The sequence below is a fragment of the Pseudoalteromonas sp. BZK2 genome, assembly GCF_014349195.1.
Lineage (GTDB): Bacteria > Pseudomonadota > Gammaproteobacteria > Enterobacterales > Alteromonadaceae > Pseudoalteromonas > Pseudoalteromonas simplex.
The window spans coordinates 1-115,343 of the sequence record NZ_JACSOG010000015.1; the positions used below are offsets into that span (position 1 = coordinate 1).

General features: G+C 41.1%; 105 protein-coding genes (1 of these 105 running past the window's edge). 52 read left to right on the forward strand and 53 right to left on the reverse strand.

From position 1 onward, the window contains the following. Nucleotides 1-326: 326 nt before the first annotated feature. The 4 genes from BIZ38_RS10890 to gpmM are packed head-to-tail and all read right to left on the reverse strand — an operon-like array spanning nt 327 to nt 5,112. Nucleotides 327-1,085 carry a divergent polysaccharide deacetylase family protein gene (locus tag BIZ38_RS10890; RefSeq protein WP_187490263.1) on the reverse strand — a complete coding sequence of 253 codons (759 nt, stop codon included), beginning with the start codon at nt 1,083-1,085 and terminating at the stop codon, nt 327-329. Between the two features lie 35 nt (nt 1,086-1,120). Beyond that, nucleotides 1,121-2,389 carry a S41 family peptidase gene (locus BIZ38_RS10895; protein ID WP_138619038.1) on the reverse strand — a complete coding sequence of 423 codons (1,269 nt, stop codon included), beginning with the start codon at nt 2,387-2,389 and terminating at the stop codon, nt 1,121-1,123. A 35-nt stretch (nt 2,390-2,424) separates the two neighbouring features. Further along, nucleotides 2,425-3,564 (reverse strand): murein hydrolase activator EnvC family protein, encoded by a 1,140-nt coding sequence (locus BIZ38_RS10900; protein ID WP_054550971.1) that lies wholly within the window; start codon nt 3,562-3,564, stop codon nt 2,425-2,427. 3 nt (nt 3,565-3,567) lie between these two features. Further along, nucleotides 3,568-5,112: a 2,3-bisphosphoglycerate-independent phosphoglycerate mutase gene (gene gpmM, locus BIZ38_RS10905; protein WP_054550972.1), complete on the reverse strand. Its 1,545-nt coding sequence runs from the start codon at nt 5,110-5,112 to the stop codon at nt 3,568-3,570. Between the two features lie 192 nt (nt 5,113-5,304). Here gpmM and BIZ38_RS10910 point away from each other — a divergent pair, with 192 nt between their 5' ends. From BIZ38_RS10910 to gpsA, 4 genes are read left to right on the forward strand one after another with little or no spacing between them, the layout of a single operon-like run. Continuing rightward, nucleotides 5,305-5,736 (forward strand): rhodanese-like domain-containing protein, encoded by a 432-nt coding sequence (locus BIZ38_RS10910; protein WP_054551326.1) that lies wholly within the window; start codon nt 5,305-5,307, stop codon nt 5,734-5,736. Nucleotides 5,737-5,766: 30 nt separating this feature from the next. After that, on the forward strand, nt 5,767-6,024 hold the full coding sequence (gene grxC, locus BIZ38_RS10915) for a glutaredoxin 3 (protein ID WP_054550973.1): 258 nt from the start codon (nt 5,767-5,769) through the stop codon (nt 6,022-6,024). 41 nt (nt 6,025-6,065) lie between these two features. Beyond that, complete coding sequence (gene secB, locus BIZ38_RS10920; RefSeq protein WP_054550974.1) at nt 6,066-6,551, forward strand: protein-export chaperone SecB; 486 nt, start codon at nt 6,066-6,068, stop codon at nt 6,549-6,551. 3 nt (nt 6,552-6,554) lie between these two features. Beyond that, a complete protein-coding gene (gene gpsA / locus BIZ38_RS10925; protein ID WP_187490264.1) occupies nt 6,555-7,562 on the forward strand; it encodes an NAD(P)H-dependent glycerol-3-phosphate dehydrogenase in 1,008 nt (335 codons plus the stop codon). 74 nt (nt 7,563-7,636) lie between these two features. Here gpsA and BIZ38_RS10930 read toward each other — a convergent pair whose 3' ends face one another. After that, nucleotides 7,637-9,523 carry a putative bifunctional diguanylate cyclase/phosphodiesterase gene (locus BIZ38_RS10930; protein ID WP_054550976.1) on the reverse strand — a complete coding sequence of 629 codons (1,887 nt, stop codon included), beginning with the start codon at nt 9,521-9,523 and terminating at the stop codon, nt 7,637-7,639. Nucleotides 9,524-9,625: 102 nt separating this feature from the next. Next, nucleotides 9,626-10,090 (reverse strand): tRNA (uridine(34)/cytosine(34)/5-carboxymethylaminomethyluridine(34)-2'-O)-methyltransferase TrmL, encoded by a 465-nt coding sequence (trmL, locus tag BIZ38_RS10935; protein ID WP_054550977.1) that lies wholly within the window; start codon nt 10,088-10,090, stop codon nt 9,626-9,628. A 101-nt stretch (nt 10,091-10,191) separates the two neighbouring features. Between trmL and BIZ38_RS10940 the strand changes: the two genes are divergently transcribed. Further along, nucleotides 10,192-11,100: a cation diffusion facilitator family transporter gene (locus BIZ38_RS10940; RefSeq protein WP_187490265.1), complete on the forward strand. Its 909-nt coding sequence runs from the start codon at nt 10,192-10,194 to the stop codon at nt 11,098-11,100. On the opposite strand, the gene BIZ38_RS10945 is transcribed toward BIZ38_RS10940, so the two are convergent. The 3 genes from BIZ38_RS10945 to BIZ38_RS10955 are packed head-to-tail and all read right to left on the reverse strand — an operon-like array spanning nt 11,079 to nt 14,097. Beyond that, a complete protein-coding gene (locus tag BIZ38_RS10945; protein ID WP_054550978.1) occupies nt 11,079-12,020 on the reverse strand; it encodes an alpha/beta fold hydrolase in 942 nt (313 codons plus the stop codon). The genes BIZ38_RS10940 and BIZ38_RS10945 overlap by 22 nt on opposite strands. Then, on the reverse strand, nt 12,021-13,406 hold the full coding sequence (locus tag BIZ38_RS10950; protein ID WP_187490266.1) for an ATP-binding protein: 1,386 nt from the start codon (nt 13,404-13,406) through the stop codon (nt 12,021-12,023). Nucleotide 13,407: 1 nt separating this feature from the next. Beyond that, complete coding sequence (locus tag BIZ38_RS10955; protein WP_054550979.1) at nt 13,408-14,097, reverse strand: response regulator; 690 nt, start codon at nt 14,095-14,097, stop codon at nt 13,408-13,410. Between the two features lie 171 nt (nt 14,098-14,268). On the opposite strand from BIZ38_RS10955, the gene BIZ38_RS10960 reads away from it, so the two are divergent. Next, nucleotides 14,269-14,796 (forward strand): Spy/CpxP family protein refolding chaperone, encoded by a 528-nt coding sequence (locus BIZ38_RS10960; RefSeq protein ID WP_166340462.1) that lies wholly within the window; start codon nt 14,269-14,271, stop codon nt 14,794-14,796. 60 nt (nt 14,797-14,856) lie between these two features. Here BIZ38_RS10960 and yacG read toward each other — a convergent pair whose 3' ends face one another. From yacG to nadC, 8 genes are all read right to left on the reverse strand, one after another. Then, nucleotides 14,857-15,090, reverse strand: coding sequence for a DNA gyrase inhibitor YacG (gene yacG / locus BIZ38_RS10965; protein WP_054550981.1), 234 nt, complete (start codon nt 15,088-15,090; stop codon nt 14,857-14,859). A 73-nt stretch (nt 15,091-15,163) separates the two neighbouring features. Next, on the reverse strand, nt 15,164-16,840 hold the full coding sequence (gene pilB / locus BIZ38_RS10970; RefSeq protein ID WP_138602174.1) for a type IV-A pilus assembly ATPase PilB: 1,677 nt from the start codon (nt 16,838-16,840) through the stop codon (nt 15,164-15,166). A gap of 198 nt (nt 16,841-17,038) precedes the next feature. Next, entirely contained in the window at nt 17,039-17,635 is a 597-nt protein-coding gene (gene coaE, locus BIZ38_RS10975; RefSeq protein WP_187490267.1) for a dephospho-CoA kinase, read from the reverse strand. Nucleotides 17,636-17,637: 2 nt separating this feature from the next. Continuing rightward, complete coding sequence (locus BIZ38_RS10980) at nt 17,638-18,534, reverse strand: prepilin peptidase (RefSeq protein WP_187490268.1); 897 nt, start codon at nt 18,532-18,534, stop codon at nt 17,638-17,640. Between the two features lie 123 nt (nt 18,535-18,657). Continuing rightward, on the reverse strand, nt 18,658-19,887 hold the full coding sequence (locus BIZ38_RS10985; protein ID WP_187490269.1) for a type II secretion system F family protein: 1,230 nt from the start codon (nt 19,885-19,887) through the stop codon (nt 18,658-18,660). Then, nucleotides 19,871-21,811: a sulfatase-like hydrolase/transferase gene (locus BIZ38_RS10990; RefSeq protein WP_187490270.1), complete on the reverse strand. Its 1,941-nt coding sequence runs from the start codon at nt 21,809-21,811 to the stop codon at nt 19,871-19,873. Before BIZ38_RS10990 ends, BIZ38_RS10985 begins: the two co-directional genes overlap by 17 nt. Before the next feature lie 50 nt (nt 21,812-21,861). Beyond that, nucleotides 21,862-22,290 carry a pilin gene (locus BIZ38_RS10995; protein WP_187490271.1) on the reverse strand — a complete coding sequence of 143 codons (429 nt, stop codon included), beginning with the start codon at nt 22,288-22,290 and terminating at the stop codon, nt 21,862-21,864. A gap of 491 nt (nt 22,291-22,781) precedes the next feature. Continuing rightward, nucleotides 22,782-23,630 (reverse strand): carboxylating nicotinate-nucleotide diphosphorylase, encoded by an 849-nt coding sequence (gene nadC, locus BIZ38_RS11000; RefSeq protein ID WP_187490272.1) that lies wholly within the window; start codon nt 23,628-23,630, stop codon nt 22,782-22,784. Nucleotides 23,631-23,817: 187 nt separating this feature from the next. Here nadC and ampD point away from each other — a divergent pair, with 187 nt between their 5' ends. From ampD to BIZ38_RS11055, 11 genes are all read left to right on the forward strand, one after another. Next, complete coding sequence (ampD, locus tag BIZ38_RS11005) at nt 23,818-24,360, forward strand: 1,6-anhydro-N-acetylmuramyl-L-alanine amidase AmpD (protein ID WP_187490273.1); 543 nt, start codon at nt 23,818-23,820, stop codon at nt 24,358-24,360. Between the two features lie 21 nt (nt 24,361-24,381). Further along, nucleotides 24,382-25,233, forward strand: a complete 852-nt coding sequence (gene ampE / locus BIZ38_RS11010; RefSeq protein WP_166340475.1) for a beta-lactamase regulator AmpE — start codon at nt 24,382-24,384, stop codon at nt 25,231-25,233. A gap of 478 nt (nt 25,234-25,711) precedes the next feature. Next, a complete protein-coding gene (pdhR, locus tag BIZ38_RS11015; protein ID WP_036965924.1) occupies nt 25,712-26,461 on the forward strand; it encodes a pyruvate dehydrogenase complex transcriptional repressor PdhR in 750 nt (249 codons plus the stop codon). An 85-nt stretch (nt 26,462-26,546) separates the two neighbouring features. Next, complete coding sequence (aceE, locus tag BIZ38_RS11020; protein ID WP_187490274.1) at nt 26,547-29,213, forward strand: pyruvate dehydrogenase (acetyl-transferring), homodimeric type; 2,667 nt, start codon at nt 26,547-26,549, stop codon at nt 29,211-29,213. A 9-nt stretch (nt 29,214-29,222) separates the two neighbouring features. Beyond that, nucleotides 29,223-31,115, forward strand: a complete 1,893-nt coding sequence (gene aceF / locus BIZ38_RS11025) for a pyruvate dehydrogenase complex dihydrolipoyllysine-residue acetyltransferase (RefSeq protein ID WP_187490275.1) — start codon at nt 29,223-29,225, stop codon at nt 31,113-31,115. A 188-nt stretch (nt 31,116-31,303) separates the two neighbouring features. Beyond that, nucleotides 31,304-32,728, forward strand: coding sequence for a dihydrolipoyl dehydrogenase (lpdA, locus tag BIZ38_RS11030; RefSeq protein WP_054550993.1), 1,425 nt, complete (start codon nt 31,304-31,306; stop codon nt 32,726-32,728). Between the two features lie 337 nt (nt 32,729-33,065). Further along, nucleotides 33,066-33,710 (forward strand): tRNA-uridine aminocarboxypropyltransferase, encoded by a 645-nt coding sequence (locus tag BIZ38_RS11035; RefSeq protein WP_187490306.1) that lies wholly within the window; start codon nt 33,066-33,068, stop codon nt 33,708-33,710. A gap of 790 nt (nt 33,711-34,500) precedes the next feature. Continuing rightward, nucleotides 34,501-35,505 (forward strand): Fe(3+) ABC transporter substrate-binding protein, encoded by a 1,005-nt coding sequence (locus tag BIZ38_RS11040; RefSeq protein ID WP_187490276.1) that lies wholly within the window; start codon nt 34,501-34,503, stop codon nt 35,503-35,505. 77 nt (nt 35,506-35,582) lie between these two features. Then, on the forward strand, nt 35,583-37,217 hold the full coding sequence (locus BIZ38_RS11045) for an ABC transporter permease (protein ID WP_187490277.1): 1,635 nt from the start codon (nt 35,583-35,585) through the stop codon (nt 37,215-37,217). After that, nucleotides 37,214-38,257, forward strand: a complete 1,044-nt coding sequence (locus BIZ38_RS11050; protein ID WP_166340488.1) for an ABC transporter ATP-binding protein — start codon at nt 37,214-37,216, stop codon at nt 38,255-38,257. The genes BIZ38_RS11045 and BIZ38_RS11050 overlap by 4 nt, the downstream gene beginning before the upstream one ends. Before the next feature lie 61 nt (nt 38,258-38,318). Then, nucleotides 38,319-39,218, forward strand: a complete 900-nt coding sequence (locus BIZ38_RS11055) for a Dyp-type peroxidase (RefSeq protein WP_187490278.1) — start codon at nt 38,319-38,321, stop codon at nt 39,216-39,218. Here the strand turns inward: BIZ38_RS11055 and argR are convergent. Continuing rightward, nucleotides 39,215-39,682 carry a transcriptional regulator ArgR gene (gene argR / locus BIZ38_RS11060; protein WP_054551012.1) on the reverse strand — a complete coding sequence of 156 codons (468 nt, stop codon included), beginning with the start codon at nt 39,680-39,682 and terminating at the stop codon, nt 39,215-39,217. The genes BIZ38_RS11055 and argR overlap by 4 nt on opposite strands. 225 nt (nt 39,683-39,907) lie before the next feature. On the opposite strand from argR, the gene mdh reads away from it, so the two are divergent. Beyond that, nucleotides 39,908-40,843, forward strand: a complete 936-nt coding sequence (mdh, locus tag BIZ38_RS11065; RefSeq protein ID WP_054551013.1) for a malate dehydrogenase — start codon at nt 39,908-39,910, stop codon at nt 40,841-40,843. 89 nt (nt 40,844-40,932) lie between these two features. On the opposite strand, the gene ispB is transcribed toward mdh, so the two are convergent. Further along, nucleotides 40,933-41,904, reverse strand: coding sequence for an octaprenyl diphosphate synthase (gene ispB, locus BIZ38_RS11070; RefSeq protein WP_054551014.1), 972 nt, complete (start codon nt 41,902-41,904; stop codon nt 40,933-40,935). A gap of 410 nt (nt 41,905-42,314) precedes the next feature. Between ispB and rplU the strand changes: the two genes are divergently transcribed. From rplU to BIZ38_RS11095, 5 genes are all read left to right on the forward strand, one after another. Continuing rightward, the gene (gene rplU, locus BIZ38_RS11075; protein WP_036965957.1) at nt 42,315-42,626 is read left to right on the forward strand and encodes a 50S ribosomal protein L21; all 312 of its coding nucleotides are present in this window, start codon (nt 42,315-42,317) and stop codon (nt 42,624-42,626) included. Between the two features lie 16 nt (nt 42,627-42,642). Then, the gene (rpmA, locus tag BIZ38_RS11080; protein WP_054551015.1) at nt 42,643-42,900 is read left to right on the forward strand and encodes a 50S ribosomal protein L27; all 258 of its coding nucleotides are present in this window, start codon (nt 42,643-42,645) and stop codon (nt 42,898-42,900) included. A gap of 162 nt (nt 42,901-43,062) precedes the next feature. Beyond that, nucleotides 43,063-44,217 carry an Obg family GTPase CgtA gene (cgtA, locus tag BIZ38_RS11085; RefSeq protein WP_138619097.1) on the forward strand — a complete coding sequence of 385 codons (1,155 nt, stop codon included), beginning with the start codon at nt 43,063-43,065 and terminating at the stop codon, nt 44,215-44,217. A gap of 79 nt (nt 44,218-44,296) precedes the next feature. Continuing rightward, nucleotides 44,297-44,776, forward strand: a complete 480-nt coding sequence (folA, locus tag BIZ38_RS11090) for a type 3 dihydrofolate reductase (RefSeq protein WP_166340613.1) — start codon at nt 44,297-44,299, stop codon at nt 44,774-44,776. Nucleotides 44,777-44,855: 79 nt separating this feature from the next. Beyond that, nucleotides 44,856-45,233 (forward strand): DUF3718 domain-containing protein, encoded by a 378-nt coding sequence (locus BIZ38_RS11095; RefSeq protein WP_054551017.1) that lies wholly within the window; start codon nt 44,856-44,858, stop codon nt 45,231-45,233. A 173-nt stretch (nt 45,234-45,406) separates the two neighbouring features. Here the strand turns inward: BIZ38_RS11095 and BIZ38_RS11100 are convergent, their stop codons facing one another. The 7 genes from BIZ38_RS11100 to lptD all read right to left on the reverse strand — a co-directional run bounded on the left by BIZ38_RS11100 (nt 45,407) and on the right by lptD (nt 54,135). Further along, nucleotides 45,407-47,422, reverse strand: a complete 2,016-nt coding sequence (locus BIZ38_RS11100; RefSeq protein WP_187490280.1) for a methyl-accepting chemotaxis protein — start codon at nt 47,420-47,422, stop codon at nt 45,407-45,409. 141 nt (nt 47,423-47,563) lie between these two features. Beyond that, nucleotides 47,564-48,379, reverse strand: coding sequence for a symmetrical bis(5'-nucleosyl)-tetraphosphatase (locus tag BIZ38_RS11105; protein WP_054550995.1), 816 nt, complete (start codon nt 48,377-48,379; stop codon nt 47,564-47,566). 6 nt (nt 48,380-48,385) lie between these two features. Next, on the reverse strand, nt 48,386-48,775 hold the full coding sequence (gene apaG, locus BIZ38_RS11110; protein WP_054550996.1) for a Co2+/Mg2+ efflux protein ApaG: 390 nt from the start codon (nt 48,773-48,775) through the stop codon (nt 48,386-48,388). After that, complete coding sequence (rsmA, locus tag BIZ38_RS11115; RefSeq protein WP_054550997.1) at nt 48,759-49,565, reverse strand: 16S rRNA (adenine(1518)-N(6)/adenine(1519)-N(6))-dimethyltransferase RsmA; 807 nt, start codon at nt 49,563-49,565, stop codon at nt 48,759-48,761. The genes apaG and rsmA overlap by 17 nt, the downstream gene beginning before the upstream one ends. Next, a complete protein-coding gene (pdxA, locus tag BIZ38_RS11120) occupies nt 49,562-50,554 on the reverse strand; it encodes a 4-hydroxythreonine-4-phosphate dehydrogenase PdxA (RefSeq protein ID WP_054550998.1) in 993 nt (330 codons plus the stop codon). Before pdxA ends, rsmA begins: the two co-directional genes overlap by 4 nt. Before the next feature lie 5 nt (nt 50,555-50,559). Next, nucleotides 50,560-51,852 carry a peptidylprolyl isomerase SurA gene (gene surA / locus BIZ38_RS11125; protein ID WP_187490281.1) on the reverse strand — a complete coding sequence of 431 codons (1,293 nt, stop codon included), beginning with the start codon at nt 51,850-51,852 and terminating at the stop codon, nt 50,560-50,562. Nucleotides 51,853-51,888: 36 nt separating this feature from the next. Next, the gene (gene lptD / locus BIZ38_RS11130; protein ID WP_187490282.1) at nt 51,889-54,135 is read right to left on the reverse strand and encodes an LPS assembly protein LptD; all 2,247 of its coding nucleotides are present in this window, start codon (nt 54,133-54,135) and stop codon (nt 51,889-51,891) included. 103 nt (nt 54,136-54,238) lie between these two features. On the opposite strand from lptD, the gene BIZ38_RS11135 reads away from it, so the two are divergent. Genes BIZ38_RS11135 through djlA form a run of 3 tightly spaced genes read left to right on the forward strand, consistent with a single transcriptional unit; the run spans nt 54,239 to nt 56,789 of the window. Beyond that, nucleotides 54,239-55,240 carry an aminoglycoside phosphotransferase family protein gene (locus tag BIZ38_RS11135; RefSeq protein WP_138601734.1) on the forward strand — a complete coding sequence of 334 codons (1,002 nt, stop codon included), beginning with the start codon at nt 54,239-54,241 and terminating at the stop codon, nt 55,238-55,240. Continuing rightward, on the forward strand, nt 55,237-55,893 hold the full coding sequence (murU, locus tag BIZ38_RS11140) for an N-acetylmuramate alpha-1-phosphate uridylyltransferase MurU (RefSeq protein WP_138619084.1): 657 nt from the start codon (nt 55,237-55,239) through the stop codon (nt 55,891-55,893). The genes BIZ38_RS11135 and murU overlap by 4 nt, the downstream gene beginning before the upstream one ends. 23 nt (nt 55,894-55,916) lie before the next feature. Next, nucleotides 55,917-56,789, forward strand: coding sequence for a co-chaperone DjlA (gene djlA / locus BIZ38_RS11145; protein ID WP_187490283.1), 873 nt, complete (start codon nt 55,917-55,919; stop codon nt 56,787-56,789). Here djlA and BIZ38_RS11150 read toward each other — a convergent pair. Both BIZ38_RS11150 and rluA read right to left on the reverse strand, forming a co-directional pair. Beyond that, the gene (locus BIZ38_RS11150; protein WP_187490284.1) at nt 56,772-57,707 is read right to left on the reverse strand and encodes a DUF3530 family protein; all 936 of its coding nucleotides are present in this window, start codon (nt 57,705-57,707) and stop codon (nt 56,772-56,774) included. The genes djlA and BIZ38_RS11150 overlap by 18 nt on opposite strands. Nucleotides 57,708-57,787: 80 nt before the next feature. Next, entirely contained in the window at nt 57,788-58,441 is a 654-nt protein-coding gene (gene rluA, locus BIZ38_RS11155) for a bifunctional tRNA pseudouridine(32) synthase/23S rRNA pseudouridine(746) synthase RluA (RefSeq protein ID WP_187490285.1), read from the reverse strand. Between the two features lie 133 nt (nt 58,442-58,574). On the opposite strand from rluA, the gene BIZ38_RS11160 reads away from it, so the two are divergent. Continuing rightward, nucleotides 58,575-58,805, forward strand: coding sequence for a hypothetical protein (locus BIZ38_RS11160; RefSeq protein ID WP_187490286.1), 231 nt, complete (start codon nt 58,575-58,577; stop codon nt 58,803-58,805). Between the two features lie 55 nt (nt 58,806-58,860). Here the strand turns inward: BIZ38_RS11160 and rapA are convergent, their stop codons facing one another. Continuing rightward, the gene (gene rapA / locus BIZ38_RS11165) at nt 58,861-61,755 is read right to left on the reverse strand and encodes an RNA polymerase-associated protein RapA (RefSeq protein WP_187490287.1); all 2,895 of its coding nucleotides are present in this window, start codon (nt 61,753-61,755) and stop codon (nt 58,861-58,863) included. Between the two features lie 299 nt (nt 61,756-62,054). Here rapA and BIZ38_RS11170 point away from each other — a divergent pair, with 299 nt between their 5' ends. The 3 genes from BIZ38_RS11170 to BIZ38_RS11180 all read left to right on the forward strand — a co-directional run bounded on the left by BIZ38_RS11170 (nt 62,055) and on the right by BIZ38_RS11180 (nt 67,834). Beyond that, nucleotides 62,055-63,452 carry a PhoH family protein gene (locus tag BIZ38_RS11170; protein ID WP_187490288.1) on the forward strand — a complete coding sequence of 466 codons (1,398 nt, stop codon included), beginning with the start codon at nt 62,055-62,057 and terminating at the stop codon, nt 63,450-63,452. A gap of 61 nt (nt 63,453-63,513) precedes the next feature. Beyond that, on the forward strand, nt 63,514-66,942 hold the full coding sequence (locus BIZ38_RS11175) for an ATP-binding protein (RefSeq protein ID WP_187490289.1): 3,429 nt from the start codon (nt 63,514-63,516) through the stop codon (nt 66,940-66,942). Next, nucleotides 66,911-67,834 (forward strand): diguanylate cyclase, encoded by a 924-nt coding sequence (locus BIZ38_RS11180; protein ID WP_187490290.1) that lies wholly within the window; start codon nt 66,911-66,913, stop codon nt 67,832-67,834. The genes BIZ38_RS11175 and BIZ38_RS11180 overlap by 32 nt, the downstream gene beginning before the upstream one ends. 37 nt (nt 67,835-67,871) lie before the next feature. Here BIZ38_RS11180 and BIZ38_RS11185 read toward each other — a convergent pair whose 3' ends face one another. Further along, the gene (locus BIZ38_RS11185) at nt 67,872-68,252 is read right to left on the reverse strand and encodes a DUF3192 domain-containing protein (protein WP_187490291.1); all 381 of its coding nucleotides are present in this window, start codon (nt 68,250-68,252) and stop codon (nt 67,872-67,874) included. Nucleotides 68,253-68,414: 162 nt separating this feature from the next. Beyond that, nucleotides 68,415-69,359 carry a D-2-hydroxyacid dehydrogenase gene (locus BIZ38_RS11190; RefSeq protein ID WP_187490292.1) on the reverse strand — a complete coding sequence of 315 codons (945 nt, stop codon included), beginning with the start codon at nt 69,357-69,359 and terminating at the stop codon, nt 68,415-68,417. A 94-nt stretch (nt 69,360-69,453) separates the two neighbouring features. Here BIZ38_RS11190 and zntR point away from each other — a divergent pair, with 94 nt between their 5' ends. From zntR to BIZ38_RS11210, 4 genes are all read left to right on the forward strand, one after another. Next, a complete protein-coding gene (zntR, locus tag BIZ38_RS11195) occupies nt 69,454-69,867 on the forward strand; it encodes a Zn(2+)-responsive transcriptional regulator (protein WP_082874003.1) in 414 nt (137 codons plus the stop codon). Further along, on the forward strand, nt 69,851-71,080 hold the full coding sequence (locus BIZ38_RS11200; protein ID WP_138616258.1) for an SO_0444 family Cu/Zn efflux transporter: 1,230 nt from the start codon (nt 69,851-69,853) through the stop codon (nt 71,078-71,080). Before zntR ends, BIZ38_RS11200 begins: the two co-directional genes overlap by 17 nt. A 155-nt stretch (nt 71,081-71,235) precedes the next feature. Further along, a complete protein-coding gene (locus tag BIZ38_RS11205) occupies nt 71,236-72,366 on the forward strand; it encodes a 1-acyl-sn-glycerol-3-phosphate acyltransferase (protein WP_138616260.1) in 1,131 nt (376 codons plus the stop codon). A 99-nt stretch (nt 72,367-72,465) separates the two neighbouring features. Further along, nucleotides 72,466-72,711, forward strand: coding sequence for a DUF1289 domain-containing protein (locus tag BIZ38_RS11210; protein WP_138616262.1), 246 nt, complete (start codon nt 72,466-72,468; stop codon nt 72,709-72,711). On the opposite strand, the gene BIZ38_RS11215 is transcribed toward BIZ38_RS11210, so the two are convergent. Next, a complete protein-coding gene (locus BIZ38_RS11215) occupies nt 72,708-73,412 on the reverse strand; it encodes a transporter substrate-binding domain-containing protein (protein ID WP_138616264.1) in 705 nt (234 codons plus the stop codon). The genes BIZ38_RS11210 and BIZ38_RS11215 overlap by 4 nt on opposite strands. Before the next feature lie 151 nt (nt 73,413-73,563). Here BIZ38_RS11215 and BIZ38_RS11220 point away from each other — a divergent pair, with 151 nt between their 5' ends. Genes BIZ38_RS11220 through BIZ38_RS11230 form a run of 3 tightly spaced genes read left to right on the forward strand, consistent with a single transcriptional unit; the run spans nt 73,564 to nt 78,713 of the window. Beyond that, nucleotides 73,564-73,764 carry a DUF3283 family protein gene (locus BIZ38_RS11220; protein WP_036966037.1) on the forward strand — a complete coding sequence of 67 codons (201 nt, stop codon included), beginning with the start codon at nt 73,564-73,566 and terminating at the stop codon, nt 73,762-73,764. A gap of 2 nt (nt 73,765-73,766) precedes the next feature. After that, complete coding sequence (locus BIZ38_RS11225; protein ID WP_054552678.1) at nt 73,767-74,192, forward strand: GNAT family N-acetyltransferase; 426 nt, start codon at nt 73,767-73,769, stop codon at nt 74,190-74,192. A 15-nt stretch (nt 74,193-74,207) separates the two neighbouring features. Then, nucleotides 74,208-78,713: an EAL domain-containing protein gene (locus BIZ38_RS11230; RefSeq protein ID WP_138616266.1), complete on the forward strand. Its 4,506-nt coding sequence runs from the start codon at nt 74,208-74,210 to the stop codon at nt 78,711-78,713. 21 nt (nt 78,714-78,734) lie between these two features. On the opposite strand, the gene BIZ38_RS11235 is transcribed toward BIZ38_RS11230, so the two are convergent. Both BIZ38_RS11235 and BIZ38_RS11240 read right to left on the reverse strand, forming a co-directional pair. After that, on the reverse strand, nt 78,735-79,688 hold the full coding sequence (locus BIZ38_RS11235) for an ion transporter (protein ID WP_138598883.1): 954 nt from the start codon (nt 79,686-79,688) through the stop codon (nt 78,735-78,737). 9 nt (nt 79,689-79,697) lie between these two features. Continuing rightward, a complete protein-coding gene (locus BIZ38_RS11240; RefSeq protein WP_054552675.1) occupies nt 79,698-82,367 on the reverse strand; it encodes a bifunctional acetate--CoA ligase family protein/GNAT family N-acetyltransferase in 2,670 nt (889 codons plus the stop codon). A 169-nt stretch (nt 82,368-82,536) separates the two neighbouring features. Between BIZ38_RS11240 and BIZ38_RS11245 the strand changes: the two genes are divergently transcribed. Beyond that, complete coding sequence (locus BIZ38_RS11245; protein WP_054552674.1) at nt 82,537-83,253, forward strand: SIMPL domain-containing protein; 717 nt, start codon at nt 82,537-82,539, stop codon at nt 83,251-83,253. Here BIZ38_RS11245 and BIZ38_RS11250 read toward each other — a convergent pair. The 9 genes from BIZ38_RS11250 to BIZ38_RS11290 form a co-directional block, all read right to left on the reverse strand. Next, nucleotides 83,242-84,498 (reverse strand): lipopolysaccharide biosynthesis protein, encoded by a 1,257-nt coding sequence (locus BIZ38_RS11250; RefSeq protein WP_138616268.1) that lies wholly within the window; start codon nt 84,496-84,498, stop codon nt 83,242-83,244. The two genes, BIZ38_RS11245 and BIZ38_RS11250, sit on opposite strands and share 12 nt — an antisense overlap. A gap of 4 nt (nt 84,499-84,502) precedes the next feature. Continuing rightward, nucleotides 84,503-85,186 (reverse strand): hypothetical protein, encoded by a 684-nt coding sequence (locus tag BIZ38_RS11255; protein ID WP_138598886.1) that lies wholly within the window; start codon nt 85,184-85,186, stop codon nt 84,503-84,505. 99 nt (nt 85,187-85,285) lie between these two features. Continuing rightward, complete coding sequence (locus BIZ38_RS11260; protein ID WP_138598887.1) at nt 85,286-87,121, reverse strand: DUF885 domain-containing protein; 1,836 nt, start codon at nt 87,119-87,121, stop codon at nt 85,286-85,288. 40 nt (nt 87,122-87,161) lie between these two features. Beyond that, the gene (gene hemW, locus BIZ38_RS11265; RefSeq protein WP_138616270.1) at nt 87,162-88,295 is read right to left on the reverse strand and encodes a radical SAM family heme chaperone HemW; all 1,134 of its coding nucleotides are present in this window, start codon (nt 88,293-88,295) and stop codon (nt 87,162-87,164) included. Next, the gene (locus tag BIZ38_RS11270; protein ID WP_058586594.1) at nt 88,292-88,891 is read right to left on the reverse strand and encodes an XTP/dITP diphosphatase; all 600 of its coding nucleotides are present in this window, start codon (nt 88,889-88,891) and stop codon (nt 88,292-88,294) included. The genes hemW and BIZ38_RS11270 overlap by 4 nt, the downstream gene beginning before the upstream one ends. A 7-nt stretch (nt 88,892-88,898) precedes the next feature. Beyond that, on the reverse strand, nt 88,899-89,339 hold the full coding sequence (locus BIZ38_RS11275) for a DUF4426 domain-containing protein (RefSeq protein WP_054562744.1): 441 nt from the start codon (nt 89,337-89,339) through the stop codon (nt 88,899-88,901). A gap of 58 nt (nt 89,340-89,397) precedes the next feature. Next, nucleotides 89,398-89,931, reverse strand: a complete 534-nt coding sequence (locus BIZ38_RS11280) for a YggT family protein (RefSeq protein WP_054552667.1) — start codon at nt 89,929-89,931, stop codon at nt 89,398-89,400. Between the two features lie 23 nt (nt 89,932-89,954). Continuing rightward, the gene (gene proC / locus BIZ38_RS11285; RefSeq protein ID WP_138616272.1) at nt 89,955-90,776 is read right to left on the reverse strand and encodes a pyrroline-5-carboxylate reductase; all 822 of its coding nucleotides are present in this window, start codon (nt 90,774-90,776) and stop codon (nt 89,955-89,957) included. Nucleotides 90,777-90,793: 17 nt separating this feature from the next. Further along, the gene (locus BIZ38_RS11290; protein WP_187490293.1) at nt 90,794-91,507 is read right to left on the reverse strand and encodes a YggS family pyridoxal phosphate-dependent enzyme; all 714 of its coding nucleotides are present in this window, start codon (nt 91,505-91,507) and stop codon (nt 90,794-90,796) included. 2 nt (nt 91,508-91,509) lie between these two features. Between BIZ38_RS11290 and BIZ38_RS11295 the strand changes: the two genes are divergently transcribed. Further along, entirely contained in the window at nt 91,510-92,550 is a 1,041-nt protein-coding gene (locus BIZ38_RS11295; RefSeq protein WP_054552664.1) for a type IV pilus twitching motility protein PilT, read from the forward strand. A gap of 14 nt (nt 92,551-92,564) precedes the next feature. Then, nucleotides 92,565-93,698, forward strand: coding sequence for a PilT/PilU family type 4a pilus ATPase (locus BIZ38_RS11300; RefSeq protein ID WP_054552663.1), 1,134 nt, complete (start codon nt 92,565-92,567; stop codon nt 93,696-93,698). A gap of 67 nt (nt 93,699-93,765) precedes the next feature. Here BIZ38_RS11300 and ruvX read toward each other — a convergent pair whose 3' ends face one another. The 6 genes from ruvX to BIZ38_RS11330 all read right to left on the reverse strand — a co-directional run bounded on the left by ruvX (nt 93,766) and on the right by BIZ38_RS11330 (nt 98,026). Beyond that, nucleotides 93,766-94,215 (reverse strand): Holliday junction resolvase RuvX, encoded by a 450-nt coding sequence (ruvX, locus tag BIZ38_RS11305; protein ID WP_187490294.1) that lies wholly within the window; start codon nt 94,213-94,215, stop codon nt 93,766-93,768. A gap of 20 nt (nt 94,216-94,235) precedes the next feature. Next, nucleotides 94,236-94,793 carry a YqgE/AlgH family protein gene (locus BIZ38_RS11310; RefSeq protein WP_054552661.1) on the reverse strand — a complete coding sequence of 186 codons (558 nt, stop codon included), beginning with the start codon at nt 94,791-94,793 and terminating at the stop codon, nt 94,236-94,238. Between the two features lie 24 nt (nt 94,794-94,817). Then, nucleotides 94,818-95,771 carry a glutathione synthase gene (gene gshB, locus BIZ38_RS11315; RefSeq protein ID WP_187490295.1) on the reverse strand — a complete coding sequence of 318 codons (954 nt, stop codon included), beginning with the start codon at nt 95,769-95,771 and terminating at the stop codon, nt 94,818-94,820. 68 nt (nt 95,772-95,839) lie between these two features. Then, entirely contained in the window at nt 95,840-96,574 is a 735-nt protein-coding gene (gene rsmE / locus BIZ38_RS11320) for a 16S rRNA (uracil(1498)-N(3))-methyltransferase (protein ID WP_187490296.1), read from the reverse strand. Nucleotides 96,575-96,636: 62 nt separating this feature from the next. Continuing rightward, nucleotides 96,637-97,104, reverse strand: a complete 468-nt coding sequence (locus BIZ38_RS11325; RefSeq protein ID WP_054552658.1) for a hypothetical protein — start codon at nt 97,102-97,104, stop codon at nt 96,637-96,639. A gap of 28 nt (nt 97,105-97,132) precedes the next feature. Then, nucleotides 97,133-98,026 (reverse strand): hypothetical protein, encoded by an 894-nt coding sequence (locus BIZ38_RS11330; RefSeq protein WP_054552657.1) that lies wholly within the window; start codon nt 98,024-98,026, stop codon nt 97,133-97,135. 72 nt (nt 98,027-98,098) lie between these two features. On the opposite strand from BIZ38_RS11330, the gene glnE reads away from it, so the two are divergent. Next, a complete protein-coding gene (glnE, locus tag BIZ38_RS11335; protein WP_187490297.1) occupies nt 98,099-100,885 on the forward strand; it encodes a bifunctional [glutamate--ammonia ligase]-adenylyl-L-tyrosine phosphorylase/[glutamate--ammonia-ligase] adenylyltransferase in 2,787 nt (928 codons plus the stop codon). On the opposite strand, the gene BIZ38_RS11340 is transcribed toward glnE, so the two are convergent. From BIZ38_RS11340 to tolC, 3 genes are all read right to left on the reverse strand, one after another. Further along, nucleotides 100,882-101,457 (reverse strand): TcpQ domain-containing protein, encoded by a 576-nt coding sequence (locus tag BIZ38_RS11340; RefSeq protein ID WP_054552655.1) that lies wholly within the window; start codon nt 101,455-101,457, stop codon nt 100,882-100,884. The genes glnE and BIZ38_RS11340 overlap by 4 nt on opposite strands. 59 nt (nt 101,458-101,516) lie before the next feature. Then, the gene (gene lpxL / locus BIZ38_RS11345) at nt 101,517-102,443 is read right to left on the reverse strand and encodes an LpxL/LpxP family Kdo(2)-lipid IV(A) lauroyl/palmitoleoyl acyltransferase (protein ID WP_054552654.1); all 927 of its coding nucleotides are present in this window, start codon (nt 102,441-102,443) and stop codon (nt 101,517-101,519) included. Nucleotides 102,444-102,547: 104 nt separating this feature from the next. Then, nucleotides 102,548-103,888 (reverse strand): outer membrane channel protein TolC, encoded by a 1,341-nt coding sequence (gene tolC / locus BIZ38_RS11350; protein ID WP_054552653.1) that lies wholly within the window; start codon nt 103,886-103,888, stop codon nt 102,548-102,550. Between the two features lie 150 nt (nt 103,889-104,038). Between tolC and BIZ38_RS11355 the strand changes: the two genes are divergently transcribed. From BIZ38_RS11355 to BIZ38_RS11400, 10 genes are all read left to right on the forward strand, one after another. Next, nucleotides 104,039-104,671: an NUDIX domain-containing protein gene (locus BIZ38_RS11355; protein WP_187490298.1), complete on the forward strand. Its 633-nt coding sequence runs from the start codon at nt 104,039-104,041 to the stop codon at nt 104,669-104,671. A gap of 9 nt (nt 104,672-104,680) precedes the next feature. Beyond that, a complete protein-coding gene (locus tag BIZ38_RS11360; protein ID WP_054552651.1) occupies nt 104,681-105,139 on the forward strand; it encodes a DUF1249 domain-containing protein in 459 nt (152 codons plus the stop codon). Continuing rightward, nucleotides 105,126-105,908, forward strand: a complete 783-nt coding sequence (locus BIZ38_RS11365) for a metallophosphoesterase (RefSeq protein ID WP_054552650.1) — start codon at nt 105,126-105,128, stop codon at nt 105,906-105,908. The genes BIZ38_RS11360 and BIZ38_RS11365 overlap by 14 nt, the downstream gene beginning before the upstream one ends. Then, a complete protein-coding gene (locus BIZ38_RS11370; protein ID WP_054552649.1) occupies nt 105,893-106,453 on the forward strand; it encodes a YqiA/YcfP family alpha/beta fold hydrolase in 561 nt (186 codons plus the stop codon). The genes BIZ38_RS11365 and BIZ38_RS11370 overlap by 16 nt, the downstream gene beginning before the upstream one ends. 33 nt (nt 106,454-106,486) lie before the next feature. After that, on the forward strand, nt 106,487-108,376 hold the full coding sequence (gene parE / locus BIZ38_RS11375; RefSeq protein ID WP_138616280.1) for a DNA topoisomerase IV subunit B: 1,890 nt from the start codon (nt 106,487-106,489) through the stop codon (nt 108,374-108,376). Nucleotides 108,377-108,427: 51 nt separating this feature from the next. Beyond that, nucleotides 108,428-109,528: a PQQ-dependent sugar dehydrogenase gene (locus BIZ38_RS11380; protein ID WP_138616282.1), complete on the forward strand. Its 1,101-nt coding sequence runs from the start codon at nt 108,428-108,430 to the stop codon at nt 109,526-109,528. Between the two features lie 10 nt (nt 109,529-109,538). Continuing rightward, nucleotides 109,539-111,836: a DNA topoisomerase IV subunit A gene (gene parC, locus BIZ38_RS11385; RefSeq protein ID WP_138616284.1), complete on the forward strand. Its 2,298-nt coding sequence runs from the start codon at nt 109,539-109,541 to the stop codon at nt 111,834-111,836. 163 nt (nt 111,837-111,999) lie between these two features. Then, on the forward strand, nt 112,000-112,686 hold the full coding sequence (locus BIZ38_RS11390; RefSeq protein WP_082389235.1) for a 1-acylglycerol-3-phosphate O-acyltransferase: 687 nt from the start codon (nt 112,000-112,002) through the stop codon (nt 112,684-112,686). After that, on the forward strand, nt 112,686-113,021 hold the full coding sequence (gene rraB / locus BIZ38_RS11395; protein WP_054552644.1) for a ribonuclease E inhibitor RraB: 336 nt from the start codon (nt 112,686-112,688) through the stop codon (nt 113,019-113,021). The genes BIZ38_RS11390 and rraB overlap by 1 nt, the downstream gene beginning before the upstream one ends. Before the next feature lie 186 nt (nt 113,022-113,207). Further along, nucleotides 113,208-114,425 carry an HD-GYP domain-containing protein gene (locus BIZ38_RS11400; protein ID WP_054552643.1) on the forward strand — a complete coding sequence of 406 codons (1,218 nt, stop codon included), beginning with the start codon at nt 113,208-113,210 and terminating at the stop codon, nt 114,423-114,425. Here BIZ38_RS11400 and BIZ38_RS21800 read toward each other — a convergent pair. Beyond that, entirely contained in the window at nt 114,385-114,708 is a 324-nt protein-coding gene (locus BIZ38_RS21800) for a hypothetical protein (RefSeq protein WP_054552642.1), read from the reverse strand. The two genes, BIZ38_RS11400 and BIZ38_RS21800, sit on opposite strands and share 41 nt — an antisense overlap. 336 nt (nt 114,709-115,044) lie before the next feature. On the opposite strand from BIZ38_RS21800, the gene BIZ38_RS11405 reads away from it, so the two are divergent. After that, on the forward strand, nt 115,045-115,343 hold the beginning of the coding sequence (locus BIZ38_RS11405; RefSeq protein WP_054552641.1) for an outer membrane protein transport protein. It continues 979 nt past the right edge of the window; 299 of the gene's 1,278 nt are visible here — the first part of the coding sequence; it begins with the start codon at nt 115,045-115,047; its stop codon lies beyond the right edge, outside the window.

Consider the following 115,343-nt stretch of genomic DNA (forward strand, 5'->3'; position numbering starts at 1 on the left):
TGCGCTAATTCGTCTTTTATTAATGAGCTTTATCTCTTCATTCTGCATGACGAATTACCACGCTGTTGGGTTTCGCTGCGCTCTACCCAACCTACGCCAGACCTTCAAGCTTTATCTTGCTAATAGAAAACTCTGAAGTGCCTATGGCAGGGCTTTATTGTTTAAGGAGGCTCTGACCTAAACACCCACACCGCGCGGCTGAACGCTTACGGCTGAAAGCTCTGTGATGTGTTGGGTTTCGCTGCGCTCTACCCAACCTACGCCAGATCTCAAGCTTTACTCTTTCAACTTTACTCTCGCTAACTCGCAACTCTCGTTTATAACACTCATTCCCCTTGTTTTTGCTCTGCTTTGGCTAGTTGAATGTATTTTGTTTCGACTAGTTGTGAGAGGGGAACAAGTTCGAAGCCTTGTTGTTGTAGTTCTGGGAGGGCTTGTTGTAGAAAAGCAACGGTTTCTGGGTAGGGGTGGGCAATGGCGATTGCGTAGTTGAAGTGTTGAGCTTTGGTTTTTAGCTCTTCTAGTTGGTGTTGTAGCTGACTTTGGGTGACATTGTTATCAAGAAATACATGGCGAGATACATTTGCGACACCATACAGGTTAGCAACATTTTGTGCTTCACTTTGACTCGTTGTACGGCTGTCTAAGAAGTACAAACCACGTTTCTTTAATACTTCCATCGTCCATTTCATTGGCTCAGTAAGCTGTGTTAGCTCAGATCCCATGTGGTTATTGACCCCTTTTACTTGTGGTAAAGAGGCTAATGCATGGCCAAGGGTTGTTTGTAACTCTGACTTACTCATAGTATCGGTGAGCGCACCCGGACCAAGTGCTTTGGTTTTATCAAGCGCTTGCATGGGAACATGTAAAAGTAGTTCTTTATGAGTTCTACTGGCGCGTTCAGCAAATATTTGCGAATAGGGGGTATGGGGCAAGATCGAGAAGGTCACTTGCCCTGGTAAGTTTAATATTTCAAGATCGCGCTGATGGTTGCCTATATCATCAATTACTATGGCTATTTGCTTTGCTTGGCAGAATAGCGGTAGGCAACATACGGCGAGTAATAAGCCTTTTTTTAAGTTCACTTTTTGTAATTATTATATCCGTTGTGAGCATTTACTTACTGCATAATAACGAGCTGCTTTGCTGTAAGTTGCTTTTTGTCTTGTCTATCTAGAAGTGAGCTAAAAAGCGCCAATTCTTGGATATTTTTTATTATAACGCCTTGGTCAATTTCTGAAAGCATTGTTTGATTAATACTCACATCTGGAGTGATCCCCTTCCCATCGATAGATTGACCCAAAGGTGTGTAATAACGTGCTGTAGTCAGTTTTAATGCGGTATTACCGTTACCTAGAGGTATCAATGATTGCACTGAGCCTTTACCAAATGAAGTTTCGCCAATTAGCACCGCTCGTTGATTGTCTCTCAGTGCTGCTGCGAGTATTTCAGCTGCAGAGGCTGAGTTTTCGTTAATTAGCACGGCAATAGGAGCGCCACTGAGTATGTCGCCTTTATGGGCTTTAAACTTCTGATTAGCTTCATTAAAGCGGCCTTTGGTGGATACGATGGTGCCGTTATCTAAAAACAGATCTGCAACTTCAATCGCCCCTTGTAATGTACCGCCAGGGTTATCGCGTAAATCAATGATTAAACCTGAAAGAGGGAAGCTATTGGTGACCTGCATTTTTGCAAGCTCTCGAGCAACATCGTGCAATGTATGATTGTTAAATGCATTGATACTGATCAGTGCAACGCCTGTATCTGCTAAATGGCCACTCACACTTTCTAGGTTAATCTGTTGGCGCTTAACCGAGAAATTAAGCTCAGTATTTGTCTCTCTTTTAACAACTACATCAACGGCGTTCTCACCGCTTTGGCGAATCAACTTAGCCACTTCTTCGATGCTTTTGTCTAAAATAGGCTGTTGATTAATCGCAATAACTTCATCATTTACCTGAAGACCCGCAAGCGCCGCAGGTGAGTTATTAATAGTGTTAACAATATACACTCGACCCTCTTCAATTTTTACTTCTATACCGAGTCCTGTGTATCTACCATTAGTGCTACTGAAGATAGCATCGAGCTCAGTTTCGTCGAGATATTTTGAATATGGATCAAGGCGCTCGAATAACGCTTCGACTTGTAAGTTATCAGGTTGAGTTACAAATGCGTTTTGTAGCTTCAGATCATCAACATAATACGTATGAATATTAAATAGGATTTCGTTTAGTTGCTGATGCTGTAGTGATTGTAACGAGGGTTTTGCAACAACCTGAAACGATTGCAATATCAGGCATAGCAAGCTGACAAGTAATAGAAAAGACAGCTGAGTAAAAAACTTAGCTGGGGAAAAATGAGCATTGTAAGAGTAAGTTGTGTTTAGCATCAGCTGCTCCTCATAGAGTGCAGCTATTTAATCAATTAAATGCGTCTGCACCATTTTACAGGATTTACTGCGCGTCCTTTGTGGCGTATTTCAAAGTATAGACCAGGATCTGGTTGTCCGCCGCTTTGACCGACTAAAGCAATCGTTTCGCCTTCTCTAACAAGGTCGCCAACATCGCGAAGAAGGGTTTGAGCGTGACCATATAAGCTCATAAAGCCATCGCCATGATCAATAGCGATAACCCAGCCAAAGCCATTTAGCCAGTCAGCGTAAACCACTTGGCCGTTCTGTACGCTTTTAACATTACTGCCTTCTTTGGCGCTGATTAGTACGCCTTTCCAATCTATGTTGCCGTGCTTGCGTTGTCCAAAGCGGTGGCGTAATGCTCCTTTGGTTGGCCAGTCGAGTTTGCCCTTACTACTTTGTAAGCCTAGTAATTCAACTTTTTCGTTTCGTTCTTGTTCAAGCTCTTCAATGGCGGTGATCAGGGTTTGCTCATTTTCTTTTAAATAATCAATTGAGCTCTTCGTTTCTTTTAACGCTGACTGGAGTTTATTGAGGTTAGTTTTACGCTCTTGCTGTGCATTGACTAGAGCTTGCTGGCGTCTTTTTTGCTCATCATATAAGGCAACTAGACGTTGTTTGGTTTTTTCAAGCTCAGCTTGGTTGTCTGCAATTTCTTGCTGCAGTGCTTTGAGTTCTTCAATTTGCTCAATACGTGCTTTATTTAAGTAATTATAATAACTTAGTGTACGCTCAATTTTGGCTGTGTCTTGTTGGTTAAGCAACATCTTTGAATAGTCATGACTACCCGCCATATAGGCGCTTTTTAGTTGTGCAGCTAATAAGGTTTGGCGTTGTGCTTGCTGGGCTTTAAGTTGCTCAGCTTTAGCTTGTTGTTCGCGTTGTTGTTGCTCATTTTCTTTAACAGATTGGGCGGCAAGGTTTAATGCTTTGGCATTTTTGGCGATGTCGAGCTCATGGGCGCGCAGATCTTTACGCATTTGGGCAATGGACTTGCGTTGACCTTTAAGCTCAGCCTCTGTTTTTTGTAAAGCTGATTGAATGTCTGATAAGTCTTTTTTGGTTTGATCTTCATTAGCAACAACCGTAGTTGCTACTAATGAAGTCAGTATTAAACCAGTTTTAAGGAAGTGGTTAATACATTTACTCATAGCTTATTTCAGCGTCATGATTGGTTTACCAGTCATTTCACTTGGCTGCTCTAAGCCGAGTAGGTGAAGCATGGTTGGAGCCACGTCACTCAGTGTTTTACCATCATGTGGTGTCGCATCACGGCCAACATAGATAAATGGCACTGGCTCACTGGTGTGTGCGGTATGTGCTTGGCCCGTTGCTGGGTTAGCCATTTGTTCAGCATTACCATGATCGGCTGTAATAAGCGCTTCACCACCATGTTCTTCAAGTGCTGCAACTACACGACCAATACAATGATCAACTGCTTCACACGCTTTCACAGCAGCCTCAAATACACCTGAGTGGCCTACCATGTCTCCGTTAGGGTAGTTACAGATGATGGCATCGTATTTGCCGCTAGCGATTGCTTCAACAAGTTTATCGGTCAGCATTTCAGAGTTCATTTCTGGTTGCAGATCGTAGGTTGCTACTTGTGGTGATGGAATCAGTTCGCGAGTCTCACCAACAAATTCATCTTCACGACCACCACTAAAGAAAAAGGTCACGTGTGCGTATTTTTCTGTTTCAGAAATACGTAGCTGTGTTTTACCTTGTTTCTCTAACCATTCGCCTAATACATTTGTTAAAGGCTCCGGAGCAAACGCAATCGGCGCTTTAATGTCTGCTGCGTACTCTGTCATCATTACAAAAGCGCTTAACTTAGGTGATTTTTTCTTATCAAAACCACTGAAGTCAGCATCAACAAAGGCACGAGTCATTTCACGTGCTCGGTCTGCTCTGAAGTTAGCAAAGATAACAGTGTCGCCGTCATTGATCTCTGCAGCTGCTTGGCCTTCAGGTACAACCGTTGTTGCAGCCACGAACTCGTCGTTCTCGTCACGTGCATAAGCGGCTTCTAGTGCGGTTACACCGTCAGTGTAGCTGTATTCAGCAATGCCACTCACCATAACATCATAAGCAAGCTCGACACGATTCCAACGGTTATCACGGTCCATTGCATAATAACGACCAACAAGCGTGGCTAAACGGCCACAGCCAAGTTCAGCAAATACAGCTTCGATACGCTCAATTGAGGCTTTTGCACTACGTGGCGGTGTGTCTCGACCGTCTAAGAAACCGTGGAAGTAAACTTCTTTTGCACCGCGCTTAGCAGCTAGTTCGATTGTTGCAACAATGTGGTCTTCGTGACTATGAACGCCACCTGGGCTTAAAAGGCCCATGATATGCACGGCTTTGCCTGCATTTACAGCTTTATCGATATTATCAACAAGTGCAGGGTTACTATCGAACTCACCATCTTCAATGGCTTTAGTGATGCGAGTGAAATCTTGGTAAACGATTCGGCCAGCACCTAAATTTACGTGACCTACTTCAGAGTTACCCATTTGTCCTGCAGGTAAACCAACATCAAGTCCCGAACCTGAAATTAATGTATGTGGGCGGGTTGCCCAAAGGTTGTCGAGTACTGGGGTATTAGCAGCAAGTATGGCGTTACTTTCTGTGTCTTCACGGTATCCCCAACCGTCTAAGATCATTAATACCAATGGTTTTTTATGCTCTGTCATTATAGCTCCTGAAGATTGGCACTTATATATCACTAGCATACCGTGTTTTATGGTTTTGATCAGCTATCAATATGTCATATTAAAATATTTCACGCCCTAGCATTTTCAATTCAAGCACGTATACTTGCGTGGCAAATTTTAATTAACCCATGGCTATGCGCTGTGGTACCTAAATTTCTTAGTGGAAAACGCATGGATCAATATATTGAATTTATCTCGAATCATCCGGTTTTGAGCATTATCTGGTTGGCATTAGTTGCAATGCTGATCAGCAGTTGGTTTAAAAGTAAATTTTCGGCTATCCGTCAAATCAACCCACAGCAACTTACCTTGCTAATCAACCGTGATGATGGCCAAGTGATTGATATACGCTCACAAAAAGAGTTTAACTCTGGCCGTATTGCAGGCGCAACTCACTTAAATCCGGAAAAAGCAAAGCAATCTGATTTTTCAAGCCTTGAAAAGTTTAAGACGAAACCCATTATACTAGTATGTACCACGGGCATGACAGCCTCAGGTATCGCAACTGCAATGCATAAAGCAGGTTTTGAGCGTGTTTATGTATTAGCGGGCGGTATGGGCGCTTGGCAATCAGCTAGCTTACCAACAACGACCGGTCGTTAATAAGGCTCACTGCCCGATAGAGGAATTATTATGAGTAATGTTGTTCTTTACACAAAAGCATACTGCCCATTCTGCCAACGTGCTTTGGCGTTATTAGACAGTAAAGGTGTAGACTACACGAATATCGATATTGGTGTTCACCCTGAGCGTCGTGATGAAATGATCGACAAAGCAAATGGTGGTTACACAGTTCCGCAAATTTTCATTAATGATGAACATATCGGCGGTTGTGACGACATGATGGCAATTGAAGCGCAAGGCCTTTTAGACGCAAAGCTTAACGCTTAATAAATTTTAAATATAAAAACGAATACAAGTTAGGAATTACAATGAACGAAGAAAATCAAAACGCAGCAGCAGAACAAGCCGGCGCTCAATTCTCAATCCAACGCATCTACACAAAAGATGTTTCATTTGAGACGCCTAACTCACCTGCTATTTTCCAAAAAGAGTGGACTCCTGAAGTTAAGCTTGACTTAGATACTCGTTCTAACAAATTAGAAGAAGGTGTGTTTGAAGTTGTTCTTGCTTTAACAGTAACGGCTTCAATCGGTGAAGAAACTGCATTCCTATGTGAAATCCAACAAGCGGGTATTTTCACAATTGGTGAAGTTGAAGAAGTTCAACTTGCACACATGTTAGGTGCTTTCTGCCCGAACGTACTTTTCCCTTACGCACGTGAAGCAGTATCAAACCTAGTTAACCGTGGTACTTTCCCACAATTAAACTTAGCGCCAGTTAACTTCGACGCACTATTTGCTCAATACATGCAACAACGTGCAGCTCAAGATCAACAGGCAACTGCAGACGCATAAGCTATGAGTACAGCACAATCAGCTGTTACAGTATTAGGGGCGGGGTCATATGGCACCGCCCTTGCTATTTGCTTTGCCAGAAATGGCCACCCAGTTACTTTGTGGGGCCGCAATAGCGATGACGTTGCTACGCTTGCAGCTGAGCGAAAGAATCAACGTTATGTTCCAGATGTTAGCTTTCCTGAAACCCTCCAACTAGAAGCTGATTTAGAAACGGCAGTTAAAGCAAGCAAGATCATTTTGGTTGTTGTGCCGAGTCATGCTTTTGCTGGCACGCTGCAAAAAATCAAACCTTGGTTGTCAGAAGGTGCTGAGGTTGCATGGGCTACCAAAGGTTTAGAGCCAAATACAGGGCGTTTATTGCAAGAAGTAGCGGTACAAGAGCTAGGAGATGAGGTTCCTCTGGCTGTGCTTTCAGGACCTACGTTTGCCAAAGAAATGGCAATGGGTTTACCAACCGCTATTTCGGTATCGTCTACCTCTAAAGACTTTGCTAAGCAATTAGCTGACCTTTTACACTGTGGGCGCTCATTTAGGGTGTATAACAATGATGACTTTATTGGAATACAGCTTGGTGGTGCAGTTAAAAATGTCATTGCGATTGGCGCAGGTATGTCTGACGGTTTTGGCTTCGGTGCCAACGCACGTACTGCTTTAATCACTCGCGGTTTAGCTGAGCTATGCCGTTTAGGTTGTGCATTAGGTGCCCGTTCAGATACCTTTATGGGTATGGCCGGCCTTGGTGACTTGATCTTAACCTGTACAGATAACCAATCTCGTAACCGTCGCTTTGGCCTTGCTCTTGGCAAGGGTGAAGGCGTAGAAGCTGCGATTGAATCTATTGGTCAGGTTGTTGAAGGCTATAGAAATACCAAAGAAGTGTATTTACTTGCTGAGCGCACTGGTATCGAAATGCCAATAACGGAGCAAATTTACCAAGTGCTTTATGAAAATAAAGATGTAAAAGAAGCTGCGATGGCACTACTTGGTCGTGAGCAAAAATCTGAATAATTTAGATTGTGCACTTTTAAATAAAAAACGCGATTTATTAATCGCGTTTTTTATTTAAAGTATATTTCTAATCATTAGCTTGATTGTTGCTTTTTTAATTTTTCGTTAATAAATTCGATAACTTGCTCAGCTTTTAATGGCTTGCAGTAATAATAACCTTGTTGAAAATGACAGCCCATAATATGTAGCATGTAGGCTTGCTCTTCTGTTTCTACTCCTTCGGCGACCACATTAATATCTAAATATTTAGCTAGTCGTACTATGGTGGCGGTGATATTACGATCTTGGTCGTTTTTATCGATGTCTTTTACGAATGACTTGTCAACTTTTAGCGTATCAATAGGAAAGCGTTTTAAGTAACTGAGTGATGAATGACCGGTTCCAAAATCATCTAGTGCAATATGTACACCTAGTGATTTTATACGTTTCATTTGCTGCTCTGCAAACTCAGGGTTATCCATCATGGCGCTTTCTGTGATCTCGAGTTCTAAGCAATGTGCTGGGACGTCAAATTTAGCCAAATTATCAACGAGTGTTTCTATAAGACTACTTTGTTGAAAGTGTAGGGCTGAAATATTAATAGCTACATTACCAAACGAAATGTTTTGTTTTCGCCACTGTGCCAGTTGATTAAGTAGTTGTTCCATTAGTAATTGGGTAAGCGGAATAATGGCACCATTTTGTTCAGCCAGCGGAATGAACTCATCGGGGTTAATCACACTGCCATCTTCTTGTGGCCAGCGAACTAATGCTTCAAAGCCGTATAACTGATTATGCTGGGCATCAAACTTAGGCTGAAAATAAAGCTCAAACTCATTGTTGTTGATAGCTCTAAATAAAGCGCTTTCTTTGGTTAACTCGGTTGGGTCGAGTGTGTGGCGGTCTTTGTCAAAAAATTGATATGTATTATGGCCCATTTTCTTAGCATGATTCAAAGCACTGGTTGCGCTGCGCATTAAGTATTCACAGTTGTAGGCGTTGTCTGGATAGATAGCAAGGCCGCAACAGGCAGATAGCGAAGTCTCAAAACCATCCAACATAAAAGGGGTTTTGAATTGCTGCAGCACGATGTCTGCGGTCTTTTTGGCGAAGAATACCGTTTTACCTGAATAGAGATAGGGCGGCACAAGAATCGCGAATTCATCTGCGCCGAGTCTTGCAATGGTAAAAGCTGAGTTGAGTGCGCCAGTAAGACGGCAAGCAACTTCTTTTAATAAAACATCTCCAACAGTATGGCCCAAAGAGTCGTTTATTTTTTTGAAGTTATCTAGGTCGATAAATATGATTAGCAAGCTTGGGTATGTGTCGTTACAGGCTTTAATCGCTTTTTCGAGCGACTCTATAAAAATGGCGCGGTTTGATAAACCAGTGACAGTATCTTTGGTTGTAAGCTTGAGCATCGTGCGCTCGTTATTCTTACGGGCTGTTATATCTGAAAATACTCCGACATAGCGAACAGATTTTTTGAAAAAGCGTGAAGTCGTAATTTTAGTAATGGATAAATCAAGGGCGTAGGGTTTGCCATTTTTACGGACATTCCAAATTTCACCAGACCAATAGCCATCATCTATAAGCTCTTGCTTTATAATTGCTTCTAATTGTTGGTCACGGCCATTAGATGTATGTGCTTTAAATCGTTTACCGATGACATCATCCTCGCTAAAACCTGAGATTTCGCTAAATGTTCTATTAACCTCAATGATATTGAACTCATCATCAGTAACCCAGACAGCGTCTTTCGATTTTGAAAGTAACGCATCAACAAAAACCAATCTCTGTTTTTTACGCCGTAGAGCAATACTAATAATTATCACTACTGCAATGAGTAATAACAAGGTAAGTGCTGCGGTGATAACATAACTTGTTAAAGCAATCGGTGGGTTGGAAGTGAAAACTGTTGCAGCACTGGCAAAGTGCTGTAACAGTAAAATGATACAGCACACTAGGGTGAAAATACGCATTACTTTCCATCTAAAGTATTAAATCAGCCCTTTTAGATTAGTATATTAAAAAAGGTCGTGCTAAATAATTAGTGGATAATTTTAAATCACATTTTCAGTGCATTATTGACCGTTCACAAACCCTAATTGACGCCAAGATTCATAAACAAATACAGCCACTGAGTTAGATAAGTTCATGCTACGGCTGTCTTTTTGCATTGGAATGCGTACACGTTGCTCTTTCGGTAATGATTGAATGAGTTCATCAGGTAAGCCACGCGTTTCTGGCCCAAACACTAAACAATCGCCGGGCTGGTATTGCGCTTGATGATGAAATTGGCTGCCCTTTGTTGTGCAAGCATAGACTTTTTTTGGTTGGCACTTTTCAAGGTATGCTTCAAACGAGGCATGGCGCTGTACATGGCTAAACTCATGATAATCAAGGCCAGCTCGCTTTACACGTTTATCATCCCACTCAAAACCAAGTGGTTCAATTAGGTGTAACGCATAACCTGTGTTTGCGCATAAGCGAATGATATTACCCGTGTTTGGTGGAATTTCTGGTTGGTACAACACAATATCAAGCATGTGAATCTCATTTTAAAGGATTTGATCTGCTGCTGAGTATACACGAACTAGAAAGAAAAGATGATATACTCAATACAGTTACTCACTTAAGGTAAGTTGTTGTGCAGCATCGTAGTTACGAGTTTTGGGTTAAAACATCGAGTCTAGTCACCATTGTTATGGTGAGTTTAATGATTGCTGCAAAAAGCTGGGCATGGCTTGCATCTGGCTCGGCATCAATGTTGGGTTCTTTAACTGATTCGTTAATGGATATCACCGCATCACTGATGAGTTTTTTAGTGCTTGGTTATGCACTGCGTCCTGCTGATGACGATCATCGCTTTGGTCACGGTAAAGCCGAAGCATTAGCAGGGCTTGCACAAGCCGCTTTTATAGCAGGTTCTGGTTGTTTTTTAGCGTTTCATGGCATTGAGCGCTTATTTAATCCTGTAACTTTAAAGCATTCTGATCTTGGTATTTGGGTCAGTATTTTCGCTATTGTTTGTACGCTCGTGGTGGTGTTTGTGCAAACTAAGGTGATCAACCACACCGAATCCATTGCCATTAAAGCAGACTCGATTCATTATAAAGGCGATTTAATCTTAAATTTGGCTGTACTACTGGCAATTGTGTTAGCGAAGTACGGTGTTGCTTATGCCGATCCATTATTTGCTATAGGTGTGGCTGTTTATTTACTTTATAACAGTTGGGACATTGCTCGTGACAGTGCTGATCATTTAATGGATAAAGAGCTGCCAGATGAAGAAAAAGCAGAGATACTCGCCATTGTGAATAGTCATCAAGACGTATTTGGCGCCCATGATATTCGCACCCGCCAAGGTGGTAAAATTAAGTTTATTCAGATGCATTTAGAGCTGGAAGACTCTTTATCATTATTAAGAGCACATCAAGTTGCTGATGAAGTAGAAGCGTTAATTCAAACGCATTTTGCTTGCGAAATGGATATTTTAATGCACTTAGACCCACTTTCAGTAGTTAACAAAACACGTCAAAGTTCTGCACAAAATTGATAAAAATCACAGAGTACTGCTTGTCTGATCTCGTCGCGTTCACACAATAACTCGTGGCGAGCACCTGCGTAGCTTTTTATTTGTGCTTGCTTTTGTCTATGAGTAAGTGCAAATTGCGCAGCGTTATCGACTACGGTATCTTGCTCTGCGCTGGCGATAAACAAAGGAATATCGACTTTTTTATCCACTAAAGAGGCAATAAAATCAAACGACGCATTAAGCCAACCATAGGTGACGCCACCTAGTTGTAAATCACCTTCTGCTGCATACAGCTCTCTGAACAGCTTATATCGAATTTCACTACTGGTTAGTTCATTAGCTGCAAAGTCGACGGGTAAATAATCGCTTTGGCCAAATGCGTAACTGCGGCCAAGACCAAGTAAGGATGCAATTTTAGCAGCCAGTTTTGCTACAGGCTTTGGCGTGCCTTTAGTATAGATATCAAACATCGGCGCTGATAAAAAAGCCCCTGCAAATTGATGTTGATAACGCGACAGGTAATCATAGGCAATGGCACTGCCCATAGAGTGGCCAAGCAAAACCTGCTTTCCTTGCCAGTGTTGCTGCACCACTTTTTCTATAAATACAGCAAAGTCATTTGCGTAATCAGTAAAACGGTTTACATAGCCTTTATGAGTATTTTTTAAATGACGATAAGAGCGGCCTTGCCCCTGGTGATCAACACTAAAAACCGCAAAACCATTTTGATATAGCTCCCAAAGCAACTCTTTGTACTTAACTAGAGATTCTATGCGGCCAGTACTGATAACGATGGCCGTTTTTGCTTGCTGAGGAATAGCATAGCCGTAATAAAGCTTGCCATGAGCGGTGCTCAGAAAGTCTTGCTTTAATTGCTCAGAAAAAAACTGGTTAATATTAGGTAGGTTACTAACAAGACTTGCTTCGCTACTGTAAAACATTTACTCACTCTTAAATGGGAGACGGATGTTTACGCATAGTCCGCCATGTTCTTGGTTTTCAAGTGTTAGTGTACCATCATGTGCTGAGATAGCATTCTTTGCAATTGCAAGACCTAAGCCTGTGCCCCCAGTGTTTCTATCGCGAGCATGTTCTTGGCGAAAGAAAGGTTCACATAGCCTTGCAAGGTTCGCTTCATCAACCCCTTTACCATCATCACAAACAGTAATGTAAATAGCATCTGATTCAACTAAACCTATTGAGATTGAATGTTCTGCGTATTTAATGGCATTGCGAAGTACATTTTCAAGTGCGCTGGCAATTAAGGTTTCGTCACACTTCAAATCGGCCGTTAGTAAGCCATTTATAATAAGTTCTTTATTACTTTGCTTAGCTTCAAATTGAGCATCGTTAAGTACATGATCAACAATCACTTGTAAAGATTGTGTACTTAACGCTAGGGTTTGGCTTTTGGCCTCTAAGCGAGAAACTTGAAGGACATCGGCAATCATTTTATCGAGCTGATTAGCCTCTTTTTCAATACGCTCTAAATAAGCGTGTTGAGCGTCATCAGCTTGCATTTGTGCAAGCCCTGTGGCCATTTTTAAGCGCGTTAATGGTGAGCGTAGTTCATGGGAAATATCTGCTAGTAATCTTTTTTGCGCGCTAATAAGCTGCTCAAGTTGTACTGCCATGGTATTAAAGTCACGACCAAGTACACCTAACTCATCTTGACGAGTAGGGGATACATCGGCACGAGCTGTTAAATCGCCATGAGCTAGTTTTTTTGCGGTTTCTTTTAAACTATTAATGGGTGCAATTAAGTTGCGGCTAAAGAAGAAACTCAGCATCAAGGATGCAACTAACGCTATCAGTAGTTTAAGCCAAACTGGCATTAGCCATAGGCTGACAAAAAACGGTTTCTTGCGTTTTTCATCGATTTCATAAAGATAAAATTTACCTTCGGGTACATTTAAAGCTACCGGTCCATAAGCTTGGTATTCATCGGTAAAAATAATTTGCGGGCGCATATATTTGGTAAAGTTCAGCAAGCTTAAATCAATGTCTTTTGATACAGGCTCGCTAAGCATTTCAACACCATGCACCTCACCATTTAAGTACAATAACTTATGCTTAGATAAGCGCGGATGAGATAAAACCTCTTGAGTTGGTTTGCCGTGCTTAGCAACAATACGTTCAATACTTTTAGCAGTGTACTCTAGGTTCTTAAGCATGGGTCCACGCAGCTCATCGTTGCCGACATTGCTCGTTAATTGGCTTAAAAAAACCAATATTGTGATAGTCGCTATGACGGTAACCCAAAACCAGGCAAATATTTTTAAAAACAAATAATGGCGAGGATGCTTTAGCCAGCTTGGAGTTTGCATATTATTCGCCTTGTATTAATACATAACCACTGCCACGCATGGTTTTGATTCGTTCATTACTAACGTGTTCTGCAATCTTTTTACGGATGTTGCTGACATGCATATCGATTGAACGGTCAAAAGGGGCAAGGCGTCTACCAAGGACTTGCTCACTTATTTGTTCTTTGCTGATCACCTCACCTGCATGTTGTACTAGCATGGCAAGGATCTCATACTCAGTGCCGGTGAGGCTTAGTACATTGTCTTTAACAGAAGCCTCACGAGTTGCGAAATTAACATTGATGCTGTTAACACTCAATGAGCTGGCCTGTTGGCTCGATAAGCTGTTGATATGCTCGATGCGACGGGTAATTGCTTTAACGCGGGCTAGCAGTTCTCTGTGGTTAAATGGTTTAGGAATATAATCATCTGCGCCTAGCTCTAAACCAAAGATACGATCAAAGTCTTCACCTTTAGCGGTTAGCATGATCACTGGAGTAAGCTTATGTTGTCTTAACTGCTTTAACACTTCAAAGCCATCCATAGATGGCAGCATCACATCAAGCAATATTAGCTCATAGTTATGCTTTATAGCTTGTTTTAGGCCTTCAGCGCCATCATGAACACACTCTACTGTAAAACCTTGTGCTGATAAGTACTCGCTGAGTAATTCGCACAATCCTGTATCGTCGTCGATCATTAATAGTTTCATTCTGACACCTAGCTATTTATTTCTTTAAGGTTATTTTACTCAGTAAATTGTGTAAAAGTGAATCTTTACACAACCTTTACACTGGTTTGCGTTCCTTTGCATTGAACTAGTTATAGTTAACCCATCAGTCGGAAACGACAACAGAGCACAACCCAACAAAAGGTAATGATTATGACTATTTCAAATAAGCTTTCTAAATTCGTACTTGTTTGTGGTTTAGCAGCAGCGAGTGTCGGTGCTACTTCAGCAATGGCGAAAGGTGACTTTAACCGTGGGATGAATCCACAAGCACGTTTTTTACTTTCTGAGCGTGGTATTGATAAATTACAACTTACAGAAGATCAGCAAACGCAACTTAAAGCGATTTTTGCCGAGCAGAAAACACAATTTGCAGCACTGCGTGGTGATAAAGATGCAATGAAAGCCGCTCGTACTGCACACAAAGAGAAAATGGATGCATTATTAGCAGCTAAAACATTTGATGAAAATGCCGCATTAGAACTAATTAATGCGCGTCAAGAAAAAGGCCAGCAGTTTGCAATGCTAAAAATGAAATCTGATCATGCCATTTGGCAGGTTTTAAATGCAGAGCAGCGCGAAAGCTATCAAGAGATTAAAAAGCACCTGCGTAAAAAAGGTCACAAAAAGGGTCACCATGGTCCACGCGGAGAGCGCAAAGGTGAGCGTTCTGAAGGTTAATACCAAATTACTATTAATATAAAAAATGCGGCAAATGCCGCATTTTTTATATTTGACGCTTTATTCTTTAAAGAATGAATCATCGTTTTTAGCTAGCATCGCTTCGATATCTTCAATCATATCTTGGCTCAAATCATTAGCATTGCTAATTGGGCTAGAAATTTTATTGTTCTCAAACGACCACTCACCTAAATCTATTAGCTGGCAGCGTTTTGAACAAAATGGACGATGTGGGCTTTGTTCTGACCATTCTACTTTGGCTTTGCATGTTGGGCAGTCTACAACTGTTGGCATGATATCACTCTTAATTAAGCTCTTTCGTCAGATCTTACTGAACAGTTAGTTGAGAATCCAGTAACGAATTTGTTTAGAAACTCGTTACTCGGTTTATTTCAGCCAGAGAGGTAACACCATCGGCGGCTTTTTTTAGGCCTGATAAACGTAGATCATTAAAGCCTGAGCGAAGAGATACTTCAGCGATTTCGAGTGAGTTACCACCACGCATAATAATTTGCGCTATTTCAGGGGTAATTTGCATTACCTCGTAAATACCAACTCGACCTTTATACCCTTCAGTACAGCTGTCGCAGCCTTTTGGTGCGAATAACTGAACCTCATTGAGCTTGTCTTTATCAAAACCTTGGCGAATCAATTCTTCATCAGGCAGTTTTTCTGGTGTTTTACACTTAGGGCAAAGTCGTCTTGCTAGACGCTGCGCAATAATAAGACTGATTGAACTTGCGACGTTATAAGCAGGTACACCCATATTTAAAAGACGAGTAAGGGTTTCTGGTGCTGAGTTGGTATGCAGAGTCGATAATACCAAGTGACCTGTTTGTGCCGCTTTTATTGCAATTTCAGCGGTTTCAAGGTCACGGATCTCACCAACCATGACGACATCGGGATCTTGTCGTAAGAAAGCCTTTAATGCATTGGCAAAGGTCATGTCTGCCTTTGGATTAATTTGTACTTGGTTAATCCCTTCAAGGTTGATCTCTACTGGATCCTCAGCAGTACTGATATTACGCTCTGGCTGGTTAAGAATATTCAAACCAGTATAAAGTGATACGGTTTTACCCGAGCCCGTTGGACCGGTTACTAAGATCATGCCCTGCGGCTGTTCAAGTGCATCCATGTAGAGTTTTTTCTGCTCTGGTTCATAACCAAGTACATCGATACCTAGCATAGCACTTGATGAGTCGAGAATACGCATTACGATTTTCTCGCCCCAAAGGGTAGGTAGCGTACTTACACGGAAGTCGATACTTTTACGTTCAGTGATTTTAAGCTTAATACGACCATCTTGAGGTTTACGCTTTTCTGCAATATCAAGTCGAGACATAACCTTAATACGCGCCGACAAACGGCTCGCTAAGCTATTGGGTGGACTTGCCATTTCATGCAAAATACCATCGATACGAAAACGTACACGGTAACGGTGTTCATAAGGTTCAAAGTGTAGATCCGATGCACCTTTTTTTATCGCATCCATCAAAATTTTATTGATGTAGACAATAATAGGCGCATCGTCTTTGTCTTCATCTTTGCTGGTTAAGTCTTTAGGAGCTTCGGTTTCAAGATCGCCAAGTTCTTTAAACTCATCTTCACTTAAGTGTAAACCGCCTGCAGCATCAAGTAATTGTTCTATTTTATTTTCGAGCTGAACGTAATCAACAACAACTACTTCACATGAAAGACCAGTACTAAATTCAAAGTTTTCAAAGGCTCCGTAATCGGTTGGATCCGAGGCGGCAATGTAGAGTTTACGGCCTTTTTTTACTAAAGGCAGAATGTGGTGTTCACGAATGAGTTTGTCTTTAACAAGTTCTTCAGAAATGTGTGATACATCAAAATCTTTGATGTCAAAATAAGGGACTCTGAAAAGATCTGTGCATTGCTCTGCTAGCTCATGGCCAGCCATACCACATGTTTTAGAAATTAGCTCCGCAGTCGAGCTGTATTCGCGCTGCTTTGATTTTACGGTCTCTGCATCAATGCGACCTAGAGTGATAAATTTTCGAAGTAGCGGTGAGTTAATATTCATTGCGCACCTAGTTTGATCCTTTATTTGCCACAATCTAACAGAAAAAGTAAAACGGTTACATCAGTCTTGTCTGATTTTGGAAAAATTGCAAAATAAATTAACCATAAACTCAAATGTTTAGCTAGTTAATTGGTACTTTGGTATTGTTTTTCTGTGGCTGCTTTTTTACAAAAATAAGTATTTAAATCAATAATATCGTTAAATTAAAGTCAGGTATTTCTCATGCAACTTTTGTACATCAATTTTTACCTCAGAAAGAAGGCGGTTATTATCTAATGTATCTGTCGCTTTTTGTTGCTTATCTGCTCTGGGCATTTGTGAAGCGATGATTTGCTTAGCTAATTCAACAGAGATATTGTCTCGAGCTGTGGTTCTCGTTATTTGCACTTCAACAGGAACATCTATCAATAGAGTATGATCACAGAATTGATCTAGGCCATTTTCAAAAAGTAGAGGCGCAACTAATATTACATATTGGCTGGTGGCTTGCTGTAATTGAGCGAGCATTGACTCTCTAATAAGCGGATGCAATAAATTATTTAGCCATTGCTTTTGTGATTCATCAGCAAAGATAATTGCTCTTAGTTTTGCACGATCAAGGCTGCCATCAGTAGTGAGTATCTCATCACAAAAGTGTTCAGTAATTTTTTCAAGTCCCGTTGAACCTGGCTCAACGACCTCTCTAGCCACGATATCAGCATCAACCACTTGAATGCCAAGCTCTTCAAACATGGCGCTTATTGCACTTTTCCCTGATCCGATTCCACCCGTTAATCCTAAAATCCAGCTTGCCATAATCAGTAGCCCAAATAATTAAAGTAGTAAGCTTGAATTTGCTCACCCCAAAGCAAGGTTAGCCAACCGGCAATGGCAAGGTAGGGCCCAAATGGAATTGGCGTGGTTTTATCTTTACCTTGAATAATGATTTGCGCAATACCGATGATGGCACCGACCACACTTGATAACAGCACTATGGTTAAAATATCTTGCCAACCTAATAGCGCACCAAACACAGCTAATAGTTTAAAGTCGCCATATCCCATACCCTCTTTACCTGTGGCTAACTTGAATAGCCAGTAGACACTCCACAAGCTTAAGTAGCCAATTGCTGCGCCAATAATAGCGTCGCTTGGAGCAATGGTAATATCCATAGTGGCTGCAATCAGTGCCAACCATACTAAAGGAAGGGTTAGTTGGTCGGGTAGTAACATGTGATCTATATCGATAAAGGTTAAAGCGACTAAAACCCAGGTAATAAATATATAAAGCAGAGCAAGCTTAGTTGGGCCAAAAATTACAGCGACAATTATGCTTAAAACTGCTGTGAGCATTTCCACAATAGGGTAGCGTACAGATATTGGTGATTGACAATTTGCGCAGCGACCTTTTAATAATAGCCAACTTAGCACAGGGATATTTTGCCAAGCTTTAATCGGAGCCTTGCATTTTGGGCAGGTTGAATTAGGTTTTACTAAATTAAAGGGAGCTTGTTCTGTTTGCTGTTTTGAGCTGACTTCATCGGCCAATACAATACGGCATTCCGTTTGCCATTCTCTTTTCATCATCAGTGGTAAACGATAAATCACCACATTTAAAAAGCTACCAATACATAGGCTTACTAAGCCTACAGTTAAAAAATAAAACCACTGCTGACTTTGCATCGCAGTGGTTATATCAAGAAAAAAGTTTTCCATTAAAATACCTAACATCTGACCATTTAGAGGCCGAATTTATTTCGCTGTGTTGAACTGTTTTTATTATTTATTTTATATAGCAAGTTATCAACTAGCGTTTTGAGTTTTGCTTACAGCCATGTGTTAAATCACCGACCCTAACTGGAATATAGGCAAGTACATAGCAACAATTAAACCACCAACCAGCACACCTAATACAGCCATAATGAGTGGCTCAAGTAAGCTTGATAAACCGTCAACGGCATCATCAACCTCTTGCTCATAAATAGTTGCGACTTTAGCAAGCATGCCATCAAGTGAGCCAGACTCTTCACCAATGGCTACCATTTGGATCACCATATCGGGGAATATTTTAGAGTTACGCATTGCCCAGTTCATTAAATTACCTGAGCTCACTTCTGCTTTAATTTCTAAAATTGCATAGCGATAAACCGCATTACCAGAAGCACCCGCAGCAGAGTCAAGTGCATCAACCAGAGGTACACCAGCAGCAAACGTAGTTGATAAAGTACGAGCGTAACGCGCAACCGCCGCTTTATTCAAAATCATACCAATAACGGGGAGTTTTAATATGGCTCTATCGTTAGCATCTCTGAGTTTTTTACTTTTTAATAAAGCTTCTTTATAAGCAAAACCTGCGGCGATAATTGCAATTAGAATTATCCACCAATATTCCTGCATGAACTCGGAAATACCAATCACCATTAAAGTAAAGCCCGGCAACTCAGCACCAAAGCCATTAAAGATATCTTGGAATTGTGGCACTACAAATATAAGTAGAATAGAAGTTACAATGACTGCGACCACCAAAACCGCAATAGGATAAAACATGGCCTTTTTAATTTTCGATTTTAATGCTTCGGCCTTTTCTTTATAAAGCGCAACACGGTCAAAAATTTTATCAAGAGCACCCGACTGTTCACCTGATGCTACAAGGTCGCAATATAAATCATCAAAATAACGAGGGTGTTTACGGAGCGCTTGAGAAAGTGGCACACCGGCTTTGACTTCATCACCTATGCCTTCCATTAATTTAGTAATACTTTTATTTTTTGTACCGCTCCCTATCATCTCAATAGTTTGTATAAGGGGAACACCAGCCATCAGCATAGTGGCAATCTGTCGTGTAATTAAAGCGATATCTTTTGGTGTAATTTTTTGTACAGATTTAATGCCAAATAAAGGTTTTGCTTTGCGTTTTACTTTAGAAGGAGTGATACCTTGTTTTCTAAGTTGCGCTTTGACTAAGGCAATACTTTGCCCTGAAAGTTCACCTTCAAGTTTTTTACCTCGAGAGTTAACACCTACCCACTGAAAGGTATCTAAGTCAGCTTGTTCAGATTGCTTTGCCATCTACATTTCCATTAACTAATAGGTAAGGTACATTTTTACAATATTTTGATTTATCTTTAAATTGATCTTTGGAAAACAAAGTGCATAGTTCTTTTAATAAAGCTTTTGCTAGTACTTTATTTTGAAAGTCACTATATTTGTAAAGCTTTTCTTCTTCTAAATCAGTAATAAATAGAGAGTTATTTAATTCAGGGTATATTGATAGTTGCCATTTATCAAATATTACACCTCTTTGTTTAATGTTAACAAGATCTTCATAAATAGTGTCTTTTATAACAGCTCTGCCTTGCTTATCAATATTATATAAGCTAATGCCTTTTCTAATCGTATCTTTTAAGTTTATAGAGCCATTACTATTAAAGCTTGGTTTTAGAGAGCTTTCTAAAGGAATGCTCCTTTGAGATTTTACTTTGAAAATACTTTGCCCATCAAACTGTTTAGGTTCTGGCAGTTCAAGTATATCAAATACAGTTGGAGTTATGTCTGTTAGGGCAAAGTTAAAACTTTTATTCTTAACAGTTCTTTTTAATTCATTACCTTCTCTAAAAACTTTTAAAGATAATAAAACATTGAATTGTGATCTTGATACAATAGAGTTTCCATGGCCTGGAATATTCATAGAATCGTTCCCATTCCTTGGTTGGTCAACATTTCTACCAAAACTTTCACCGTGATCTGTAATTATAAAAACTATAGAGTCATTTAATAAACCTTCTTTATTTAAATGCTCCATATATCTATGAACTTGCTTATCAGCAAGCTTAATTGAATCAATATATTTTCCATAAGTGTCTTTACTGTCACTGGTGTTATATTTTGTTTTATAAGGCCAGTGGGGAAGAGTGAAATGTGAAGATATAAAAACTGGAATACCTTCATTTTTAATTTTATCTTCCAATTCATTGCTAAAACTTGTTGGAGAATAATTTTTCCATGAGCCTCTATTATTATAAAGTTGAGGCATAAGATCTTTCAATAATGGAAGTTGAGATGTAATGGCTAGCATAGGGTTTTCTACAAGTTGTGAAAGTACTAATTCATCAACGGTTTCAGGTGGGCCGATAACTTTATCGAAGTAGAAAGAGCTATCAATATGACTGAATCTTCTTTCATCTAATGAAAAGTATGTTTTATAGCCAATTTTCTTTAGAAAGTACGGGAGAGTTTCTTTTAAGTTTAAAAGTTCTAAATTAGTTAGGTTTAATCTAGCTCCGTTTGAAGTAGGATAATCTCCTGTAAGAATGGTTACCCAAGAAGGGAATGTTCTGGCCACATGTGTATATGTGTTTGGTAAATGTAGAGATGTATTAACAAATTCGTGAATAAATGGAGTGTTTTCTTTATTTACTAAAGCTGTATTTAAAGAATCAATACCAATAATAATTACATTTTTGTATTTTGGAGGCGCATATTCTTTTTCTTTGGATAAGCTTTCTATTTCCATAGGTTTAATAAATGCAATTATAGATAGCAATAGAATAGTTTTTATTCTATTTTTCTTTATAAAAAAAGAGAGGGATAAGGAGGTGACTATGGTAATTGATAAAAATAAAGCTAGATATTGGTTAGTCCAAGCTTTGTGACTGAAAAATAAATTTGGATAAACAAGACTAGTAATGCTTAGTATTAAACTCGTAATAATGAGCCAAGATACAATAATCAAAAATATATCGGAAAATTTATTTTTAAAAAATGTTTTTACATTGCTGGATATTATATTAGCAATAAAGCTAAAAAATAATAAAGAGAGGGTTATTCCAATTATAAATTTAAAAAAATATAAAATAATTGGAAAAGTAAATTGAAAGTTATCAAACTTGTCTTTGAAGTTTGTTCCTTTAAACTCAAAATCTGGGTAGTTTAATATCCAAATAAGTGTAAATAGTATGAAAAGGGTTGTTGAAATAAGAAAGTGTATTCGCATAAGTGTAGTTAGCTCAAGTATAGTTTTGCTAAACTTGAGCTATATTTTTTTTAACGACAGTTAGCTGGTACATATTTGTCGTCAACAGTACCAGTGTTACATGTCCAAGTTATAGTACCGCCAGTTGATGCTACAGAAGGAACTAATACTAAAGTTGCGTCATCAGTAACCTTACTGTTAAAAGTTACAGTAATAGCGCCACCTGCACCAACAGCAACAGTTTTTACTGCATTACCAGTCATATCTCCGCTATCAGGTAAACCTGCTAATGCATTAGAAGTAGGCATTACACCTTGAGATACATAGTATTCAGTAACCGCACCTTTGGCTCCAGCAGCTAAACCCATACCTTCACTAACGTGTGCGCGTTTTGTGTAATCTTGATACGCAGGCAGAGCTACTGCAGCCAAAATACCGATGATTGCAACTACAATCATTAATTCAATTAGGGTGAAACCCTGTTGGTTTTGTTTTGTCATTTGTTCCTCTCCTAAAGGATATGATGATTTTGTAAGTTTAGCTGTAACTTCAGCGTTGTAAACCAAGGCTCAATTTACAGGATAAATCTTACAGTTTTAATTAAAACTTCTTTAAATAAAGCTTGATCGATAACATAAAACTCTTAGAACTTCCCATGTTCTGAAAACATTAATTAACTTTAGCATTATTCAATGATTTTGAAAGCTATTTTCCTGTTAGCTAGAGGTTTTTTCAGAACTTTCCTACTTTAGTTTGAGACAGGTCAAGCTAATTCAATTATTGCACTGTTTGATATGGCATCCTTGCTAATACTTTGAAGAGTGAAACTAAAATGTGTGTAATAGCCTAGGGTGCAGACATACTAAAGAGTGATATTTTGCCGTATAAATGTTTGTTTTTTGTTACTATTACAAGCTTTATACGTATTTAATGCTTTTTTTATTTCGTTGTCAACGGATTAGGTAAGCATTAAATACGTGGCTAGCTATTTTTAAGCACTAAAACGCATTGAAAGGTCGATTGATTGTAAATTTTTTGTAAGTGCGCCACTTGAAATAAAGTCAACGCCAGCCTGCGAATAGGTTTTTAAGGTTTCGAGTGTCATGTTGCCAGATACTTCGAGCTTTGCTCGCTTGTCTGTCAGCACGACTGCTTGTTGAATTTGTTCGACTGTAAAGTTATCAAGCATGATGATATCAGCACCTGCTGTGATTGCTTGCTCAAGCTCATCAAGTGACTCCACCTCAACCTCAACTGGTTTTGTAGGGTGATTGATTTTTGCTTGAGCTACTGCTTTATCAATACCGCCACAGGCAGCGATGTGGTTTTCTTTAATTAAAAACGCATCAAACAAACCGATACGATGATTCGCGCCGCCGCCACATTTTACAGCGTATTTTTGTAGCGCACGTAAACCTGGAATTGTTTTACGTGTGTCGAGTAACTGCGTAGTCGTGCCCTCAAGCTCTTTTACGTAATGAGCAGTTGTTGTTGCTGTACCTGAGAGTGTTTGTACAAAGTTAAGGGCTGTGCGCTCTGCAGTTAAAATTGCGCGAGCTGAGCCTGATGCTGTAAAAAGTGTGCTATTTGCAGCTACTTTGTCGCCGTCATTTACAAGTACTTCAACGTTTACTGTAGGATCGACTTGGTTAAAAACTTCTAAAATAATGTCTTTACCACAAAATACGCAGTCTTCACGGGTAATTACCTTGGCATTGGCTAGCTCGTTTTCTGGAATTAGTTGCGCGGTAATATCACCGTCATTTGCGCTTTGGTAATTTAAATCTTCATCAAGGGCAAGTTTTACCAGTTGGCTAATTAATGTGTGTGGGACTGACATGTCGAAAGCTCATTGTTTATTAATAAATTGGCGAAATTTTACTATGTTTAACCCCTCAATAGAAGACAAAGATTGGCTACAGTAAAGTATCCCCACTGTTACTTTAAGTGATTGAATCAAAGCAACTAGACCCTGAGATTTTAACCCTTTACACTATTTAACTTTATTGTCATCGTTAGTTTTTAATATGCATATAAATGAATTGGGTCAATTAAACAATGTGTTACAAAGGCCCTGTACACATTACGATGAACGCCCAGAAGGCGAGGTGTCATTGCTTGTTATTCATAATATCTCATTGCCAGCAGGGCAGTTCGCAACGCCTTATGTTGATGATTTATTTATGGGAACAATTGATTGTACGGCGCATGAAAGCTTTGCTGATTTAAAAGGCTTAAGAGTGTCAGCACATTGCTTTATTCGTCGTACCGGTGAAGTTATTCAGTACGTGCCTTTTGAGAAACGAGCTTGGCACGCCGGTATCTCAACGTTTGAAGGTAGAGAGCGCTGTAATGATTTTAGCGTGGGTATTGAGCTTGAAGGTGCAGACACCAAAGCGTATACCCAAGCCCAATATAATGCATTACACTTAGTGACTAAGGCGTTGATGGCAAAGTACCCTGAGATAAACCGTTCGCGCATTGTTGGCCATTGTGATATTGCGCCGGGCAGAAAAACTGACCCAGGTGCGAGTTTTGATTGGCAATACTATTTTGATTTAGTGTTTTAGTTAAAGGATATAGGTAAAGGCATGATCTTAATTTCAATAATTATTGCTTTGGTGATTGAGCGTTTAGGAGCTCGAGCAGATTATTGGCAAATCGGTTTTTATGCCAATAGATATCTTAAACACTCGCAAAAACAACTCTCAGAAAAAGGTTTATTTAATTCGCCAATTGGCTTTTTGATTTGGTTAATGTTGCCTGTCGTTGCCGCAGGTTTAGTCTATCAACTCTCTGATTTTATTATTTGGCAGCTGGCAGTGAATGTTGCTGTGCTGCTGGTTTGTTTTGGCTGTGCTAAACAACGTGCTTTATATAAGTCTTACTTAAATGCGTTAACCCGCAACGACCAAGAAGCGGCTACCTTATATGCATTACAAATGGGTCAAAAGAAAACAGAAGATGATCCTCAAGGTGAGACTTTTGGCCAAACTCTAGCTTGGCTAAATTTTCGCTTTTACTGTGCAGTTATTTTTTGGTTTGTGGTTTTAGGTGTGCCTGGCGCAGTTCTTTATGCGCTAGTTCGAACTTTTGCTGATAAAGTCAGAGACGACCATAAAGTGGCGTACGCTAAGCGTTTTAAACTGATCCATAGCTTATTGTTCTGGCTTGATTGGTTACCTGCACGAGTTGCAAGCTTTGGTTATTTAGTGATTGGTAACTTTAATAAAGGTACCAGTTGTTGGCTCAAATATGTGCTCGACTTTTCAGTGAGTAACCGCAAAGTTGTTACGCAAACCGCACTTGCCGCTGAGCAAATAGAGCAACAACATTTTGGTTGTACTTATGAAGCTACTTGCATGATGAAGCTTGTAAAACGAAATGTATTGTTCTTTTTAGTGATCATCGCAGCACTTACTTTATTTGGTGGTTTGGCGTAGTGTGTAAAGTTAGCGAGTTGAAAGAGTAAAGCTTGTTGTATAACTTTATTCATTAATTGCTCTACTAATGCACTTCGATTAAGTTCTGATTTTTTCAGCACTGAAGTGCATCCTACTTCGAATATTTTTCAGTACTCAATTCAACGACGCGGGGTAACCCCGTTGTTACAAAGCTACTCAATTCAACTAACATCTAAAACCTGACCTCTAAAAGCTTTTGTCGCTCAATCTGGTCTGACCATTTATTTTTTATTGTTTTTTCCTTCAGAAAAAGCCACTTTAATCCATACTGTTTAATCTTTAGACGAATTACGTTAGGGTGTAACTAGGCGCTGAACGTAGTGAAATTGACAGAAATACGGGTTTTTGATAACGTATGCGACAAATTTGGTATGACCAATTTACCTTTTTGGTCAAAGCACAAGGCTAAATACCCGATATTTATGGGGTTAGCGCATAACAATGCGGACGTTAATAAATGTCTTTAAAGATTAAAGCAGCAAAATTATCTGATGTAATTTTACAACAACTTGAGAATATGATTCTTGAGGGGTCGTTGGCGCCAGGCGAAAAGCTGCCTCCTGAACGTGAATTAGCGAAACAATTTGAAGTATCGCGACCTTCACTGCGTGAGGCGATTCAAAAGCTAGAAGCCAAGGGGTTAGTAACGCGTCGCCAAGGTGGTGGAACGTTCGTAAAAAATCAGCTTGAAGAGGGGCTCACTGATCCGCTTTTTGATTTGATTAGTAAGCATCCAGAGTCACAATTTGATTTACTCGAATTTCGTCATGCCCTTGAAGGAATCGCAGCATATTATGCAGCTATGCGTGGCACAACGAATGACTTCAAAAAAGTAAAACAAAGCTTTGACAACATTGCGCTCGTTAATGACGACATTGTGCAAAAAGCAAAAGCAATTAATGCATTCCATTTTAGTGTGGCAGAAGCGTCTCATAACGTGGTACTGCTACATTTAGTACGTGGTATGCAGGCCTTGCTAGAGCAAAATGTATTACAGAATTTAACTGTACTGTTAAAAAAACCACAGATCAGCCAGCAGCTCGCAGAACATAGACGACTGTTGATGGATGCGGTTATTGAAGGAAACCCAGAGCAAGCACGTCTTGCTAGTAATGCTCACTTAGCCTTTATCGAAGAAGCCTTACTTGAGGCTGGCAAAGAGCATTCGCGGATTGAACGTAGTTTAAGACGCACCAAACAACATTAAGCAAGTGATTAGCTAAGTTTAGTTAACTACTTAATTTTAAGATTTATTAAAATAATTAGTATTTTAAACATAAGGAAACCTCCATATGTCTGAAGTCAATAAAATTGACGTAGACGCGCTAGAAACACAAGAGTGGTTACAAGCCCTTGAGTCTGTTGTGCGTGAAGAAGGTGTTGAACGTGCTCAATTCTTACTTGAGCAAGTGTTAGAGCAAGCCCGTTTAGACGGTGTTGATATGCCTACTGGCACAACCACTAACTACGTTAATACCATTCCGGTAGATCAAGAACCTGCTTACCCAGGTGACGTAAACATTGAACGTCGTATTCGTTCAATCATTCGTTGGAATGCGATCATGATCGTATTACGCGCGTCGAAAAAAGATCTAGACTTAGGCGGCCATATGGCGTCTTACCAGTCTTCAGCTGCATTCTATGAAGTATGTTTTAACCACTTCTTCAAAGCACCAAACGATGTTGATGGCGGTGATTTAGTTTATTACCAAGGTCACATTTCTCCAGGTATCTATGCACGTGCATTTGTTGAAGGTCGTTTAACTGCTGAGCAGCTTGATAACTTCCGTCAAGAAGTTGATGGTAAAGGTCTTCCTTCATACCCACACCCTAAGTTAATGCCTGAATTCTGGCAGTTCCCTACGGTATCTATGGGTCTTGGTCCAATTGCTTCAATCTACCAAGCTCGTTTCTTAAAATACCTAGACGGTCGTGGCTTAAAAGATACTAAAAACCAACGTGTATACGCTTTCTTAGGCGACGGTGAGATGGATGAGCCAGAATCACGTGGTGCAATCTCATTCGCTGCGCGTGAGAAGCTAGATAACCTATGTTATCTAATCAACTGTAACCTACAGCGTTTAGATGGCCCAGTAATGGGTAACGGTAAGATCATTCAAGAGCTTGAAGGCCTATTCAAAGGTGCAGGCTGGAACGTGATTAAAGTTGTATGGGGTAGTGGTTGGGATATCCTACTTGCTAAAGATACATCAGGTAAATTACTGCAGTTAATGAACGAAACGATTGACGGTGATTACCAAACATATAAAGCAAAAGACGGTGCATATGTTCGTGAGCACTTCTTCGGTCGTTATCCAGAAACAGCAGCACTTGTTGCTGATATGACTGATGAAGAGATCTTCGCACTTAAGCGTGGTGGTCATGAGCCTTCTAAACTTTACGCTGCATTCAAAAAAGCGGAAGAAACTAAAGACCGTCCAACTGTAATCCTTGCTAAAACTGTAAAAGGTTACGGCATGGGTGAAGCGGCTGAAGGTAAAAACATCGCGCACCAAGTTAAGAAAATGGACATGACCCACGTTGAGCACCTACGTTCACGTTTAGGTCTACAAGACTTAGTTTCTGATGAAGAAATTAAAGACTTACCATACCTTACTCTTGAAGAGGGTTCTGAAGAGTACAAGTATCTTCACGCTCGCCGTGAAGCGCTTCAAGGTTACACACCTAAGCGTATTCCTAAGTTTACTGAAAGCTTAACATTGCCAGAAGTTGACGCGTTCAAGCCACTACTTGAAGAGCAAAAACGTGACATCTCTACAACAATGGGCTTTGTACGTGCACTTAACGTGTTACTAAAAGACAAAGGCATTGGTAAAAACATCGTTCCTATCATCGCTGATGAAGCGCGTACATTTGGTATGGAAGGTTTATTCCGTCAAATCGGTATTTACAACCCGCATGGCCAAAACTACACACCACAAGACCGTGACATTGTTTCTTACTATAAAGAAGCAACATCAGGTCAGGTACTACAAGAAGGTATCAACGAGTTAGGTGCAATGTCATCATGGGTTGCTGCTGCAACATCATACAGCACTAACGATTTACCAATGATCCCATTCTACATCTACTACTCAATGTTTGGTTTCCAACGTGTAGGTGATATGGCGTGGATGGCCGGTGACCAACAAGCACGTGGTTTCTTACTAGGTGCTACGGCAGGTCGTACTACACTAAACGGTGAAGGTTTACAGCATGAAGATGGTCACAGCCACATTCTTGCTAACACGGTTCCTAACTGTATTTCTTATGATCCGACATTCGCATACGAAGTAGCGGTAATCATGCAAGACGGTATCCGTCGCATGTACGGCGAAGAACAAGAAAACGTGTTCTATTACCTAACGCTAATGAACGAAAACTACCATCAACCAGCAATGCCAGAAGGCGCTGAAGAAGGTATTCGTAAAGGTATCTACAAGCTTGAAACTGTGGCTGGCGATAAAGCGAAAGTACAGTTACTAGGTTCAGGTACTATCATGATTGAAGTGCGTAAAGCGGCACAAATCCTGAGCGAAGAGTATGGTATTGGTTCAGATGTATTCTCTGTAACGTCATTCAATGAGTTAACGCGTGACGGTCAAGACGCTGAGCGTTTCAACATGCTTAACCCTGAAGCAGAACAAAAGACTGCTTACATCACGAACGCATTAACTGATGCCGTGACTGTTGCTGCAACAGACTACATGAAGAACTACGCAGAACAAGTTCGTTCATTCGTACCAAGTAGCAACTACAAAGTGTTGGGTACTGATGGTTACGGTCGTTCTGATAGCCGTGAAAACTTACGTCGTCACTTCGAAGTGAATGCTGGTTATGTTGTGGTTGCAACACTATCTGAGCTTGCTAAACGTGGTGAAGTTGAGAAGTCAGTGGTTGTTGAAGCAATCAAGAAATTCGACATCGACACAAACAAAGTTAACCCGCTATACGCATAAGAGGTTCCAATGAGTATTGAAATTAATGTACCAGATATCGGTGGCGATGAAGTTGAAGTAACCGAAATCCTTGTTAGCGTTGGTGATAAGGTTGAGGTTGACCAATCGTTATTAACGGTTGAAGGCGACAAAGCATCAATGGAAGTACCTGCTGCACAAGCAGGTACGGTTAAAGAAATTAAAGTAGCTGAAGGTGATACGGTAACTACTGGTTCACTTATCATGATCTTCGAAGGTGAAGAACAAGCTGCGGCTCCTGCAGAGGCTAAAGAAGAAGCGCCAGCTCCAGCAGCTGCGCCTGCAGCTTCTGCTACACAGGAAGTAACTGTGCCAGATATCGGCGATGATGAAGTTGAAGTAACTGAAATCATGGTTGCGGTAGGTGACACGGTTGAAGAAGAGCAATCTTTATTAAGCGTTGAAGGCGATAAAGCATCAATGGAAGTACCTGCTCCAATTGCGGGTACGGTTAAAGAGATCAAAATCGCGACTGGCGATAAAGTGAAAACGGGCTCTCTAATCTTCGTTTTTGAAACAGCTTCAAGCGGTTCAGAAGCGCCTGCTGCAGAATCAGCACCAGCTGAAGCAGCGCCGGCAGCAGCGGCATCAAGCACTAAAGAAGTTAACGTGCCTGATATCGGTGGTGACGAGGTTGAAGTAACCGAAGTGATGGTTGCTGTAGGCGACAAGGTTGAAGAAGATCAGTCAATCTTAAACGTTGAAGGCGATAAAGCATCAATGGAAGTACCCGCACCATTTGCCGGTACTGTTAAAGAAATCAAAGTAGCAGCAGGGGATAAAGTATCAACTGGCTCACTTATCTTTGTATTTGAAGTAGCGGGTAGTGCACCAGCTGCAGCGGCACCTGCTCCTGCAAAAGCTGAAGCAGCGCCTGCAGCAAAAGCGCCTGCGGCTGAAAAGCCTGCATCAGCACCTGCAAGCAACGAAGGCTTTGCAGATAACAAAGCGTATGCACATGCATCGCCTGTGGTACGTCGTTTAGCACGTGAGTTTGGTATTAACCTAGCGAACGTAAAAGGCACGGGTCGTAAGAATCGTGTTGTGAAAGAAGACGTACAAAACTACGTGAAAGACCTTGTGAAGAAAGTTGAGTCAGGTCAGCTATCTGCAGGTAAAGGTAATGCCGGTGGCGGCGAGCTAGGTCTTATCCCTTGGCCTAAGGTTGATTTTGCTAAGTTTGGTGAAATCGAAGAGAAAAAACTTTCTCGTATCCAGAAGCTATCAGGTGCTAACTTACATCGTAACTGGGTGCAAATCCCGCATGTTACACAGTTTGACGAAGCTGATATCACCAGCCTTGAAGCATTCCGTAAAGAGCAAAATGCGCTTGCAGAGAAGAAAAAGCTGGGTGTTAAAATCACACCACTTGTATTTGTGATGAAAGCAGCGGCGAAAGCATTGGCTGAATTCCCAACGTTTAACTCTTCACTGTCTGAAGACGGCGAAAGCTTAATCTTGAAGAAGTACATCAATATCGGTGTTGCTGTTGATACGCCAAACGGTTTGGTTGTTCCAGTATTCAAAGATGTTGATAAGAAAGGCATCATTGAGCTTTCTCGTGAGTTAATGGATATTTCTAAGAAAGCACGTGACGGCAAGCTAACGTCATCTGATATGCAAGGCGGTTGTTTCACAATCTCAAGCCTTGGTGGTATTGGTGGTACAGCGTTCACACCAATTGTAAATGCGCCAGAAGTTGCTATCTTGGGTGTATCTAAGTCAGAAATGAAACCTAAGTGGAATGGCAAAGAGTTTGAACCTAAATTAATGGTTCCATTATCAATGTCATACGACCATAGGGTTATTGACGGTGCACTAGCAGCACGCTTTACTGTGACGCTAGCAAGCTACATGAGCGATATTCGTCAACTAGTGATGTAATCTCCTCATTAATTATAAGAATCAAATCCCAGCAAGTTGTTTTTTGCTGGGATTTTTACCATTGGCAATGATACAATCTTTGCTATAGAACAATCTTGGTATAGATATCTGCTCTCCCTTTCTGCCTTGCAGAAACATGGCAGTTAAACATAGGGGCAGTGTCCCGTTCAAACATTTAAGGTAATAGCATGAGCAACGAATTAAAAACTCAAGTTGTTGTACTAGGCGGTGGTCCTGGTGGTTATTCTGCGGCTTTCCGTGCTGCTGACTTGGGCTTAGAAGTAACATTGGTAGAATCTCGCAACACATTAGGCGGTGTATGTCTAAATGTGGGTTGTATTCCTTCAAAAGCACTTTTACACGTAGCTAAAGTGATCGATGACGCTGCAGAAATGTCATCTCACGGCGTTACTTTTGGCAAGCCTGAAATCGACCTAGACAAAATCCGTTCTTGGAAAGAGTCTGTAATCGGTCAATTAACTGGCGGCCTAGACGGCATGGCTAAAATGCGTAAAGTGAAAGTGGTTAACGGTTACGGTAAATTCACTGGCAGCAACACCATTGCTGTTGAAGGTACTGACGGTACAACAACAATCACGTTTGACAATGCTATTATTGCAGCAGGTTCTCAACCAGTTAACTTACCTTTCATCCCTGAAGATGACCGCGTAATTGACTCAACAGGTGCGCTAGAGCTTAAAGACGTTCCTGAGAAACTACTTGTTTTAGGTGGTGGTATCATCGGTCTTGAGATGGGTACTGTATACCGTGCACTAGGTTCTGAAATCGACGTTGTTGAGTTTGCTGATCAATTAGTACCAGCAGCAGATAAAGACGTTATCAAGATCTACCAAAAATACGTTAAGAACAAGTTCAATGTAATGCTTTCTACTAAAGTTGTTGGTGTTGAAGCGAAAGAAGACGGTCTATACGTTTCATTCGAAGGTAAAAATGCACCAGCTGACGCAGTACGTTACGACAAAGTACTTGTTGCAGTAGGGCGTACACCTAACGGTAAGCTTGTTGATGCTGATAAAGCAGGTGTTAATGTTGATGAGCGTGGTTTCATCAATGTTGATAAACAGCTTAAAACAAACGTTGGTCACATCTTCGCTATCGGTGATATTGTTGGTCAACCAATGCTTGCACACAAAGCGGTACACGAAGGTCATGTTGCTGCAGAAGTTATCTCTGGTCAGAAACACTTCTTCGATCCTAAGTGCATCCCTTCAATCGCATACACAGATCCAGAAATCGCATGGGTTGGTGTAACTGAGAAAGAAGCAAAAGAGCAAGGCTTAAGCATCGAAACTGCTGTATTCCCTTGGGCTGCTTCTGGTCGTGCAATCGCTTCAGCACGTACTGAAGGTCAAACTAAGCTAATCTTCGATAAAGACTCAGGTCGTGTTATCGGTGGTGCTATGGTTGGTATCAACGCAGGTGAAATGCTAGGTGAAATCGGCTTAGCAGTTGAAATGGGCGCAGACGGTGAAGACCTAGCGTTAACTATTCACGCTCACCCAACGTTAAACGAATCAATCGGTCTAGCTGCTGAAATCTTCGAAGGTTCAATCACTGACCTTCCAAACAAAAAAGCAGTTAAAAAGAAGTAAGTTCTTTTGACTAATCGTTTTAAAAACCCAGCTCCGGCTGGGTTTTTTGTTTTCTTAGAGGTTAGATATCAGATGTCAGTCGTTAGTTGATCGAGAGAGTTGTTTTATTTTTTGTAGTTGAACAAAAGCTTGTTATACATGAAATGAATTATACTTGTTTAACCACTAACCACTAACCACTAACCACTAACCACTAACCACTAACCACTAACCACTAACCACTTAGATCAATATCTATTCCCCTTATTTTTAGCTACAATACGCGCCGTTTAATTATCTGGTAAATACAGTGGCTACTATCTCAAATAATTCCGTGTTAAAGCTTCGTGCTCAGCAAATGACTGAGTCTCGTCGTGAATTTAAAGCGCGAGGAGCAAAGTTAACGCGTTGTGAGCGATGTTTATTAGCCGAACACTATTGTATTTGTGATGGTGTTGAACAGGCAAAGTGTGATGCCGCGGTTTGTTTACTTATGTACCATAATGAGAGTTTTAAGCCGTCAAATACTGGCCGTTTAATTGCTGAAATCGTGCCAGATAACCATGCCTTTAAATGGGATAGAACAAATCCAGATGAAGCCTTATTAAGCTTATTGGCAGATCCCCAGTATCAGCCAATGGTTATTTTTCCTGCTAGCGATGTAGACGACGAAGAGCGGGTGATCACCGAAGTAACCCCTGTTGAAGGTAAGCGTCCATTGTTTATCTTTTTAGATGGTACTTGGCGCGAAGCAAAGAAAATGATCCGTAAAAGCCCTTATCTAGATAATTTTCCTGTGCTTTCAATTACACCTGAAAAGCTTTCGGATTATCGATTGCGTGTTGCCCCGCATGAGCATCAACTAGGTACTGCTGAGGTGGCTATTATGGTTCTTGCTCTTGCTGGTGAAGAAGATGCAACTCAAAAGCTTGAGCAACATTTTATTAAGTTTAGAGATGCTTACCTGCTTGGTAAGCGAAATAAGGGACGCCCAGAGCAATAACTTTTTACTAAATTGTAGGCAAAAGAAAAGCGCGTACTATCTCTAGTCGCGCTTGCGGAATCTTCTTAATTTTTTGCATCCTGCAATTGAATCTAATCAACTCCCTAAACTTTGCCAATCCATGCGATTACACTTTACTTGTTGGTTCTGTGTAATATAAGGCAATCCCGCCTTGTTTCCTTGTTAGTCCTTTACATCCTTGCTGGTAATCACTTTACCATTCCCTTACGTGCCATCCCGACACTATCCCTTTATTTGCAAATCCGTTGCGATGCCCTAACGGCCTGTCCTTTATTCCACTTTTTGAACTTCCTGTATAACAACATCCTGTTGTTATGCCATTCCACATCATCCTGATGCTGTCCGTAGGTTGTCACTCCATTGCGTTACTCTTCCTGAGCCTGTCCTTGATTCCTTATTCTCCTAATGAACCTTATTCCGCGGTATTATGAGTAATGCTTCCTTATCCATCTACTCATTAAGCTTCTTGCTTAGTTGATGTAAGTAATTATAGAGAAATAGGCAAAGCTGAGTAGGTCAAAATCTTATTTAATCTGTTGGTTATTTTATTGTCATTTAATATATTTCATTAAATTTCAGTTGGTTAAGTGTTTTTATGCAGTGTTTGCTGGTGCTTTTTACTCAATAACTGCCATGTGGGTGAGATATGTCTTACATGCAAATTCCTAAATGGCAGCTATGTTGATTGAAATATAAGTTTAAACGGGTGCACTTTGCCCTAACTCTAGGTAAAATATTTTGATAATTGTTATTATTTAGGTGCTATAAAATGAAAAAAACAGCCTTAGTATTACTTAGCGCATTATTAAGCGCGCCTACATTTGCTGCAGATGTAGTAAATATTTACTCGTTTCGTCAACCATTCTTAATTCAGCCTATTTTGGATGATTTCACTAAGCAAACAGGTATTAAAACCAATGTGGTTTTTGCCAAAAAAGGGCTGATTGAACGTGTAAAGCGTGAAGGTAAGCACAGCAAGGCTGATTTAGTATTAACCTCAAATTTTAGTGCGCTGATTCAATTAGAAGATTTAGGCTTAACGCAATCAATTAATAGTGATGTAGTTAATGCGAATGTGCCAAGTACTTTTCGCGATTCCGACGGTCAATGGATAGCACTTACCAAGCGTGTACGTAATGTTTACTCCGCAAAAGAGCGCGTTGGTGCGCTTGGTGAGTTAACATACGAAGATTTAGCAGACCCAAAATACAAAGGTAAAATCTGTACTCGCTCTGGTAAACATCCTTACAATTTAGGTTTAGTTGCTTCTATGGTTGCTCACCATGGCGAAGCAAAAACTAAGCAATGGCTTGAGGGCGTAAAAGCCAATTTAGCACGTAAACCGCAAGGTAATGACAGAGCTCAAGTCAAAGCCGTAAAAGAAGGTTTATGCGATCTGGCGTTAGGCAACAGCTATTATTTTGGCAAAATGATGCAAGATGAGCAGCAAAAATCATGGGCAGAAGCGGTATATATTAACTTCCCTAACCAAACGAACCGTGGCTCTCATATCAATGTATCGGGCGTTGTTATGACCCGTTATGCTAAAAACCCTGAAAATGCCTTGAAACTGGTTGAGTATATGACCGACAATAAGGCGCAAAATATGTATGCTTCCGTTAATATGGAATACCCTGTAAAGCAAGGGGTTGCATTATCTGAGATGGTTGCATCATGGGGTGAGTTTAAAGAAGATAGCCTTCCTCTTGATGAGATCAGCAAATATCGCCCTGTGGCACTGAAGCTGATTGATGAAGTAAAGTTTGATTTATAACGAGGATATTTCTCGTAACACATTTTTATAAAAGCTGTTTTTTAACAGCTTTTATTTTATCTGGTATTAATCCACTTATGCATGTGAAGTTTTCGCTGTCGCGTTGGCAGCTTATAGCCTGGCTTATTGGCCTGTTGCTTGTTACGCCATTAGGCTTTTTATTATTTGAATCTCTGCAAGGAGATTCAGATGTATTTCAGCACCTTTTCGATACTGTGCTGTGGGATTATACCCGTAATACTCTCATACTCATTGCAGGGGTAGGGCTGCTGAGCTGTGTAATAGCATTGCCGTTAGCTTGGTTAACTGCATATTGCGAGTTTCCTGGGCGTAAGCAATTTGAATGGGCGTTAATGCTGCCTTTAGCAATGCCAACTTATCTTATCGCCTACGTGTATACCGACTTACTTGATTACGCAGGGCCTGTACAGATCGCACTCAGAGACTGGTTTGGTTGGCAATCACCAGACGATTACTGGTTTTTTGATATTCGTACATTGACTGGGGCTATTTTTATGATTGCCTTGGTACTCTATCCTTACTTATACCTAATTTTTAAAACGGCACTCAGAGAGCAGTCTTTTAAACTAGTGCAAGCTAGTCAACTAATGGGGCTATCACCATTACAAAGTTTTTTACGCGTTAGTTTGCCTCTTGGTCGTGGGGCAATTGTGGCAGGGGTTACATTGATCAGTATGGAGGCTATGGCTGATTTTGCTACTGTTAACTACTTTGCTGTGAGCACACTGACGACCGCTGTTTATGATACATGGCTTGGCTATTACTCATTAACCGCAGCGGCGAAAATATCAGGTATTATGTTACTGATTTTGTTTTTAACCATCATGGTTGAGCGCTTTAGTCGTCGCAATCAAGCTGTGTATGAACGTCAGTCAAGCGTAAACAGCGCAACTTTGTATCGCTTAAAAGGCGGTGCGGCATGGGCTGCAAGCTTGGCTTGCACCGTTGTGCTGGTATTGGCTTTTATTCTGCCGGTTGGAGTATTAGTTAAATATGCCATTGTCTATGCAGATGAAGCATGGAATGGGGCATTCTTTAATTACGCTTGGCAAAGCTTTAAAGTGGCTGTAGTGGTGAGCATTGCAACTATCCTATTGAGCTTATTGGTATTGTTTTATCAACGCATTGCGAAGCAAGCTTACCCTTTGATCCCTGGGCGTTTAGCAAGTACTGGCTATGCCTTACCTGGTACTGTATTAGCGATTGCTGTATTGCTTCCATTAACTCAGTTAGATGATGCATTAAATAATTGGCTTGAGCCTTTTGGTCTATCACCAGGGTTACTTTTAAGCGGTACTTTATTTGCGATGATTTTTGCTTATGTTGTACGTTTTTATGCGATTGCGCATGGCGCGCTTGAAAGCAGTTTTTTACGTATTAGCCCATCGTTAGATATGGCCAGCCAATCAATGGGCAAAGGGCCCATGCAAACCCTTTGGCGAGTACATTTACCGCTATTAAAACGCGGTATTTTAACAGCTGGTTTGTTAGTGTTTATTGAGTGCATGAAAGAGTTACCTGCAGCTCTATTACTCAGACCTTTTAATTTTGAAACCCTAGCAACTCATGTTTTTCAATATGTTAGTGATGAGCAATTGGAGCTTGCGTCAATTTCAGCCTTGTTTATCGTGTTAGTTGGGTTAATCCCTTTGTATTTCGTTAATCGTTCGATGGAGCAAAATCACTCATGAGTCATTTGATAATTAAAGACTTAGCTTATCAGTACAATGCGACTCAGGTGTTGAGTGAACTAAACCTCAATGTTGAACAAGATGAAATCGTCTGTTTGCTTGGCGCAAGTGGCTGCGGCAAAACCACCACCTTAAAGGCAATTGCCGGGATTTTACAGCCTGATCAAGGCTATATGAGTATTGATTCAAAAGTGGTCAACGATAGTGGGCTGTTTGTTGCACCGGAAAAACGTAATATTGGCATGATGTTCCAAGACTATGCGCTGTTTCCTCATTTAACGGTAAGCGACAACATTGCGTTTGGTCTTAGCAATATGAGCAAAGCGCAAAAGCGAGAGCGTGTAGATGAAATGCTTAGCCTTGTTAAACTCGATGGTTGTGCACAGCGATACCCTCATCAGCTTTCTGGTGGCCAACAGCAACGTGTGGCAATAGCCCGTGCACTTGCTTACAAACCAAGTTTATTATTACTTGATGAGCCATTTTCGAATATTGATACACAAGTGCGTTTTGAGCTTATTGCAGATATACGCCGAATTATTAAAGCTCAGCAGGTTTCTGCGGTATTTGTTACTCACTCAAAGGAAGAAGCTTTCGCATTTGCTGACACGCTTGCGGTTATGCATGGTGGAAAAATAGCCCAACAAGGCTCTCCTGAGCAGTTATTTAGCCAACCTAACTCAAAGGTGGTTGCAGAGTTTCTTGGTACGGGCATATACTTAACGGCAAAAGTATTAACGCCAACTGAATACGAAACGGCGTTTGGTGTGGTTCACTCATTGACACCGAACAATGCAGATTGTCAGCAAGGTCAAGTGTATATAAGACCGCACCATATTCAGTTGTGTGAAGCTGCGCACAGTGACGCAAACAGTTTAACTATTTTGCACAGGCGCTTTATCGGTACGCGTTATGTATATCGAATTAATATTGCAGGGCAAGAGTGTGAAGTTGCTGCAGAGCAAGACCGCGTGTTAGCTGTTGAGCAACCTGTAAAAATAAAAATAATGCCGCACACAGTCAATTTTTTTCATGATTAGTAATAAATAACAATCTTGAATCCTTGGCTTTGTGCAAATAACGAGAAGCTAAGGATTCACTATGGCGCAAGCGCAATCTGGGATTTGTGCTGAAGCAAACTTACATGGTTTGCACCTGTTTTTTAATGTTTACGATGGCCACGATGAGTCATTACGTAAAAAACTAAAACGCGTTAGCGTCATTCAAGATGAGTTTGCTGATCAGTTCTCAGAAGCCATGCTATCGTGCGTGGTTGCCCTTGGTGCTCAGTATTGGCCGCATATCTTGCCCGAGTTTATTCCTAGTCAATTGCAAAGCTTTCCGAATGTAACTCACAGTGATCATGTGATGAGTGCCCAGCCATTTGATTTGTATGTACAAATTCGCTCAGACCGTGAAGATGTAAACCATCTATTTGCCCTGCAAATCCTAAAATTATTAACACCGGATGTTGAGCTGGTGGAGCAGGTCCGTAATTTTCGGTTTTTAGATGGACGTGATTTTAACGGCTTTATTTATGCAGGCGATACACCTCATGGCCGTCAAAAGCGTAGTACAGCACTTATCGACAAACCGGGTCACTTTGAAGACCAAGGCAGCTATATCCATGTTCAGCGCTTTGTGCATGATTTGAGTGTCTGGCAGCATTTATCGTTATCAGAGCAAGAGCAAATCATGGGGCGCACGCGTCTAGATAACACCTTGATTGTGCCTGCTGTAGAAACCAGTCATGCGGTTCGTAGTGAATTAAAAGATGAGCATGGCCAGCCACTATTGCTAAACCAAAGCATGCCATTTGGTGATGTGCATAAGCAGGGAATTTTAATGGTTTCGTGTGCTGCGCAAGGGGATGCGTTTGAGCAGGTATTAAAGAGTCGCTTGGGGCAGGGCGATTGCTATGATTATTGGCTCGATTTTACTCAAGCCGATATGGGATCTGCGTTTTTCGCCCCGTCAGTAAACTTCTTAAAGCAACTTTAAACGGTATCGAATAAAGTGCGCACGCGATCGAGCGTCACATCGATTTCAGAAATCTTCGCAGGGGCGATAAAAATAGTGTCGTCGCCTGCAATGGTACCGAGTACACCATCCGCCTTACCGAGTGAATCAAGTAAACGAGCAATTAATTGTGCTGCGCCTGGACTGGTGCGAATGATAATCATCATTTCGTTATGCATAATATCAATAACAAGCTGACGCAGCGGGCTTTTCGCTGTTGGCACACCCATCTCAGCCGGTAAGCAATAGACCATTTCTTGTTTTGCATTACGAGTACGTACTGCACCGAACTTGCTTAACATGCGAGAGACTTTACTTTGACTAATATTATCAAAGCCTTGCTCTTTTAATGCTTCGACAATCTCACCTTGTGAGCCGAAGTTTTCTTCTTTTAATAGCGCTTTAAACGCTTTGATCAGTGCTTCTTGTTTGTCTTGTGGTTGCATGTTGCCGTTTCTTTATTCATAAAATGTAGGGTAATTCTACACAACTCTGCATATTTATGCAGTATTAGTTTACAAAGTCGTCCAAAATGCTGTGTCTTTACAGCCAAGTTTACAACTATGGTCGAAATTATACGCGAAATAAGCAGGATAAATTTGTTTTTAGTCGCTAATTTCATTATCTTTAGGGCCACAAATATTTCCTACCTCAAATTACGGAGAATTCCAATGAAAGTTGCTGTTTTAGGCGCAGCTGGCGGTATCGGCCAAGCATTGTCTTTATTATTAAAAACAAGTTTACCTGCAGGTTCTGAATTATCGTTATACGATGTTGCCCCTGTTGTTCCTGGTGTAGCGGTTGATCTTTCTCACATCCCAACAGACGTTAAAGTTGAAGGCTTTGGTGCTGACAGCTTAGACGCAGCATTAGCTGGTTGTGATATCGTTCTTATCCCAGCGGGTATGCCACGTAAGCCAGGCATGGACCGTGCGGACCTTTTCAACGTAAACGCAGGTATCATCAAAACATTAGCTGAAGGCATCGTTAAAAACTGTCCTAAAGCGTTAGTAGGTATCATCACTAACCCAGTAAACGGCACAGTGCCAATCGTTGCTGAAGTATTCAAAAAAGCGGGTACTTACGATGCAGGCCGTGTATTCGGTATCACAACGCTTGACGTGATCCGTTCAGAAGCATTTGTTGCTGAACTTAAAGGTTTAAGCGCAACTGACGTTAAAGTTCCAGTGATCGGCGGTCACTCAGGTACGACAATCCTTCCTCTTCTTTCTCAAGTTGAAGGTGTTACTTTCACTGACGAAGAAGTTGCGGCATTAACTCCACGTATCCAAAACGCAGGTACTGAAGTTGTTAACGCTAAAGCGGGTGGCGGTTCAGCGACTCTTTCTATGGGTGCAGCTGCAGCACGCTTCTGTATGTCTTTAGTTAAAGGCTTACAAGGTGAAGAAGTAGTTGATTACGCATACGTTGCAGTTGAAAACGGTGACGCAGCATACTTCGCACACCCAGTTCGTCTAGGTAAAAACGGCGTTGAAGAAATCCTTTCTTACGGTGAGTTAAGTGCATTCGAAGAGCAAGCTAAAAACGACATGCTAGCTACACTTAACAAAGACATCCAAGAAGGTGTTGATTTCATCAACGGTTAATTCCGACAGATGATAGGCGATTTTTTAAATCGCCGAAAACAAAAAAGCCTGCAAATGCAGGCTTTTTTAATGGCTCGAATAAATAGTGTTTAGTGATCGCGGGCAACGGCGATACGGGCCAAACTCTCTAAGGCTTGTTTGTACGGTGTATCTGGTAAGAACGCAATACAAGCAATTGCTTTGTCAGCTTCTTGCTCAGCTTTTTGCATTGCAAACTCAAGGGCCTTAGTGTCAGCTAATGCCGCTAGAATGCTTTCTAAATGGTCCATACCATTACCAAGCTCAATTGCTTCGCGTACTAGCTTAACTTGCTCTGGTGTGCCTTTTTGCATTGCGTAGATAAGCGGTAGGGTAGGTTTACCTTCAGCTAAATCATCGCCAATATTTTTACCAAGTTGCTCGGCATCAGCGTTGTAATCAAGTACATCATCCACTAATTGGAATGCAGTGCCAAGATGCATACCGTATAAGTTTAATGCTTCAAGGGTTTGTTTGTCTTGCTCGGTAATAATTGCAGCAAGGCCGGTTGCAGCTTCGAACAATTTTGCCGTTTTGCTGTAAATAACCTGCATATAGCTTTGTTCTGTGGTGTCAGGGTCATTACAGTTCATTAGCTGTAATACTTCACCTTCAGCGATGACATTGGTTGCATCCGCTAAAATTTGCATGATTGGCATTTTACCTAGGCCAACCATAAGCTGAAATGAACGTGTATAGATAAAGTCACCGACCAAAACGCTCGCTGCATTACCAAACTCTGCGTTGGCTGTAGGCGTACCACGGCGCAAATGTGACTCGTCGACAACGTCGTCATGCAATAAAGTGGCGGTATGAATAAATTCGATGATAGTGGCAAGCGTAATATGGTCTTTGCCCTCATAACCAAGTGCTTTTGCCGCTAAAATGGCCAACATAGGACGAACGCGTTTACCGCCACTGTTTACTATGTATAAACCGAGTTGGTTAACCAATGCGACATCTGAGCGCATTTGGGCATGTATAAGTTGATTGACGTCATCCATTTCATTTTCGATTAACGTCTGGATAGCTTTTATATCCATTGATCTCCGAGCCAATATTTATGGGTATACGGGGCTGATTGTACAACAAAAAAAGCGCTTGCTCGATATTTTGTGATGATTCAGTAAAAAAACACTGTAAAGTTTTTTATTTGAGATCAATTTTGCCAAGATAAATTTATAACCTTGATTAATAAGTGATCAGCTTTTTGAATTTTAAAGGTGCGTATTATTAGCGTAATTTAATTGTCATGAGATCGTAAAAACCGCTTGGCATGTGGTGTTTTTAGGATAGAATAGGGGAAAATATTGAATTGCTCTCAATGCAGCTATTTTTTATTCATTTTATCGAAAAAGAGGCTTGCTAGTTTTTGCACATTAGCGTAAACTTCGCGCCCTATTGAAGAATATTTTAGTTGCGTCGATTTGAGGGCGCACAGACGGAGTTAATTATGTACGCGGTTTTCCAAAGTGGTGGTAAACAGCACCGTGTGACTGAAGGTCAAACAATTCGTCTTGAGAAATTAGACGTTGAAACTGGTGCAGCAGTTGAATTTGATTCAGTACTTTTAGTTGCTGATGGTGAGAAAATCGAGATCGGTGTACCGTTCGTAAACGGTGGTAAAGTAACAGCTGAGGTTGTTTCACACGGTCGCGGTGAGAAAGTTAAGATTGTTAAATTTAGACGTCGTAAGCATTCTCGTAAGCAAATGGGCCATCGTCAATGGTTCACTGAAGTTAAAATCACTGGCATTAGCGCTTAATTAGAGGTACTGAGAAATGGCACATAAAAAAGCAGCTGGTAGTACTCGTAACGGTCGTGATTCAGAAAGCAAACGCCTAGGTGTTAAGCGTTTTGGTGGCGAATCAGTTCTAGCGGGTAGCATCATTGTTCGTCAACGTGGTACTCGTTTCCACGCTGGCGCAAACGTAGGTATCGGTAAAGACCACACTATCTTCGCAAAAGCAGATGGTAAAGTTCAATTCGAACAGAAAGGTCCTTTAAACCGTAAATACGTAAATATCGTAGCTGAGTAATCATCTCGATATTTGAAAAACCCCGCCTTTGCGGGGTTTTTTGTTTTAAGGCACATAATCGTGCGTATAAATATATACCTAAGCGCCTTGGCATTGGGTGCTGAATAGGGCACTTAGGTATATAATAGAGTTATTAACAAGCCAATCTTAAAGTGAGTAATCATGAAGTTTGTAGATGAAGTAGAAATTCGTTGTGACGCGGGTGATGGCGGCAGCGGTGTCGTATCTTTCCGACGTGAAAAATATGTACCAGATGGCGGTCCTGATGGCGGCGACGGCGGCGATGGCGGCAGCGTTTATCTACAAGCCGATGAAAACTTAAATACGTTAATTGATTACCAATTTGAGCGTTTTCATAAAGCAGAGCGCGGCACAAATGGTCAAAGCCGTAACATGACTGGTAAAAAAGGCGCTGATTTAACGCTTAAAGTGCCTGTTGGTACACGTATCATTGATGTTGATACTGAAGAGTCATTAGGTGATTTGACCAAGCATGGTCAAAAGGTTGTTGTTGCAAAAGGTGGTTTCCATGGCTTGGGGAATGCACGTTTTAAATCAAGTACAAACCGCGCTCCACGTCAAAAAACACTAGGTACACCTGGTGAAGTTCGCAGCTTACGTCTAGAGCTAATGCTACTTGCTGATGTTGGCTTACTTGGTTTACCAAATGCTGGTAAATCAACGTTTATCCGTAGTGTTTCTGCAGCTAAACCAAAAGTGGCAGATTACCCGTTTACGACGCTTATTCCTAATCTTGGTGTAGTACGCCCAGATGCGAATAAGTCATTTGTAATTGCTGATATCCCAGGTCTAATCGAAGGGGCTTCAGATGGCGCAGGCCTTGGTATTCGCTTCTTAAAACACTTAGAGCGTTGTCGTGTATTACTGCATATCATTGATGTTATGCCTGTTGATGGCACAAATCCGGTTGATAATGCCTTTGCGATTATTAATGAGCTACACCAATACAGCCCTAAACTTGCTGAAAAGCCGCGCTGGTTAGTATTTAACAAAATTGACCTATTACCAGAAGATGAAGCTGAAGCCCTGTGTAATGAAATTGCCGAAGAGCTAGGTGAAGAGGCTAATGTTTACCGTATCTCTGCTGCGAATAAACAAAATACTCAAGCATTGTGTCATGACATTATGGCGCTACTTGATAGTATGCCGAAAGAGAAATTCGCTGAAGAAGAGAAAGAAGAAGTTGAATTTAAGTGGGATACTTACCATCAGAAAGCGACCTCTCAAGACGATGATGATTGGGATGACGACTGGGATGATGATGACTACGACGTAGAAGTTATCTACCAACGATAAAATTTAAAACTGAAAAGGAGCCATGCGCTCCTTTTTTATTAATAAGAAAAAAGTATTAAGGTTTAGTGTGAAAATTTCAATGATTGCTGCTATGGCAAATAACCGAGTAATTGGCCAAGACAACCAAATGCCATGGCATTTACCCGCCGATCTGCAACACTTTAAAAAAGTAACCATGGCAAAGCCTGTGATCATGGGCCGCAAAACGTTTGAATCAATAGGCCGCCCTTTACCAGGTCGTCAAAATATTATTATCACGCGTAATGTTGATTACACAGCAGAGGGTATTGAGGTGGTTACTTCTCCAGAAGCTGCGCTGAAATTGGTTGCTGATGTTGAAGAAGTTATGATTATTGGTGGCGGAAATATATACGAACAATTCCTGTCTCAAGCAGATCGTCTATACTTAACATTCATCGACCTCGAAGTGGCCGGTGATACGCAATTCCCAGATTACGAAAGTGTTGCTAATTGGACAGTTGCCGAGCAAGAAAAGCATCAGCCTGATAACAAAAACCCTCACTCGTATACTTTTGTAACCCTGTACAAAAATTCGTAACATTATTGCGGTAAAATTAATTAGTTGGTACAATATTACACAATCTTGGTAAGAAAAAAGTATTACATAAGGGCAAAATATGATGAAGTTACCAAATATGTTACTTGCAGCGGCTGTTGTATCAGCGTCAGTTGCGTATACAGCACCAGCAAAAGCTGATGATCAATTAGCGGTTTCTATCTGTGAATATATCGCAGCTGATGATAAAAACCGTTTGCGTAGTAAGCTTAAAAGCTCACGTGTGAAAATTCGTAACATTTTTGATGCTGTGAAATGCAATGGCAATAACATGCTTCGTCATGCAATCGAAAGCGGCGCGGCAGATACTGGTGAGTATATTGTTAAGAACTTATCAAAAAGCTCTTTAGAAGATGGTGCTGATATTGCTTGGGCTGAGTCGAACGGTCACGGTGGTTCACCACTAATCGCTGTTATTAAAGACCGCGCAGGCCTTTAATTGAAACGCAAATAGAATTTAAGAAACCGCACTCGTTGCGGTTTTTTTATGCCTGAATAACAGCTTATAAAGTGAATAGATACAAAAAGCCGTGTTTGTTTTCACAAACACGGCTTCTATATTTTGTTAGCTCGTAGCTCGTAGCTCGTAGCTCGTAGCTCGTTTACAGCTTCTTAAACTTTAAACGCATCCACCGATAAACGTAGTTCTTCAGCCAGTTTTGCTACTTCTGAACTTGAAATATTGGTTTGGTTTGCGCCTTCAGCTGTTTGTTCAGCAATTGCTACAATCGACTCTAAGCGTTCGCTAATTTCTTGTGAAACTTGCTGTTGCTCATGAGCAGCTGTTGAGATCTCTTCACTTACGTTGTGAGCTTGCGCAACGGCTGCAGTGATTGAATCAAGGGCGGTATTTGCAAGGTCTGATTGCTCAACACATGACTCAGCTTGTTGTTTACCTTTCGACATTGCTGATACAGCAGCCTCAGCGCCAACCTGAAGCGATTCAATCATAGCTTGAATCTCTTGAGTCGACTCTTGTGTTTTGCTCGCTAGAGAGCGCACTTCGTCAGCAACTACGGCGAAGCCTCGGCCTTGTTCACCGGCACGGGCTGCTTCGATGGCTGCATTAAGCGCAAGTAGGTTGGTTTGCTCAGCAATGCCACGAATAACATCTAAAATGCCACCGATTGAAGCGCTGTCTTTATGAAGTTGGTTGATAACTTGCGATGCATCATCGACTTCACGAGCTAGTTGCTCAATGGTTGCTTTATTTTGTGATGAAATGCCTTTGACACGATCTGCTTCTTTATCAGCGTTCTTTATTTCACTAAGAGCTTGTTGTGCACTGCTACTTACCGCTTGTGATGTACTGCTCATCTCAGTTGTTGCCGTTGCCGCTTGTTCAACCTGTGCTTGTTGATTACGTATAGCTTGGCTAGATTCTTCAGTGATTGCCGATGTCTCTTCAGAAGCAGCAGCTAGCTGTGTAGAGCGAGAGATTATACCTTGGATAAGCGTACGCAAACTTTCAATTAGCGTATTACAGCTACGTGATAGTTCACCGAATTCGTCTTTAGCTGAGTCGTCAAGACGCTGTGTCATGTCACCGCTTGCCACGATATCAAGGATACGGTTTACTTCAGAAAGGGGCTTGGTTATACGATTAACAGTCACAGCAGCAACGATGATAGCAATTAAAGTAGCAATCACCATGGCAACCCAAGTCCAAATAGTTGCTGTTGAGACATTACCGCTGACATCTTGCTGCAAGTCAAAAGCCAGCACTGTAGCTTGGTCAACTAGTTCTTTTAATTGCTTTAATGCTTCACTAGTAGAGTTTTCTGCGTTTGCTAATTCAGCTTCTGTTTTAGCAATTGCATCAATTAAACGTTTTTTATTTGCAGATAAACTGTTATTACCACGAACATTATCTGAAAGCGTTTCAAAGTAGCCGTTTAAATCATTATACAAACCGGCGTTATTATCAATAATTGCTGGGCGAATGAGCCCTAAACTACGCTCAACTTCTTCTAAGTAATAAACCTGTTCATTTTTTACGATGTCTAATGTGTTGAGAGTTTTCACCGTTAGCATATCAGTGCTGTTAGTGACGACTGATTGGAAGTTGTTTTCCATGTTATTGGCGGCTTGATAAGCACGTGAATGGTTTTCTTCAAGTCCATCTATATCAATAATATCAAGCACCACTGAATTTGCATCTTCAGCACTGATTTCGATGTTTTCAAGCTGGGTGCGTAGTGTTTTATTTAGCTCAAGTTGAGTTTGTTTATCTGCAAACAGGTTGTCGACAGACTTAACAAAGCGCTTATAAGTTTGCTCAACTTGTTGGCTGCTTTGTTTTAGCTTTGGATCGTTGCTAACAATTTGTTGAAGCTCTTGGTAGGAATTATCATATCGTTTTTTTTGTTGGTTGAAATTTTTTCTTAATGTCGCCAGTTCATCTTGCGCATTAGTATAAAAACTTGCCTGAGCTGACTTACTCATTAAAATAAATTCAACCTGTAACTCATAACTCTTATCGAGAGCTGGCAGCGAAAGCTGGTTAACTCGCTGTGTTGATTGATCTATGTTGGTAATTTTTACCAACGAGTTACCACCAATAAAAAGCAGGAGTAACGTAATAACAATAAAGCCACCCCAAATGCGCTGTCTAACGGTCAAGTTCATATGCAATTCCAGAAAATAGTACTAATCAACACTTATCGGCAAGGTTGCCAATTAGTTAAGTATTTAAATTTAATTAGCTTTAAATTAAATTTATTTTAATTGTTATAAATCTAACAGATGTTCAGCTATTTTTCAGTTTATTTAGATAAAAGAGTGGGATTTTTCGACGAAATAGTCTTTTGTGTTGAGTTCCATTAGGGTCATTGCGCCACCCCAAACACAGCCTGTATCAAGTGCGTGGATGTTTTCTTGTTTGACTTTACCTTCTAAAGCAGCCCAGTGGCCAAATGCAATATGCTGTTTTAACTTAGAAATATCAGGGTGATCGAACCAAGGTATTATTGAGCTGTCTTCACTAATACTGGTTTTGTTTGCAAAATCGAGTTCACCTGTAAGGTTTACGAACCGCATCCGAGTGAAATAATTAACAATATAGCGAAATTTAGCTTCACTACTTAAATTCGATTGCCACTGTAACGGATGGGGATCGTACATATTGGCGAAGTAATGAGTTGCATCAGCTCCTTGATAGCATTGCTGGGCAAAACTAGCACGTTTCAATGCTTTTTTTATTGACCAGCTAGGATTTAGGCCAGCATGACTTATCAGCATGTTATAGCGTTCAAGCCAAATAGCTAATGGCTGTTGCTGTAAAAAATGAATATATTCAGCGCGTTTTGGACTATTAAAAACATCGGCCAGCTTATCTTTGGGGTTTGCAGGTTTATTTAGATAATGACAAGCGATAAGGTGTAAATCATGATTACCAAGGGTAATAGTTACACTGCCTTGCATAGTATGAAGACGCTCGAGACAGGCGAGTGAGTCAGGACCTCGAGCGACTATATCGCCGACTAAGTAAAGGTGATCTTGGCTTGGGTTGAAGTTGACCCGTTTCAATAACGCATCAAATTCACTATAACACCCCTGTAAATCACCAATTGCATAATCAGCCATCGTTATTTAGTGCAATATGTTTGGGCGAGCTAAACGAAACACCTCGATTGGTGCTTCGAATTCAGTCCCAAATTCGTTACGCATGGTGTAATGACCTTGCATTGTCCCAACTGGGGTATCAAGCACAGCGCCACTGGTGTATTTGTAGCTTTCACCTGGGGCAATGGTTGGGGTTTCACCAACAACACCTTCACCTTGTACTTCCACTTCTTTGCCGTTAGCGTCAGTAATTAACCAATAACGGCTCAAAAGCTTAGCACTGCATAAACTGTGGTTTTTAATGGTGATAGAATAAGCAAAAACGTATTTATCTTGTTCAGGCTCTGATTGACCTTCTACGTAGAAGGTCTCAACCGACACCTTAATTGGAGAACCTAGATTACTGCTTGTTGTCATAAATCCAATTAGCTATATCAATAAATTGTTGTAAAGACAGGCTTTCAGCACGCAGCGTGATATCAATGCCGATGCTTGTTAGTTCTTCAGCTGTAAGTAAGTTAGATAAACTATTACGCAGAGTCTTACGGCGCTGATTAAAGGCTTCTAAGCATACTGTGTTAAGAAGTTTTGTACTTTTAGCTGAACGCTGTTCAGGCTTTTTAGGGATCAAACGAATTACTGCTGAATCGACCTTAGGGGCTGGCTTAAAGCACTCTGGTGGCACATCAATCACTGGCATTGCGTGACAGTAATATTGTGTCATTACACTCAAGCGGCCAAAAGCTTTGCTGCCTGGGCCTGCGACCATACGTTTAACCACTTCTTTTTGCAGCATAAAGTGCATATGCTCTACGTTATCTGCGAACTCAAATAAATGGAATAACAGCGGGGTCGAAACATTGTAAGGTAAGTTACCAAAAATCTTTAATTTTTCGTCTGACTTGATCAAAGAGCTAAAGTCGAACTTCATTGCATCGCCTTGATGCACTGTTAACTTTGGCCCTAAAAATGGGTGGCTCGTTAAACGTTCTGCTAAGTCTTTATCTAACTCAACAACCGTTAGGTGGCCACTTAAATCAGCGACTGGCTCAGTGATAGCACCAAGACCCGGGCCGATTTCTACTAAATTATCTTCAGGTTTAGGATCAATGGCCGTGACGATTTTGTCGATGATCATGTCATCGTTTAAAAAGTTTTGACCAAAACGCTTACGAGCGCGGTGTCCTAAATGTACTTTATCTGTCATTGATTCTGTGCTTTTTCATGGGCGAGCTTAATTGCTTCGCGGATCGCTAATTCAAAACTACCTACATCAGCAGTACCTGTGCCGGCTAAATCGAGAGCCGTGCCGTGATCTACTGAGGTGCGAATAAATGGCAGGCCAAGAGTGATGTTGACCGAATTGCCGAAACCTTTGTATTTTAGCACAGGTAATCCCTGATCGTGATACATTGCAAGCACTGCATCTGCTTGCGAAAGATATTTATCTTGGAATAGGGTGTCAGCAGGCAATGGGCCAATTAAGTTCATACCTTGGTTATTTAAGAGCTCAAGAGTTGGCGTTATAGTGTCAATTTCTTCTGTGCCTAAATGACCATCTTCGCCGGCATGTGGGTTTAAGCCACATACGAGAATGCGTGGCTTTTCAATGCCAAACTTTGTTTGTAAGTCATGATTTAATATTGTGGCTACTTTGCTTAAACGCTCAACGGTGATTGCGCGCGATACATAAGCAAGCGGTATATGCGTTGTAACAAGCGCCACGCGTAAGCCTTCTGTAGCTAACAACATCACCACATCAGCAGTATTTGATTGCTGTGCAAAATACTCTGTGTGACCGCTGAACGAAATCCCCGCTTTGTTGATAATCCCTTTATGAACAGGGCCTGTAACAACAGCAGCAAAAGTACCATCCATATTTTTTTCACTGGCAATGCGCAGTGTATCCAACACATATTGACCGTTAGCGTCATTAAGTACGCCCACTTCAACGTCAGTGCCTAAATCTACTTGGTGTAAGTAAACGCTGCCTGCAGGGGCAATGCTTGGTGCTTGGCTATCATCGAAGTCAATTAAATTGATATCTAAACCAAGCAACTTAGCGCGCTGTTTTAATAACGCGCCATCAGCAATCACCACCAGTTGGGCATCCCACTGGTGCTGCGCTAACTTGATAAGTAAATCAGGGCCAATACCAGCTGGCTCACCTGGGGTAATTGCAATTCTAATGGTCATAATTATTATTCTGTTGGGAAAATATCAACGTGTGCTTGCTCACGCATTTCTTGCTGCCAGTTGAAACTTTCTTCTTTAAATTTACGATTAAACAGTAGTTGGTGAGCGCGGTTACGTTTAGCTTGCTCTGTTTTATCTGCTACACGCTTATCAAGTAGCTGTACAATGTGCCAACCAAACTGAGTTCTGAATGGCTCACTGATTTCATTTTTATCTAGAGAAAGCAGGGTATTTTTAAACTCTGGTACATAGGTGCTTGGGTCAGTCCAGTCGTACTCACCACCTTTTAGTGCTGAACCTGGATCTTCAGAGTATTCTTTAGCAAGTTCACCAAAGTCAGCTTTGCCTTCACGTAGCTCTTTTGCAAAACCTTTTAGCATGTCACGCGCTTTTTCTTCGCTTAAGATGATAGAAGGCTTAATTAAGATATGGCGTGAACGAACTTCTGTTGTTTCAACAACTTGACGACCACGAACATCTTGCACTTTAATGATGTGGAAACCAGCACCTGAACGAAGCGGGCCAACGATATCGTCTTTTTTATGGCCTTTTACCGCTTCAGCAAAAAGTGATGGCATTTCATTGATGCTCATCCAACCTAGCTGACCACCTTCAAGTGCCTTTGAGCCGCTTGAAGATGAAATAGCAATACGCTTGAACTCTTTGCCTTCTTTTAAAAACTCAATAACTTTCTCAGCTCGCGTTTTAGCGCTCGCAATTTCATCCGCAGTAGCATCACTAGGAATATCAATCAAGATATGGCCAATGTCATATTCTTCGGCATTTTTACCTTGTGTTTCCATGATTTTTAACAGGTTATCAATTTCTTGCGTACTGATATAAATACGGCGATCCACGTTCATACGAGTTACTTGTTGCGTGGTGATCTCTTTACGGATTTCTTCGCGATATGCAGGGTAGCTGTCTCCAGCCGCTTCAATTGTCCGACGTAAGTCAGCAATACTGCCACCTTGCTCACGCGCCATATTTTCTAAAGTTTGGTCTAATTGCGAGTCTGAAATCTCAAGACCCATACGCTCAGCAAGTTGCATCATTAGTTCTTGGCTAACTAAACGCTCAATGGCTTGAATTCGCAGTGTATCATCAGAAGGTAATTCTTGACCTTGCTCTGCAGCCTGAGTCTTTACGCGATTAACAATGGTGTCTACTTCACTTTGTAAGATAACACCTTGGTTAACAACGCCCACCACTTTGTCAATTTCAACTGGTTTTGCGAAAACGTTTTGGCATAGGCCAACTGTTAATAATGCTGATGCAAATAATTTTTTTAAATTCATACTTTTTCTAATACTCTTGCTAATAGTACTGCGGTACTAGTTATTAAGAAAATACGGTCTACGATAGCCAAAAATACCTTGTTGTAATAATTTTTGTGCATCATAACGGCTTTTGCTTCCAAGCCCTTTTAACACAATATTGAAACCAATACTTGTGTCAAAGGTTGCTTGTTCTTGACCAATCGCCTGGTTCAAATCAGTTTCGATTTGACGACGGCCTGTGATTTGAAACGCCCAACAGCATGATTCATACTGAAGACCGCTGAAAACCTCAATGCTACGACCGCTCTCTAAATCGCGGTGATAGCTGCCAACAAACTGCCAATCTTCTGATAGCGGAATGCTGGTAAATAGACCAACTTGCTCGATTGTATTGCCTGAGACATCATTTGCATAGCGATGGTTCAATTGCACGAGCTGTTTATCGTCACCTTTATAATCTAAGGTGATATTTGACTGAATAATTTCTTTACCATCAGTGTCGTACTGGATACCACCTGATAAATACCAACGACGGTGCCAATGTAACATTGTTTGCGCTGCAAACAAGGCATTGTAGTTAGTGTCGGAGTCGATACCTTGTGATGTAGGCTTGGCATCATTACTTAAATAAAAAATTTGTCCGGCACTGAAGTTAAATACTTCTTCATTTTCACTACTAAATAAGCGTGTTGTTGCACCTAACGTAAATTGGTTTGCAGTTGCTATCCGGTCGATACTTGAAAAACGGCGATCTCTAAATAAGCCAAAGAAATCGTCTTGTAATTTTGCTGTATCGTAAAGACCAATATTTGATTGGTCTTTATTTGGCGTATATAAGTACTGAATTTGTGGTTCAAGAGTTTGAATACCATCTTTAAAGAAAAATGCAGTATCACGCTCAAAATTTAATTGGCTGTATAAACGCACTTTAGGTAGGGTTCGAGTGACACTTTCATCAAACTCGGTACCAGCTAAGTCACCATGTTGGTTGTATTCAGTATGTAATAAGCTGAACTCAGATAAAAATGACCATGCGTATTCTTGATAACCAAAACTTGCTTTAGGCTCTATATGAACACGGCTTGCTTCATCAATTACAGCTTCATCATTAGTGAAATAACTGAGCTCACCATCAAGGGTTAAATCAATGCCATAAAAATCATATGCATCAGTTTGCGAAAAACTAATTTGTGGCAACGCCGCATATGATTCACGGTGATCACCAAGTACTTCAAAGCTTTGCAACTTGATATTGGTGCGCCAAGTGTCACCTAAGTGGGTTAGAGAGCCGGTGCGGTACAACTGAGTATCGGTGCGAGTCGCATAACCAGAGTTTAAATCGGTTAAGTAGTTATCATCACTGACGTTTGTTATGTCGATATTAGCACGCCAGTTTTCACCTAAATAACTTTGCTGTTGCCAGTGGAACAGGTAACGAGAGTCTACATTTGGCTCTTCGTCATCTTTGTCTAGGTACTCAACAGCAACTAAGCCATTATTTTGCTCAGTTAAGTAACGAAACTCCCCAATCATTTGTAAACCGCGTTTAGACATATAGCGCGGTGTTATAGTCGCGTCGTAATTTGGTGCAATATTCCAGTAATAAGGAGTAATGGTTTCGATACCATAGCGGCCTGAGCTCGAGAAATTAGGTGTTAGTAAACCTGACTTACGACGGTCATCTAATGGGAAAGTAAAATAAGGAACATAAAGTACTGGGGTATCAAACACTCTAAGCACAGTATTATGTGTTTCGCCCCAACCTTCTTCTCTTGATAAGTCGATTTCGTCAGCTTCGATGGCCCACACAGGTGTTTCACCCGGACAGGTAGTAAAGCTTGCGTTCATCAGGTTTAGGCCAGACTCATTAACTGTTAGTTTTTCTGCGCCGCCATGACCAAGTTGATCAGTAAACTTATAGTCTGCGCCTAGCAAGCTCAATTCAGAATTGTTTAAATCTGCATTGAGTCCAGAGCTATTAATTTGGCTTACTTTATCGCGATAAACGATAGGACCGGTTGCATTAAGTAACCCACGTTGTTTGTCAATCAGTGCACTTTGTGCGGACAAATTCATCGTTAGGGTGTTAATATCTACATTACCGGTAAATTCTGCGCTTTGGGTACCCAATAGTTCAATATCATCGGATTTGATATCGATCATATTAAGTTCAAGGCCAGGGAGCGGTTGCCAAGCTCTGGTTTGCATTGAAGTGCCACAAAAATTGTGTGTCAGTTCAGTTTCGGCGAACGATGGTGCGCTAAGTACGCTTAGCATCATTATGCCCCAGGTTTTGCTCATTTAATGACCTTAATGCTCTTTGGTTGGATATAAGCTAGACATAATAAAGGAAAACAATGGCAAATACAGTAATTGACTTAGTGAAAAATAGATATCTTACTAAATGAATCGTTATAAAAGTTTACAGCAGTTTTTAAATCCTCACTTTAAAGAGGATGAATATCAATTAGCCGCCATCACTGGGGATGCGAGTTTTCGCCGTTATTTCCGCGTAAATACAGGTGATCAAAGCTATATTGTCATGGACTCAGATCCAGACAAACTGGATAACACACCTTATATAGAACTCAACAAAGTATTTTCTCAGCATGGGTTTAAATTACCAAAAATTCTTCAGGCTGATGAAAAACAAGGCTTCTTCTTGCTGAGTGATTTAGGCAATACTCATTTGGCTGATTTACTGGGCGACGAAGACCGCACTTTACACTACAAACATCTAATAAAGTTAAGTGCACAGTGGGCGCAAATCCCGCCTGCCCAATATATGAAAGTATTTGATGGCGAGTTTTTACAGTTTGAGCTAAGTATTTTTAGAGATTGGTTAGTCGATAACTTTATCGGTGAGCAACTCTCTGCTGATGAACAGCAAATGTGGCAACAAGCCTGTGAGTTATTAATTAATAATGCCCTTGAGCAACCAATTGTTACGGTGCACCGAGACTTCCATAGTCGCAATATTATGCGCACAGGGCAGCAATGGGCAATCATCGATTATCAAGATGCGGTGCAAGGGCCGGTGTGTTATGACCTTGTTTCATTATTAAGAGATTGCTATTTCAAGCTACCAGAACAAGAGCTCGACTACCTTTTACATTACGCTTATGACGAATTTAGCGAGCAGCAGCTATTGCAAGACACTTCGTTTGCGATGTTTAAACGTTGGTTTGACTTAACCGGCGTGCAGCGTCATTTAAAAGCTGCGGGCATATTTTGCCGATTAAAATTACGTGACGGTAAGTCTGGCTATTTGAATAATGTACTGCCAACCCTTACATACATAAGTAATGTCAGTAAAGAATACCCAGAGTTAACAGCCCTTGGTCAGTGGATAGAGCAGATAATTATTCCACAGACTAAGCAGCGTTTAACGAAAGAGTCCAAATGAAAGCAATGATCCTAGCGGCGGGGCGTGGTAAACGCATGATGCCGCTAACCGAAACGCAACCAAAGCCGATGCTAAAGATTAAAGGCAAGCCATTATTAGAGCATCATATTAATAACTTACGCCAAGCAGGCATTACCGATATTGTCATTAACCTTGCTTGGCAGGGTGACAAAATAACCGAGTATTTCGGTAATGGTTCGCAGTTTGGTGTAACGATCACTTATAGCCAAGAACAAGCTGGGGGGCTAGAAACCGCTGGGGGGATCATTCAAGCATTGCCGTTATTGGGCGAGCAATTTATTGTCATCAATGGTGATGTGTTTACTGATTACGATGTGACTTCGTTGATGCAGTTACACCTGCAAGCAGGAGAGGCGCATATTGTCCTTGTTGAAAATCCCGCGCATAATCCTGATGGTGATTTTGCGCTGAGTCATCTAAGCCCAGATAGTCAAAAGTATACTTTTTCCGGTATAAGTCGCTATCATGCTGATTTCTTTAAAGGTCTCAGCACTGGTATTCGTCCACTTGGGCCTATTTTGCGAGAAAAGCTCAGTGAGTATCAGGTTTCGACTGAACTTTATTTAGGTCAGTGGGATGACATTGGCACACCAGCCAGACTCGACGAAATCAATCAGCGTTTCGCTTTGTAAAAACAACAGAGGTTTGCCAAATTATGTGGGGAAAAGTACTCGGTTTTTGTTTTGGCTTTATGTTTGGCAAATTTATAGGAGCCTTACTAGGCCTATACCTAGGCCATATGTTCGATCGCAGCTTAAAACAAGACTTTGATAAAGCCGGTGGTTTTTCTGGTTTGTTTAAAGGCGATGATATTAACGAGCGCCAAGCACTTTTCTTTTCTAGCTGTTTTGCGGTGATGGGGCATATCGCCAAATCGAATGGTCGCGTTAGTGAAACGCATATTCGTGCGGCAAGTTTGTTTATGGACGAAATGGGCTTATCGGGTGATGAGCGAAGAGAAGCACAAGATGCCTTTCGTAGTGGTAAAGAAAGCGATTTTTCATTAAAAGAAACCGTTCATGACTTTAAAGAGCGCTTTGCTCGACGCCATGATTTATTGCAACTGTTCCTCGAAATACAAATCCAAATGGCCTTTTCTGATGGCCACCTTGCAGAGCAAGAAAAGCAGTTACTGCAAGAGGTGAGCAAGCAGTTAGGTATTTCACGTACGCAGTTTGCAATTCTATTAAAACGTTACCAAGCCGAATTTGCATTTCGCCAGCAACAGCAACGTTTTTATGAACAGCAGCGTCAACAAAGCCAGCAAAACCGTAGCACCCAGAGTGAAGAACGCGGTCATCGTGTGCCACCGAATAATGGTATGAATCGCGCCCAAGCGTTGGCTCTTTTAGGCTTAAACAATGATGCTTCAGCGAGAGATATTAAAGTTGCTTATCGAAAGCTCATGGCTCAGCATCACCCCGATAAGCTGGTATCGCAAGGTTTACCAAAACATATGATGGAAGTTGCGGTAAAGAAAAGCCAAGATATTCAAGCGGCTTATGAGTATTTAAAAAAGGCGGCGTAAAAATCCGTCGACTTCTTTGAGCAGCCGCTGGTGCTGCTCAGGCTCTGAAGGCACACCAAATAACTCTCTTTGTCGGTAGTCATATTTTGCGTGTTTTCTTACCCAACGTTTTCTGTCTTTAACACTTTGCAGCGTGTCAGGGTTACCCTCACTATAAAAAATATCCAGTAACGGTGGGCTGATAGTCGAAAGCGTGGCATTGAGATGCTGGTTACGAATACTGTTAGGTAAATAACTACCTAGGCTAATAAAAGCGTTTAGTTCGTTGTTTGGAAAGCTCGCATAATGTTCAATCAATAGCCCCGCACTGGCACCTTGTGCTACTACAATAATGCTGCCGCCTTCATCCATGGCACTGTTATACAAGGCATTGAATCTGGCAATTAGCTTTAATTTATAATCATCAAGTACGGCTTCACTAATATTAGGTTCACCTGTAACAAAATGCAGCGCTTGTTGTGTTTCGGCTGGTGGAGCAGGAGTTGATTGCTCATCGCCTTGTTGACTACTTTGTGTTGTTGACTCAGCTTCAGAGCTTTCAGGTGACTCGGGCGTTGTCACATCGACAGGGTGCCAATCAATGTCAGGCATGGTCATGGCAAGGGTTGCATAGCCAATTTCGTTTAACTGCTTGCGCAAAAAGTTAATACCAGCATTATTAGTGGGTAAGTGCTGCCAATCAGGAATGATTAGCACAATTCCGCGTTGACTGGCTGCCATCGATTGACGGTATAAACTAATGAACTCATCTTCACCGGCAAGCAGAGTACGTACTTCATCACTTGGTAAAAAGCGTTGAATATCGTTAGTGACCAAGCTTGACCAAGGGGTGGGTTTAATAAAATCGGCAGCATTCAAATTGCCCATCAACGCAAAACAGGCTGCGTAAGCTAAGCGATGTGCGGGTTTTAAATTCATGCCGATATTACCTGAGCCTTTAATTAAATCAGTGATTAATTAACTATCGGCAGTCTTTATTAAATATTTAGCGAATTGTCTTAAAACTCAGGAGCGGCTTCAAAAATCAGTGTTTCACCGCTTGCAGGGTGAGCTAAGGTAAGCATTTCGGCATGCAGTTGTAAGCGGGGAGCCATGGCGAATGCCTCGGGGTGAGCATACAACTTATCGCCTAAAATAGGGTGACCTAATGACAGCATGTGCACACGTAGTTGGTGAGAACGCCCAGTAATAGGAGTCAGCTCGACACGAGTTGCATTCTGTTCATGCTCAAGTACTTTAAAATGGGTTAATGACGGTTTGCCATTGTCGTGATCAACCATTTGCTTTGGGCGGTTCGGCCAATCACAAATAAGTGGTAAATCTACAGAACCAGTTTCTTGCTCAAGCTTACCAAATACACGAGCAATGTAGCGTTTCGCGGTTTTTCTATCTTGAAACTGAATGCTTAAATTACGATGCGCTTCTTTATGCATAGCTAAACAAATAATGCCAGAGGTCGCCATATCAAGGCGGTGAACAATTTTTGCCGTTGGGAAAACGCGATTAATGCGAGCAATAAGGCAGTCGGCGTGTTTTGGGTCTTTTCCCGGCACAGTAAGTAAACCACTTGGTTTATTCACAATAAGTAAGTCATCGTCTTGATAAACAATACTTAAATAAGGTGTCATTGGGGGATTATAATTGAGTAACACAGCCAGCCTCGATGATATGCAAGGGCGCTATTTTAAAGGAGTATGAGCGCTTACACAATGCCAGAGCTGGTTTTCGAGTAGCAGCTAAGATACAGTAAATTCAGCTATGGAGTTTAAATAAAAGGACAAGTAAATGTTTCGCCTTGGTTTAATTCGCAGTAAACCTTGTACACGTTGTGGCTTAGAAGTTAATGACCTTGAGCCAGAGTGCCCGCACTGTAAAGGCTTTTCAGGCCTACAAGCAGTATATTTAAAGCAGGCTTATAAAGACGATTTAATACAAAGAAATAAAAGCTTAGCTAAGTTATTTTGCAAGCTAGCGGTATTGGCCGTAATTATTACCCTTGTGGTGTTTTTTGCATAAAAAACGCGATGTGAAAGCACATCGCGTTTGTAGTTTTGAGTTTAGCGCTTCAACGTTAGTGAGAAACGACAATTAAACGAATTGCATCCAGTTTAACTTGGGCTTTTTCGATGTAAGTAGTGAGTTCAGTACGTTGCTTATCAAAAAAGCTAAGCTCTTCATCACGAATATTTGGGTTGATCTGCTTAAGTGCCGTTAAACGAGCTTGCTCTTCACCAAGGGCAGTTTGCATTTTCTCTAGTGATTCAGCACGCAGTGCTTCTAGCTTGGTTTGTGCCATGCCTTGTGCGCTGGTGATCATTGGGTGAATGGCACTTTGTAGCGCGCTGGCTAATTTACTTGCAGTTTGGCGACCAACCGCTGATAACTGCTGATTGAAAGCATCAAAAGCAACATTATCAGCCAGATTGTTACTGCCCTTATCTAATAAGATACGAATAGGCGTTGGTGGCAAGAAGCGGCCAACTTGAAGTGCTTTAGGCGCCATCGCCTCCGCAATGAAAATAAGTTCAACAAAGAAGGTACCAGCAGGTAGCTTTTTGTTTTTCAGTAACGCCACAGAGGCAGTACCAAAGTCATCATCACAAATCATGTCTAAGCTGCCTTGCACCATAGGGTGGTCCCAGCTGATGAAATGGGCGTCTTCTTGCGAAAGCGAGGTGCTGCGATCAAACGTTACTGTGATGCCATCATCTTTCAAACATGGGAAGGATGGGTTTAGCATGTGCTCAGTTGGTTTTAAGATAATGGTATTTTCACCTTTATCTTCTTGGCTTACACCAAAGGTGTCGAACACATTGATCATATAGCTTGGTAGCGTGAATTGGTCGTCTAATTCTTCGATATCAGCAACAAGGCTTTCTGCTCGGCCTTGGCCACTTGAATGCAGCTCTAGTAAGCGGTCACGACCACTTTCCATTTGCTTACGAAGCTTGGCATTTTGACCCGCCACTTGTTCTAGCAGTGGGTCTAGCTCTTCTTCGTCGCAATTGTGTGCACCAATAAACTCAAGTAGTTCTTCGCCATACTCTTTATACAGCATTTGCCCTGTTGTCGATGTTGTTTCAAACGCATCTAGGCCCTCGTTATACCAACGAAGTAACACTTCTTGTGCGGTGTTTTCAAAATACGGCACATGAATGTTTACGTCTTGAGTTTGACCAATACGGTCAAGACGACCAATGCGTTGCTCAAGTAAGTCTGGGTTAAGTGGTAAATCAAACAATACTAAGTGATGCGAGAATTGGAAGTTACGACCTTCAGAACCAATTTCAGAACAAAGTAGAATTTGCGCGCTGTCGTACTCGTCGGCAAAGTAAGCCGCTGCACGGTCACGTTCAACAATCGACATGCCTTCATGGAAAACAGAGGCTTTAATTGCTTCACGCTCACGTAAAATCTGTTCTAGGCTAAGTGCGGTTTCGGCTTTAGCACAGATAAGCAGTACTTTTTCGTGTTTAAGGGTTTTTAAGGTTTCGATTAACCAATCAACACGTGGATCAAATGCGCCCCAACTGGCATTTTCACCTTCAAACTCTTGGAAGATCTTTTCAGGAAATAGAGCGCGAAGTGCCGTTAGTTCAGCATTTTGAATGCCGCCCATATTACCCAGTACCGACATCGCCGTTTTATATTGTTTAGGCATTGTCATAGGGTATGCATGAAGCTTACGGCTTGGGTAACCATCAATACCGCTGCGGCTATTTCTAAATAAAATACGACCCGTACCATGGCGGTCCAGCAGCATTGATAAAATCTCGTTGCGCGCCGCTTCATCACCTTGCTCAGCTTTCGTTAAAAGCTCTGTGATATCGGTTTCTTTTAATAGCTCTTTTAATGTTGCACGAGATGCATCATCAAGGCCTTTTTCACCTAGTAATTGATTAGCAGCTTCAGCAATCTCTTTGTAGTTGCTTTCTTCTTCAACAAACGCATCGTAGTCGTAGAAACGATCTGGGTCGAGTAATTGCAAGCGGGCAAAGTGACTGCGGTGACCAAGTTGATCTGGCGTTGCAGTTAATAAGATAAGGCCCGGAATGTCTTGGCTTAACTCTGCCATGCGTTGGTATTCAGTGCTTGGCTTACCATTATTGATACTTAAATGGTGCGCTTCATCAACAACCAATAAATCCCAATCAGCCAGTGTTGCTTGCTCAAACCAACGTTTTTTCTTGCTTAAGAACTCAAGGCTAGTAAGTACTAACTGTTCTGTTTCGAATACGTTTGGTGAGTCTGCAAATGCTTCATCACAACGCTCTTCATCAAAGATTGAAAAACGTAAGTTAAAGCGGCGTAGCATTTCGACTAACCACTGATGCTGTAAGTTTTCAGGCACAACAATCAATACACGGCTAGCTCGGCCACTGATGATCTGTTGATGTAAAATCATACCTGCTTCAATGGTTTTACCTAAACCTACTTCATCAGAAAGTAATACGCGTGGTGCAAAACGTTTACCCACTTCTTGTGCAATATAAAGCTGATGCGGAATAAGGTTTGCACGCTGACCAATTAAACCTTTTAAAGGAGATTGTTGGCGCTCAAACTGGTGCTGCCAAGTTTGGTAGCGCAGGGTATAGCGGTCAAAGCGGTCCACTTGACCTGCAAATAAACGGTCTTGTGGTTTATTGAATTTGATAAAGTGATCTAAAAAGGTTTCTTTTAACTGCGCTTTTTCACCATTATCAACGCGAATGCCGTGATAGCATAGTAACTCGCCTTGCTCTTCAACAGACTCGACTTCTAATTCCCACTCTTCAACGCTGCGAATAATATCACCTGGATTAAATGCGACACGAGTAACAGGTGCTTCTGTTAAAGAATAAACTCTGTTTTCTCCACTGGCTGGAAATAAAATGCTGACCTGACGGCCTTCAAGGGCAACAACGGTGCCTAATCCTAAATCTGACTCAGTATCACTGATCCAACGCTGACCTAAGGAAAAATTCATGTATGTCTCGTCTATGAAGAAAAAAGGCGGCTATGTTACCTGTAACGCCATGCTACTTCAAGGCAGTAAACTCGCCGCGCACAATTAAATTTAGTCAACCTTTTTAAGCCATTATTAACGGTAAAAATTGTATGTATTTTAACCAGTTAAATAATTGTATATTTGTTTGTCATAAAAAGGACTTTTGTCGTAAATAGACTAAACTGAGTATATACCTGACGAATAAATCATAGCTTCATCCGCCGCTTGTTTAGTTTATTGGGTATAGCATAAAAATCATAAAACGTAAGGAAAGTGCTATGGAAAAAGCTTCGAACCTTGATAGTAAAATGTATGTGCTCGATACCAATGTGTTACTCCACGAACCCCTCGCTTATTTATCTTTCCAAGAACATGATGTTGTTATCCCCATGACAGTATTAGAAGAGCTCGACCACATTAAAGACAGGAAACATGACGTTAGCCGTGATGCCCGTGTTGCAATTCGTGGTTTAGATGAAGTGCTAAAGGACGCTTCGCCAGATCAAATGTTGCAGGGTGTCGCGCTCCCTAGTAACAAAAAGGCTAAAACAGAATCTCGTGGCCGCTTAATTATTGTTAATGACCATTTATTTGCAGACAGTATTTCGGGTTTACCTGGCAACGAAAACGACCATCGTATTATCAATTGCGCTGTACATCTGCAAAAACAGCACAGTGACAGCAAGGTGGTGCTTGTCACTAAAGACATCAATATGCGCCTTAAAGCGAAAGGGGCAGGGCTTAAATTTGTTGAAGACTACAGAACAGACCAATTAATTGACGACATAGCGTTGCTTACAAGCGGCTATAAAAAAATTGAAGGTGATTTTTGGCAACAGGTTGGAGAATGTGAAACAGAGCAGCAAGGCCGAGATACCTATCATTATGTGGCAAAAAGCACGATTAGCGATGTGTTCTGCAATGAATATATTTTAGATGAAAGTGACCACTTTGCAGCCCGAGTAACAAGCTACGATGATAAACAAATTACTTTAAAGGATATTAGTGTTGAGCGCTTGATGAGTCATACCGCGTGGGGTGTAAAACCAAAAAATGTTTATCAAGGGATGGCACTTGATGCGCTACTTGACCCAAGTATTGAATTGGTGATTTTAACTGGTCCCGCTGGCTGTGGTAAAACCTTACTTGCTCTTGCTAGTGCCCTCGAAATGATTATTGAAAAAGGCATTTACGATAAAGTGATTGTTACGCGTAATACCCCAGAGATTGCTGAATCAATTGGCTTTTTACCTGGCACTGAAGAAGAGAAAATGGCGCCGTGGTTAGCTGCCATTACCGATACGTTAGAAGTGCTGCATAAAGGGGACGAAAATCCAATTTCAAGCCGTAATTACATTATGGAAAAAGCCAATGTACAGTTTAAATCGGTAAACTTTATGCGTGGTCGTAGTATTCAAAATGCGGTTGTCATTTTGGATGAAAGTCAAAACTTAACTGCTTCACAACTGAAGACCATTATCACTCGCTGCGGCGAAGGCACTAAACTCATTTGCTCAGGTAACCTAGCGCAAATTGATAGTAATTACCTCACGCCTGTCACCTCAGGCTTAACTTATATTGTTGAACGTTTTAAAGATTTTCAGGGCAGTGCCACCGTTAACTTAAACGGTGTGGTACGTAGCCGCTTAGCCAGCTTTGCTGAAGAAAATTTATAACTTGCCAGTATTCCTATGCCTCGTTAACCTAGCTTTATCGAGGTAAGGTACTTATAAGCCAGTGAATTTTTTACCGTTAAAGCATTACTATCGCTCTTTAGCAGTGGCACTTATTGTGCCGCTGTTAGTGGCGTTTTTTTTGTGTTTACACCTATATAATTTAAAACTTGAGCGGGCGATAGAAAGCAGGCAAAGCGGGTTTAATAATATATCCGCTCAGCTTAGCCATGCGATGAGTGCCGCAGATGGCCTCATTGACACCATGTTTAAACTCTACGAGCAGCCACTTTCTTATGATTTTGATCCAAGTTGGGCACGCAATGTGAATCAATATGATCACTATTACTACCAAAGTGTTGGCGATGGAGTGGGGGAGATAGTCGGGCAAGGAAAGTTTGCCTCAACCGCTTATGCAATTAATCAATGGCGGCGAGTTATCGCTCTTGGCCCCTCTTTTAATACTACCCTGTCACTTGTTCAATCTTTAGAAGCCGTGGCTTATGTTAATGAGCAAGGTTTTGTTTATATTAAGCGCCGAAGTACGTCAAAAAGTGAATTCTTGACCAGTGTGTTAGATAACAAATTTAGGCCTCAATTAGTTAATAGTAATAAGCTTTCCTCAAGCTCTGTGTTGACAATTAATGGCCATGCTTATTTTGCAATTGGTAAGCAACGAGCAGCCAATAGTCGTGATTACATCGTGTTGATTTATGATCTTAAAGCAATTTCTAGCTGGTTAAAGAAAATAGCGCCTAACTATGGTGAGTATATTTTTATCAACCAAGATAACCAAGTTATTGCCAGCTCAAAAACAGCGCTTAACACTGCCATCAGTGCCAGTGAACATTGGCCGAATGTTGCTGTCGATATGCGCAAGAATAACCACAGCCATTTAGTGCAAGAAGCAACAAATTTACCTATTTACACTCGTTTCTATGAATCAAAGCAGGCCCTGAGTGAACCTGTTGGCTACGACATCTTTTTAGAATTCGCGTTTTTGAGTGTGTTTTTAGTGATGATGTTCAGCGCTGTTTTTTGGCTGAGTCAACGTATTTTTGTAAAACCAATGACGCACTTAATGAATTACCTTGAGCAGCATGATGAAGGTAAACAAGCGTTAGTTCATTATCGTATTCCTGTCGATTGGCAGCCTTGGTTCAGCCGTGTAAAACGAGTGTTTAGCCGCAATGAAGAGCTCGTCCAATCATTACAAGAGGCGAATAAAGCGCTTGACTCTCAGGTACAGGTAAAGTCAAAACAATTGCGTCGTAGTATTGATGCGAAAGAACGTCACTTAGCGTTATTAAATACCATGCTCAATAACGTGCCGGATCTTATTTATTTTAAGAATATTGATGGCTCGTTTTTAGGCTGTAATAAAGCGTATGAAGGCTATATTGGTTTGCCACAAGAGAAGTTAGTAGGCCAGCAATTATGTGATATTAGCGATGATAACGGCGAGTTAAATGAACTTGAGAAGCAGGTTTTAAGAGACAAAAAAACGTATCAAACTCGTCTTTCAAATTATGAGAAAACTTACCTTTTTAGCATTGTGCCATTTTACAACGAGCACCAGCAATTTCTTGGTACCATGGCGATTGGTCGTGATATTACCGAGCAGTATAATGCACTGAATGCACTACAAAGCTCAGAAGCGAAATTGCGCAGTGCTATGGAGTACGCAGCGAATGGGGTGCTTCTGGTATCACTTGAAGATCAAGTGCTGCAAGCAAATAAAGCGGCACGAAAAATCTTTGCAATTGAAAACGTTAATGGCCTCGAGTTAACAAACTTATTTGCTGAGCAGTCTTATCAGACGTTGAAAAATACTCTGACAGAGCTGCTGCATGAGAAGAAAAAAGTTTATCACTTTAGTCTTGAGCAGCAAGAACAGCAGCGCTGGCTGCAAATTAGTGTATCCCTAGTTTGGAATGCCGAGCAAACACCAGATTATTATGTTGTTCATGTACAGGATGTGACGGATTTAGTGCAAGCAAAAGATGATGCTGAGCGGGCAACGCTCGCTAAAAGCCGCTTTATTGCTAATCTCAGTCATGAAATACGCACACCACTCAATGCAGTACTAGGCTTAATTGATGTTATTGCATTGCAAGGGCTAACTGAGCATCAGCGCACTCATGCAGAGCAGGCAAAAACAGCAGCTAATAGTTTACTGACGCTTTTAAATCGAATGCTTGATTTTGCACGTGCCGAAAGTGCTCAACTGGAAATGAATAAAGCGCCTATGAGTTTAACTGATCTAATTGATTTTAGTCGAGGTGTGATCACTCCCTTATGCACAAATAAAGGCATTGATTTTACCATTGACCGTGATGAGAACATCAACGAATTCTTAATTGGCGACCAAATTTGTTTGCAGCAAGTTTTAGCCAATTTATTGACAAATGCAGCCAAGTTTACTGAACAAGGCACAATAACTCTGTGTTTAGAGCTGATTGAAGAGTCTTTAGAGCAGCAACTAATTTGTTTTACAGTTAAAGATACAGGTATAGGTATAAATAAGGCTGATCAAGGGCGGTTATTTGATGCTTTTACGCAAGGAGATGAGTCTTTAACACGCTCTCATCAGGGGGTCGGTTTAGGTTTAGCGATTGTTAAATACGAAGTCGCTTTAATGGGCGGAGAGATAAAACTTGATAGTGAAAAAGGCAAAGGCAGCAAATTTAGTTTTTGCTTACAGCTAGATAAAGCATCAGGACCTACAAAAAGAGAATTAGTTTGTTTGCCTTCGAGTACTGACTTATCTGGACTTTTAGTACTTGCAGTTGATGATAATCCGCTTAATTTGAGCATCATTAAGAGTATTTTGGAGCAAATAGATATTACTGTCATTTGTGCTCTAAATGGTAAAAAAGGTATAGAAATTGCTAAAGAGATCAAGCCTGACGTAATTTTTATGGATATTCAAATGCCTGTGATGGATGGTTGCCAAGCGACGCGAATTATTCGTCAATTATACACCAAAGAGCAAATGCCGATATACGCGCTTACCGCTCATAGTGAGGCTGCAGATATTGAGCATTCAATTGCGGCAGGAATGAATAAACACCTAACTAAACCTATTGTTGCGAGTAAATTGTTTTTAGCAATGAGTGAGCTTAAAAACTCAAAAGAAGCTTTTTTTGATAAGGCTTTTATCTTATCTCAATTTGGAAATGATAATAAGTTAGTATTAACTATGTTGTCGAAGTTTGCGACTATGGCAGCAGAGCAGTTAATACAAATTTCTACATTAAAGACTACCGACGAGTTGATCCGCGTGGTGCATAATGTGAAAGGATCGGCTGGTAACCTTGGGTTTAAACGATTGTCAGCGTGCGCTCAGCAGTGCGAGGCTACACTAAAAGCTAAAGGTGAACTTTCCGAACAATTAATTGATGAGTTGCAATGCCAAATAAAACAGGTTATTGCCTTTATCATCGAACAAGGATCTACTGATGTTGAAAAGAGCCAAGGTACTGATTGTTGATGACGATCCGTTAAACCGCTTGGTATTAGAAAAAACATTACAGCAAGACTATGATGTTTTTTGTGTTGAGAGTGGCGAAAAAGCACTGACGTTTCTAAAAACACAAAGTGTGGATCTGTTGATCTTGGATATTGTAATGCCAGGAATCGACGGCTATGAAGTACTCAACAAATTAAAAGAAAACGCAACGACAAGCATGCTACCGGTAATCTTTATCTCGGCAAATACTAGCCATGATGATGAAGCTAAAGGGTTAGAATTAGGGGCGATGGATTACATCACCAAACCTTTTAGTGCAGCGATCGTTCGTGCACGTGTGCGCAATCAATTAATGATCAAACAAAAAAATGACTTGCTTGAAATGCTCGCCTCAATTGATGGCCTAACAGAGATCCCAAACCGACGTTATTTAGATGAAAACTTAGCGCGAGAGTGGCGTCGTTGTCGTCGTGATCGAACACCATTATCAGTATTATTAATGGATGTTGATCACTTTAAACGTTACAACGATTGTTATGGTCACCGAGCAGGCGATGATTGTTTAAAACAAATTGCTCATGCCTTAGTTGGAGCATGTGAGCGAGGTAGTGACTTTGTTGCTCGTTATGGCGGTGAAGAGTTTGCAGCAGTACTTCCAAATACCTCTGCAAAAGAAGCTATGTCGTTTGCAAACAAATTACGTAATGCCGTTAATGAGTTAAATATTCCGCATAAAGCGTCACTAAATGCCGACCATGTCACAATTAGTATTGGTATTGCGACCACGGAAAATGGCCAGGTGTATGCAGAGCAAACATTACTTGAAGAAGCTGATTTAGGTCTTTATCAGGCAAAAGATGCTGGGCGTGATCAGATAGTATCGAGAATGATAGCTATGAGTGAACATAAGTAGGCAATAGCTGCCTACTTACAGAATTTAAATATGCAAGCTAGCCATTGCTAAGTGATTTATAAATCGTATCACCCACACCGATTAACTTATCATTTTTAAAAACCAGTGGTGTACATTCGTCTTTAGTCATCTTGCCATCAGAATGAATACTATGGGTTGCATAGAATAATACTTGGTACACATCATCACCCTGCTTTAATAACTCGGTAAAGTTAGGAGTATTTAGTTTGTTTAATACAGTTTGATAGCTGGTATTTAATGCAAGATTAGAGATCGCTTCACGGTTATTTTTATGCTGCTTTTGCCAGCTAGATGAGCTACCAGCCCAATGTGTGTCTGCTTCACCGTCAGAAACAGCAATGACACAACCAGTTAAAAATGGTGCAGTTAGCGCGGCAATTAGAAGTGCTTTTTTCATGTTATTTTATCCCGTAGAAATTGTTTTTAGTTAATCACTCAATTGCAAACTGCTTGCCAAACTTTTAAATTTCAATTAAATCAACTATTTAGGTTGTTTTTAGTGAAAGGGCTAAGTAATAAATTACTAACTACTTAGCTCTCTTGACTAATAAATTGCGATTTAGACCAACCTGTTACGCATCTCGCCTTGATTAAATGCTTGGATATTCAAAGCAATTTCGTTAACTAAACGCACGATAGATTCTTGGCTGGCCCAAGCAATATGCGGAGTAAGTAATAAGTTTGCGCCTTTATACTGTGCCAGCGGATTTGATTGCTCTGCAGGTTCTTTACTGAGTACATCAACACCGGCTCCGGCAATAACATTATTAGCTAATGCGTCAGCTAAATCGGCTTCATTGATAATTCCACCACGAGCAGTATTAATAATGATAGCTGACGGTTTCATCATGCTTAATTCTGTCGCGGCGATTTGGTTGCGTGTTTCATCAGTAAGTGGGCAGTGAACACTAATAATATCTGCTGTGGTTAGAGCATCATTAAAACTAACACGACCTTCACGAGGTGCATGGCCTTTTCGTTCACTGATGATGATATTAGCACCGAAAGCACGCGCTACATCGGCAACGGCTTTACCTAGTGAACCGTAACCAATAATAGCCAATGTTTTGCCTGCAATTTCTTTAAAGCTGTAATCTAAACGGCAAAACATAGGACTTTGCTGCCATAAGCCTTGCTGGCAATCATTAATATATCTGTGAGTATTGCCCAGTAAGTTAGTGATGAGAGTAAAGGTGTGCTGCACCACGCTCGGTGTTGAATAGCCCGCGACATTGGTCACCGCAATGCTATGCTCTTTGGCTGCTATTAAATCAATGTTGTTAGTCCCAGTCGCTGCAACACATATTAATTTTAAATTAGGTAATTTGCTCATGGCGTGCTGATCAATCACCACTTTATTACTGATAACGATATCGGCATCTTGGCAGCGCTCAACAACCTGTTCTTGAGCAGTTAAATCGTAACAGGTTAATTTACCTAATTGCGCTAAGGCATCTAACGACGTGTTGGCTAATGTCGCTGTATCAAGGACAGTAATATTCATGTGCTTTCCTTTTTTAATTTATTGCTTGACCTTGGGGTGTACTCCAAGGTTTATAGTGAGCATAATAAATAAACGCTTCACAATGGAGACGGTGATGAAAATAGGTGAGTTTGCCCGTCAGTTGGGTGTCTCAACAGATACGCTACGGTACTACGAAAAGCATGGTTTGTTAACGCCTAGTTCGCGTTCAGACGTGGGATATCGTTTTTATTCTGAGAATGACTATAAGCAAATGGCGTTTATTCTCAGAGCAAAGAATGTTGGCTTTAGTCTGGCTGAGATCAAAGAGCTACTGCAAATTAAGTTTCATAAAGATCAGCATTCTTGTCATGAAGTTAAAGAGATGACGTTACAAAAACGTGATCTGGTTGCACAACGAATTGCAGAGCTTACTCGCTTTTATGACTCACTTTCATTGTTAGCAGATAAATGTTGTGGCGGTGAAGAGCCTGCTGAAAACTGCTCAATACTAACGACGCTGGAGGATATCGATGGACTTACTCAATAATTTTTGGCATCTGTTTTTACTCTCAGCACCTTGGTTAATGCTGGGCTTATTCATAGCAGGTCTTCTCAATGTATATTTGCCTGCTAACTTTCTTAACCGGCATTTAGGCAAAGAAGGGTTGTGGACCACAGTTAAAGCAGCCTTTATAGGTGCTCCAATGCCCTTGTGCTCATGTGGTGTGATCCCAGCAGCCATTGGTTTAAGAAGAGCGGGGGCATCGAAAAGTGCCACCACCGCATTTTTAGTTTCAACCCCTGAAACTGGGGTCGATTCGGTTTCGGTATCTTATGTGTTGCTAGGCCCATTTATGGCGATAATACGTCCTATTGCCGCCGTGTGCAGCGCCATTGTGGCCGGCGTCTTAGTGGGGAAAGACAGTGAACTCCAACAAGTACAAAGTACAGAATCAGATAAAGAAAGTACTAAAGCAGACTCTTGTTGTAGTAGTAAACAGCCAAAGCCTGTGACCACAACGAGCTGTTGCAGTAAAGAGGCGCCAGCAAAGCCCGCACAAAGTTGTTGTAGTAGCAAGGAATCGCAACCAATACAGGAGCAGCAACAAAGTTGCTCAACAGAAAAAGCAGCGCCTATACAGAAAAGCTGTTGTAGCAGTGAGCAGCCAACCAAAGCCGTTGAAAGTCGTTTTAGCAAACTGAAACGCGCGGTGAGCTTTAGTTGCAATAAGCTGCTTGAAGACACCATGATTTGGCTAATGATCGGTTTATTCTTTGCAGCGCTTGTACAAACTTATGTACCAGAATCTTTTTTAAGCCAGTGGGGGAATGGCATCCTTGCTATGCTGGTGGTTATTTTAATCAGTATTCCTATGTATATTTGTGCAACTGCATCGACACCTATAGCGGCAGGTTTATTACTCAGTGGTGTATCTCCGGGGGCGGTGCTGGTGTTTATGTTAGCTGGGCCGGCAACCAATATCGCAACGCTTGGTGTCGTTGGTAAAGAGCTTGGCAAGCGAGCGGTATTTGCCTACCTAATAGGTGTGATTGGCACGGCACTGGCTTTTGGCTTTTTAACCGATTATTTAGTGGCGCAATATGGTTTTGTGGTAGCGCCGATGATGGGTGAAGAGCACGAGGTTCTACCTCATTGGTTAAGCCTTGCTGCAGGTATTGTGTTGGCAATTTTAATACTCAGATTGCTGTTAAAAATGGTATTAAAAAAATCCTCGCAAACTGGTAAGAGCATTGCTTAATTATTTGTTATAGATAAATATTTTATACATTGATTGGCATTTAATTTGGTTAACTATCGCGTCTCGGTTCGCATTTAAAATTGCCTGAGTTATAATCCGCCAATTATTTTTAACGGTACGCTTTGCGTGCCGTTTTTTAACTTAAGTAGTTTTTAATGAGTGAAAGTGTGGATAAATACGCCGACATAAGACCTTACAATGATGATGAAGTAGCTGACTCAGTAGCGCGTTTGATTGCTGATAATGCCTTTGTAGATGTAATCGCTAAGTATAACTTACCGCGCTTTTTATCGAACTTCCCATTTATTACTCGCCCATTAGTGCGCAGCCAGCTGCGTAAAAAGTGGGGTAACACCTCATCGGTTGAGCAAGTTCAGCACGAAGTGGCTGATTATTTGAACAAACTAATTACCCGTACTACTTCAGAGGTAACGTTTTCGGGCATTGATAAACTAGACCCAAAACAAGCTTACTTATTTATCTCTAATCACCGCGATATAGTGCTTGATCCTGCGCTCGTTAATTGGGGCTTGTTTAAGCACAACATGCCGACAGTTCGTATCGCCATTGGTGATAACTTACTGCAAATTCCTTATATCACTGAGTTAATGCGTTTAAACAAGAGCTTTATTGTGAAGCGCTCAGCGAAAGCACCGAAAGAGATGCTAAAAGCGCTGTCGCAGCTGTCTGCTTATATTTATGACTCACTTGCTGAAGGCCACTCAATTTGGATAGCGCAAAAAGAAGGCCGAGCAAAAGACGGTTTTGACCAAACAGATCCTGCCCTGCTTAAAATGTTGCAGTTACAAGGCCGCAAGCAGAAGAAAGAGTTTGCTGAATACGTACGCGAATTAAAAATTGTACCTGTGTCTATCTCTTATCAATACGAGCCATGCGCGATTGCTAAAGCGAAAGAGCTTTATCATAAACAGCAACATGGCCAGTATGTAAAACAGCAGGGTGAAGACATAGCAAGTATTGTTGAAGGTTTTAGCACCGCCAAAGGGCATGTACATTTAGCGTTTGGCGAGCCAATTGAGTCGGGCTGTGAATCGCCTGAAGAGCTGGCAAAAACTATTGATCAGCAAATTGTTGATTCGTTTTTCTTACACCCAGGCAATTATATTGCAGGTGGTTGTACGCAAGCTGTGATTGATGAAAAAGATGCCGCTGCATTTTATGAGCGTATCGCAAAAGTGCCAGAGGAGTTAAAGCCTTTGGTATTAGCTATGTACGCTAAGCCTTTTCATCGTAAAGCAGAACTTGCAACAAGCGAGTCTAAGTAAGCGAAACAAATAGTTTAAGAAGCCACTTTTTAAAGTGGCTTTTTTTATGGTTAATTTTCAGGCTATACTTTTACTATTACTTATTAACCGGCATTTGTGATGCAACAGATTGAAATATTTGAAATTCCAAGCCCTTGCAAAGGGATATGCCAAGTTAATAACCGGGGTTATTGTAAAGGCTGCTATCGTAGTCGTGATGAGCGATTTTATTGGAATAAGTTTACCAATGCGGAAAAACGTAAAGTGATCAGTCTATGCCAACAGCGTTACAAACGTTACCTTCAGAAAAAGCAACAAGCTGAAAATCAACAATCAACGCCTGAGCAAGGAGGGTTTGATTTCTAAAATTCGGTGAGATTGTACTTTGATTTTAAAAATTGCACAGTGCCATTTTCATCAAATTTCTCTAGTACTCTAGTTAGTTTGGGTATTAGTTTCTCATGACGTTTATGAACAAAGTGATAGCTTTGCATTGGCATCAGCACTTGTTTGTGAAATGCATCTTGATCAAAGTCAGGGTGTTTAGTTGATAACATAAAATCGAGTAAAATTGCGCCTTCAACACGATTTTGCGTAAGTAGATTCAATTGAGCCGTGACATTTCTAACTTTTATTACATCCCCTTTAAAAGGATGTCGTTCAATGTAACTCTGTGCTGCAGGGTAACTTGATTGGATTGCGAGCGATTTTAGTTTTGGGTAATAGCATGTTTTGCAGTTTTTTAGCAGGATTAAATTAAAATCAAATAAAGGGTAGTTCACTTTTATTAAGTTTGGATAGCCTTCTTTGACATCAGCAATGCGACCAAGCTGACCATCTAATACACCTTGATTTGCGGCCTCCAGCGCATTTTGATGGCTAAAATCAATGATACTTATTTCGTAGCCAATTTCTTTATAGGCCATTTTAAGTAAATCAATAACAAAGCGAGCTTGTGGAGTATCAGCAGGACGATTAAAAAAGAGAGTGTGGGTATTGGCTAAACTTGAAAAGCAAAAGAATAATAATAAAAAGGCGAATCTGTGGCTCAGATATTTTGACAACATGCGTTCCTTGCGTACATAAATTGCTCGTTAATTTACTGGCAAGTGTTGCTAAAATCAAGTTTCGTCAGAGGCTTTTTTGGGCTAATTTATCGGATTAAACGGTTTGAATTTTGTTATACTAGATAAATCAAATTATTAAAGCTGAGAAAGTATGAGTTTCAATTTATGTAAATTGCCAAGAGAGCAAAAATATCAAATTCAATTGGACTACGAAGCATCATTTTGGGCTTATCAAATAAAGCGCGGTAAAAATACGCGTGAAGGTGTTTATACTGCAATAAATAATCGTCCTATGTCTGAGCAGGCTTTTCTTAAGCAACAATTTGAGCATTACCTTTCGTTAATGAGCTAGTCATGGCAGCGTTTAGATTTTGTTTACTTGAGCCAATTAAAACGCCGTTAGTAAATAAATTTTATGATAAACACAATGCACGTGGCCGAGCAACCAAGGCTGACCAAGTATGGGTTGCCTATAAAGATTCTGAGATAATCGCGGCGTGTAGAGTACAAGACCAATCAGGGCTATTATTTTTGTCTACTCTTTATGTAGATGAATTATGGCGTGGTCAAAGGGTTGCTTCGCAGCTACTTGCGGCCGTAACCGCTCGGCAAAAGAAGGTTGTTTTTACCTTCGTGTACCAAAATCTGATTGATTTTTATCTACAAAATGGGTTTAACTATATATTAACATTACCAAACTCCTTGCAATCACTATTTGAACTTTATGCACACCGAAAAATTGTTGCGATGCACTTTACGCGTGACACAGTGCCAAGTTAGCAATTTGGAACGTCAATGACTAAGTTCTTTTCTAGTATAACCATTTTTTTATTTTTGAGCTTTATCTTGTTTAGCCACTGCGCTTATTCACAGGTTAAACGGTTATCAACCAGCGAAGGCTTATCGCAAAGTTATGTAAACACCATGCTCATTGATAACAGTGGCTATCTTTGGCTATCAACTGAGGGGGGGCTTAATCGCTACGACGGCTATCAGGTTGTTCATATCAAAGGACCTAATGGTGAGCTTGAAGATGCCATCATTGACCGTATTTACCAAGATCCTCAAGGCTATATTTGGATAGCTTCGCTACAAGCGGGTTTATTCCGTTATGATCCCACTTCCGATACTTATCAGCAGTTTATTGCTAAACCCACCACAGAAGAGCAAATTTTTATTGAGTCGGTGTTTAGTATGGTGGCTGTTGATGACAAAACACTATGGCTTGGTCGGGGTTGGGACTTTGCCAAGTTGGATTTAGAAACAAAACAAGTCACTTCAATTTTTGAAATCCCTGAGCGTGTAAAAAGCAGTGTTATAAGAGAGCTGTATGCTTATAACGGATTCATTTTTATGGGCACAAGTAATGGCGCTTATGTATATCAAATTGCTAGCGGTGAGGTTCGTAAGCTTGAGCACTTACAGCAAAAACCAAGTCATATTTATCAAAATTATGTGAAATCATTTGCAGTAATCGATCAAACAACTCTACTAGTCGGTGCTGTCAGAGGTTTGTATCAAGTTGATATCAGTAATTTAGAAGCGATGTTTGAGACTCCTAATAAGCCTTTCTCTAATAAAACCTTAATAAAAGATTTGAATATTTGGACCATTATTCAAGAAAAAGATGCGATTACTTTAGGTACGGATAAAGGGTTGTTTGAATATGACCTAGTAACAGCAGAGCTTAATAAAAATAAGCGTTTACGGGAAGGCGGCTATACGTTAGCTGATAACAGTATTATTGATGTTGTAAAAGATAAATCGGGTGGCATGTGGCTGGCGACAAAAAATGATGGGGCCTTTTATTTATCTTATGATAATTACAACTTTATTAATGTGACTGCTAACTCACTGAGAGGTGATGGTTTATCACATCACTCGATTTGGAGTATTGCGGAGTTTAAAAATAGGCTTTGGCTGGCCACACACAACGGTTTAACAGCGGTTGACTTACAGACTAACGAAAGTGAAGTGTTCTTAAAAGACTACCAAGTTGACTTAATAACGACAGAGTTCAGCGTTTACCAAATAATGCCCTATAAAGATAAGTTGTGGTTACACACTAACAGGGGAATTTTGAGTTTTGATCCAGACACAAAACAAGCGTCACCTGTTAAGGCTGCAAATCCTGAAAATCAGGTTTTAATAAACGACTGGGTGCATGGCATATTATTAATGCCCTCGGGTGATCTTTACTATGTCCACCCTGATTACGGCATGTTTGTATACAATATTGATAGCCAAAAAGTGACCCGACTTGGTGGGAAATTTGATGAATTTGAGCCATTTTTAGCTTATGGGTTCTTACCCGCCTTATCTTCTAAGCCCGATGCGCCTTTATTTTATAATGCAGGTATTTTATATCAGGTTGATCCGCAGTCTTTCGAGTTGACAACGATTTATACTGTTCCCGAGCAACACGAAAATGTAGCCGTTAATGTGATGTCATACATCATAGATAATAACAATGTACTGTGGTTATCGCTTTCTAACTTTGGCTTGATCGGCCTAGATGCTAGCACTTATGAGCATATCTATACCATTGACCTTGAAAAAAATAAATTAGGAACCTTGTTATATGACATGGTACTTGATGAAGCGGGTATGATTTGGATGAGCAGCCATAAAGGCCTTTGGCGGCTTAATCCTAATAATCTTCATTTTCAACAATTTACAGGCTCGGAGGGGCTATTCTCTACAGAGTTTAATAGTGGTGCTTTCACAAAGCTTGAGTCAGGGCAAATTGTATATGGAACGCTCAAAGGGTTTACTTACTTTTCTCCTATGGATAACCACTACCAGCAAGCTTTAATTGATCACGTTAATATTACTAATCTTGATTTAATGTCTCGTGATCTACCTGCCGAGCTAAAGCAGCCTATTGATAGTGTCGTTCTTGAGCATGATGACATAGGTCTAGAAGTTGCCTTTTCGGCAATGGCATTTAATTATCAAGAACGTATCATTTATGAGTATCAACTCGGTGATGGTCAAAAAACCTATACCCGTAACAACAACCGGGTGTTATTCCCAAAACTTAGTGCGGGTAAGTATCAACTCAAAGTATGGGCAAAAGATCCATTAACAGGGGAGTTAACGCCACCCGCTATATTAAATATTGAAGTAAAGTACCCACTTTGGCGTGCTCCGCAATTCATTGTTTTGTATGTTTTATTAGTTGCACTTTTTGTCGCTGCTTGGGTTTTTAGACGAAATCGTATGCAACAAATTTTGCTTGCCGCCCATAAAGAAAGTAAAGAAAGTGAAGCACGCTTAAAGTTAGCGCTTGAAGGGAGTCATTCAGGTGTGTGGGATTGGTCTTCACAAAGTCCAATTATATATCAACCGCGCCTTAAGAATGAGCTAGGCTATGAAACAGACAGTGTTAATTTAGATGATTACTTAGCAAGAATTCACCCTCACGATAAGCAAACTTTCCGCTTAGAGTGGTTAGAGTTTTTATCAACACAAAAAGGTTATTTTAATTGCACCTACCGGTTACGCCATGCTGATGGCAATTGGCGCTGGTATAAAGATTTTGGCAAAGTAGTTGAGTGGCAAGATAATGCGCCAGAAAAAGTAGCCGGTACCTATACCAATATGACACGAGAGCTCGTATTTGAAGAAAACGCGCGCTTGTTTGGTGCAGCGTTTGAGCAAACTCGCGATTGGGTGTTTATCTTAGATAAAAATCTGCGAATTCGAGCTACTAACAAATCATTTCAAGATGCATTTGGTTTTCCGGCTGAACCTCGTTCTAGTCGCTCGCTAACACTCGGTTTGTCTATTGCTGCCCGCATACATTATTTAAGAGTGATGCAAAAGCTGCAGTCTGGCGAGCATTTCTCAGCTGAAGACGTTGTAGAGGTAGCAACTGGTGAAAAGCGCCAAGTATTAATTAAAATTAGTGCTGTTGCAGGAAGTAATCGTCAGCTAGATAGTTACGTCATAATCGTGACTGATATTAGCGCGCAAAAACTGGCGGAGAGTGAATTACATTTATTGGCTAACTATGACGCCTTAACAGGTTTGCCAAATAAAACCTTATTTAATGACCGAGTTAATCATGCAATTGAGCAAGCTGCTTATCATCAAAATAAAGTCGCTTTGCTAAATATTAATATTAAACGCTTTAAATATTTTAATGATTCACTCGGTCGGGAAGAGTCAGACGAGTTACTGAAACGTGTTGCTAAACGTCTAAAGCAAGTTCTCAGACCGCAAGATAGTCTTGCACGTTTTGATGGTGATGAGTTTGTTATTTTAGCTGAAGACTTTAAACAAGTAGAAGAGCTTTTATCATTGTGTGGACGAGTGATGGATAGTGTTGAATCGCATATCGAGCTCAGCCAACAAGCAGTAAAAGTAAACTTCAGTGTGGGAGTTGCTGTTTATCCTGATGATGCGCAAACCACCAAAGCATTATTAAAAGCATCTAATGTGGCTCTGTATCACGCCAAACAACTGGTCGAAGGTGGTTATCAGTTTTATAAGCAAGAAATGAACTTACAAGTGCAACGTACTTTGCATTTAGAATCGCAGTTAAGTAAAGCTTACCAAGAGCATGAGTTTTGTAATTTTTATCAGCCAATAGTCAGTGCTGAGTCACGCCAAGTCGCGGGGCTAGAAGTACTTTTACGTTGGCCAAATAAAGATGAATATAAGCCTGAAGATTTTGCGAACGCGGCAGAAAGCTCAGGGTTAATTACCAAAATAATGCTGCAGACTTTATCACGAGCTTTGATTGAGCTTCGTCAATGGCGCACGACGCATCCTGATTTATATATTTCGATTAATTTATCTGCTCTTGATTTTGAAAGTGTAAACTTAGTTGAAAATATTCATAAGGCGCTTGAAGCTAGTAAAGTGCCTGCCAGTGCGGTGGTTTTTGAAATTACTGAATCAGTCATGATGCATGATTCAGATAAAGCACAGCAGAGCATGGATAAACTCAAGGCCCTTGGTTGTCGGATTTATATGGATGACTTTGGAACTGGCTATGCGTCACTGACCTACTTAAAACGCTTTCCGGTTGATGTGCTAAAAATTGATAAAAGCTTTGTTAATGATATTGGTATTGATAAAGGTGATGAAGCGATTATCAACTCAACGCTTACGCTGGCAAAAAGCTTGGGTAAAGAATGTGTTGCCGAAGGCGTTGAAAACCGCACTCAATTGCAGTTCTTACGCTCTTTAGGCTGTGAGTACTTTCAAGGTTATCTATTTAGTAAACCTGTAGCAGGTGATGAAGTAAAAGCGCTTTTAGACACCCTGTGGGATGATGAGTTTTTAGGGTAAAGCCAAAGCTTTACCCTTTATTTAATCTTGGCGTTTACCGCAGTGGCGGCAATATAAATTACGATTGCGGTTTTTAAGTTCGTTATGAATCGCTTTGTTCGCCTCTTGCTGACTTAAGCCTAGTTTATAGCGTAAGTTCTCTAAATGTTCTTCTTCAACTGGCGATAAGTGGCCGTCTTCAATGGCTTCATGTACTGCATCGGTAAACACTTGTCTGCGTTTACGTAACTGTTCAGAAAAGCTTGAAGCTAGCAAACCAGTTGGAATTGCCACCATGCCCATACTCACTAGTGTGATAGCACCACCAAATAAGCGGCCTAGAGGAGTCACAGGCACCACATCGCCATAACCAACGGTTGTAAGTGTCACCATGGCCCACCACATTGCAGCAGGTATAGAGCCAAATTTATCGGGCTGCACATCATGTTCAATTAAATAAATACCGCATGAGGCGATGATCAAGACCACGGCCATTATAAAAAATGCAGCAAGCAGTGAACTGCTTTCTTCTTTAAACGAGTTTAGTAATAGCTGCATCGCTCTTGAATAACGAGTGAGCTTAAAAATACGCATTAACCTAAGTACTCGTAAGAAACGTAAATCAACACTCACAAACATCATTAGAATGGTGGGTAAAATCGCAATGAGATCAATCAGCGCCATGGGCGAGAAGAAATACCTAATACGAATCTTTGAGTTTCTCAGCGTGCTTTCTTTGTGCACGCTTTTATCTACACATGACCAAAGCCTGAGCACATATTCTAGGCTGAAAATAGCAACAGAAATCAGCTCAATCATTAAAAATTCATAATGATACTGCTTTGCTAAAGGGCCAACCGACTCCAAAACAATTGCCACTACATTGATCATGATCAGCGACATCAAAAACACGTCAAGTGCGCGTCCTACACGTCGATATTTACCATTACCTTCAAAAACTCGTGCAGTGTAATTTCTTAAACGATGCAAAATAATGATCCAGTTTTAGTTAAGTTTTAGCACCATATTAATGCTGCCTTCTTCAAAGTCGCGGGTGATCTTAAACCCAAGTTTTCTTGCCAGCTCAATCATGCCAGTATTTTCAGGTAAAGTGATCCCTGAAATTTGTTTAACGCCTTGGTTTTTACAATGCTCAATCGCCGCATTCATTAATATTGTACCAAGCCCTAAACCTTGGCAATCAGAGCGCACCACAATTGCAAACTCAGCATCGAGCTTGTCTGGATCCATCAACACTCGAGATACCCCTAATGTACAGGCTGAACCATTTTGCTCTTGGCTGACAATAAACGCCATTTCTCGGTCATAATCAATTTGCGTCATTTTCGCGAGCTGATCATGATTAAATTGCGGTAATTCACCGAAGAAGCGCTTATATCTGTCTTCTTTGCTCAATGATTGATCAAACTCTAAGTGTGCTTGCTCATCTTCCGGTTTGATAGGTCTTAACTGTGCTTGGGTATTATTTTTAAGGGTTACTTCTTTAACTAATTCAATTGGGTAGGGACGAATACACAAGCGTTTACGGTTCGCTTTTGCTTTATAACGGCTAAGACCAATGGTCGCATCAAGGACCAAAAACTGCCCGTTACTGGCTAAAATTGGATTAAGTTCAACACTGGTGATATCAGGTTGATCGATAACCAGCTGCGAAATACGGGTGAGTAGGGCGCATAAACGGTATTTATCGACTTTTTCTGGTAGCACGCGGTCTTTAAGTACGCCTTTATCGTGCGCCGCAGCTATTAGGTATTTTGCCAAGTTCATATTAAGTGGCGGTAATGCCACTGCAGCTTGTGCGAACTCAAGTCCGGTGCCAGCTTCACCTAGTAAAATCACCGGACCAAAGTTAGGCTCTGTTTTGATGGCGATACGTAGCTCATTAGCACCCGCTCGCGGCGCCATTTTTTGCAGTGAGAAACCTTCAATATGGGCATCAGGGTAGGTGTTTTTGATTCGTAGCAGCATGGCAAAGGCTGTTTGCTCAACTTCTTGCGCATCATTTAAATTAAGGACAACACCACCGACTTCTGATTTAGAAGGAATACTTGGGCTAATTAGTTTTAACGCTACCGGAAAACCCAGCTCAATAGCTTGTTCTTTGGCTTCTGTTGGCGTGTAAGCAACCTCAGTTTGAATACAATCAATACCATAATGAGTGAGAATTTGACTAGCTTCATGGGTTGATAAATAGCTCTGCTCTTCGGCTAAAAACTCGCTCACCACAGAGCGTGCAGCGTCTTTATTTATTTTTGCATCATCGGTGTTTGATTCTGGTGTTTGTGTTAAATGCTTTTGGTTACGACGATAACTTACTAAGTGCATAAAGGCACCCACCGCACCTTCAGGTGTACGGTAGGTTGGAATAGCGTTATTGGTACAGACTTTACGTGCAGCATAGGCGGCATCTTCACCCATAAAGTTAGTCATAACATAAGGGCGAGCCATTTTTGGGATTTTTTCCAAGGTTTCAACAATGATCTCTGCATAATCTTCACTCGGTGCAAGTGCTGAAGGAGTATGGATGATCAGCAAGTTTTTGACTTCTTTGGCTTGTAGTAAGATTTCTAAGGCTTGTTGATAGCGTCTTGGCGCTGAGTCACCAAAAATATCCACCGGATTTGAGGTCATTTCTGATTGCGGGATGACTTTATTAAGCGCAGCTCTAGTCTCATCGCTGAGCTCCGCCAGCTTTCCTGAGCTTTGCAAGAGCGTATCCACAGCCATGACACCTGGGCCGCCGCCATTGGTTAAAATGGTTAGCTGCTCGACTTTAAGAAGTTTTGGGTGCATTGCCAGCGTTTGTGTCGCAGCGAAAAGCTCTCGTAAGTCGTTTACCCTAAGCATACCTGCTCGCTGAAATAGCGCATCATAGACTGCATCTGAGCTTTGTTTGCCACCAGTGTGTATTTCTGCAGCTAGGGCACCAGCACTGGTTTTACCGGTTTTAATGGCGATTACGGGTTTGCTAAACGCAGCGGCTCGCGCTGCGGAAATAAAGCTGCGAATATCTTCAATATTATCGATATATAACAAAATAGCTTTAGTTTTTGCATCTCGGCCTAAAAAGTCGAGTAACTCATCAAAGTCGATATCTAGGCAATCACCCACAGATACAAAATATGAAAAGCCAATTTCTTTGTTTTTCGCCCAATCTAGAATGGTTGAGCAAACAGCCGCAGATTGCGATACAAAAGCAAGCTTTCCTGGGCTTGCAACCGTATGTGAAAAGCTGGCATTTAAACCAATATGAGGAATAAGTAAGCCCAAACAATTAGGCCCAAGTAAAGAGACATTTGCCTCAGCAGCTGCTTCTTTTAATGCGTGCTTTTGGTCGACGTTTAAACCCGCTGCAATTACCACCGCATGTTTACAACCAAGTTCTCCAAGCTCATTAATGATGTTAATTAAAGTATTTTTATTAGTACAAATAACCGCAAGGTCGGGCACTTTAGGTAGTGCAGCAATGCTTGGGTAGGCTAATACCCCGTGTACAGCGCTGTGATTTAAACTAACAGGCATGATTGGGCCTTTAAAGCCCCCCTGTAGTAAATTACGCATCACCACAAAGCCCGCTCGGTTAGGGGAATTTGAGGCGCCAATCACCGCGACCGATTTAGGATTAAAAAATTGGCTAATACGTTTAACGCTCATGCTGTTTCCTTCGCTTGCGATGTTTGTTAAAACTTCAGGGTCTGTTAAGTTTAATACACTCAAACTAGAACCGACACGCTTCCAAAGTATTAAAAGTTATACTCATAAGATAACCTGTTTATAACTACTTTTCGAGTCAAAAACAGTGACCTACATCAAGGAGAAAAGCATGAATAAAGCGCAACCATTTAATATCGTTATTGCAGCGTGTGCATTGGCGGTCGGTTTGCTCGGATTAGGTTTTATATTGAAAAGTGCAGCCCTTGATGTAAAGGGCATGGAGCGCACAGTTCATGTTAAAGGGCTAGCAGAAATGGAAGTGCCAGCCGACACCGTTATCTGGCCGTTACAGTTTTCTGATGCCGATAACAACCTTGAAAAACTAGTGGGTCGAGTTGAAGAGAAAAGTGATGCGGTTGTGGCTTTTTTAAAACTACATGGTTTTAGTGATGAAGAAATCAGCCTTGGTAGCCAATCGATTATTGATAAACAAGCTCGCGAATATGGCGGCGAGAATCAGCAGTTTCGTTATATTGCTCGTAATAATGTCATTGTTTATTCAAATGATATTGAAAAAGTGCAAAATGCCTTAGGCGCAGTAAGCCAATTAGCCAAACAAGGCATTGCGATAGTACAAGATAATTACGAAACGCGGATTCAATATTTATTTAATGGCTTAAATGAAATTAAGCCAAATATGATTCAAGAAGCAACCGAAAAAGCCCGCGAAGTAGCAATGAAATTTGCCAAAGATTCACAGTCTAAATTAGGTAAAATTAAAACAGCGCGTCAGGGGCAGTTTTCAATTTCTGATAGAGATTCAAACACACCTCAGCTGAAAAAAGTGCGTGTAGTTACCAGTGTTGAATATTATCTATCTGACTAAACCCAATACCACAGATAAAGGTAGCCGCATGCGTGTGCACACAATCACCATGCGGCAAATCGCTCCAAGCATAAAGCCGCCACTAAACGCCACAGCCACCCCCAATAAGCCAAACTGATCTTTTAATAGTACTGCCATTAAAACCGTGACACTGGTTGCACCAAGTAAGACATACAAGTTGATAAGCGGGTTGCCTTTTAACTTGATCATGCTACTGGCTAAGATTCTTGCTGGTAATAACAGCTGCCCGAGTAACAGCAGCATTAAAATCCAAAATCCTTCTTGTAATTGGCTTTCGCCATAGAGAGTGAGTAGTGGCTTTGCGAGCAGGGCAAGTAGCAAAATAGCGGCAAAGTTAAAACGCCATACCACTTTCATTAACTCGCTAAGTTGCTGCTCGGTCGTCTCATCGGCCATTAAAATGGGTTTTAAATATTGGTTGGCGGCATTGCCTAAAATAGTCAGTAAGCCAGCAATCACTACTGCAGGAAAGAAGATACTCACGCCTTGTGCACCAAACCATTGATGCACCAGTAAGACATCGAGTTTTGCTACCAACACGGTGCCTGCACCACTGGCGAGCATGATCAATGAGTCTTTACACCATTGCTTGGTTTGGTAGCGGGCAGTGCTTGCAACGATCATTTTTTTGATTAACCAATATTGATAAATGACTACGCACAAGATGCTACAAAACAACAAGATACAAATCTCGACTAACGATAAGTCGCCACGTATCAAGTACACGAAAAAGCAAAACCCCGCTGTTAGCAATTCAAAAATACACTGCTGCGTTATCAAGCCAATTTTTGGTTTATTCAAAGCCACTAAAAAAGCCGATTGGCTTTGCATAATGGCGCCAATCGGCACCAGTAATAGTAAATAGGCCACATGCTCTTGAGCGCTTTGGTGCGGTGAAATAGCCTGAAAGCTAATCACCACAGCAGCGACAAAAATCACCCCGAATAAACACGATGCCGCTAAATAAACATGTTTTAAGCCGCGTAGTAAGTCATGTTGCTGAGCTTTGTAGAGCGGGTAGCTAATACGCATTAAAGATGATGCAAAGCCCATACTCGCAGGTAATAACAAAATTTCACACAGTGCGAGTAACGCCGCGAAAGTACCAAACTCATCAGTACTTAATAACCTTGCAAGGCACAAGGTAAGCACAATACGGCTACCATGGTTAAGGGCGGTAAAACTACTGAGCGATAAAAACGCTTTAACAACATCCTTATTCATGGAGTTATTGATTGAGCGCGTTTAATAACTGTGCCGTTGGCACTTGCAAATAGGCCGCGCAAAGCAGCACTTTACTGTCGCTACTCGTTGCTTGATTGGCACCATAAAATTGCTTAAGGGTATTTACCAAGGCGCTGACTGCGCTCGGGCTGTGACTTTGGTCGACTTCCATCATGGCTAATAATGCAGAGAATTCATGTTTGGCTAGCATCTGAGTCGTGCTGTTTAGCGCTATAAAGCAACCTATAGGAGTGAGCTGCTGCTTATTTAATGTTTTTAACGCAACACCCAAGCTTTCGTTGCTTTCAAATAACATTAACGAACGCAAGTAATTAAAGGGGAGGTTATCAGCCTGACACTGCGTAAATAAATGATGTAATAGGGTGTTACCTTGGTTGTCGGTAATACAAAAAGCATTTTGAAACTTAAGACCAGGCGTGAAAAAGCTCAGTTTATCGATATCATCAATTAAGCCTACAGCTTCACTTGGCAGCGGGCTTGCTTCGAGTAAATGCGCTGCCACATTTTGTAAAAACAAGTATTTAACTTCACTACTGCACGCTAATTGATAGATATGCTGTAATTGTGCCGCTTGCAAAACTCCCGATAAACTTTGGTAATCGGCAATGAGTTCTTTTAACTGATGATGTTGAAGTCGGCTGTTCAATTGCTCAATCGCGCTTTGCATGGAGATACTCGTTTTTTATTATTTATACATTTATAGCTCAACTACTTGTTTAAATAAATAAAAAAGGCCGCTGAGCGGCCTTTTTCAAGTCTTTATTGGTTAAGCTGCTTGTTTCTTAGCAACCCATTGGTCAACAAACTTCTCTAGTACATTTAATGGTACTGCACCATTTTTAAGTACTACATCGTGGAATTCACGAATATCGAATTTATCGCCTAGTTTTTCTTTAGCCGCTTCACGAAGCTCTAAAATTTTCAACATACCTACTTTGTATGCCGTTGCTTGTGAAGGCATTACAATGTGACGCTCAACCATTTTAACGCCATCAGACGTCGCATTCGGTGTGTTATTTACGTAGTAGTCGATACCTTCTTGACGTGTCCACTTCATTGCGTGGATACCTGTATCTACTACTAGGCGACATGCGCGCCATAATTCCATCGCAAGACGACCAAAGTCTGAATAAGGGTCTTCGTATAAGCCCATTTCTTTTGGTACTAGCTCAGAGTATAAACCCCAACCTTCAACATACGCTGTGTAGCCGCCAAACTTACGGAACTTAGGTACACCTTCAAGCTCTTGCGCGATAGCAATTTGCATGTGGTGACCTGGAATACCTTCGTGGTATGCAAGTGCTTCCATTTGGTATGTTGGCATTGCTTCCATGTCGTAAAGGTTTGCGTAATAAATACCTGGGCGTGAGCCATCTGGCGCAGGTTGTTGGTAGAACGCTTTACCTGCTGCTTTTTCACGGAATGCTTCAACTGCTTTAACTTTAAGGTCAGCTTTTGGCTTAACAATGAATAGCTCGTCTAGACGAGATTTCATGTTATCGATAAGCGCTGTTGCTTCATCAAGGTAGCGTTGTTTACCTTCAGCGGTGTTAGGGTAGTAGAACTGCTTATCAGTTTTCATGAATTGCATGAATGCTTTAAGGTCACCTTTAAAGCCTACTTTATCTTTGATTGCACGCATTTCGTCGTGAATGCGCGCGACTTCAGCTAAACCGATAGTGTGGATTTCTTTCGCTGTTAAATCAGTTGTTGTGGTACGTGCTAAAGCGTTGTTGTAGAACGCTTCGCCGTCAGGGAATTTCCAAGCACCATCACGGTCATCAGCGCGTTTTTCTAACTGAGCTAAGAAGTTAATTAGCTTAGTGTAAGAAGGTTTTACTGCTGCTTTTAAGGCTTTTTCAGCGTCGCTGATAAGTGCAGATTTTTCGCTGTCGGCAATCTCTAATGCATTAACTTTACGTTTAAAGTCAGCTAGTAACGTTGAGTCTTCACCGTCATGGAATGGTGCGCCGCGTAAGATATTATTGCTTGAATCAATCACGTGTGGGAAAACAAATTTAGGCGCGATAATGCCTTTATCTGCACGTACTTCAAGGTCTTTGATTAGTTGATCAATAACCGTTGTAACACCATTTAAACGTGAGATATACGCTTTAGCATCAGATACATCGGCAATTTGATGTTGGTTGATTAAAAATGCAGGTATCATCGAGTGAACACCAAACATTTGGTTCACAGGGTAGTTGTAATGGCGCCATTTGAAATCAGCAATTTCGTTTTCTAAATCTTGCTTTTTAAGGTCATAGCTTACTTTTGTTGCGTCATCTAATAGGTCGCGGTTAATTGCGTTAAGCGCAACTAGGTCAGCTTTAGTTTGTTCAAAGTCTTCTAAAACGCGCTCTTCGCTGCCATCATCCCATTTGTCGTAATCTTTTTTGATGCCCATGTATGTTTGATAAATAGGGCTTTTCATTACATCACGGTTAAAAGTATCTTCGAAGAAGGCGTTAGCTTTATCGATTTCACTTTGTACAGGTTGGCTTTGTACACTTGGTGCAGGCTTCGGTTGCTCTTGCATTTGTTGGCAGCCGCCAAGCAATGCAACACTTACCGCCGCAGCGATGAAGGTCAGTTTACGCATTATCGTTCCTTTGTAGTTGTTAGAAATTTAATTATAATTCTTAAACGAATAATTCTAGCAGGTCATTTAAAAAGCGATGGCCTTTTTGGCTTACCTGCCAGTTATCTTTATCATCAATTAGTAAGCCTTTTGCAATTGCCTCAGTCAAGGCTTGTTCCTGACTTTGCAGTGACAAACTTGTAAGCAAAGGTAAATCAGCTTTGGGGCAGGGTTCGACTAAACGAAAACGATTCATAAAGAATTCAAAAGCTAAGTCGTCTTCTGCTACTTGCCATTGCTGATATAAATACGGTTTGGCAAGATCCATATAACCTCGTGGGTGTTTTACTTTCACCGTACGGGTGATGACTTTATTTTCATCAGTAATTTTACCATGGGCACCGCAACCGATACCGAGATAATCGCCAAATCGCCAATAATTCAAGTTATGACGGCATTGGTAACCGGGCTTCGCGTAGCCTGAGATCTCGTATTGCTCATAACCTGCTGCTGCGAGTAACGCTTGACCTTGTTCTTGAATATCCCAAAGGGTGTCGTCATGAGGTAAGGTCGGTGGCTTAGAAGCAAACTGCGTATTTGGCTCAATGGTTAGTTGATACCAAGAGATATGAGGAGGATTAAGGGCAATAATTTTTTCAAGGTCGCTCAAGGCATCTTCAACAGATTGCCCTGGCAAGCCATGCATTAAATCAAGATTAAAGCTGTTTAGCCCCGCTTGGTGTGCTTGTTTAGCCGCATAACTTGCTTCATCAGCACCATGAATACGGCCAAGGGCTTTTAGCTTGTCATTTTGCATGCTTTGCACACCAATTGAAATACGATTGATGCCAGCGGCAACATATTCTTTAAAGCGACCTGTTTCGACAGTACCTGGGTTTGCCTCTAGGGTAATTTCACAGTCATCAGTTAGACCAATTAATTTATCTACTTCACCAAGTAGGCGAGTATAAGCGTCACCGGTTAATAAGCTTGGCGTGCCGCCGCCAATAAAAATGCTGTGGATTTTACGTCCTTGCACCAAGTGCAAATCGGCCTTGAGATCATCAATAAGATGCTGAACGTATTCTTTTTCGGGGATTGTGCCTTTTTGACCATGGCTATTAAAGTCACAGTATGGGCACTTTTGCACGCACCAAGGCACGTGCACATATAAACTTAAAGGCGGTAAACTCACAGGCCGCCTTTTTGCTGCAATTGCGCAAGTAGTTGTTTTAAAGCCTGGCCGCGATGGCTAAGGGCATTTTTTTGCTCTTTAGTTAACTGAGCGCTAGTGCATTGCTCAGACGGTACATAAAACACCGGATCATAACCAAACCCACCCTGACCATCTTGGCTATGAGTGATTTCGCCTTCCCAACTGGCACTACAAATAAGCGGTGTTGGATCGTCGGCGTGGCGCATTAATACTAATACACACCAAAAACGCGCACTACGAACAGGATTATCAGCAAGCTCTTTTAGTAACTTGTCGATATTATCTTGATCGCTAGCACCCGCACCGGCAAAGCGTGCAGAGTACACACCTGGCGCACCATTTAGGCCGTCTACTTCAAGGCCTGAGTCATCAGCAATCGCAGGCATGCCTGTGATCTTTGCTGCATGGCGCGCTTTAATAATGGCGTTTTCAACAAATGTGGTGCCTGTTTCAGGCACGTCTGGCACTTGAAAATCGCTTTGTGGAACCACGTTAATATTAAGTGGGCTGAGCATGCTTGCCAGCTCTTTTACTTTGCCAGGGTTACCCGTGGCTAAAACCAAGGTGTTGTTCATAGGTCTATTAATCTACGTAAAATTTTTGCTGAAATTTCAGCGTTTGTACTTTGCCGTTTTGATTAATTTCGATATCAAAACGGTAAATTTCTTCGTTGCTGTAATCGATTTGCGCGAGGTAATAAATCGCATCGCCTTCAACAACTTCTTTAAATGTAAGCTGCTTTTTATTACCAAGTAGGTTACGTGCAGTGCCAGTTAAAGTTGCTGTCTGCGCTGTTTTATCGCTGTTTTTTAATACCGAAATATTAATAATTCCTTTGCTAGGGCTACGCTCTAAATCATAGTTTTTAGCAATGTTTGGCTGAATAAAAGTCGATGGAAATGCAATGTAATGAACTTCCCAAGGGCCAAGAACCTTGTACTGGGCGCCTGCTTGTTCATCAGCTTTGGCAAAGGTTGTAAATAAACTCAATACAATCAAAGAAAAATAAATAAATTGCTTCATGGTATATCTCACTTAACAAAAGAGGCCTTTCGGCCCCTTACTGCTTCACGTTAAACGCTTAGCCAATTAAATCCATTACTAAAAACTGTAAAAACTGTAGACCAATAATCAACACTAAGATTGATAGGTCTAGACCACCTAGTGGTGGGATAATCTTACGAATAGGGCGCAACATTGGCTCAGTTAGCTGGTGGAATACAGCCTCAATTGGGTTGTAACCTTGGCTTACCCAGCTCAGTAAAGCACGAATAATTAATACCCAAAATAGTAAGTTTAAACCTTCTTTAATTACTGTAATTAACGCTTGAATAAATACCGGACCTGGCGCCCAAGCGTTATAAAACATCAGAAAAATAACACTGAGTTTGGCTACAGCAACTAAATAAGCAAGCACTAACGAGGCAATATCAAAGCCACCCACTCCTGGGATGATTTTACGAAGTGGGTTCACTGCGAACGAAGTGGCTTTCACCACAAACTGGCTCATAGGATTGTAAAAGTCAGCTTTTGCCGCTTGTAACCAAAAGCGTAAAAGGACCACCATTAAAAAGAGATCAAAAATAATCCCAACTAAAAAGTGCATGGCTTGCATAGTTTTACCTTCAAAAAGTAAGCTTAAAGTTCTTTTTCCATCGCTTCAGCGCGAGCGATACAGGCATCCATTGCATCTGCAACAGTACCGACTAAACCTTGTGATTTAAGATGCTCAACAGCTTCGTGAGTCGTACCACCTTTAGAGGTTACGTTTGCACGTAGCTGAGAAATACTGATGTCTGGTTGCGACAGTGCCATTTCGGCTGCACCCAGTGCTGTTTGTTGTACTAAACGGCGTGCATCTTCATCGCTAAAACCAAGTGCTTTCGCTTTTTCTTCAATTGCTTCCATAAATAAGAAGAAGTAAGCAGGTGATGAGCCTGTAACAGCGATGATGTCGTTGATTTGTGACTCTTGCTCAACCCACACAACAATGCCTGTACACTCAAAAACTTGTTGTACAAACTGGTGCTCTTCAGCGGTTTCACCCGCGCCATACAAACCAGAAACACCACGACCGAGTAATGATGGTGTATTTGGCATACAACGCACCATTTTCACATCTTGCCCTAGCATTTCACGTAGACGGTTTACGGTAAGACCTGCTGCCACTGAAATAAATAGCTTGTCGCTAAAATCAACGCCTGAGTCTTGGAATGATTGGCAAAGATCGCCCATCATTTGTGGTTTAACAGATAAGACAATCACATCAGCATCGCGAAGTGCCGCGTTGTTATCCGCGGTAGTTTGCACCCCGAAATCAGCAGCAACCTTAGCTAATTTTTCTTGGTTGCGATTGGTTGCAATGATGTTTTTTGCTGCAAAACCGTTCTTTACCATGCCGCCAATGATGGCGTAGCTCATGTTACCCGTGCCTATAAATGCGATTTTTTTGTCTGACATATGTCTGTTATCACCTTTTAATTTCGTTGGCCAAATATATCCGTGCCAATGCGTACCATGGTTGAACCCGCTGCAATCGCCGCTTCAACATCGTTACTCATACCCATCGACAAGGTGTCTACTTGGGGATATTGGGCCTTTAGTTTATCAAAGCAAGCGCTTAATTGCTCAAAATATTGTAATTGTAGCTGGGCATCGTCGGTTTTGGCAGGAATCGCCATCACACCGCGCAGGCATAAATTAGGGCATTGACTGATAAATTCGGCCAGTGCCATTAGCTCGTCTGGGTGGCAGCCTGACTTAGCCTCTTCTAAACTAATATTAACTTGAATTAATACATTGAGTGGGGCTTTGTCGGCTGGTCGTTGCTCATTAAGACGTTTTGCAATTTTAGTGCGGTCAACACTTTGTACCCAATCAAAATGCGTGGCTACTTGGGCACTTTTATTTGATTGAATAGGGCCGATAAAGTGCCAAATAATGTCTTTATAATCAGCCAATGCTGTGATTTTTGTTACCGCTTCTTGAACGTATGATTCGCCAAACTGGCGTTGTCCATGCTTATAGGCAGCAATAATATCGTCGGCAGGTTTTGTTTTTGAAACAGCCAATAGGTTGATTGATTGCTCATCGCGGTGATTATTTTTTGCAGCTTGAGCAATTCTTGCGTAGGCGGATGTAAGTCGTTCTGCTATTGTAACCATATAATTATCAGTTGGTTGTGGAGTCATAAATGGATATTACCGAATTATTGGCCTTTAGTGTGCAACACAAAGCCTCGGATTTACACTTGTCATCAGGCGTATCACCTATGATACGTGTCGATGGTGATGTGCGTCGTATTAATATTCCAGCATTAGAACAAAAAGATGTAAATAGTCTGGTATACGATATTATGAACGATAATCAGCGTAAGGACTATGAACAAAATCTCGAAGTGGATTTTTCTTTCGAAGTGCCAAACCTTGCGCGTTTTCGTGTTAACGCATTTAATTCAAACCGTGGTCCTGCGGCGGTGTTTCGTACTATCCCAAGTGATGTTTTAACGTTGGATGATTTAGGTGCGCCTGATATTTTTAAAACCATTGCCGATAACCCTCGTGGTTTGGTGCTAGTCACTGGGCCAACGGGTTCGGGTAAATCAACGACTTTGGCGGCGATGGTCGATTACATTAACCAAACAAAACATCATCATATTTTAACTATCGAAGATCCTATCGAATTCGTACATGAAAATAAGCTAAGCCTTATTAACCAACGCGAAGTTCACCGTGATACGCATAGCTTCTCTAATGCACTTAGAAGTGCACTACGTGAAGATCCGGATGTAATCTTAGTGGGTGAGCTTCGTGACCTTGAAACAATCCGCTTAGCAATGACTGCGGCAGAAACGGGGCACTTAGTGTTTGGAACCTTGCATACTACCTCTGCACCAAAAACCATTGACCGTATTATTGACGTGTTCCCAGGTGAAGAAAAAGACATGGTGCGTTCAATGTTGTCAGAATCATTGCGTGCCGTAATCTCGCAAACTTTACTTAAAAAGGTAGGCGGCGGCCGAGTAGCAGCCCATGAAATCATGATCGGTATTCCTGCAATCCGAAATCTGATCCGTGAAGATAAAATTGCGCAAATGTACTCATCAATTCAAACTGGTGCATCGCATGGCATGCAGACCATGGACCAATGTTTAGGTAATTTGGTTAACTACGGCATTATTACTAATGTTGATGCGCGAGCTAAAGCGCAAGATAAAACCCAGTTTGGTGGCTAACGGAGCTATATAAAATGTCTTTACCTTTAAATCATTTTTTGCAAGTCATGATCGACAAAAAAGGCTCTGACTTGTTTGTTTCTAGCCAACTGCCAGTCAGTGCAAAAGTAAACGGTGAATTAATACCTTTAAGCGATGAAAAACTCTCAGATGAGGATTCACTCGCTTTGGTCGAGTCAGCAATGAACGACAAACAGCGCAAAGAGTTCCATGACAGCAAAGAATGTAACTTTGCGATTGCTACTGATGAAGGTCGTTTCCGTGTTTCTGCTTTTTGGCAACGAGACAGGGCTGGAATGGTTATTCGCCGTATCGTAACACAAATTCCTGATGTGAATGAACTTGGTTTGCCATCAACGTTAACCGACGTGATTATGGCAAAACGTGGATTAGTGCTATTTGTAGGTGGTACTGGTACGGGTAAGTCAACCTCGCTTGCTGCGCTTCTAGGTTATCGTAACCGCAATCAACGTGGTCATATTCTTACTATTGAAGATCCTATCGAATTTGTGCATGAGCACCGTAAAAGCATTATCACTCAACGTGAAGTTGGTCTTGATACAGAAAGCTTTGAATCAGCGCTGAAAAGCTCGTTGCGTCAAGCACCCGATGTGATCTTAATTGGTGAGATCCGCTCACAAGAAACCATGGAATATGCACTCAGCTTTGCAGAAACAGGTCACTTATGTGTCGCAACACTGCATGCGAACAATGCCAACCAAGCCATTGATCGTATCATGCATTTGGTGCCTAAAGAAAAGCACGATAAGTTAAAGTACGACCTTGCACTAAACCTTCGCGCCATTGTTGCTCAGCAGTTGGTGCCAACTGCCGATGGGGAAGGGCGTGTCGCTGCTATCGAAATTTTGCTTAACTCACCCATGGTGGCAGAGCTTATTAAAAAAGGCGATATCGGTTCTATTAAAGAGACTATGGCTAAATCGAAAGAAATGGGCATGCAGACCTTTGACCAAGCATTATTTGAGCTTTATAAACAGCGCCGCATTAACTATGCTGATGCGCTGCACCATGCTGACTCGCCAAATGACTTACGTTTAATGATTAAGCTACAAAACAACGAACAAAAAGGGGCTGGTTTCTTACAGGGTGTGACTATTGATGGTCTTGACGAAAAAGGTAAATCTTAGTTAAAACAAAAGGGAATTACATGCCAGCACTGTCTGTGCTGGCACTCTTTAAATACGTTGAAGGCGCCTACTCACCATAAAACTGCTCAAAAAAGCTTTCTAAGATAATCACAGCAGACATGTTATCAACATTACCTTTGCCAAGGTTTCGGTAGCCACCTTGTTCGAATAAACGCGCTTTTGCGTCTGCGGTGGTTAGTCGTTCGTCTTGCGTTTCAACCGGTATAGCAAAGTGGTTGTGTAAGCGGTTAGCGAACTTCTTAGCTTTAAAGGTAACTTCTTGATTGGTGCCATCCATATTAAGCGGTAAACCAACCACCATTAAATCTGGTTGCCACTCGTTCACTTGTTTTTTAATTAGTTGCCAATCTGGAATACCATCTTTCGCTTTTACAGCTTGTAAACTTGATGCTGTTCCTGTGAGCTCTTGACCAATGGCAATACCAATACTTTTGGTGCCAAAGTCAAAACCCATTACGGTGCGTTCACCGAGTGCCTTAAACGTTCGTTTTGTCATATTTTTAAAAATTATAAATGTTAAGCATGGCCTGCTTCAGAGCTTAATTGACCGACATCAAAACCCAGCATCGAAACCGCTTTTTCCCAACGTTTTTCAACGGGTGTATTAAAGATGATCTCAGGGTCTGCTTTGATAATTAACCATGAATTCTCCAGCAGTTCTTGCTCTAACTGTCCTTGATCCCAACCAGCATAACCCAATGTGATAATAAATTGTTCTGGTGCTTCACTCGTTGTTAGGCTTGCTAACACATCCTTTGAAGTGGTGATCATAATATCACTGCTGAGCTTTTGACTCGCTGCATAACCAGGCTTTGGTGAGTGCAAAACAAAACCGCGATCGGTTTTTACAGGCCCGCCAGCATATACAGCTAAGCCTGCTGCTTGCTTACTTTTATCGTTATCAATTTCGATTTTATCGAGAAGCTCGCCCACGGTGATATTGATAGGCTGGTTAATTACCAAGCCCATCGCACCATCTTGGTTGTGCTCACAAATATACGTAACAGCACGCTTAAAAAAAGGGTCTTGCATGCTTGGCATTGCGATTAAGAAATGGTTCTCTAATGACTGCATAGGTCGCCCCTTTTGTTGTTTAAATTAAGTATGGCTCAGTTTTCTTTCAATGGCATCAAATAAGTGACCAGTGATTGAAATGTCATAAGCAGCTTCAATCTCTTTTACACACGTTGGCGCAGTGACATTGATTTCAGTTAAACGATCGCCAATGATATCTAGACCAACAAAAATAAGGCCTTTTTCTTTCAGTGTAGGTGCAACAGCCTCTGCAATTTTACGGTCTGAATCACTAATTGGACGTGCTTCACCTCTACCACCTGCTGCCAAGTTACCGCGCGTTTCGCCATTTTGCGGGATACGCGCTAGGCAGTACGGCATTACTTCACCATCAACCACAAGAACGCGTTTATCGCCTTGCTTGATTTCAGGGATATAATTTTGTGCCATTGCAAAACGACTACCATGCTCGGTTAATGTTTCGCAGATCACACCAATATTGGCATCATCTTCTTTAACTCTAAAGATAGAAGCACCACCCATACCATCAAGGGGTTTTAAAATAATATCTTTATGCTCAGCTAAAAATACACGAATGTCTGCTTGGCTACGTGTTACTAAAGTGTCTGGCGTATGTTCGCTAAACCAAGCCGTGAATAGCTTTTCATTGGCATCGCGTAAGCTTTGCGGCTTATTGATAACCAGCGTACCAGCTTGCTCAGCACGCTCTAAAATATAGGTAGCGTAGATGTACTCAGTATCAAAAGGCGGATCTTTACGCATTAAAATAACGTCTAAATCAGCTAAAGCAATGGCGGCTTTTTCTTCTAATTCATACCAGTGATTAACATCATCAAATACACGGGCTTTGGCAGCTGTTGCATAGCCTTGACCTTGACGTAGAGAAAGGTCATCCATTTCCATGTAGTAAATTTCGTAACCGCGCTTTTGTGCTTCCATCATCATTGCAAAGCCAGTGTCTTTTTTAATATTAAAGCCACTAATTGGATCAGAGATTATGCCTAGCTTAATTGCCATATTTTTGCCTTAGAATCGTATGCCATACTGTGTTTTGTTACTTTGATATATGGGTATTTTTACTGTTTTCAATTCGCTAAATCGCCAAACTGCAATTGTAATGCGCTCAATACCGTCAGAGCGGCTGTTTCTGTTCGCAGAACACGTGGCCCTAAGCGGATATCAACAAAGTCTTGCTGCTTAGCAATGTTAATTTCTTCATCGGTAAATCCACCTTCAGGACCGACTAAAAAGCGTACCCCTTCACTGGGGATTTGAATCGTTTTAATACTGTGCTCAGCACGCGGGTGCAAAGTAAGTTTAATCGCATCACTTGCTTGTTCTAGCCACTCTTTTATATCGATAGGCGGGTGTACAACAGGCACAACGTTGCGGCCAGATTGTTCAGCCGCGGCAATTGCAATTTTTTGCCATTGTTGATGTTTTTTAGCAAGGCGATCGCCACTTAGTTTTACGCCACAACGTTGACTAAAAATAGGGGTGATTTCTGTAATACCAAGCTCGACTGATTTTTGAATAGTGAAATCCATTTTATCACCACGAGAAATACCTTGGCCTAAGTGAATCTTTAAAGGCGACTCAACATCATGATCAACAAATTCCAGTGGCTTAACGACCACGTTTTTTTTGCTCACTTCAATAATTTCACTGAGGTATTCACCTCCTTCACCATTAAAAATCGAGACCTTATCACCGACTTGCATGCGCAATACGCGGCCAACATGACCTGCGGCATCATCATCTAGTGCTACTGGGGTGTTTAAAGAAATCGCTGAAGGTTGGTAAATATGTGGAACTCGCATGGCTTTCACTTATCAATAAATTTAGCAATATGGTAAGTATACAGCGGCTTAGGTGCAATTATTTATTTTCTATTTAACTCTTCAGCTAATGGTAAAAGATCTGTCGTCGTTTCAGCGATAGTTGTTTGACAGGAAAGGTGATTTATATGGGCGCTGTCGGGGCAAGGCGCAAAGCTAAAACCTTGTTCTTCTTGTTTTACTAAATAACGTATTTTATGTAGGGAATTGTATATAAATTTTTGTGCATCATCCGCTAATTGGTAATCGGTTAAATTAATTAAAACACCTTTAATGTTGTGGTGTTCATGCAGGTAGCTGGCCAGTTCAGAGACACTTATTTCATTACTGAAGTCGCAATAACAGTAATCTTTTATTAATTCATCAAACATAAGTTTGACCATGTGGCGGCTATTTGCGCCTGCCACAACAAGCGTTGAGCCTTCAACGCTCGCAAAGTAATGCTCAGTAAAGGCTCGGCTAAACTCATTGTCTATATCAACTAGTAAATAATCATTAACTTTAAAGGGCATAGAGTCTCACGGTACTAAAACTTCCGTATCAAATTGAAAACATACTAATAAGTAAATAGCCTATTGCGCCAAAAACGGCAAACTCAATACACGCAATACCAATATTATCTTGATGATCAACTTCAAGAGAAGTATCTATATTAGGTAAAGAAATATACTTAATAATGTAGCTCAAAATATAAAGTAATACCCACATAGCACCGCAATGAGATACCAAAGTGAATAAGTTTTCTACCATCTTACCACTAATAAATGATGCACTGGCAAGACCAGCATAACCGGCAAGAGCAAGGCCAATAGACTTACCGGCGTAGCGGATACCGATGGAAGTATTTTCTAGATTAAAATTACTTTGTAGCGACGCACCTTGGTTAGCTTTTGCAAAACGATACTCACGGATTTTACTATCAAGGGCAAACATACCTTGCAGCACAAAAAAGCTCACTGTGGCGATCAATAAGCTGCTATAGCCTTGAGTATGGCACCAGTTATAAAGACCAAGAGCAATAATACAGTTTGCGATTAGCATGCCTGAATCGACCAAGGCGGCGCAGACATTTTGCTTTAGAATAGCGGCTTCTTCATTAAAGCGATGCAAAATCCATTTACGATGAATTAAATGGCCTATTTTTATAAAAGCAAACAACAGCACAATGAGTAAAAGTACTTTTAGCGGATTAGATTGGGCTGCACTTAAGCTAATCTCATCAAATATATAAGCGATAGTTGCTATAACGACCATGATTTCGCTGGCAAAGCTTATTCCCATGGCAAAGTTATCATGTTGCGCAAGCTCTTCTTTAAGCGCTTGTTTTGCTTTGATTTGCGTTAGAATACGTAGCAGTACTATAGTGGCGCAGATTACTGCGAAACTAATAGCAATCGCGACTAAACTAGTGTTAGATAGTGATAAATATGACATGCAGGTCCCTGCTAAATAATTCTTTGATTATCATTCTAGTACGGTTATTGGCAAGTTAAAAGAGAGTATTTAATGAGTAATTTACACGCGCTTCCAGAGTCACTTCATCAGTTAGGCCAAACCCGCTTCGCGAGCTTGTATGAGGGGGAAACTGAACAACAGAAAATTATTAACTTGTTGTCTTTAAGCGACTTTGCGTGGAACTGCTTACAATCTCAGCCAAACTTAAAAGACTGGTTACTTGATGATAACGAGCTTGCTAACCGCGCAGTTGAAGCTCCGTTAAGTAGTACAGAAATCAATGAGCTTGACGACAATGCTGCAATGGCAAAACTGCGTTTGTATCGAGAAAAGTACTGGTTGAAAGTGGCTTTTCTTGACTTGTGCTGTGCAAACCCAATCGCTGATAGCATCGCTTATATCTCTGTGCTTGCAAATCAGCTTATCGATAGTGCCAATCAGTGGGCGTTTGCGCAGGTAGCTAAAGTTAGTGGTATGCCGCTTGATGATGACGGTAATGCAATGCAAATGTTAGTTTTAGGCATGGGTAAACTAGGTGGAGGAGAGCTTAATTACTCCTCTGACATTGATTTAATTTTTTCTTACCCTCGTGATGTTGCAACGCAAGGTGGGCGTCGCTCTATTGAAGCGCAGGTGTTTTATACCAAAGTGGCGCAAAAGCTGATTATGGCGCTTAATCAAACTACGGTAAATGGACAAGTATTTCGGGTTGATATGCGCCTGCGCCCATTTGGTGAAAGTGGGCCTTTGGTGATGAGCTTTCATGCTATGGAAGATTATTATCAAGAGCAAGGACGTGAATGGGAACGCTACGCCATGCTAAAAGGGCGATTAATCGGCACAGAAAACCGTTATTGGAATGAGTTTTATGAATTGCTACGGCCATTTGTTTATCGCCGCTATATTGATTTCTCGGTGATTGAATCGCTGCGTAAAATGAAGCAAATGATAGCTCAAGAAGTACGCCGAAAACGCCTTACAAACAATATTAAATTAGGCGCAGGGGGCATTCGAGAAGTGGAATTTGTGGTACAAGCGCTGCAAATGGTGCGAGGTGGTCGCGAAGCTAACCTGCAAACTCAGTCATTATTAGTTGCTTTAAAAGAACTGGTTAACAATCAGGTTATGTCCAACAAAGAGGCTGAATTACTTACACAAAACTATTTAGACTTACGTCAAATTGAGCAGTACTTACAGATATTTGCTGATAAGCAAACGCAAACCCTACCTGATGACGAATTAAATCAACAACGTTTATGTTATTTGCTCAATAAAGACGATTTTAATCAGTGTTTGTCTAGTATCGAGCAGATCATGTCTCAAGTCCATGGTGAATTCGAACAGGTGATTGGTTTTGAAAGTGAAACCAGCGACCCGTGTGAAAATGAGTACATCAGCGCATGGGAAATGACGGATGTTAGCCTGATGTGTGAGCCGAACCTTGATTGGCAAGCAGCATTGGAAGATTTTAAGGCGCGTTTAACTAAGGCGAAGGTTGGTAGTCGAGGTCGTGACATTTTAGATAAATTAATGCCGCTTTTACTTAAACAATTAACGATAGCAAAAGCGAGCAGTGACGCCTTTATGATGATCTGCCAAGTATTGAATAAGATCATTTCACGAACCGCTTATCTAGAGCTGTTGTATGAAAACCCTGGAGCCTTAAATCAACTGGTTGCACTATGCTGTCATAGTAAATGGATTGGCGAACATATCTCTCGTTACCCAATTTTACTTGATGAGCTGATCGATCCTCAGGTGCTTTATAAACCGACACCTTTATCTGCTTACAAAGATGAAATTAGACAATACTTCTTGCGCATTGAGCATGGTGATCTAGAGCTGCAAATGGAAGCTCTTCGTCAGTTTAAGCAAACGCATCAGCTACGCATTGCAGCGGCTGATGCAACAGGTGTACTCAGCGTGATGAAGGTAAGCGACCACCTTACAGCGCTTGCTGAGGCAATTGTAGAGCAAGCGGTCAATATTGCATGGCATGCGTGTGTTGAACGCTTTGGTCAGCCCGTTAATACGTCAGAGCAAGAAAAAGGCTTTGCGGTTATCGCCTACGGTAAAACAGGTGGTTTCGAAGTTGGCTACGATTCAGACTTAGACCTTGTGTTTGTGCATAACCACGATGGCAGCAGTTATACCGATGGTGATAAGTCGATTGATTCGCGTCAGTTTTATTTAAAACTTGCACAGCGCTTAATGCATTTATTCAATACTCGCACGGCGTCTGGTATTTTGTACGAGCTTGATACTCGCTTACGCCCTGAAGGGGCGTCAGGCTTACTGGCTATTAATTTAGAAAGTTACTACCACTATCAGCAAACTCAAGCATGGACTTGGGAACATCAAGCTCTCGTTCGCTCACGCATGATTTACGGTCAAGCATCATTAAAAGATCGTTTCGCGCGAATTCGTATAGATGTGTTATGCCAAACCCGTGATAACGAAAAACTAAAAACGGATGTTGTTGAGATGCGTGAAAAAATGCGCGCTCACCTTGCTAAGGGTAACGATGAGCTGTTTGATTTGAAGCAAGATAGGGGCGGTATTACAGATATTGAATTTATTACTCAGTATCTGGTGCTAAATAATGCTAAGCAACATCCAGAGCTAACGAGCTGGTCTGATAATGTGCGTATTCTAGCCGATGCGGCGCGTTTAGGCTGTATTAGTGAGCAAATGCAGCAAGAGTTAGTGGCTGCGTATATAGCCTATCGTTCACGTTATCATGTAATGAGTTTGAATCAGCAGGGGCGTTGTGCGCCACGTGCTGAGTTAACTCAGCATATCGACTTAGTTAGTCAGGCGTGGCTACAGGTGTTTTAGCTTTTTAAACGGCGGCAATTTTCACGTACATAAGCAGAGGGCAGCTCAGTGATCACAGCCGCTCTTTGCTTAAAACAAAAATAAGTGTAAACCTCATTTTCGAAATCATCGTTGATTGCTCGACCTACTTGATACAATGCAGAAACGAAGTTGCTATCAACTCGAAAGTGATCTTTTACTACGTAGTCTTTACTAAGATACCAGTACAACACAATATCTTCATTTTTAGCATAATCAGATAATACATCTTTTAAAGTCGTGCCATTTTCAAAGCGACGAGGTTGTATATCTCCTGTCCAGTTTGGCGATGAAGGCTCAACGACTTTTTCACGCTCAAATAGTGCGACATCTAGACTAGTTTCAGGTGTCGGTAATTTAAGAACATATTTATCTCGCTCGTTATCTTTGTCATTGACCTGATTTCGAAGGGCTGAATAAAAGCGTGATAGACCTTGGGCTGCTGCATTTTGAGTATTTTTGATATCTAATACGGGGCCGCTGCCAAATAAAAAATAAATAGCAGCAGCAATCAAAATGACAGCTAATGATAAATGCTTAACCCAAAACCACATTTCTAATACTCTTGTTGTTAATTAGCTTAATAAAACCATACATACAGCAAAATGTCACTCTACTTGTAATAAGAAGGTGCATTCTTATCTGGACGAGTTTTAAAGCGGCGATGTAGCCACATGTACTGCTCAGGAGCAACGTTTATTGCTTGTTCCATACGCTGGTTAACGCGTGTTACATCAGCAAGGTTATCGCCACTAGGGAAATTTTCTAAAATAGGAAGCACTTCTAGATGATAGCATCCATTCTCATCACGACGACTCGTTAAACTTACGGTTTCGCAGTTCTTACTATTGGCAAACAGCAGTGCACCTGTAGTTGTTGCTGTATCTTTTACCGCATAAAACGGTGCAAACTCGCAACGATTACGGCCATAGTCTTGATCTGGCAGGTAGTAACAAACCTTCTTGTTTTTGAGGGCTTGCAGTAGGCCTTTGACATCTTTTTTACCGATTAGATATTCATTAGAGCGTAAGCGACCATTGGTAGTAAAATACTCCATTAGAGGATTATTATGTGGGCGATAAAAACCAATACCTTGGTGCTTTAAGCCCATTACCCGACTTGCCATTTCAAGGTGTAAAATGTGTGGAACAAGAAGTAAAACGCCTTTGCCTGATTGCTGAATTTGCTGAAAATATTCTAACCCTTTTATCGAGCCATACACTTTTTTAACTCGCCACTCGGGCCACCACCAAGCCATGCCGGTTTCCATCATCGCAATACCGGTATTTTCCATATTTTTACGAACTAGTTCGCGTTGTTCATGCTCTGGCATTTCAGGAAAGCACAAACGAATATTCACCTCAGCAATATGGCGACGACGTTTCATAAAACGGTGTACTAGGCGGCCGAGCAGTTTTCCAAGCGCTAGTTGCAATTTATGTGGCAACCAAGAGATAAGATATAAAAAGAAAATGCCAACCCAAGTTAACCAGTAGCGAGGGCCCAAAAAAGACGCTTTAAACGGTGATGAACTAACCACAAAAAAATCTCTAAAAATAAAAAAGCTAGTTTAACTGTAAGTGTTTAAAAATACAAAAAGCCAGCGCTAGGCTGGCTTTGTTGGTATAAGTTTCGAAGAAATACTTAGATTTCTTTTAAACCTTGGTTAATAGCAATAAGGTCTTCACTAGTTAGTGTACCAGCAGCTTGTTTCAAGCGAAGTGTTGAAACAACATAGCGGTAACGAACATTTGCTAAGTTACTTTTTGCGTTATATAAGTTTTGCGTGCTGATCAATACGTCAACGATAGTACGTGTACCAACTTCAAAGCCTGCTTCAGTTGCTTTAAGTGCACTTTCTGCAGAAACAACAGCTTGTTGTAAGGCTTTATACGTGGCAATGTCAGACACTACTTGGTTATACGATGTAATAACCGAGCGAGTTACTGCACGTAAACTTGCTTCTAAATCTTCACTTGCGGCAACATAAAAAGCGCGAGCTTGATCTGTTGCTGCAGTTGTAGCACCACCTGAGTAAATCGGTAGGCTAAAGTTAACGCCAATTTTAGCGCTATCTTCACGAGGTTGATGTGAGTTGCTATTTAGATCGGTTAGGCTGTCACCGTAAGAAGCACTTAATGTTAGCTTCGGATAGTGACCCGCTTTTGCTAAATCAATTTGATCTTTTGCAATATCAACCGTTACTTTAGAAACTTGCAGATTTAAGTTGTTGTCTTCAGCAATTTTGATGTACTCAGACGATTGTTTATTTGGCGCAACAGTTGAAAATGTATCTGTATTCAACATGTCTAGTTTTGCGTGGTATTTACCAGTAATTTCGCGAAGTTGCTCACGCGCTGTTTCAACACTGTTCTTAGCAACAATTTCTTGTGCAACAGAGTTATCATATTGAGCTTGTGCTTCGTGTACGTCAGTGATTGCTGTTAAACCTACCGCATAACGCTCTTTAGTTTGTTGCAATTGGCGCTCGATGGCACGCTTTTCTGCTTGAACAAACTCAAGGTTATCGATTGCACTTAGTACGTTGAAGTAACCCTCAGCTACACGAACGATTAGATCTTGGCGTGCAAAATCATACTGAGCGTCTGCTTGTAATGCTTGCTTATCAGCAATGCCTAGCGAGTTCCAAGCGCCTAAATCAAATAGTGTTTGGTTTAGGCTAATACCACGGCTGAAAACATCAGGATCGTAATCATAACCAGCATAACCTGTAGTATCATTACCCTCATAAAGATCAGACTTGGTTGTTTCATAACCAAGGCTTAAGCCAATTTGTGGTAATAGTGCACTTAACGCGCGATCACTTTCATAAGCTTGCGCATCTGCTTGGGCTTTTGCTTTAAGTACGGTAGGATCGTTTGCTGTAGCAATCTCGTAAACTTGTAGTAAGTCTTCAGCATAACTAGCTGTTGCAGTCAGTGCGCTTGAAAACCCGATCAGCGCAGCGAGTAGAGTTTTTTTCATTGTTCGTTCAGTCCTTAGACAATTTTGTACTATCACCATGGTACTCTTTTTTAATGAATAACCAAAAAAAAATTACGTAAATCTGCATGTCCAAGTGTAACAGAATATAATTGGTCGTAATTTTTGCTTGCAGTGTAAAGGAAATAAAGGATGAAAATATCAGCAGTCTCACAATTTAACCATGATGACATAGAGTTAAAGCCAATTGAGCGTGTTTATAATGGTTTCTTTAAAATTAATATCTATCGCTTTCATCATGCCTTGTTTGCGGGTGGTAAATCAGTAGAAGTTAAACGTGAAATTTTAGAGCGCGGCCATGCTGTTGCTGTACTTCCTTATGATCCAGCGACTGATCAAGTTTTATTAATTGAACAAATTAGAATCGGGGCACTCGCATCAAAGCAGTCACCTTGGTTACTTGAGTGTATTGCAGGCATGGCCGATGGCAGTACTGATTACGAAGATGTAGCGAAGCGCGAAGCTTTCGAAGAAGCGGGAATTGAACTCGATGAGCTGGAATTTATGATGTCGTACCTTTCAAGCCCAGGTGGTACCACGGAGCGTTTGTATCTATATTTAGCACGCACTGACTTAACAGGGTATCAAGGCGGTATTTTTGGCCTTGATAATGAAGATGAAGATATCAAAACCCATGTAATGTCATACGATGAAGCTATGTTGCGCCTAGAGCAGGGTGAAATAGATAATGCAGCGACAGTTATCTCATTACAGTGGTTAGCACTGAATAAGCAACGTATACTGTCTGATTGGAAAAACTCATAGGGGATTATTTTGTCGTACGTCAGTGCCCAGCAACGTTATATTCAAAGCTTACCTAAGTACTTAACTTTGTGTGAGCATAATTACGTGCGTGCGCTGAAACTATTACCTAATGAGCGACGTGTAGGTCAGGAGCGTAAAGTGCAATTAGGGCACAGCACTTTTGCGGTTAAAGTTGACGATACAGCAAAATACACCACAGATATTTCTATCAGACAAGAAGCCGGTCATTTGCCTTCGGTTAAGCCTTTGTATTTAACTGTGCGCATGTATCATGATGCGAAAGTAGCCGAAATCGTGCATCATGATTTTCATCAGCGCATCAAGCCTTCCTATGCTTACCCTAATCCGAATATGCACCAAAAAGATGAAAAATATCAGCTTAACGCCTTTTTGTATGACTGGCTGGTGGCTTGTGTTGAAAACGGCCGAGCAGTTTTAAATTGGGATGTAAATAATGGCTTGGTTTAGTGACGCCTTCCATTTTGATAAAACAGCACTGAAAGTTGCCCACATCACTGATTGCCACTTATCAAAAGACATCCATGGTGAATACTTTAGCGTGAATACGGCAGCGTATTTTTCACGCTGTTTAGAAGCGATTGCTGAATTAGATGTGGATTGTGTGGTATTTGGTGGAGATTTAACACAAGATCACAGCAACGATTCTTATCAGCTTTTTGCTAAATTAATAGCAGACTCAGCGCTCAGTTGTCCGGTGTTTTGGCTGCCGGGTAATCATGATGAACTTGCTGAATATGAAAAGCTTATAAGCCCGCAAATTTTAAACAATAAACGCATTACCTTTTTAGGTGGGCAGTTGCTGTTAGCTAACTCAAAAGGCCCGACGCCGGCCGGCTGGGTAACACAAACGCATTTAGATGAATTAAGCCAAGCGGTAGGGCAGGTTCAAAGTGTGGTGTTTTGTCATCATAACCCGCTGCCTATTCAAGCCTATCTAGATAAACATATGCTAGAAAATGGCCCGCAATTTTTAAATACCTGCGTCAATACTGAGCAGTGTGTAGGGGTATTTCATGGTCATGTGCATCATGAGTACACGCAAAATTACCGTAACCTTAGTGTGTATGCGACACCGGCCTGCTCAATACAATTTAGCAAACACACGATGGCGTGGCAGCAAGAAGATTTGGGCCCCGCATTTCGACTCATCGACTTAATAATTGATGAGCAACAAAGCTTACTGCTAACCACGGATGTAGTATGGCTAAACGAGTAATTTATATTCATGGCTTTAATAGCTCTGAGCAATCTTACAAAGCTGTTCGTTTTGGTGAGCACATGGCGCAATTTGATGTCGATTATCAGGTGCCGCGATTAACTCATGAGCCATTACATGCAATTTTACAATTAGAACAACTGCTAAATGATGATACTGTATTACTAGGTAGTTCATTAGGTGGTTTTTATGCGACCTATTTGTCGCAACGTTATTCAATACCCGCGGTAGTCATTAACCCTGCGGTTCGCCCATTTGAGTTACTCGGTAACTATTTAGGGGAAAATTATAACCCGTATCAAGATAGTCATTATGAACTTGGTACTCGTCACATGGATGCATTGCGCAGTTTATATTTGCCGCAATTAGACACCCCTTCATTGATTTATTTGCTACAGCAAACGGGCGATGAAGTACTGCCATTTCAGCAGGCGGTTAAATATTATTCTCAGTGTAAGCAACACGTTGAATTTGGAGGCGATCATAGTTTTATCGGCTTCGAACAAACCTTTGCAAGTATTGTAGATTTTCTTAAAATCACGTAAAACATAGCTAAGCGCATAAAAGATATAAAAACTATGAGTCAGCAAAATTATAACGCCGAAGCAATTGAAGTCTTAAACGGATTAGAGCCCGTAAAACGCCGCCCAGGTATGTATACCGACACGGTTCGACCTAATCATTTAGGTCAAGAAGTTATCGATAACAGTGTCGATGAAGCAATGGCAGGCCATGCCACTAAAATAGATGTCATCCTTCATGAAGATAACTCTCTTGAGGTTATCGATGATGGCCGTGGTATGCCGATTGATATTCACCCTGAAGAAGGTATCCCGGGTGTGGAACTTATTTTTACCAAGCTGCACGCCGGTGGTAAGTTCTCTAATAAAAACTATCAGTTCTCAGGTGGTTTACACGGGGTAGGTATTTCGGTTGTAAATGCGCTATCGACTCGTGTTGAAGTGACTGTGCGCCGTGATGCGCAGCAATTTCGTATGGCTTTTGAAAACGGTGACAAGGTTGAAGATCTAAACGTCATTGGTAGTGTGGGTAAACGTAACACAGGGACAACTGTACGTTTTTGGCCTGATGCGAGCTATTTTGACTCAGCTAACTTTTCAATTACTAAGCTTAATCACTTATTAAAAGCCAAAGCGGTATTGTGCCCAGGCTTGCGCATTAAGTTTACTAACAAGCAAACCAAAGAAAGCCAAGAGTGGTATTACGAAACAGGCTTAAAAGATTACCTAGTTGAAGCAGTCAAAGGCTTTGAAGTATTACCAAAAGAGCCGTTTATTGGTGACTTTTCAAGTTCAACCGAAGGCGCTGACTGGGCGGTTGTTTGGCTACCTGAAGGCGGTGAATCAATCGCTGAAAGTTATGTAAACTTAATTCCTACTGCACAAGGTGGTACACACGTTAATGGTTTACGCCAAGGCTTGCTTGAAGCAATGCGTGAATTTTGTGAATTTAGAAACCTATTACCACGTGGTGTAAAGCTAACACCAGATGATATTTGGGAGCGTTGTAGCTACGTATTGTCGGTTAAAATGCAAGACCCACAGTTTGCTGGCCAAACAAAAGAAAAGCTGTCTTCTCGCTCATGCGCTGCGTTTGTATCAGGTGTGGTAAAAGACTCATTTAGTTTATGGTTAAACGAGCATACAGAAACGGCAGAATTATTAGCTGAGTTATGTATCTCAAATGCGCAGCGCCGTTTACGTGCTGCTAAAAAAGTTGTGCGTAAGCGTGTTACCTCAGGCCCTGCATTACCGGGTAAATTAACGGATTGCAGTGCCCAAGATAATGACCGTACTGAACTGTTTTTAGTAGAGGGTGATTCAGCAGGTGGTTCAGCAAAACAAGCACGTGACCGTGAATTCCAAGCAATCATGCCGCTGCGCGGTAAAATCTTAAATACCTGGGAAGTTGAATCTGGGCAGATTTTAGCATCGCAAGAGGTACATGATATTTCTGTCGCTTTGGGTATTGACCCTGATTCAAGTGATTTATCTGGTCTGCGTTATAACAAGATTTGTATCTTGGCCGATGCTGACTCAGATGGATTACACATTGCTACCTTGCTTTGTGCGCTGTTTGTTCGTCACTTTCCATCGCTTATTAAACAAGGCCATGTGTATGTAGCTATGCCGCCGCTATTTCGTATCGACATTGGTAAAGAGGTTTACTACGCCCTTGATGAAGACGAAAAGAACGGTATTTTAGCGCGCATTGAAGCTGAGAAAAAACGCGGTAAGGTTAATGTTCAACGCTTCAAAGGGTTAGGTGAAATGAACCCGTTACAATTACGCGAAACCACGATGGATCCTAATACGCGTCGTTTAGTGCAATTAACCTTAGATGAAGAAGAGCAAACCATGGAAATGATGGATATGCTTCTTGCAAAGAAACGTTCGTCAGATCGTCGTCAGTGGTTAGAAGATCACGGAAACCGCGCAGAAGTTTAGTTAAAGGTGTAGCAACCTAGTTGCTAGCAACGAATTAAAGGGCAAGAAAAAATGAAAAAACTACTGACCTCATTATTGTCGCTGAGCTTGTTATCAGCGCCTGCAATGGCAAAAGATATTCTTGATAAGTTAACAGTTGCTGATGGGTTTTCTATTAGCCTGTTTGCTGATGATGTAGAAAATGCACGTCAAATTGCGGTATCAAAAAGAGGTATTGTTTACGCAGGCTCACGTAAAGCAGGCAATGTTTATGCGTTGATTGACCATAACAGTGATGGTGTGGCTGACAGAAAAATGGTTATTGCCACAGGTCTTGAAATGCCATCAGGTTTAGCGATTAAAGATGGTGATCTATATGTGGCTGAAGTGTCACGTATCATCCGTTTTAAAGACGTTGATAAAAATTTAAAAGATCCTAAATACGACGTGGTATACGATAAGTTTCCAACTGATCGTCACCATGGCTGGAAATTCATTAGTTTTGCGCCAACTGGTGAGTTAATTGTGCCAGTGGGTGTACCATGTAACATTTGTGCTGAAGACGAAAAATATGGTCGTATCTTCTCGTTAGATGTTGATACAAAAGAAATTAAAACAATCGCCAAAGGTGTTCGTAACTCAGTTGGTTTTGATTATCACCCTACAACGAATGCATTTTGGTTTAGTGATAACGGCCGTGACATGATGGGCGATGACATGCCACCTTGTGAAATTAACCGTGTTGGTGAAGGTGAAGAGGGCGCGCATTATGGTTTCCCTTATGTTCACGCTGGGGCGATTTTAGATCCTGAGTTTGGTAAAGGTAAAAGTATTGCTGACTACAAATCGCCAGCCCTTGCACTTGGTGCTCATGTTGCTCCTTTAGGTATTCATTTTTATAACGGTAAGCAGTTTCCTGCTAAATTCAAAGAGCAGCTTTTTGTTGCTGAGCATGGTTCGTGGAACCGCAGTAAAAAGTCAGGCTACAAAGTGATGCTAGCGAATGTTGAACAAGGTCGTATTACTAAGTACACCCCGTTCATCACAGGCTTTATGCAAAACGAAGAAACATTTGGTCGCCCAGTTGCATTTGCAGAGCTTGCAGATGGCAGCTTATTAATCTCAGACGACTTTGCTAATGTGATCTATCGCGTTAGTGCTAAGAAAAAATAGGTAAGCGTTAATGAGTGATACAGATACCTTGCTGATGCAAGGCATAGAACAACAAACAATGGGGCGCTTTACTGAAGACGCCTACTTAAACTACTCAATGTACGTCATTATGGACCGTGCCTTACCTCATGTAGGTGACGGTCTTAAGCCTGTACAGCGTCGTATCATCTATGCAATGAGCGAACTGGGGTTATCGGCGCAAGCAAAATATAAAAAATCAGCCCGTACCGTGGGTGATGTACTGGGTAAATATCACCCTCATGGTGATAGTGCTTGTTACGAAGCCATGGTGTTAATGGCGCAGCCGTTTTCTTACCGCTACCCGCTGGTGGACGGTCAAGGTAACTGGGGTGCTGCCGATGATCCTAAGTCATTTGCTGCAATGCGTTACACCGAAGCGCGTTTATCTAAGTTCTCAGAAGTTTTACTAAAAGAGCTGGGTCAAGGCACTGTCGATTGGACCGCAAACTTTGACGGCACACTTGATGAGCCAATGGTGTTACCTGCGCGTTTACCGCACATCTTACTCAATGGTGTAACGGGTATTGCTGTAGGTATGGCAACCGATATTCCACCACATAATGTGCGTGAAGTTGCCAGTGCCTGTTGTTTATTACTTGATAAGCCAAAAACTGAAATCGAAGAGTTGCTTGAGTTAGTGCATGCGCCTGACTACCCAACAGAAGCTGAGATTATCACACCGAAAGACGATATTCGTAAGATTTATCAAACTGGACGTGGTTCTATCAAGATGCGTGCAATTTACACTGAAGAGCAAGGTGACATAGTGATCACCGCGCTGCCTCATCAGTGTTCAGGTGCTAAAGTGCTTGAGCAAATTGCTGCGCAAATGAATGCTAAAAAGTTGCCGATGGTTGCTGATTTACGTGACGAATCTGATCACGAAAACCCGACCCGCATCGTGATTGTTCCGCGTTCTAACCGCATCAAGGCTGAGCCATTAATGGCGCACCTATTTGCAACCACAGATTTAGAAAAGAACTACCGCGTAAACTTAAACATGCTTGGCCTTGATGGTCGTCCGCAAGTGAAAGATTTACGTAGTATCTTAACTGAGTGGTTAACGTTCCGCCGTGAAACAGTTCGCTGTCGCTTACAGCACCGTTTAGACAAGGTATTAGCACGCTTACATATTTTAGAAGGTTTATTAACGGCCTTTTTAAATATTGATGAAGTCATCGAAATCATCCGTACTGAAGATAAACCAAAGCCTGTTTTAATGGAGCGTTTTGGTTTAACAGATATTCAAGCAGAAGCGATTTTAGAGTTAAAACTACGTCATTTAGCAAAACTTGAAGAGTTCAAGATTAAAGGTGAGCAAGATGAGCTTGCCCTTGAGCGTGACAAGTTAGAGCAAACGCTTGGTTCAGAGCGTCGTATGTCGACGTTGATGAAAAAAGAAATCCAAGAAGCGGCTGAAATGTATGGTGATGATCGTCGCTCACCAGTTGTTGAACGTTTAGAAGCAAAAGCACTAAGCGAAAAAGACCTTATCCCTTCAGAATCAGTGACTGTTGTGTTATCCGAAAAAGGTTGGGCACGTGTTGGTAAAGGCCATGATTTAGATGTTGAAGGGCTGAGTTATAAGTCAGGCGACAGCTATAAAGCCTCAGCGCGAGGTAAGAGTAACCAGCCTGCAGTGTTCTTAGATTCAAGTGGTCGTGCTTTTGCTACTGATGCACATAGTTTACCTTCAGCTCGAAGCCAAGGCGAACCAATGACAGGGCGCTTTAACTTAAGCTCTGGCGCCAACTTTGAGCATGTGGTGATGGCAGAAGACAACCAAGTGTTGTTAATGGCTTCCGATGCAGGCTATGGCTTTATAAGTGACTTTAAAGATCTGGTGAGTAAGAACAAAAACGGTAAAGCGCTGGTCAGTGTTCCTAAAGGCGGTGAATTACTCGCGCCAATTAGAGTAACTGACGTAGCAACAGATTACTGTATGGCAATTTCTAACGAAGGCCGCATGTTGTTATTCCCACTGCGCGATTTACCTAAGCTTAGTAAAGGTAAAGGAAATAAGATTATTTCTATCCCAAGTGCGAAAGTGCAAGCCCGTGAAGAGTTTGTAAAAGTGCTGGCTGTGGTGCCTGCGGGCAGTAGCGTAACCCTGCATGCAGGTAAACGAAAACTGACACTCAAACCGGCTGATCTTGAGCATTATCATGGTGAACGCGGTAGACGAGGTAATAAGTTACCCCGAGGCTTACAGCGTGTTGATGAAGCTGTAGTCGAAGTGACTCAAACTGATGACAGTGATGAGTCGCCAAGTGAAGTAACTGAGTAAACCAGAGGCCTGCAATTGCAGGCCTTTTTATTGTTAAAACGTTATGAAGTTTTAAGCGTACACATGTGCGCTTAAAGCTATGGAAATGCTATTTTTCACGTTATAATGCGCGCTGATTAGTACGAGGAGAATTCGTTTGTTAGCTATTTTTCGCATAATTTTCATGGCGTTATTTATTGTTTTAAGCTGTGTTTTTGGGCTGCTTTTATGCATTGTGAAGCCATTTCATACCAATAACGTGCATATTATTGCGGGTTGGTTTTGCAAGGTAGCTAAAATTTTAGGTGTCAAACTAGAGCTTAAATATCACGAGACTCCAAAAAATATTGGTCCTGCTGTCTATGTAGCAAATCATCAAAATAACTATGACCTATTCACTTTACCTGCCATGGTGCCAGAGAACTGCGTAAGCCTTGGTAAAAAAAGCCTCAAATGGATCCCGTTTTTTGGTCAGCTATATTGGTTATCGGGCAATATCTTAATTGATCGTGCTAACCGCTCAAAAGCGGCGGGCACAATTTCTAAATCAGCTGAGAAAATAAAACAAAAAGGCTTGTCGGTGTGGATGTTTCCTGAGGGCACGCGAAGCTATGGTCGCGGTTTATTACCCTTTAAAACCGGGGCATTTCACACAGCAATGAGTGCTGATGTGCCAGTTGTACCAGTTTGTATGAGTACAACGCACAAAACTATTAAGCTAAATCGCTGGGATAATGGTACAATTTACCTCGAAATGCTAGCGCCGATTTATCTTGATAAAGACGTATCTGCTCGTGACCATGCTTCACATGTTCATCAGATTATGGCCGCTAAAATAACTGAATTAGATGCTCAAGTGAGAAACAAATAATGGAAAATTGGCGCGAAATTACTGAAGACATCGTTACTTCATTACTTGAAGATGGCTCAGATCCTGAAGTACTTTATGAAGTGGAACACCACTTTGTTAGCGAAAATTTTGAAAAATTAGAGCAAGCAGCTTTAGCCGCTTTTAAACTAGGTTACGATGTTGAAGAACCAGCTGAACTTGAGCTAGAAGACGGCGAGAAAGTATGGAGCTTTGACGTGGTTGTTGAGTGTGAACTTGATGTAGAAGCCATTATGGAAGACGTAGACAAGTTAGAAGCGCTTGCTCAGCAAACAGACGTTGAATACGACGGCTGGGGCACTTACTTTCAGGAGTAAGATTTAGAGCTGTCAGCTATCTGCCGTCAGCTCTTAGACTGAACTACCACAATCTAGCGAGTTGCTTGACTCGTTAGTTTACCCTTCTGACTAATACCTATTTCGTATTCGCTATTCAATCTATAGACATTTGTAATCAATTAGCGATAATAAAAAACTCGATGTTTATATGCGCTAAGCTTACCTATGCTTATTACTTTACCCATTGCCGAACTTGTTCCAGGGATGTTTGTTGACAGTGTCAGTAAGCAACAAGAGCATGTAAATAGTATTAAGATCAAAACACGTGGTTTAGTGCGTGATAAAACAATTATTCAGCGCCTGATCTCTGAGGGGGTTGAAGAGCTACTCATCGACTTTACACAAAGCGATGTTGCACTCCCTAAAAAATACCAACCAAAGCCTGAACCGGCTAAACCGAAGGTTGAACAAAAACCTGCTGCTAATGAAGAGCCGCAAGGGATCACGGTTCAACAAGAGTTTCTAAAAGCTAGTGTTCACTATGAGCAGCATAGTCGTAAGCTACAAAGTTTATATTCCGATATTACAGCTGGACTAAAAATGAATATGGCAGTGCTTGACGACATTGCTGTTGATATAGTCGGCTCCGTTTTTCGAAATCACAATGCATTAACTATTTTAACTCGTCTCAAAGATAAACATATTTATAACTGGCGTCACATGATCAACACTGCGATTTTGGTGAGTGTGTTTGCTAAGTATTTAGGCTATAAAGAAAAGACGATCAAAGAACTGGCGATGGGAGCTTTGCTGCATGATATTGGCCAAGCTAAAATGCCGCAAGGTGTTTTATCTAAGCCAAGCGCATTGAATGATAACGAAATGCAAGTCGTTAAAAAACATGTGGCGCAGAGTTTAGGTTTAGTGAAAGGCGAGAAGGGCATTACTCCACTAATGCTTGATATGATAGTAAATCATCATGAACGTTTAGATGGTACAGGTTATCCACGCGGTATTACCGCTGAAAAGCTTAGCCGCCCCGCAAGAATGATGGCAATTGTTGATGTTTATGATGCTATGACGGCAGATAGGCCTCATCAAATGGGAGAAGAACCTATTTCGGCTTTGCGTTATTTACTTGCGAACAAACAAATGTTTGATTCTGAATTAGTGCAGCGCTTTATTAAATGTCTAGGTGTACACCCTGTCGGTACTATTGTTAAGTTAAATAATGATCGTTTAGCGTTAGTAATGGAAGGGAATCACGAGAATCCAATCAAACCAAAAGTGAAAGTATTTTATAATGCTAAACATAAGCACCACGTGACGGCGAAAGATGTCGATTTGAATGTGGAAAAAGAACTAAAAATTATTGCCAGTATTAAACCCTTAGATTATCAGCTTAATTTGGCTCGTTTGTTAAAAGAGCATCTGCTTGTTTAGACTTAACACAGCGTTTTTTGGCGCTGCGTTTAGCTGAAATAAATGCCCCACTAAAACAACTTATCATTAAAACTAACCACAATAGCGTCCCTTTTTCGACATGTAAGGCTACACAACACAATAAAAGAGACAAAACTGAGCTAAACATAGCGCCTAACCAATAATGATTGACTGGGTTGTCGCAATCACCTGCTTTAGTACATGCACAATAATTTGCTTTACAAAAATAATGAACGCTCACACCGCATAACATTAGTGCCACAATAATAAAGGCGATTTCCATACTCAAACTCAACTGAGAAACTTTTATTTTTAGTCTAAAGCTACAAAGGCGATAAGTCAATGCAAATGATAATTAATATCGTTTGTTTGGTTTGTAATCAGAGATCTGATGAGTTTTAATAAGTTGTTATCTTGTTGTTAAAATGCGGGTTTTTTACCTATTTCTAACGAAAAATTACAGTTTTTTGATCTTAATTAAGGTAATGTTCGAAAGTTTATAATCATTAGAATAAAACATCTAATGCCAACATACAGCGCTAATCTTTTATGCTTAACTAATAGGTTGCCCTCATTGTTGGATTAGTTTTCGCACAAGTTTGCAAGAGGACACAGATTTATGAAGTTCACAAAAACACTAATTGCAGCATCACTTGCTGTTGTTTCTGCTGACAGCTTTGCTGCAGCTTTCCAATTAGCAGAGCAAAACGTTTCAGGTTTAGGCCGTGCATACGCTGGTGAAGCAGCCGTTGCTGACGATGCCTCAGTTGTTGCTCGTAACCCTGCACTTATGTCTTTATTTAAAGATAAGCAAATCTCAGTGGCAGGTATTGCTGTAATTCCAGATGTTAGCTTAGAAGGTGAAAGTGCTGCATACGGCTTAGATGAAAGCTCTATCGATGACGATAGCATCGCGCC

What these genes read in the sequence shown, in the direction of transcription:
- BIZ38_RS11300 (WP_054552663.1), top strand. Translation starts at nt 92,565, where the DNA reads ATGTCTTTACCTTTAAATCATTTTTTGCAAGTCATGATCGACAAAAAA.
- BIZ38_RS10895 (WP_138619038.1), bottom strand. Translation starts at nt 2,389, where the DNA reads ATGCTAAACACAACTTACTCTTACAATGCTCATTTTTCCCCAGCTAAG.
- ampE (WP_166340475.1), top strand. Translation starts at nt 24,382, where the DNA reads ATGATCTTAATTTCAATAATTATTGCTTTGGTGATTGAGCGTTTAGGA.
- BIZ38_RS11260 (WP_138598887.1), bottom strand. Translation starts at nt 87,121, where the DNA reads ATGCGTAAACTGACCTTCATCGCTGCGGCGGTAAGTGTTGCATTGCTT.
- rsmE (WP_187490296.1), bottom strand. Translation starts at nt 96,574, where the DNA reads ATGCGAGTTCCACATATTTACCAACCTTCAGCGATTTCTTTAAACACC.
- BIZ38_RS10985 (WP_187490269.1), bottom strand. Translation starts at nt 19,887, where the DNA reads ATGGCAAAGCAATCTGAACAAGCTGACTTAGATACCTTTCAGTGGGTA.
- gshB (WP_187490295.1), bottom strand. Translation starts at nt 95,771, where the DNA reads ATGGCAATTAAGCTAGGCATAATCTCTGATCCAATTAGTGGCTTTAAT.
- gpsA (WP_187490264.1), top strand. Translation starts at nt 6,555, where the DNA reads ATGAGTACAGCACAATCAGCTGTTACAGTATTAGGGGCGGGGTCATAT.
- BIZ38_RS11205 (WP_138616260.1), top strand. Translation starts at nt 71,236, where the DNA reads ATGAGTGAAAGTGTGGATAAATACGCCGACATAAGACCTTACAATGAT.
- surA (WP_187490281.1), bottom strand. Translation starts at nt 51,852, where the DNA reads ATGAATTTAAAAAAATTATTTGCATCAGCATTATTAACAGTTGGCCTA.
- BIZ38_RS11200 (WP_138616258.1), top strand. Translation starts at nt 69,851, where the DNA reads ATGGACTTACTCAATAATTTTTGGCATCTGTTTTTACTCTCAGCACCT.
- BIZ38_RS11150 (WP_187490284.1), bottom strand. Translation starts at nt 57,707, where the DNA reads ATGAATTTAAAACCCGCACATCGCTTAGCTTACGCAGCCTGTTTTGCG.
- nadC (WP_187490272.1), bottom strand. Translation starts at nt 23,630, where the DNA reads ATGTCAGTCCCACACACATTAATTAGCCAACTGGTAAAACTTGCCCTT.
- BIZ38_RS11095 (WP_054551017.1), top strand. Translation starts at nt 44,856, where the DNA reads ATGATGAAGTTACCAAATATGTTACTTGCAGCGGCTGTTGTATCAGCG.
- aceE (WP_187490274.1), top strand. Translation starts at nt 26,547, where the DNA reads ATGTCTGAAGTCAATAAAATTGACGTAGACGCGCTAGAAACACAAGAG.
- BIZ38_RS11180 (WP_187490290.1), top strand. Translation starts at nt 66,911, where the DNA reads ATGTTGAAAAGAGCCAAGGTACTGATTGTTGATGACGATCCGTTAAAC.
- BIZ38_RS11050 (WP_166340488.1), top strand. Translation starts at nt 37,214, where the DNA reads ATGAGTCATTTGATAATTAAAGACTTAGCTTATCAGTACAATGCGACT.
- BIZ38_RS11295 (WP_054552664.1), top strand. Translation starts at nt 91,510, where the DNA reads ATGGATATTACCGAATTATTGGCCTTTAGTGTGCAACACAAAGCCTCG.
- BIZ38_RS10930 (WP_054550976.1), bottom strand. Translation starts at nt 9,523, where the DNA reads ATGCGTATTTTCACCCTAGTGTGCTGTATCATTTTACTGTTACAGCAC.
- BIZ38_RS11355 (WP_187490298.1), top strand. Translation starts at nt 104,039, where the DNA reads ATGAAAATATCAGCAGTCTCACAATTTAACCATGATGACATAGAGTTA.
- rsmA (WP_054550997.1), bottom strand. Translation starts at nt 49,565, where the DNA reads ATGACAGATAAAGTACATTTAGGACACCGCGCTCGTAAGCGTTTTGGT.
- pdxA (WP_054550998.1), bottom strand. Translation starts at nt 50,554, where the DNA reads ATGACCATTAGAATTGCAATTACCCCAGGTGAGCCAGCTGGTATTGGC.
- folA (WP_166340613.1), top strand. Translation starts at nt 44,297, where the DNA reads ATGATTGCTGCTATGGCAAATAACCGAGTAATTGGCCAAGACAACCAA.
- BIZ38_RS11340 (WP_054552655.1), bottom strand. Translation starts at nt 101,457, where the DNA reads ATGTGGTTTTGGGTTAAGCATTTATCATTAGCTGTCATTTTGATTGCT.
- BIZ38_RS10950 (WP_187490266.1), bottom strand. Translation starts at nt 13,406, where the DNA reads ATGCAAACTCCAAGCTGGCTAAAGCATCCTCGCCATTATTTGTTTTTA.
- grxC (WP_054550973.1), top strand. Translation starts at nt 5,767, where the DNA reads ATGAGTAATGTTGTTCTTTACACAAAAGCATACTGCCCATTCTGCCAA.
- BIZ38_RS21800 (WP_054552642.1), bottom strand. Translation starts at nt 114,708, where the DNA reads ATGGAAATCGCCTTTATTATTGTGGCACTAATGTTATGCGGTGTGAGC.
- BIZ38_RS11035 (WP_187490306.1), top strand. Translation starts at nt 33,066, where the DNA reads ATGACTGAGTCTCGTCGTGAATTTAAAGCGCGAGGAGCAAAGTTAACG.
- BIZ38_RS10960 (WP_166340462.1), top strand. Translation starts at nt 14,269, where the DNA reads ATGACTATTTCAAATAAGCTTTCTAAATTCGTACTTGTTTGTGGTTTA.
- djlA (WP_187490283.1), top strand. Translation starts at nt 55,917, where the DNA reads ATGTGGGGAAAAGTACTCGGTTTTTGTTTTGGCTTTATGTTTGGCAAA.
- ruvX (WP_187490294.1), bottom strand. Translation starts at nt 94,215, where the DNA reads ATGACAAAACGAACGTTTAAGGCACTCGGTGAACGCACCGTAATGGGT.
- BIZ38_RS10980 (WP_187490268.1), bottom strand. Translation starts at nt 18,534, where the DNA reads ATGGAAAACTTTTTTCTTGATATAACCACTGCGATGCAAAGTCAGCAG.
- BIZ38_RS11055 (WP_187490278.1), top strand. Translation starts at nt 38,319, where the DNA reads ATGGCGCAAGCGCAATCTGGGATTTGTGCTGAAGCAAACTTACATGGT.
- apaG (WP_054550996.1), bottom strand. Translation starts at nt 48,775, where the DNA reads ATGACAACAAGCAGTAATCTAGGTTCTCCAATTAAGGTGTCGGTTGAG.
- BIZ38_RS11370 (WP_054552649.1), top strand. Translation starts at nt 105,893, where the DNA reads ATGGCTAAACGAGTAATTTATATTCATGGCTTTAATAGCTCTGAGCAA.
- BIZ38_RS10945 (WP_054550978.1), bottom strand. Translation starts at nt 12,020, where the DNA reads ATGTTTTACAGTAGCGAAGCAAGTCTTGTTAGTAACCTACCTAATATT.
- BIZ38_RS11170 (WP_187490288.1), top strand. Translation starts at nt 62,055, where the DNA reads ATGGAAAAAGCTTCGAACCTTGATAGTAAAATGTATGTGCTCGATACC.
- gpmM (WP_054550972.1), bottom strand. Translation starts at nt 5,112, where the DNA reads ATGACAGAGCATAAAAAACCATTGGTATTAATGATCTTAGACGGTTGG.
- trmL (WP_054550977.1), bottom strand. Translation starts at nt 10,090, where the DNA reads ATGCTTGATATTGTGTTGTACCAACCAGAAATTCCACCAAACACGGGT.
- secB (WP_054550974.1), top strand. Translation starts at nt 6,066, where the DNA reads ATGAACGAAGAAAATCAAAACGCAGCAGCAGAACAAGCCGGCGCTCAA.
- rplU (WP_036965957.1), top strand. Translation starts at nt 42,315, where the DNA reads ATGTACGCGGTTTTCCAAAGTGGTGGTAAACAGCACCGTGTGACTGAA.
- BIZ38_RS10910 (WP_054551326.1), top strand. Translation starts at nt 5,305, where the DNA reads ATGGATCAATATATTGAATTTATCTCGAATCATCCGGTTTTGAGCATT.
- BIZ38_RS11250 (WP_138616268.1), bottom strand. Translation starts at nt 84,498, where the DNA reads ATGAATAAGGATGTTGTTAAAGCGTTTTTATCGCTCAGTAGTTTTACC.
- BIZ38_RS11225 (WP_054552678.1), top strand. Translation starts at nt 73,767, where the DNA reads ATGGCAGCGTTTAGATTTTGTTTACTTGAGCCAATTAAAACGCCGTTA.
- BIZ38_RS11325 (WP_054552658.1), bottom strand. Translation starts at nt 97,104, where the DNA reads ATGCCCTTTAAAGTTAATGATTATTTACTAGTTGATATAGACAATGAG.
- mdh (WP_054551013.1), top strand. Translation starts at nt 39,908, where the DNA reads ATGAAAGTTGCTGTTTTAGGCGCAGCTGGCGGTATCGGCCAAGCATTG.
- BIZ38_RS11290 (WP_187490293.1), bottom strand. Translation starts at nt 91,507, where the DNA reads ATGACTCCACAACCAACTGATAATTATATGGTTACAATAGCAGAACGA.
- BIZ38_RS11275 (WP_054562744.1), bottom strand. Translation starts at nt 89,339, where the DNA reads ATGAAGCAATTTATTTATTTTTCTTTGATTGTATTGAGTTTATTTACA.
- BIZ38_RS11365 (WP_054552650.1), top strand. Translation starts at nt 105,126, where the DNA reads ATGGCTTGGTTTAGTGACGCCTTCCATTTTGATAAAACAGCACTGAAA.
- BIZ38_RS11380 (WP_138616282.1), top strand. Translation starts at nt 108,428, where the DNA reads ATGAAAAAACTACTGACCTCATTATTGTCGCTGAGCTTGTTATCAGCG.
- parC (WP_138616284.1), top strand. Translation starts at nt 109,539, where the DNA reads ATGAGTGATACAGATACCTTGCTGATGCAAGGCATAGAACAACAAACA.
- pdhR (WP_036965924.1), top strand. Translation starts at nt 25,712, where the DNA reads ATGTCTTTAAAGATTAAAGCAGCAAAATTATCTGATGTAATTTTACAA.
- BIZ38_RS10900 (WP_054550971.1), bottom strand. Translation starts at nt 3,564, where the DNA reads ATGAGTAAATGTATTAACCACTTCCTTAAAACTGGTTTAATACTGACT.
- BIZ38_RS11100 (WP_187490280.1), bottom strand. Translation starts at nt 47,422, where the DNA reads ATGAACTTGACCGTTAGACAGCGCATTTGGGGTGGCTTTATTGTTATT.
- BIZ38_RS11255 (WP_138598886.1), bottom strand. Translation starts at nt 85,186, where the DNA reads ATGCAAAGCGCGATTGAGCAATTGAACAGCCGACTTCAACATCATCAG.
- BIZ38_RS11240 (WP_054552675.1), bottom strand. Translation starts at nt 82,367, where the DNA reads ATGAGCGTTAAACGTATTAGCCAATTTTTTAATCCTAAATCGGTCGCG.
- BIZ38_RS11190 (WP_187490292.1), bottom strand. Translation starts at nt 69,359, where the DNA reads ATGAATATTACTGTCCTTGATACAGCGACATTAGCCAACACGTCGTTA.
- BIZ38_RS11310 (WP_054552661.1), bottom strand. Translation starts at nt 94,793, where the DNA reads ATGCAGTCATTAGAGAACCATTTCTTAATCGCAATGCCAAGCATGCAA.
- BIZ38_RS11135 (WP_138601734.1), top strand. Translation starts at nt 54,239, where the DNA reads ATGAATCGTTATAAAAGTTTACAGCAGTTTTTAAATCCTCACTTTAAA.
- rpmA (WP_054551015.1), top strand. Translation starts at nt 42,643, where the DNA reads ATGGCACATAAAAAAGCAGCTGGTAGTACTCGTAACGGTCGTGATTCA.
- coaE (WP_187490267.1), bottom strand. Translation starts at nt 17,635, where the DNA reads ATGGCAAGCTGGATTTTAGGATTAACGGGTGGAATCGGATCAGGGAAA.
- ampD (WP_187490273.1), top strand. Translation starts at nt 23,818, where the DNA reads ATGCATATAAATGAATTGGGTCAATTAAACAATGTGTTACAAAGGCCC.
- BIZ38_RS11400 (WP_054552643.1), top strand. Translation starts at nt 113,208, where the DNA reads ATGCTTATTACTTTACCCATTGCCGAACTTGTTCCAGGGATGTTTGTT.
- proC (WP_138616272.1), bottom strand. Translation starts at nt 90,776, where the DNA reads ATGTCAGACAAAAAAATCGCATTTATAGGCACGGGTAACATGAGCTAC.
- BIZ38_RS11280 (WP_054552667.1), bottom strand. Translation starts at nt 89,931, where the DNA reads ATGCAAGCCATGCACTTTTTAGTTGGGATTATTTTTGATCTCTTTTTA.
- BIZ38_RS10990 (WP_187490270.1), bottom strand. Translation starts at nt 21,811, where the DNA reads ATGCGAATACACTTTCTTATTTCAACAACCCTTTTCATACTATTTACA.
- rraB (WP_054552644.1), top strand. Translation starts at nt 112,686, where the DNA reads ATGGAAAATTGGCGCGAAATTACTGAAGACATCGTTACTTCATTACTT.
- BIZ38_RS11045 (WP_187490277.1), top strand. Translation starts at nt 35,583, where the DNA reads ATGCATGTGAAGTTTTCGCTGTCGCGTTGGCAGCTTATAGCCTGGCTT.
- BIZ38_RS11230 (WP_138616266.1), top strand. Translation starts at nt 74,208, where the DNA reads ATGACTAAGTTCTTTTCTAGTATAACCATTTTTTTATTTTTGAGCTTT.
- BIZ38_RS11270 (WP_058586594.1), bottom strand. Translation starts at nt 88,891, where the DNA reads ATGAACAACACCTTGGTTTTAGCCACGGGTAACCCTGGCAAAGTAAAA.
- lptD (WP_187490282.1), bottom strand. Translation starts at nt 54,135, where the DNA reads ATGAGCAAAACCTGGGGCATAATGATGCTAAGCGTACTTAGCGCACCA.
- murU (WP_138619084.1), top strand. Translation starts at nt 55,237, where the DNA reads ATGAAAGCAATGATCCTAGCGGCGGGGCGTGGTAAACGCATGATGCCG.
- lpdA (WP_054550993.1), top strand. Translation starts at nt 31,304, where the DNA reads ATGAGCAACGAATTAAAAACTCAAGTTGTTGTACTAGGCGGTGGTCCT.
- glnE (WP_187490297.1), top strand. Translation starts at nt 98,099, where the DNA reads ATGAGTAATTTACACGCGCTTCCAGAGTCACTTCATCAGTTAGGCCAA.
- argR (WP_054551012.1), bottom strand. Translation starts at nt 39,682, where the DNA reads ATGCAACCACAAGACAAACAAGAAGCACTGATCAAAGCGTTTAAAGCG.
- BIZ38_RS10995 (WP_187490271.1), bottom strand. Translation starts at nt 22,290, where the DNA reads ATGACAAAACAAAACCAACAGGGTTTCACCCTAATTGAATTAATGATT.
- tolC (WP_054552653.1), bottom strand. Translation starts at nt 103,888, where the DNA reads ATGAAAAAAACTCTACTCGCTGCGCTGATCGGGTTTTCAAGCGCACTG.
- BIZ38_RS11105 (WP_054550995.1), bottom strand. Translation starts at nt 48,379, where the DNA reads ATGGCTGATTATGCAATTGGTGATTTACAGGGGTGTTATAGTGAATTT.
- BIZ38_RS11210 (WP_138616262.1), top strand. Translation starts at nt 72,466, where the DNA reads ATGCAACAGATTGAAATATTTGAAATTCCAAGCCCTTGCAAAGGGATA.
- BIZ38_RS11215 (WP_138616264.1), bottom strand. Translation starts at nt 73,412, where the DNA reads ATGTTGTCAAAATATCTGAGCCACAGATTCGCCTTTTTATTATTATTC.
- cgtA (WP_138619097.1), top strand. Translation starts at nt 43,063, where the DNA reads ATGAAGTTTGTAGATGAAGTAGAAATTCGTTGTGACGCGGGTGATGGC.
- aceF (WP_187490275.1), top strand. Translation starts at nt 29,223, where the DNA reads ATGAGTATTGAAATTAATGTACCAGATATCGGTGGCGATGAAGTTGAA.
- BIZ38_RS10955 (WP_054550979.1), bottom strand. Translation starts at nt 14,097, where the DNA reads ATGAAACTATTAATGATCGACGACGATACAGGATTGTGCGAATTACTC.
- BIZ38_RS11245 (WP_054552674.1), top strand. Translation starts at nt 82,537, where the DNA reads ATGAATAAAGCGCAACCATTTAATATCGTTATTGCAGCGTGTGCATTG.
- rapA (WP_187490287.1), bottom strand. Translation starts at nt 61,755, where the DNA reads ATGAATTTTTCCTTAGGTCAGCGTTGGATCAGTGATACTGAGTCAGAT.
- BIZ38_RS11390 (WP_082389235.1), top strand. Translation starts at nt 112,000, where the DNA reads ATGGCGTTATTTATTGTTTTAAGCTGTGTTTTTGGGCTGCTTTTATGC.
- parE (WP_138616280.1), top strand. Translation starts at nt 106,487, where the DNA reads ATGAGTCAGCAAAATTATAACGCCGAAGCAATTGAAGTCTTAAACGGA.
- BIZ38_RS11220 (WP_036966037.1), top strand. Translation starts at nt 73,564, where the DNA reads ATGAGTTTCAATTTATGTAAATTGCCAAGAGAGCAAAAATATCAAATT.
- BIZ38_RS11160 (WP_187490286.1), top strand. Translation starts at nt 58,575, where the DNA reads ATGTTTCGCCTTGGTTTAATTCGCAGTAAACCTTGTACACGTTGTGGC.
- zntR (WP_082874003.1), top strand. Translation starts at nt 69,454, where the DNA reads ATGAAAATAGGTGAGTTTGCCCGTCAGTTGGGTGTCTCAACAGATACG.
- yacG (WP_054550981.1), bottom strand. Translation starts at nt 15,090, where the DNA reads ATGCCAACAGTTGTAGACTGCCCAACATGCAAAGCCAAAGTAGAATGG.
- pilB (WP_138602174.1), bottom strand. Translation starts at nt 16,840, where the DNA reads ATGAATATTAACTCACCGCTACTTCGAAAATTTATCACTCTAGGTCGC.
- BIZ38_RS11330 (WP_054552657.1), bottom strand. Translation starts at nt 98,026, where the DNA reads ATGTCATATTTATCACTATCTAACACTAGTTTAGTCGCGATTGCTATT.
- BIZ38_RS11185 (WP_187490291.1), bottom strand. Translation starts at nt 68,252, where the DNA reads ATGAAAAAAGCACTTCTAATTGCCGCGCTAACTGCACCATTTTTAACT.
- ispB (WP_054551014.1), bottom strand. Translation starts at nt 41,904, where the DNA reads ATGGATATAAAAGCTATCCAGACGTTAATCGAAAATGAAATGGATGAC.
- BIZ38_RS11040 (WP_187490276.1), top strand. Translation starts at nt 34,501, where the DNA reads ATGAAAAAAACAGCCTTAGTATTACTTAGCGCATTATTAAGCGCGCCT.